At 71.7% G+C, this 112,982-nt stretch carries 103 protein-coding genes, 1 tRNA gene and 2 pseudogenes (2 of these 106 cut by a window edge); 63 read left to right on the top strand and 43 right to left on the bottom strand.

Annotation, left to right across the window (positions count from 1 at the left end):
• Positions 1-513, top strand: the 3' portion of a protein-coding gene (gene rsmI, locus AB0J74_RS05165; RefSeq protein ID WP_363444853.1) for a 16S rRNA (cytidine(1402)-2'-O)-methyltransferase. Its footprint begins 333 nt before the window's first position; 513 of the gene's 846 nt are visible here — the last part of the coding sequence; the start codon falls outside the window, past its left edge; it ends in the stop codon at positions 511-513.
• On the opposite strand, the gene AB0J74_RS05160 is transcribed toward rsmI, so the two are convergent.
• Entirely contained in the window at positions 507-1,379 is an 873-nt protein-coding gene (locus AB0J74_RS05160) for a hypothetical protein (RefSeq protein WP_363444852.1), read from the bottom strand. The genes rsmI and AB0J74_RS05160 overlap by 7 nt on opposite strands.
• A gap of 140 nt (positions 1,380-1,519) precedes the next feature.
• On the opposite strand from AB0J74_RS05160, the gene metG reads away from it, so the two are divergent.
• Positions 1,520-3,313, top strand: coding sequence for a methionine--tRNA ligase (metG, locus tag AB0J74_RS05155; protein WP_363444850.1), 1,794 nt, complete (start codon positions 1,520-1,522; stop codon positions 3,311-3,313).
• On the opposite strand, the gene AB0J74_RS05150 is transcribed toward metG, so the two are convergent.
• Positions 3,310-4,584 carry a hypothetical protein gene (locus tag AB0J74_RS05150; RefSeq protein ID WP_363444848.1) on the bottom strand — a complete coding sequence of 425 codons (1,275 nt, stop codon included), beginning with the start codon at positions 4,582-4,584 and terminating at the stop codon, positions 3,310-3,312. The two genes, metG and AB0J74_RS05150, sit on opposite strands and share 4 nt — an antisense overlap.
• Before the next feature lie 109 nt (positions 4,585-4,693).
• On the opposite strand from AB0J74_RS05150, the gene AB0J74_RS05145 reads away from it, so the two are divergent.
• Genes AB0J74_RS05145 through AB0J74_RS05130 form a run of 4 tightly spaced genes read left to right on the top strand, consistent with a single transcriptional unit; the run spans position 4,694 to position 8,005 of the window.
• Positions 4,694-5,587, top strand: coding sequence for a TatD family hydrolase (locus AB0J74_RS05145; protein WP_363444846.1), 894 nt, complete (start codon positions 4,694-4,696; stop codon positions 5,585-5,587).
• Between the two features lie 47 nt (positions 5,588-5,634).
• Entirely contained in the window at positions 5,635-6,063 is a 429-nt protein-coding gene (locus AB0J74_RS05140; RefSeq protein WP_363444844.1) for a MarR family transcriptional regulator, read from the top strand.
• Positions 6,060-7,430 carry an MFS transporter gene (locus AB0J74_RS05135; RefSeq protein WP_363444842.1) on the top strand — a complete coding sequence of 457 codons (1,371 nt, stop codon included), beginning with the start codon at positions 6,060-6,062 and terminating at the stop codon, positions 7,428-7,430. The genes AB0J74_RS05140 and AB0J74_RS05135 overlap by 4 nt, the downstream gene beginning before the upstream one ends.
• Positions 7,427-8,005, top strand: a complete 579-nt coding sequence (locus tag AB0J74_RS05130; protein WP_363444840.1) for a hydrolase — start codon at positions 7,427-7,429, stop codon at positions 8,003-8,005. Before AB0J74_RS05135 ends, AB0J74_RS05130 begins: the two co-directional genes overlap by 4 nt.
• On the opposite strand, the gene AB0J74_RS05125 is transcribed toward AB0J74_RS05130, so the two are convergent.
• Both AB0J74_RS05125 and AB0J74_RS05120 read right to left on the bottom strand, forming a co-directional pair.
• Entirely contained in the window at positions 8,002-8,373 is a 372-nt protein-coding gene (locus tag AB0J74_RS05125) for a VOC family protein (protein ID WP_363444838.1), read from the bottom strand. The genes AB0J74_RS05130 and AB0J74_RS05125 overlap by 4 nt on opposite strands.
• 49 nt (positions 8,374-8,422) lie before the next feature.
• The gene (locus AB0J74_RS05120; protein ID WP_363444836.1) at positions 8,423-8,779 is read right to left on the bottom strand and encodes a hypothetical protein; all 357 of its coding nucleotides are present in this window, start codon (positions 8,777-8,779) and stop codon (positions 8,423-8,425) included.
• A 47-nt stretch (positions 8,780-8,826) separates the two neighbouring features.
• On the opposite strand from AB0J74_RS05120, the gene AB0J74_RS05115 reads away from it, so the two are divergent.
• From AB0J74_RS05115 to AB0J74_RS05090, 6 genes are all read left to right on the top strand, one after another.
• Positions 8,827-9,282 (top strand): MarR family transcriptional regulator, encoded by a 456-nt coding sequence (locus AB0J74_RS05115; protein ID WP_363444834.1) that lies wholly within the window; start codon positions 8,827-8,829, stop codon positions 9,280-9,282.
• 17 nt (positions 9,283-9,299) lie between these two features.
• Positions 9,300-10,163, top strand: a complete 864-nt coding sequence (gene rsmA, locus AB0J74_RS05110) for a 16S rRNA (adenine(1518)-N(6)/adenine(1519)-N(6))-dimethyltransferase RsmA (protein WP_363444832.1) — start codon at positions 9,300-9,302, stop codon at positions 10,161-10,163.
• A 32-nt stretch (positions 10,164-10,195) separates the two neighbouring features.
• Positions 10,196-11,146 (top strand): 4-(cytidine 5'-diphospho)-2-C-methyl-D-erythritol kinase, encoded by a 951-nt coding sequence (locus AB0J74_RS05105; protein WP_363444830.1) that lies wholly within the window; start codon positions 10,196-10,198, stop codon positions 11,144-11,146.
• Positions 11,146-12,966 carry an ABC-F family ATP-binding cassette domain-containing protein gene (locus AB0J74_RS05100; RefSeq protein ID WP_363444828.1) on the top strand — a complete coding sequence of 607 codons (1,821 nt, stop codon included), beginning with the start codon at positions 11,146-11,148 and terminating at the stop codon, positions 12,964-12,966. The genes AB0J74_RS05105 and AB0J74_RS05100 overlap by 1 nt, the downstream gene beginning before the upstream one ends.
• A gap of 72 nt (positions 12,967-13,038) precedes the next feature.
• Positions 13,039-13,497 (top strand): DUF4383 domain-containing protein, encoded by a 459-nt coding sequence (locus tag AB0J74_RS05095; RefSeq protein WP_363444826.1) that lies wholly within the window; start codon positions 13,039-13,041, stop codon positions 13,495-13,497.
• 35 nt (positions 13,498-13,532) lie between these two features.
• Positions 13,533-14,015, top strand: coding sequence for a DUF4383 domain-containing protein (locus AB0J74_RS05090; protein WP_363444824.1), 483 nt, complete (start codon positions 13,533-13,535; stop codon positions 14,013-14,015).
• A gap of 4 nt (positions 14,016-14,019) precedes the next feature.
• On the opposite strand, the gene AB0J74_RS05085 is transcribed toward AB0J74_RS05090, so the two are convergent.
• Positions 14,020-14,622, bottom strand: a complete 603-nt coding sequence (locus AB0J74_RS05085) for a TetR/AcrR family transcriptional regulator (RefSeq protein ID WP_363444822.1) — start codon at positions 14,620-14,622, stop codon at positions 14,020-14,022.
• 108 nt (positions 14,623-14,730) lie between these two features.
• Positions 14,731-15,699 carry an acyl-CoA desaturase gene (locus tag AB0J74_RS05080; RefSeq protein WP_363444820.1) on the bottom strand — a complete coding sequence of 323 codons (969 nt, stop codon included), beginning with the start codon at positions 15,697-15,699 and terminating at the stop codon, positions 14,731-14,733.
• Between the two features lie 169 nt (positions 15,700-15,868).
• Between AB0J74_RS05080 and AB0J74_RS05075 the strand changes: the two genes are divergently transcribed.
• The 9 genes from AB0J74_RS05075 to AB0J74_RS05035 all read left to right on the top strand — a co-directional run bounded on the left by AB0J74_RS05075 (position 15,869) and on the right by AB0J74_RS05035 (position 24,804).
• Positions 15,869-15,940 (top strand) — tRNA-Gln (locus AB0J74_RS05075).
• Between the two features lie 86 nt (positions 15,941-16,026).
• On the top strand, positions 16,027-17,508 hold the full coding sequence (gene glmU, locus AB0J74_RS05070) for a bifunctional UDP-N-acetylglucosamine diphosphorylase/glucosamine-1-phosphate N-acetyltransferase GlmU (protein WP_363444818.1): 1,482 nt from the start codon (positions 16,027-16,029) through the stop codon (positions 17,506-17,508).
• A gap of 31 nt (positions 17,509-17,539) precedes the next feature.
• Positions 17,540-18,520, top strand: coding sequence for a ribose-phosphate diphosphokinase (locus tag AB0J74_RS05065; protein WP_363444815.1), 981 nt, complete (start codon positions 17,540-17,542; stop codon positions 18,518-18,520).
• A gap of 268 nt (positions 18,521-18,788) precedes the next feature.
• Positions 18,789-19,436 carry a 50S ribosomal protein L25/general stress protein Ctc gene (locus AB0J74_RS05060; protein ID WP_363444813.1) on the top strand — a complete coding sequence of 216 codons (648 nt, stop codon included), beginning with the start codon at positions 18,789-18,791 and terminating at the stop codon, positions 19,434-19,436.
• A gap of 100 nt (positions 19,437-19,536) precedes the next feature.
• A complete protein-coding gene (gene pth, locus AB0J74_RS05055; RefSeq protein WP_363444811.1) occupies positions 19,537-20,124 on the top strand; it encodes an aminoacyl-tRNA hydrolase in 588 nt (195 codons plus the stop codon).
• A 69-nt stretch (positions 20,125-20,193) separates the two neighbouring features.
• Positions 20,194-21,747: a sugar transferase gene (locus tag AB0J74_RS05050; protein WP_363444809.1), complete on the top strand. Its 1,554-nt coding sequence runs from the start codon at positions 20,194-20,196 to the stop codon at positions 21,745-21,747.
• A 31-nt stretch (positions 21,748-21,778) separates the two neighbouring features.
• Positions 21,779-22,561 (top strand): inositol monophosphatase family protein, encoded by a 783-nt coding sequence (locus AB0J74_RS05045; RefSeq protein ID WP_363445456.1) that lies wholly within the window; start codon positions 21,779-21,781, stop codon positions 22,559-22,561.
• Positions 22,562-22,612: 51 nt separating this feature from the next.
• Positions 22,613-23,518 carry a sulfate adenylyltransferase subunit CysD gene (cysD, locus tag AB0J74_RS05040; protein WP_363444807.1) on the top strand — a complete coding sequence of 302 codons (906 nt, stop codon included), beginning with the start codon at positions 22,613-22,615 and terminating at the stop codon, positions 23,516-23,518.
• On the top strand, positions 23,518-24,804 hold the full coding sequence (locus AB0J74_RS05035; RefSeq protein WP_363444805.1) for a GTP-binding protein: 1,287 nt from the start codon (positions 23,518-23,520) through the stop codon (positions 24,802-24,804). The genes cysD and AB0J74_RS05035 overlap by 1 nt, the downstream gene beginning before the upstream one ends.
• Positions 24,805-24,852: 48 nt before the next feature.
• Here AB0J74_RS05035 and AB0J74_RS05030 read toward each other — a convergent pair whose 3' ends face one another.
• Positions 24,853-25,575, bottom strand: a complete 723-nt coding sequence (locus AB0J74_RS05030) for a rhomboid family intramembrane serine protease (protein WP_363444803.1) — start codon at positions 25,573-25,575, stop codon at positions 24,853-24,855.
• Positions 25,572-26,723, bottom strand: coding sequence for a galactokinase (gene galK, locus AB0J74_RS05025; protein WP_363444801.1), 1,152 nt, complete (start codon positions 26,721-26,723; stop codon positions 25,572-25,574). The genes AB0J74_RS05030 and galK overlap by 4 nt, the downstream gene beginning before the upstream one ends.
• A gap of 59 nt (positions 26,724-26,782) precedes the next feature.
• Between galK and AB0J74_RS05020 the strand changes: the two genes are divergently transcribed.
• Positions 26,783-27,811 carry a hemolysin family protein gene (locus tag AB0J74_RS05020; RefSeq protein WP_363444799.1) on the top strand — a complete coding sequence of 343 codons (1,029 nt, stop codon included), beginning with the start codon at positions 26,783-26,785 and terminating at the stop codon, positions 27,809-27,811.
• Here AB0J74_RS05020 and AB0J74_RS05015 read toward each other — a convergent pair.
• Together AB0J74_RS05015 and AB0J74_RS05010 are read right to left on the bottom strand one after the other, a co-directional pair.
• A complete protein-coding gene (locus AB0J74_RS05015) occupies positions 27,808-29,025 on the bottom strand; it encodes a hypothetical protein (protein ID WP_363444797.1) in 1,218 nt (405 codons plus the stop codon). The two genes, AB0J74_RS05020 and AB0J74_RS05015, sit on opposite strands and share 4 nt — an antisense overlap.
• The gene (locus AB0J74_RS05010) at positions 29,012-29,536 is read right to left on the bottom strand and encodes a SigE family RNA polymerase sigma factor (protein ID WP_363444795.1); all 525 of its coding nucleotides are present in this window, start codon (positions 29,534-29,536) and stop codon (positions 29,012-29,014) included. Before AB0J74_RS05010 ends, AB0J74_RS05015 begins: the two co-directional genes overlap by 14 nt.
• 85 nt (positions 29,537-29,621) lie before the next feature.
• Between AB0J74_RS05010 and trpS the strand changes: the two genes are divergently transcribed.
• The 3 genes from trpS to AB0J74_RS04995 are packed head-to-tail and all read left to right on the top strand — an operon-like array spanning position 29,622 to position 32,131.
• Entirely contained in the window at positions 29,622-30,647 is a 1,026-nt protein-coding gene (gene trpS, locus AB0J74_RS05005; RefSeq protein WP_363444793.1) for a tryptophan--tRNA ligase, read from the top strand.
• Between the two features lie 46 nt (positions 30,648-30,693).
• Complete coding sequence (locus tag AB0J74_RS05000; protein WP_363444791.1) at positions 30,694-31,665, top strand: YihY/virulence factor BrkB family protein; 972 nt, start codon at positions 30,694-30,696, stop codon at positions 31,663-31,665.
• A 7-nt stretch (positions 31,666-31,672) separates the two neighbouring features.
• The gene (locus AB0J74_RS04995) at positions 31,673-32,131 is read left to right on the top strand and encodes a hypothetical protein (protein WP_363444789.1); all 459 of its coding nucleotides are present in this window, start codon (positions 31,673-31,675) and stop codon (positions 32,129-32,131) included.
• 86 nt (positions 32,132-32,217) lie between these two features.
• Here the strand turns inward: AB0J74_RS04995 and AB0J74_RS04990 are convergent, their stop codons facing one another.
• From AB0J74_RS04990 to AB0J74_RS04980, 3 genes are all read right to left on the bottom strand, one after another.
• The gene (locus AB0J74_RS04990) at positions 32,218-33,834 is read right to left on the bottom strand and encodes a glycoside hydrolase family 13 protein (protein WP_363444787.1); all 1,617 of its coding nucleotides are present in this window, start codon (positions 33,832-33,834) and stop codon (positions 32,218-32,220) included.
• Between the two features lie 76 nt (positions 33,835-33,910).
• Positions 33,911-34,930, bottom strand: a complete 1,020-nt coding sequence (locus tag AB0J74_RS04985) for a LacI family DNA-binding transcriptional regulator (RefSeq protein ID WP_363444785.1) — start codon at positions 34,928-34,930, stop codon at positions 33,911-33,913.
• An 18-nt stretch (positions 34,931-34,948) separates the two neighbouring features.
• Entirely contained in the window at positions 34,949-35,536 is a 588-nt protein-coding gene (locus AB0J74_RS04980; RefSeq protein WP_363444783.1) for a TetR/AcrR family transcriptional regulator, read from the bottom strand.
• Between the two features lie 103 nt (positions 35,537-35,639).
• Here AB0J74_RS04980 and AB0J74_RS04975 point away from each other — a divergent pair, with 103 nt between their 5' ends.
• The 8 genes from AB0J74_RS04975 to AB0J74_RS04940 all read left to right on the top strand — a co-directional run bounded on the left by AB0J74_RS04975 (position 35,640) and on the right by AB0J74_RS04940 (position 44,952).
• The gene (locus AB0J74_RS04975; RefSeq protein WP_363444781.1) at positions 35,640-36,614 is read left to right on the top strand and encodes a hypothetical protein; all 975 of its coding nucleotides are present in this window, start codon (positions 35,640-35,642) and stop codon (positions 36,612-36,614) included.
• A 240-nt stretch (positions 36,615-36,854) separates the two neighbouring features.
• On the top strand, positions 36,855-37,931 hold the full coding sequence (locus tag AB0J74_RS04970; protein WP_363445454.1) for a BMP family ABC transporter substrate-binding protein: 1,077 nt from the start codon (positions 36,855-36,857) through the stop codon (positions 37,929-37,931).
• 152 nt (positions 37,932-38,083) lie between these two features.
• Entirely contained in the window at positions 38,084-39,583 is a 1,500-nt protein-coding gene (locus tag AB0J74_RS04965) for an ABC transporter ATP-binding protein (protein WP_363444779.1), read from the top strand.
• A 91-nt stretch (positions 39,584-39,674) separates the two neighbouring features.
• Positions 39,675-40,868, top strand: a complete 1,194-nt coding sequence (locus tag AB0J74_RS04960; RefSeq protein WP_363445452.1) for an ABC transporter permease — start codon at positions 39,675-39,677, stop codon at positions 40,866-40,868.
• 4 nt (positions 40,869-40,872) lie between these two features.
• The gene (locus AB0J74_RS04955) at positions 40,873-42,153 is read left to right on the top strand and encodes an ABC transporter permease (protein ID WP_363444777.1); all 1,281 of its coding nucleotides are present in this window, start codon (positions 40,873-40,875) and stop codon (positions 42,151-42,153) included.
• A gap of 9 nt (positions 42,154-42,162) precedes the next feature.
• Complete coding sequence (locus AB0J74_RS04950; protein ID WP_363444775.1) at positions 42,163-42,855, top strand: cytidine deaminase; 693 nt, start codon at positions 42,163-42,165, stop codon at positions 42,853-42,855.
• A gap of 64 nt (positions 42,856-42,919) precedes the next feature.
• Positions 42,920-44,197, top strand: coding sequence for a thymidine phosphorylase (locus tag AB0J74_RS04945; RefSeq protein ID WP_363444773.1), 1,278 nt, complete (start codon positions 42,920-42,922; stop codon positions 44,195-44,197).
• A 74-nt stretch (positions 44,198-44,271) separates the two neighbouring features.
• On the top strand, positions 44,272-44,952 hold the full coding sequence (locus AB0J74_RS04940; protein WP_363444771.1) for a DUF4272 domain-containing protein: 681 nt from the start codon (positions 44,272-44,274) through the stop codon (positions 44,950-44,952).
• Here AB0J74_RS04940 and AB0J74_RS04935 read toward each other — a convergent pair.
• The gene (locus AB0J74_RS04935) at positions 44,945-45,754 is read right to left on the bottom strand and encodes a putative RNA methyltransferase (protein ID WP_363444769.1); all 810 of its coding nucleotides are present in this window, start codon (positions 45,752-45,754) and stop codon (positions 44,945-44,947) included. The genes AB0J74_RS04940 and AB0J74_RS04935 overlap by 8 nt on opposite strands.
• Positions 45,755-45,780: 26 nt before the next feature.
• Here AB0J74_RS04935 and AB0J74_RS04930 point away from each other — a divergent pair, with 26 nt between their 5' ends.
• From AB0J74_RS04930 to AB0J74_RS04910, 5 genes are all read left to right on the top strand, one after another.
• Entirely contained in the window at positions 45,781-46,854 is a 1,074-nt protein-coding gene (locus AB0J74_RS04930) for an adenosine deaminase (protein WP_363444768.1), read from the top strand.
• A 376-nt stretch (positions 46,855-47,230) separates the two neighbouring features.
• Positions 47,231-51,013 carry a nitrate- and nitrite sensing domain-containing protein gene (locus AB0J74_RS04925; protein WP_363444766.1) on the top strand — a complete coding sequence of 1,261 codons (3,783 nt, stop codon included), beginning with the start codon at positions 47,231-47,233 and terminating at the stop codon, positions 51,011-51,013.
• Positions 51,010-51,414 (top strand): roadblock/LC7 domain-containing protein, encoded by a 405-nt coding sequence (locus AB0J74_RS04920; protein WP_116068409.1) that lies wholly within the window; start codon positions 51,010-51,012, stop codon positions 51,412-51,414. Before AB0J74_RS04925 ends, AB0J74_RS04920 begins: the two co-directional genes overlap by 4 nt.
• A 98-nt stretch (positions 51,415-51,512) precedes the next feature.
• A complete protein-coding gene (locus tag AB0J74_RS04915; protein ID WP_089247557.1) occupies positions 51,513-51,890 on the top strand; it encodes a DUF742 domain-containing protein in 378 nt (125 codons plus the stop codon).
• Positions 51,871-52,479, top strand: coding sequence for an ATP/GTP-binding protein (locus tag AB0J74_RS04910; RefSeq protein WP_203709990.1), 609 nt, complete (start codon positions 51,871-51,873; stop codon positions 52,477-52,479). Before AB0J74_RS04915 ends, AB0J74_RS04910 begins: the two co-directional genes overlap by 20 nt.
• 66 nt (positions 52,480-52,545) lie before the next feature.
• On the opposite strand, the gene AB0J74_RS04905 is transcribed toward AB0J74_RS04910, so the two are convergent.
• The 3 genes from AB0J74_RS04905 to AB0J74_RS04895 form a co-directional block, all read right to left on the bottom strand.
• The gene (locus AB0J74_RS04905; RefSeq protein WP_363444763.1) at positions 52,546-53,766 is read right to left on the bottom strand and encodes an ABC transporter substrate-binding protein; all 1,221 of its coding nucleotides are present in this window, start codon (positions 53,764-53,766) and stop codon (positions 52,546-52,548) included.
• 120 nt (positions 53,767-53,886) lie between these two features.
• Positions 53,887-56,736 (bottom strand): transposase, encoded by a 2,850-nt coding sequence (locus tag AB0J74_RS04900; RefSeq protein WP_363444761.1) that lies wholly within the window; start codon positions 56,734-56,736, stop codon positions 53,887-53,889.
• Between the two features lie 62 nt (positions 56,737-56,798).
• On the bottom strand, positions 56,799-57,698 hold the full coding sequence (locus AB0J74_RS04895; protein WP_363445451.1) for a DNA primase: 900 nt from the start codon (positions 57,696-57,698) through the stop codon (positions 56,799-56,801).
• A 287-nt stretch (positions 57,699-57,985) separates the two neighbouring features.
• Here AB0J74_RS04895 and AB0J74_RS04890 point away from each other — a divergent pair, with 287 nt between their 5' ends.
• Entirely contained in the window at positions 57,986-58,312 is a 327-nt protein-coding gene (locus AB0J74_RS04890; RefSeq protein ID WP_363444759.1) for a helix-turn-helix transcriptional regulator, read from the top strand.
• A 5-nt stretch (positions 58,313-58,317) separates the two neighbouring features.
• Here the strand turns inward: AB0J74_RS04890 and AB0J74_RS04885 are convergent, their stop codons facing one another.
• From AB0J74_RS04885 to AB0J74_RS04855, 7 genes and pseudogenes are all read right to left on the bottom strand, one after another.
• A complete protein-coding gene (locus AB0J74_RS04885; RefSeq protein WP_363444757.1) occupies positions 58,318-58,974 on the bottom strand; it encodes a permease prefix domain 1-containing protein in 657 nt (218 codons plus the stop codon).
• 27 nt (positions 58,975-59,001) lie between these two features.
• A pseudogene (gene cydC, locus AB0J74_RS04880) lies at positions 59,002-60,684 on the bottom strand (thiol reductant ABC exporter subunit CydC); the annotation flags it as partial.
• A gap of 17 nt (positions 60,685-60,701) precedes the next feature.
• The gene (cydD, locus tag AB0J74_RS04875) at positions 60,702-62,321 is read right to left on the bottom strand and encodes a thiol reductant ABC exporter subunit CydD (RefSeq protein ID WP_363445449.1); all 1,620 of its coding nucleotides are present in this window, start codon (positions 62,319-62,321) and stop codon (positions 60,702-60,704) included.
• A 29-nt stretch (positions 62,322-62,350) separates the two neighbouring features.
• Positions 62,351-63,328, bottom strand: coding sequence for a cytochrome d ubiquinol oxidase subunit II (locus AB0J74_RS04870; RefSeq protein WP_363444755.1), 978 nt, complete (start codon positions 63,326-63,328; stop codon positions 62,351-62,353).
• 10 nt (positions 63,329-63,338) lie between these two features.
• Positions 63,339-64,595, bottom strand: coding sequence for a cytochrome ubiquinol oxidase subunit I (locus tag AB0J74_RS04865; RefSeq protein WP_363444753.1), 1,257 nt, complete (start codon positions 64,593-64,595; stop codon positions 63,339-63,341).
• 131 nt (positions 64,596-64,726) lie between these two features.
• A complete protein-coding gene (locus tag AB0J74_RS04860) occupies positions 64,727-65,632 on the bottom strand; it encodes a M56 family metallopeptidase (protein WP_363444751.1) in 906 nt (301 codons plus the stop codon).
• Between the two features lie 3 nt (positions 65,633-65,635).
• Positions 65,636-65,989, bottom strand: a complete 354-nt coding sequence (locus tag AB0J74_RS04855; RefSeq protein ID WP_363444749.1) for a BlaI/MecI/CopY family transcriptional regulator — start codon at positions 65,987-65,989, stop codon at positions 65,636-65,638.
• A 105-nt stretch (positions 65,990-66,094) separates the two neighbouring features.
• Here AB0J74_RS04855 and AB0J74_RS04850 point away from each other — a divergent pair, with 105 nt between their 5' ends.
• Positions 66,095-68,137, top strand: coding sequence for a hypothetical protein (locus AB0J74_RS04850; RefSeq protein WP_363444747.1), 2,043 nt, complete (start codon positions 66,095-66,097; stop codon positions 68,135-68,137).
• A 42-nt stretch (positions 68,138-68,179) separates the two neighbouring features.
• On the opposite strand, the gene AB0J74_RS04845 is transcribed toward AB0J74_RS04850, so the two are convergent.
• From AB0J74_RS04845 to deoC, 3 genes are read right to left on the bottom strand one after another with little or no spacing between them, the layout of a single operon-like run.
• Complete coding sequence (locus AB0J74_RS04845) at positions 68,180-69,001, bottom strand: aldehyde dehydrogenase family protein (protein WP_363444745.1); 822 nt, start codon at positions 68,999-69,001, stop codon at positions 68,180-68,182.
• A complete protein-coding gene (locus AB0J74_RS04840) occupies positions 68,994-70,424 on the bottom strand; it encodes an aldehyde dehydrogenase family protein (protein ID WP_363444743.1) in 1,431 nt (476 codons plus the stop codon). Before AB0J74_RS04840 ends, AB0J74_RS04845 begins: the two co-directional genes overlap by 8 nt.
• 2 nt (positions 70,425-70,426) lie before the next feature.
• On the bottom strand, positions 70,427-71,377 hold the full coding sequence (gene deoC / locus AB0J74_RS04835) for a deoxyribose-phosphate aldolase (RefSeq protein WP_363444741.1): 951 nt from the start codon (positions 71,375-71,377) through the stop codon (positions 70,427-70,429).
• Between the two features lie 46 nt (positions 71,378-71,423).
• On the opposite strand from deoC, the gene upp reads away from it, so the two are divergent.
• Genes upp through AB0J74_RS04820 form a run of 3 tightly spaced genes read left to right on the top strand, consistent with a single transcriptional unit; the run spans position 71,424 to position 74,697 of the window.
• Positions 71,424-72,056: a uracil phosphoribosyltransferase gene (gene upp / locus AB0J74_RS04830; RefSeq protein ID WP_363444739.1), complete on the top strand. Its 633-nt coding sequence runs from the start codon at positions 71,424-71,426 to the stop codon at positions 72,054-72,056.
• Positions 72,057-72,111: 55 nt separating this feature from the next.
• Entirely contained in the window at positions 72,112-72,801 is a 690-nt protein-coding gene (locus AB0J74_RS04825) for a GPP34 family phosphoprotein (protein ID WP_363444737.1), read from the top strand.
• A 39-nt stretch (positions 72,802-72,840) separates the two neighbouring features.
• Positions 72,841-74,697 carry a hypothetical protein gene (locus tag AB0J74_RS04820; protein WP_363444735.1) on the top strand — a complete coding sequence of 619 codons (1,857 nt, stop codon included), beginning with the start codon at positions 72,841-72,843 and terminating at the stop codon, positions 74,695-74,697.
• A gap of 88 nt (positions 74,698-74,785) precedes the next feature.
• Here AB0J74_RS04820 and AB0J74_RS04815 read toward each other — a convergent pair whose 3' ends face one another.
• Together AB0J74_RS04815 and AB0J74_RS04810 are read right to left on the bottom strand one after the other, a co-directional pair.
• A complete protein-coding gene (locus tag AB0J74_RS04815; RefSeq protein ID WP_363444733.1) occupies positions 74,786-76,432 on the bottom strand; it encodes a phospho-sugar mutase in 1,647 nt (548 codons plus the stop codon).
• Between the two features lie 63 nt (positions 76,433-76,495).
• Positions 76,496-78,274, bottom strand: a complete 1,779-nt coding sequence (locus AB0J74_RS04810; RefSeq protein WP_363444731.1) for a serine/threonine-protein kinase — start codon at positions 78,272-78,274, stop codon at positions 76,496-76,498.
• Between the two features lie 261 nt (positions 78,275-78,535).
• Here AB0J74_RS04810 and AB0J74_RS04805 point away from each other — a divergent pair, with 261 nt between their 5' ends.
• Both AB0J74_RS04805 and AB0J74_RS04800 read left to right on the top strand, forming a co-directional pair.
• A complete protein-coding gene (locus AB0J74_RS04805) occupies positions 78,536-80,116 on the top strand; it encodes a methylmalonyl-CoA mutase family protein (RefSeq protein ID WP_363444729.1) in 1,581 nt (526 codons plus the stop codon).
• A 416-nt stretch (positions 80,117-80,532) separates the two neighbouring features.
• Positions 80,533-81,798, top strand: a complete 1,266-nt coding sequence (locus AB0J74_RS04800; protein WP_363444727.1) for an amidohydrolase — start codon at positions 80,533-80,535, stop codon at positions 81,796-81,798.
• Here AB0J74_RS04800 and AB0J74_RS04795 read toward each other — a convergent pair.
• Positions 81,795-82,808 (bottom strand): DUF4349 domain-containing protein, encoded by a 1,014-nt coding sequence (locus AB0J74_RS04795; RefSeq protein ID WP_363444726.1) that lies wholly within the window; start codon positions 82,806-82,808, stop codon positions 81,795-81,797. The genes AB0J74_RS04800 and AB0J74_RS04795 overlap by 4 nt on opposite strands.
• Before the next feature lie 115 nt (positions 82,809-82,923).
• On the opposite strand from AB0J74_RS04795, the gene AB0J74_RS04790 reads away from it, so the two are divergent.
• From AB0J74_RS04790 to AB0J74_RS04775, 4 genes are all read left to right on the top strand, one after another.
• Positions 82,924-83,556 carry an MBL fold metallo-hydrolase gene (locus AB0J74_RS04790; RefSeq protein WP_363444724.1) on the top strand — a complete coding sequence of 211 codons (633 nt, stop codon included), beginning with the start codon at positions 82,924-82,926 and terminating at the stop codon, positions 83,554-83,556.
• Positions 83,549-84,412, top strand: a complete 864-nt coding sequence (locus tag AB0J74_RS04785) for a hypothetical protein (RefSeq protein WP_363444723.1) — start codon at positions 83,549-83,551, stop codon at positions 84,410-84,412. Before AB0J74_RS04790 ends, AB0J74_RS04785 begins: the two co-directional genes overlap by 8 nt.
• A 73-nt stretch (positions 84,413-84,485) precedes the next feature.
• Positions 84,486-85,289, top strand: coding sequence for a hypothetical protein (locus AB0J74_RS04780; RefSeq protein WP_363444721.1), 804 nt, complete (start codon positions 84,486-84,488; stop codon positions 85,287-85,289).
• 40 nt (positions 85,290-85,329) lie between these two features.
• The gene (locus AB0J74_RS04775) at positions 85,330-86,286 is read left to right on the top strand and encodes a GNAT family N-acetyltransferase (RefSeq protein ID WP_363444719.1); all 957 of its coding nucleotides are present in this window, start codon (positions 85,330-85,332) and stop codon (positions 86,284-86,286) included.
• Here the strand turns inward: AB0J74_RS04775 and AB0J74_RS04770 are convergent.
• Positions 86,283-86,744 (bottom strand): gamma-glutamylcyclotransferase family protein, encoded by a 462-nt coding sequence (locus tag AB0J74_RS04770; protein ID WP_363444717.1) that lies wholly within the window; start codon positions 86,742-86,744, stop codon positions 86,283-86,285. The genes AB0J74_RS04775 and AB0J74_RS04770 overlap by 4 nt on opposite strands.
• A gap of 45 nt (positions 86,745-86,789) precedes the next feature.
• On the opposite strand from AB0J74_RS04770, the gene AB0J74_RS04765 reads away from it, so the two are divergent.
• Positions 86,790-88,193, top strand: coding sequence for an NAD(P)H-quinone dehydrogenase (locus AB0J74_RS04765; RefSeq protein ID WP_363444715.1), 1,404 nt, complete (start codon positions 86,790-86,792; stop codon positions 88,191-88,193).
• Here AB0J74_RS04765 and AB0J74_RS04760 read toward each other — a convergent pair.
• Complete coding sequence (locus AB0J74_RS04760) at positions 88,150-88,890, bottom strand: DedA family protein (RefSeq protein WP_363444713.1); 741 nt, start codon at positions 88,888-88,890, stop codon at positions 88,150-88,152. The genes AB0J74_RS04765 and AB0J74_RS04760 overlap by 44 nt on opposite strands.
• Before the next feature lie 235 nt (positions 88,891-89,125).
• Positions 89,126-90,055 (bottom strand): YegS/Rv2252/BmrU family lipid kinase, encoded by a 930-nt coding sequence (locus AB0J74_RS04755; RefSeq protein ID WP_363444711.1) that lies wholly within the window; start codon positions 90,053-90,055, stop codon positions 89,126-89,128.
• 215 nt (positions 90,056-90,270) lie between these two features.
• Between AB0J74_RS04755 and thrS the strand changes: the two genes are divergently transcribed.
• Positions 90,271-91,482 carry a threonine--tRNA ligase gene (gene thrS, locus AB0J74_RS04750; RefSeq protein ID WP_363444709.1) on the top strand — a complete coding sequence of 404 codons (1,212 nt, stop codon included), beginning with the start codon at positions 90,271-90,273 and terminating at the stop codon, positions 91,480-91,482.
• Here the strand turns inward: thrS and nhaA are convergent.
• Entirely contained in the window at positions 91,479-92,753 is a 1,275-nt protein-coding gene (gene nhaA, locus AB0J74_RS04745; protein WP_363445447.1) for a Na+/H+ antiporter NhaA, read from the bottom strand. The genes thrS and nhaA overlap by 4 nt on opposite strands.
• A gap of 74 nt (positions 92,754-92,827) precedes the next feature.
• Between nhaA and AB0J74_RS04740 the strand changes: the two genes are divergently transcribed.
• Entirely contained in the window at positions 92,828-93,817 is a 990-nt protein-coding gene (locus tag AB0J74_RS04740; RefSeq protein ID WP_363444708.1) for a DUF389 domain-containing protein, read from the top strand.
• A 104-nt stretch (positions 93,818-93,921) separates the two neighbouring features.
• Here the strand turns inward: AB0J74_RS04740 and AB0J74_RS04735 are convergent, their stop codons facing one another.
• Positions 93,922-94,368, bottom strand: a complete 447-nt coding sequence (locus AB0J74_RS04735; protein WP_363444706.1) for a DoxX family membrane protein — start codon at positions 94,366-94,368, stop codon at positions 93,922-93,924.
• An 87-nt stretch (positions 94,369-94,455) separates the two neighbouring features.
• Here AB0J74_RS04735 and AB0J74_RS04730 point away from each other — a divergent pair, with 87 nt between their 5' ends.
• Entirely contained in the window at positions 94,456-95,028 is a 573-nt protein-coding gene (locus tag AB0J74_RS04730) for a TetR/AcrR family transcriptional regulator (RefSeq protein WP_363444703.1), read from the top strand.
• A 7-nt stretch (positions 95,029-95,035) separates the two neighbouring features.
• Here AB0J74_RS04730 and AB0J74_RS04725 read toward each other — a convergent pair whose 3' ends face one another.
• Both AB0J74_RS04725 and AB0J74_RS04720 read right to left on the bottom strand, forming a co-directional pair.
• Complete coding sequence (locus AB0J74_RS04725) at positions 95,036-96,475, bottom strand: GuaB1 family IMP dehydrogenase-related protein (RefSeq protein WP_363444700.1); 1,440 nt, start codon at positions 96,473-96,475, stop codon at positions 95,036-95,038.
• A gap of 21 nt (positions 96,476-96,496) precedes the next feature.
• Positions 96,497-98,254 carry a biotin carboxylase N-terminal domain-containing protein gene (locus AB0J74_RS04720; RefSeq protein WP_363444698.1) on the bottom strand — a complete coding sequence of 586 codons (1,758 nt, stop codon included), beginning with the start codon at positions 98,252-98,254 and terminating at the stop codon, positions 96,497-96,499.
• 70 nt (positions 98,255-98,324) lie between these two features.
• Between AB0J74_RS04720 and AB0J74_RS04715 the strand changes: the two genes are divergently transcribed.
• The 4 genes from AB0J74_RS04715 (at position 98,325) to AB0J74_RS04700 (ending at position 102,042) form a co-directional block, all read left to right on the top strand.
• The gene (locus tag AB0J74_RS04715; RefSeq protein ID WP_363444695.1) at positions 98,325-98,942 is read left to right on the top strand and encodes a PadR family transcriptional regulator; all 618 of its coding nucleotides are present in this window, start codon (positions 98,325-98,327) and stop codon (positions 98,940-98,942) included.
• Positions 98,943-99,004: 62 nt separating this feature from the next.
• Positions 99,005-99,964 (top strand): ATP-binding cassette domain-containing protein, encoded by a 960-nt coding sequence (locus AB0J74_RS04710; RefSeq protein ID WP_363445445.1) that lies wholly within the window; start codon positions 99,005-99,007, stop codon positions 99,962-99,964.
• A 2-nt stretch (positions 99,965-99,966) separates the two neighbouring features.
• Positions 99,967-100,731, top strand: coding sequence for an ABC transporter permease (locus AB0J74_RS04705; protein ID WP_363444692.1), 765 nt, complete (start codon positions 99,967-99,969; stop codon positions 100,729-100,731).
• Positions 100,732-100,842: 111 nt separating this feature from the next.
• A complete protein-coding gene (locus AB0J74_RS04700) occupies positions 100,843-102,042 on the top strand; it encodes an MFS transporter (protein WP_363444689.1) in 1,200 nt (399 codons plus the stop codon).
• Here AB0J74_RS04700 and AB0J74_RS04695 read toward each other — a convergent pair.
• The 4 genes from AB0J74_RS04695 to AB0J74_RS04680 form a co-directional block, all read right to left on the bottom strand.
• Positions 101,986-102,618 (bottom strand): nucleoside triphosphate pyrophosphatase, encoded by a 633-nt coding sequence (locus AB0J74_RS04695; protein WP_363444686.1) that lies wholly within the window; start codon positions 102,616-102,618, stop codon positions 101,986-101,988. The genes AB0J74_RS04700 and AB0J74_RS04695 overlap by 57 nt on opposite strands.
• Before the next feature lie 6 nt (positions 102,619-102,624).
• On the bottom strand, positions 102,625-103,722 hold the full coding sequence (gene mycP / locus AB0J74_RS04690; protein ID WP_363445443.1) for a type VII secretion-associated serine protease mycosin: 1,098 nt from the start codon (positions 103,720-103,722) through the stop codon (positions 102,625-102,627).
• A gap of 1,173 nt (positions 103,723-104,895) precedes the next feature.
• Complete coding sequence (locus AB0J74_RS04685; RefSeq protein WP_363444683.1) at positions 104,896-105,306, bottom strand: hypothetical protein; 411 nt, start codon at positions 105,304-105,306, stop codon at positions 104,896-104,898.
• 87 nt (positions 105,307-105,393) lie between these two features.
• A complete protein-coding gene (locus tag AB0J74_RS04680; protein ID WP_363444680.1) occupies positions 105,394-105,600 on the bottom strand; it encodes an acyl-CoA carboxylase subunit epsilon in 207 nt (68 codons plus the stop codon).
• A gap of 83 nt (positions 105,601-105,683) precedes the next feature.
• Between AB0J74_RS04680 and AB0J74_RS04675 the strand changes: the two are divergent.
• From AB0J74_RS04675 to AB0J74_RS04655, 5 genes and pseudogenes are all read left to right on the top strand, one after another.
• Positions 105,684-107,087 (top strand): annotated as a pseudogene (locus AB0J74_RS04675) (protein kinase); the annotation flags it as partial.
• A 1,068-nt stretch (positions 107,088-108,155) separates the two neighbouring features.
• Positions 108,156-108,359, top strand: coding sequence for a hypothetical protein (locus AB0J74_RS04670; protein WP_363444677.1), 204 nt, complete (start codon positions 108,156-108,158; stop codon positions 108,357-108,359).
• A gap of 14 nt (positions 108,360-108,373) precedes the next feature.
• Positions 108,374-109,114, top strand: a complete 741-nt coding sequence (locus AB0J74_RS04665) for a M50 family metallopeptidase (protein ID WP_363444674.1) — start codon at positions 108,374-108,376, stop codon at positions 109,112-109,114.
• A 30-nt stretch (positions 109,115-109,144) separates the two neighbouring features.
• Positions 109,145-109,648 carry a SigE family RNA polymerase sigma factor gene (locus tag AB0J74_RS04660; protein WP_363445441.1) on the top strand — a complete coding sequence of 168 codons (504 nt, stop codon included), beginning with the start codon at positions 109,145-109,147 and terminating at the stop codon, positions 109,646-109,648.
• A complete protein-coding gene (locus AB0J74_RS04655) occupies positions 109,641-110,528 on the top strand; it encodes a hypothetical protein (RefSeq protein WP_363444671.1) in 888 nt (295 codons plus the stop codon). The genes AB0J74_RS04660 and AB0J74_RS04655 overlap by 8 nt, the downstream gene beginning before the upstream one ends.
• 3 nt (positions 110,529-110,531) lie before the next feature.
• Here the strand turns inward: AB0J74_RS04655 and AB0J74_RS04650 are convergent, their stop codons facing one another.
• Positions 110,532-111,038, bottom strand: a complete 507-nt coding sequence (locus AB0J74_RS04650) for a MarR family winged helix-turn-helix transcriptional regulator (protein WP_363444668.1) — start codon at positions 111,036-111,038, stop codon at positions 110,532-110,534.
• An 82-nt stretch (positions 111,039-111,120) separates the two neighbouring features.
• Between AB0J74_RS04650 and AB0J74_RS04645 the strand changes: the two genes are divergently transcribed.
• Positions 111,121-112,710 carry an LLM class flavin-dependent oxidoreductase gene (locus tag AB0J74_RS04645; RefSeq protein ID WP_363444664.1) on the top strand — a complete coding sequence of 530 codons (1,590 nt, stop codon included), beginning with the start codon at positions 111,121-111,123 and terminating at the stop codon, positions 112,708-112,710.
• An 80-nt stretch (positions 112,711-112,790) separates the two neighbouring features.
• Here the strand turns inward: AB0J74_RS04645 and AB0J74_RS04640 are convergent, their stop codons facing one another.
• Positions 112,791-112,982 carry the end of an acyl-CoA carboxylase subunit beta gene (locus tag AB0J74_RS04640; RefSeq protein WP_363444661.1) on the bottom strand. 1,413 nt of this gene lie beyond the right edge of the window, so the window shows 192 of its 1,605 coding nt (coding positions 1,414-1,605); the start codon falls outside the window, past its right edge; it ends in the stop codon at positions 112,791-112,793.

Here is a 112,982-nt window from a genome sequence, read left to right as displayed (position 1 = left end):
ACCGCCGCGCCCGGTCCCAGCGCGGTGACCACTGCCCTGGCCCTCTCCGGGCTGCCCACCGACCGGTTCTGCTTCGAAGGCTTCCTGCCGCGCACCGGCGCCGCGCGGCGGTCCCGGCTGGCCGCGCTGGCCGCCGAGGAGCGCACGCTGGTGCTCTTCGAGGCGCCGCACCGGCTGGCCGCGATGCTCACCGACCTGGCGGCGGCGTTCGGCGCCGACCGGCCGGCGGCGGTCTGCCGGGAGCTGACCAAGACCTACGAGGAGGTTGTCCGCCGGCCGCTCGGCAGGCTCGCGGAGTGGGCGGCGGCGGGCGACCCCAAGGGCGAGATCACCCTGGTGGTGGCGGGCGCGCCGCCGGCGGCGGCGACCCGTCCTGACGACGAGGCGCTGCGGGCGGAGGTCGCCGCGGCCGAGGCCGAGGGCCTGTCCCGGCGCGACGCGATCGCGGCGGTCGCGGAGCGGCATGGGGTACGCCGGCGCGAGGTCTACACGATCGTGCACGCGCCTCAGTAGGTGGCCGCGAGGAAACCGATCGTGACCAGCAGCGGGGCGGCCAGCCCGCAGACCGCGGCGGTGCGCCGGGCCCGCCGGTCCTCGAGCCGCAGGGCGCCGGTGGCCAGCACGATGCCCACGCCGGTCAGCAGCACCAGCAGCACCCCGAGCAGCCAGCGCAGCGTCATCAGCATCCCGTTCTCCAGGTACGCGGTGGCGCTGCCGGCGTGCACCATCTGGGCCTGGAACCGGGTGCCGGTGGCCGTCTGCGCCCGGCTCACGCCGATCAGACGTACCCCCTCGGTGGTGTAACGACCGTCTGCCGCGGCGAAGGATCCCCGGCAGCGCTGGGTGAGGCCCGAGCCGACGCAGCCGGCGACCGTCGCGGTGCCGGTGTCGCCGCGACCGGCGGCGAGCCAGATCGGCTCGGCGGTGACCCAGGCGAAGAACGTGCCGGCGAGTGCCAGTACGACCAGCATGCCCAGCGCGGCGCGCAGTTGGCGGGGCCGGCGCGGGCGCCGGGAGCGGGTGGCGACGTGCCGGGGCCGGGTGGCCGCGCGGGCCCGGGCGGCCAACCGGGTCGGCGACCAGGCGTCCCGGTCGACGACCTCGGTGATCAAGGGGCCGCCGGCCGTCCGGGCCGCGGGCGGGGTCGCGTCGCGGAGCGTGTCGACCTTGGCGCCGCTGCGGGCCAGCGCGGCGCCCTGCACCGCGGCGGCCAGACCGTTGACCGCGGCCGGCTCGCGGGCCGGGGCGGGGACGGATGCCCGACCGACCGCATCCCGCGACGGGTCCGGCTCGTTGATGGGCTCGGTGTCATGGGCGGCTGCGACCTGGTAATCGACCAGCTCTGACTCGGGGGCGGTCTCGGGCCGTTCGGGCGTCACGCTCACAAATCTCATTGGACAACGCCCCACGTCACCGTTCGTGCAGGTAAAGGGCGTGTCGGCGGATAAATCCGGACAATGTGGGTGGGGGTGTGTGGCTCGTTGGCCGCGCTCAACCAAGGCTCACTACCCTTGCGCCCATGAGTCACGTTCTCGCCGCGGTTGCCTGGCCCTACGCCAACGGCCCGCGTCACATCGGCCATGTTTCCGGCTTCGGCGTCCCCGCCGACGTGTTCAGCCGTTACATGCGGATGGCCGGCCACGACGTGCTCATGGTGTCGGGCACCGACGAGCATGGCACCCCGATCCAGGTGCAGGCCGACAACGAGGGTGTCACCCCCCGCGAGCTGGCCGACCGCTACAACCGGGTGATCGTCGAAGACCTGCACGGGCTGGGCCTGTCCTACGACCTGTTCACCCGCACCACGACCGGCAACCACTACCAGGTGGTGCAGGACCTGTTCGACGGGCTCTACCGCAACGGCTACATCGTCGCCAAGACCACGCTGGGTGCGATCTCCCCGTCGACCGGGCGCACGCTTCCGGACCGCTACATCGAAGGCACCTGCCCCATCTGCGGGTACGGCAGCGCCCGCGGCGACCAGTGCGACAACTGCGGCAACCAACTCGACCCGGAGCAGCTGATCAACCCGCGCTCCCGGATCAACGGCGAGACCCCGGAGTTCGTGGAGACCGAGCACTTCTTCCTCGACCTACCGGCCGTCGCCGACGCGCTCGCCGCCTGGCTCGACACCCGCGACGGCTGGCGCCCCAACGTGCTGCGGTTCTCCCGCAACCTGCTCGACGACCTGCAGCCCCGGGCGATCACCCGCGACCTCGAGTGGGGCGTGCCGATCCCGCTCGACGGCTGGCGCGACCGCTCCGACAAGCGCATCTACGTCTGGTTCGACGCCGTGATCGGCTACCTGTCGGCGTCGATCGAGTGGGCCCGCCGCACCGGCGACCCGTCGGCGTGGAAGAAGTGGTGGTCGGCCGACGGTGAGGGCAAGGACGCCGCCGCCTACTACTTCATGGGCAAAGACAACATCGTCTTCCACTCGGTCATCTGGCCGGCGATCCTGCTGGGCTATTCGGGCCAGGGCTCGCGCGGCGGCTCACCCGGCGACCTGGGCGCGCTCAACCTGCCGACCGAGGTGGTCTCCAGCGAGTTCCTCACCATGGAGGGCCGCAAGTTCTCGTCGTCGCGCCAGGTGGTCATCTACGTACGCGACTTCCTGGACCGCTACGACGCCGACGCGCTTCGCTACTTCATCGCGGTCGCCGGCCCGGAGAGCCAGGACACCGACTTCACCTGGGCCGAGTTCCTCCGCCGCAACAACGACGAGTTGGTCGCCGGCTGGGGCAACCTGGTCAACCGCTCGATCTCGATGGCGGCGAAGAACTTCGGCGAGATTCCGGCGGCGGGTGAGCTGACCCCCGAGGACGAGGCCCTGCTGGCGGTGGCGAAGGCGGGGTTCGGCACGGTCGGCGGCCTGATCGAGAAGAGCCGCCAGAAGCAGGCCATCGGCGAGGCCATGCGGGTGGTGGCGGAGGCCAACAAGTACCTGTCCGAGCAGGCACCGTGGAAGCTCAAGGACGAGGCCGACAAGCCCCGGATGGCGACGATCCTGCACGTCGCGCTGCAGGTCGTGAGCGACGCCAACACGATGCTCACCCCGTTCCTGCCGCACTCGGCCCAGAAGGTGCACGAGCTTCTCGGCGGCACCGGCGTACACGCCCCGATGCCATCGATCGAGGTCGTCTCCGACCTCGACGGCGGCCCGTCATACCCGGTCCTGACCGGCGACTACACGGTCGGCGCGCGCTGGGAGTCCGTGCCGATCGAGTCCGGCCGCGCCCTGGCCGCCCCGAAGCCGGTCTTCCGCAAACTCGACCCGTCCATCGTCGACGAGGAACTGGCCCGGCTCGGCTAGATCTCGTAGCGGTTGTCGACGATCTGGCGGTCGGTGACCTCGCTGAGCGGCGCCCAGGTTTCGTAGATGCCGCGTTCGTAGCACTGGGCGCCCAAGCGGGCCACCGCCTCCGGGTCGGGGCGGCACAGGCGCAGCCGCAGCCAGCCCGACTCCTGGCGGAGCACCAGGCATGGCGCGTCGCGCCAGCGGCCGTACTCGTTGCGGCGGACCAGCGTGTCCACCGGATAGCGCGCGGCCCTGGTCATCGCCAGCACGCGGAACTCGCCCGGTGGGTCGGCCACCGCGACGCACTCTTCGCCGCCGTACGTGCCGACCAGGTGGACGGCCGACTGCTGGTCGCCGATCTGCACGTATTCCTGGTCCGGCGGTATGCCGGGCAGCTCGGAGAGCAACGGGCGCCAGCGTGGGCCGGCCATCCGCAGCCAGCCGCGTTGTTCCGGCTGGAACGAGTAGAGGATCGCCTCGTCGCCGTCGGCGGTGTAGGCGACCAGGGTCGCGTTCGCCGGCATCGGGAGGTCGGTGAAGTTGCTCGTCACGAACTCGGGGATCACGTGCCGGCCGCTCGGTGCGAAGCCCGTGCCGAGCACCGGTGCGCCCATCCGGTCGTGGGACGGCATCGAGACCAGGCCCGGATAGCGGTCGTACGACGGCACGTCGAAGTCCGACGGGTCGACGGCGCGCCAGCGGAGGGCGAACGCCACGTCCTCGGGATCGCGGCCGTCGTCGGCCTCGGTGCGCAGCAGGTTCAGGTCGGCGGGGGTACGCAGGTGTGCCACGTCGTACTCGCGGTAACAGAAACCCTGCGGCAGGCGGCCCCGCAGGTAGGCCGCGACCTGGCTGCCGGACAGGTGCTTGACCATCCGGGTGCCGCGCCGGACGTGGGCGCTGGCCCGCAGCGCGACCAGGATCGGGTCGCCGGCCGACGCCGGGTACTGGCTGCGGCTGTGCACCTCGCGCCAGCCGATCGCCCGGCTCAGCGGCAGCGTCATCGGGTCGTCGGGCTCTTCCGCGCCGTCGTGGTGCACCCGGTCGGGGTGGTGCGGGTCGGCCGGCCGGCCGTTGACCGCGGTGATCTCGGTGACGTGGGTGAACCGGTGGAAGGGATAGCGCTGGCCGGGCCGCGGGTCGCGCTCGAAGCCCTCGCCGGGCTCCGCGCTGAACAGCTCGTAGGCCGCGCCCCGCGCGATCTCGACAGCGGGGTACGTGACGTCGCCGAGGGTGACGCGCAGATCGGTGGGGGAGCCCGTGCGCTCCTGAGGGGTGACCGCCACCCGGCAGACCCTAGGTGCGCCGCGTGTGCCGGCAGTGAACAGTTCGTGAACTTCCCCCGCACGGCGGTGCGCGCTATGTCACTGCCGCCGTATGTGATGCTGACCAGCGATGACCGAGCAACCGAACGAGTCACGCCAGCAGCGCGCCGCGCGCCGCGCCGGCGAGTTTCCGGCACCGCCGCTCCCGCTGGCGGTGCCGGTGGCCGACAGCCATACGCACATCGATATCACCGTCTCGGAGGCCAGCGGCGGCGGGCGCGACGTGTTCGGGCCCGATCCGGTCTCCGGCGCCATCGCCGCGGCCGCCAACGCCGGCGTCGACCGGCTCGTCCAGGTGGGTGTCGACGTCGAGTCGTCGCGCTGGGGGCTGGCCAAGGCGCGCGAGCACTCCGCCGTGGTGGCCACCGTGGCGCTGCACCCCAACGAGGCGCCGCGGCTGCCCAACCTCGACGAGGCGCTGCGGATCATCGAGGGGCTGGCCGCCGACGAGCGGGTGCGCGGGATCGGCGAGACCGGGCTCGACACGTTCCGCACGACTGACGAGGGGCGACCGGCCCAGGAGGCAAGCTTCCGGGCGCACATCGCGATCGCCAAGCGCTACGGCAAGGCCCTGGTGATCCACGACCGGGACGCGCACGCCGACGTGCTGCGGGTGCTCGACGAGGAGGGCGCGCCGGAGACGGTGGTGCTGCACTGCTTCTCCGGCGACGAGAACTTCGCGGCGGAGTGCGTACGCCGTGGCTATCTCCTGTCGTTCGCCGGCACCGTGACGTTCGCCAACGCCACCGCGCTCCGGGCCGCGGCCGTGGTCACGCCGGCCGAGCAGATGCTGGTGGAGACCGACGCCCCCTACCTGACCCCGGTGCCCTACCGTGGCCGGCCCAACGCGTCGTATCTGATCCCGCTGACCGTGCGGGCGCTGGCCGAGGCCAAGGGCGTCGACGTCGACGAACTGTGCGCCGCGATCTCCGGTGCGACGGAGCGTGCGTTCGGTCACTGGTAGCCAGTTAAGACTGGACAGTTTCAACTGAAGAATTTTACGGTTCGCACATGACCGAAGAGTCGGCCGTGCGGGCCGCCCGTGACCTGCGCGTCGTGGTCGGCCGCCTGCGCCGCCGGCTGCGCGCCCTCGCCGGCTCCGACGCCCTGACCCCGTCGCAGACCTCGCTGCTGACCCGGCTCGGCAAGGAGGGCCCGGCGTCGGCCAGCGCGCTCGCGGCCGCCGAGGGGGTCCGCCCGCAGTCGGTGGCGACGCTGCTCGCGGCGCTCGACGAGCAGGGTCTGATCGACCGCCGCCCGGACCCGGCCGACGGCCGCCGCCAGGTGATCTCGCTCAGCGCGGCCGGGCAGCGGATGTTCGAGTCCACCAGCCGGGCCCGGGAGGAGTGGCTGGCCCGGTCGCTGCAGGACCGGTTCACCGAGGCCGAACGGCAGACCGTGATCGAGGCGCTGGCCCTGCTCGACCGGCTGGCCGAGTGACCGCCGCCGTCACGCCCGCGGCACCGCCGGCCGCGAGGTTCGACCGCCGGCTGATCGCGCCGATGATCCTCGGCGCGGTGCTCAACCCGATCAACTCGTCGATGATCGCGGTCGCCCTGATCCCGATCGGGGTCGCCCTCGGCGCGCCGCCGTCGGACACCGCCTGGCTGGTCTCCGGCCTCTACCTGGCCACCGCGGTCGGGCAGCCGGTCGTCGGCCGGCTGGTCGACACCTTCGGCCCGCGCCGGCTCTACCTGGTCGGCGGCGCGCTGGTCGGCGCGGCCGGGCTGCTGGGCACGCTGGCACCTGACCTCTGGGTGCTGGTGGTCGCCCGGATCCTGCTGGGCCTGGGCACCTGCGCCGGCTACCCGGCCGCCATGTATCTGATCCGCCGCTCCGGCGCGGACAGCCCGGCCGGGGTGCTGACCGCGCTCGCCGTCTCCGCGCAGACCATCTCGGTGGTCGGGCCGACGCTCGGCGGCCTGCTGATCGGCTTCGGCGGCTGGCGCACGATCTTCGCGGTCAACGTCCCGCTCGCCGTCGCCTGCCTGGTGCTGGGCCTGCGCCGGCTCCCGGGCACGCCGCTGCCGCGCACCCGGATCCGGCTCGACCTGCCCGGGATCGCGCTGTTCACCGCGCTGCTGACCACGTTGCTGCTGTTTCTGATGCGGCCAGCGCACTGGTATCTGCTGCCGGTCACCCTGCTCGCCGGGGCCGCCCTCGCCGCCCGCGAGTCGCGTACCGCCGAACCGTTCCTTGATCTGAGGGTGTTCGGTGGCAACCTGCCGCTGCTCGCGACCTACGGGCGCAACCTGTTGAGCTACGTCATCGCGTACGGGTTCATCTACGGCTTCACCCAGTGGCTGGAGTCCGGCCGCGGGCTCAGCGCGTCGGCGACCGGCCTGGTGCTGCTGCCCACGTTCGTGGCCGCGCTGGTGGTCTCGACGCTGACCGGCCGGCGGGCCGCGGTCCGCGGCAAGCTCGTGGTCGGCACCGTCGTGCAACTCGGTGCCGCGCTGTTGCTGCTGACCGCGGGCCCCGACAGCGGCATCTGGCTGCTGGCCGCGGTCGCGCTGGTGGCCGGCGTGCCGCAGGGGCTCAACGGCCTGGCCAACCAGAGTGCGCTCTACCACCAGGCCGACCCGGCCCGGATCGGCGCCGCCGCCGGCCTGCTCCGCACGTTCATGTATCTCGGCGCGATCGTCGCCGCGGCCGCCAACGGCGCGTTCTTCGCGCACGGCGCCGACACCACGGGGCTGCACCGGCTGGCCCTGTTCCTGCTCGTCGTCGCCGCGCTGTTGCTCGTGGCGACGGTCGCCGACCGAACCCTCGGTCGGGTGGGCAATGCGAAAGGTGCACCATCATGACACTGACCACTTTGGACGACCGCAGCGCGCTGGTCGTCATCGACCTGCAGCAGGGGGTCGCCGCGATGTCGACGATGCCGCACGCGGCCGGCGACGTGATCGAGCGGTCCGCGGCGCTGGCCGACGCGTTCCGCGCGCACGGCCTGCCGGTCGTGCGGGTGCGGGTCTCGTTCGCGCCGGACTTCGCCGACGCCACGCCGGGGCGCACCGAGGCCGCCGCCCGCGGCGCCGCCGGCATGCCGGACGGCTGGGACCGGCTGGTCGACGAGCGCCCCGGGGACGTGGTGGTCACCAAGCACAACTGGTCGGCGTTCTACGGCACCGACCTCGACCTGCAACTGCGCCGGCGCGGCATCACGCAGATCGTGTTGACCGGCATCGCGACCAGCATCGGCGTCGAGTCGACGGCGCGGGCGGCGTACGAGCACGGCTACCACGTCACGCTCGCGGTCGACGCGATGGCCGACGCGCAGGAGGAAGCGCACCGCAACAGCGTGGAGCGGATCTTCCCGCGGCTGGGCGAGACCGGCACCGCCGCGGAGATCGCCGAACTCCTGGCGAAGACCCGCGGTTAGCGGTCGGACAAGACAGACAACACGTTGCCGGCCGGGTCGGTGAACCAGGCGATGTCGGGGCCGTTTCCGCGCACGATGCCCTTCTCGTCGTGTGGCATGCCCTCGTAGCGCTCGAAGGTGATCCCCCGGCCGGCCAGGTCGTCGACCGCCGACACGATGTCGGCGACCGGGAAGTTGAGGATCGTGAACGTGGCCGGTTGGTGGTTGGCCTTGGGATAGACGAGCACCTCGGCACCGGCACCGATGTCGATCATCAGCATCCCGTTGACCTCGGAAACCGGCATGCCCAGGGTGTCGCCGTAGAACCGCTTGGCGGCGGGGATGTCGTCGACCGAGAAACCGCTGAACGGCCGGGTTGGCTTGAACATCGTTGGTCGCCTTCCGTTGGCTCGGGTCGTCACCCCGATCGTCACACGCTCAGCGGGGGCGCGCAGCCTCTCTCACCCGGTAGGAGCGGCAGCCCAACCGCCGCCCGAACTCGGCCAACCGGGCGTCGAACGCCCCCGGCGCGGCCCGCAGCGGCTTGCGGGCCACGAACCAGACGGCCCAGCGACCCTTCCCCGCCACGTCGAAGATCTGCCGGACGACCCGGGTCTGCCCGCCACCGTCCGCGTGCAGGGCCGTCTCGGACCGGAACCACCAGTCGCCCTGCACCGCGATCGTGCGGGCGGCCCGGTCGACGTGCGCGCCGGGTTGCTCTGCCAGCGCGACCTCGGCGACCCGCTCGATGGGTGCCTCGACGACGCCTTCCAGGGTGAGCAGCAACCGTCCCATGGGCTATTATCTTGGCCATCAAGCATCTTGATAGTCAAGAGGTAAACGTGAGTTGGGCCCAGGCGGCGGCCGCGCTGACAGCGGCGGTGCGGGAAAACCAGCGGGCGACCGACGCGTTCGACGCGGCGGTGGCCGCACGGCTCGGCGTCAACCGCACCGACGGCGCCTGCCTCGACGTGCTCGACCAGCTCGGCGGCTCGGCCACGGCCGGCGAGCTGGCGGCCGCGCTGCGCCTGACCAGCGGCTCGACCACGACGATGATCGACCGGCTGACCGGCGCCGGCTATGTGGCGCGGGTGCCGGATCCGGGCGACCGGCGGCGGGTCGTGGTCACCCTCACGCCAACCGCCCGGGAGCGGATCGGCGAGATCTTCGGCCCGATCGCGGCCGCCGGCGCCGAGGTCTTCCGGCCCTACTCGGCGGCGCAGCTAGACCTGGTCCGCGAGCTGCTCACGGCCGCGACGTCGGTGCTGACGGCCCAGATCGATCGGCTCGGGCGGTAACTCGTAGGCTCGGCGCCGTGACCGAACTGCTAGGGCCGGCCGAGATCCGGGTGCTCGCGAGCCGGCTCGGGGTGGCGCCGACGAAGCGGCTCGGGCAGAACTTCGTGCACGATCCCAACACCGTGCGGCGGATCGTCGCCGCCGCGGGGCTGGCGGCCGACGAGGTGGTCCTGGAGGTCGGGCCCGGGCTGGGGTCGCTCACCCTCGGTTTGCTCGCGGCCGGCGCCCGGGTGCAGGCCGTCGAGATCGACCCGGTGCTGGCCGGCGCGCTGGAACAGACCGCACGGGACCGGGGCGCGCCCGAGGGGCGGCTGACCGTGCACGCCGCCGACGCGCTGCGGGTCACCGCCGCGCAGTTCCGACCGGCGCCGACCGCGCTGGTCGCCAACCTGCCCTACAACGTCGCCGTGCCGGTGGTGCTCAACCTGCTGGCCGAGCTGCCCACCCTGCGGCACGGGCTGGTCATGGTGCAGAAAGAGGTCGCCGACCGGCTGACCGCCACGCCGGGCGGCAAGGTCTACGGCATCCCCTCGGTCAAGCTGGCCTGGTACGCCGAGGCCCGGCCCGCCGGTCGCGTGCCGCCGAGCGTGTTCTGGCCGGTGCCGAACGTCGACTCGGGCCTGGTCGGGTTCGTCCGGCGCGAGCCGCCGCGGGCCGACGTACCCCGGGCGGATGTTTTCCGGGTTATCGACGCGGCGTTCGCGCAGCGCCGCAAGACCCTGCGGGCGGCGCTGGCCGGTTGGGCCGGTGGTCCGGAGCGGGCGGCGCGGGTGCTGGTGGCCGCCGGTGTCGATCCCGGCGCGCGGGGCGAGTCGCTGGCCGTGGGCGCGTTCGCCGACATCGCGGCGGCGGCCAACGTCCCCGCCAGCCTCCCCGAGTAGGCTGACGCCGTGCTGAGCCGGGACATCACTTCGTGACCGAAGCGTGGGAGCCGGAGGACGAACGTCCCCGGCTGGGAGCCTCCGGTCCGGTCAAGGTCAAGGTGCCAGCGAAGATCAACTTGCACCTGGGCGTCGGTCCGGTCCGGGCCGATGGCTATCACGAGCTGAGCACCGTCTACCACGCGATCGCGCTGCACGACGAGCTGACCGCCCGCCGCGGTGACACGCTGACCCTCACGATGGAGGGCGTCGGCGCCGGTGAGCTGGCGCTCGACGAGAGCAACCTGGCGATCCGCGCCGCCCGGGCCCTGGCCCGCCACGCCGGCGTCCCGGCACACGCCCGGCTGCACCTGCGCAAGCAGATCCCGCTGGCGGCCGGCCTGGCCGGCGGCAGCGCCGACGCGGCGGCCGCGCTGGTCGCCTGCGACGCGCTCTGGGGCACCGGCATGTCGCGCGACGAGCTCGCCGCGATCGCCGGTGAGATCGGTTCAGACGTGCCATTCCTGGTGTACGGCGGCACCGCGCTCGGCACCGGCCGCGGCGAGACGGTCAGCCCGGTGCTGGCCCGCCCGACGACCTGGCATTGGGTGGTGGCGATCGCCGACGGCGGCCTGGCCACCCCGGCCGTCTACAGCGAGCTCGACCGGATCCGCGCCCTGCGCGCCGCGCCGCCGCCGCTGGGCAGCGCCGACGACCTGCTCGCCGCGCTCCGCCAGCGCGACCCGGAGGTGCTCGCCGGCGCCCTCGGCAACGACCTGCAGGCCGCCGCCCTCTCGCTGCGCCCGCAACTGGCCGACGTGCTCAAGACCGGCCGCGCGGCCGGCGCACTCGCCGGCCTCGTCTCGGGTTCCGGCCCGACCTGCGTCTTCCTCGCCTACGACCAGTCCGAGGCGGCCATGGTGGCCAGCGCGCTGGAAGCCGCCGGCGTCTGTCGCGAGGCCCGCACCGCCACCGGCCCGGTAGCCGGGGCCCGAGTCGTCTGATGGCGAACATCGTCAACTTGGACCGGGTGTCCAAGGGCTACGGCGCGGCCGGACCCCTGCTCACCGGGGTCTCGGCCGGGATCGACGACGCCGACCGGATCGGCGTGGTCGGCCTCAACGGCGCCGGCAAGTCGACCCTGCTGCGGCTGATCACCAGGCAGGAGGAGCCCGACGAGGGTCGCGTGACGCTGCGCCGCGACCTGCGGGTCGCCGCGCTGCCGCAAACCATGACGTTCGAGCCGGAAGCGACCGTGCGCGAGGTCGTGATCGGCACCGCCTGGCTGGCCGAGGGCCTCGGCGCCGAGCACGAGTGGGCCGGCGACGCCGGCGTCCGGGCGATCCTCGACGGCCTGGGCATGCCACACCTCGGCCTCGACCAGCCGGTCGGCCCGATGTCCGGTGGCGAGCGGCGCCGGGTGGCGCTGGCCGCGCTGCTGGTCCGCCCGGCCGACCTGCTGGTGCTCGACGAGCCGACCAACCACCTCGACGTCGCCGGTGTCGACTGGCTGGCCCGCCACCTGACCGGCCGCAAGGGCGCGCTGGTCGTGGTCACCCACGACCGGTGGTTCCTCGACGCGGTCTGCACCAGCACGTGGGAGGTCGCCGACCGGACCATCCGGGCGTACGAGGGCGGCTACGCGGCCTGGATCCTGGCCCGGGCCGAGCGCGAGCGGGTCGCGGCGGCCACCGAGGCCCGCCGGCAGAACCTGCTCCGCAAGGAGATCGCCTGGCTGCGTCGCGGGCCGCCGGCCCGCACCTCCAAGCCGCGGTTCCGGATCGACGCGGCCAACGCGCTGATCGCCGACGTGCCGCCGCCCCGCGACACGCTCTCGCTGCAGCGGCTGGCCACCGCGCGCCTGGGCAAGCAGGTCTACGACCTGTCCAACATCTTCCTGAAGGCCGGCGACAAGCCGATCCTCGACGACGTGACCTGGCAGGTCGGGCCCGGCGACCGGGTGGCGCTGCTCGGTGCCAACGGCGCCGGCAAGACCACGCTGCTGCGGCTGCTGGCCGGCCGGTCGACGCCGGCCGCCGGCCGGTTCACCGTCGGCGCCACGGTCAAGCCCGCCTTCCTCTCCCAGGAGTTGGCCGAGCTGCCCGGCGACCTGCGGGTGCTCGAGGCCGTCGAAGAGGTGGCCCGCCGGGTCAACCTGGGCGGCCGCGAACTGTCGGCGGCCCAACTCGCCGAGGTGTTCGGCTTCGTCGACCGCCCGTCCGGCGGGGGCACCCGCACCTCGAGCCTCTGGACGCCGGTCAGCGACCTGTCCGGCGGCGAGCGGCGCCGGCTGCAGATGCTCCGATTGCTGGCCGGCGAGCCCAACGTGCTGCTCCTGGACGAGCCGACCAACGACCTCGACACCGACACGCTGGCGTCGCTGGAAGACCTGCTCGACTCCTGGCCGGGCACGCTGATCGTCGCCTCGCACGACCGCTACCTGGTCGAACGGGTCACCGACGCGGTGTTCGGGCTGTTCGGCGATGGCCGGCTGGTGCACCTGCCGGGCGGCGTCGACGAGTATCTGGCCCGGGTGACGGGGACGCCGGCGCCGGCCGCGGTGACGCCGACCGCCACCCCGATGGAACGCGCCGGGATGTCCGCCGCCGAGGTGCGCGCGGCCCGCAAGGACCTGACGCGGCTCGAGCGGGCGGTCAGCCGGCTGACCGAGCGGGAGGCGGCGCTGCACGACGAACTCGCCACCCATGCCACCGACTACGCCAAGGTCGCCGACCTCGACGCCCGCCTGCGCGAAGTGCGCGCCGAGCGGGAGCGCGCCGAGGAGGAATGGCTCGCGCTGGCCGAGCAGGTCGACGCTTCGTAACCCCGATGTGCTGCCGACCAGGTGGTTGGGCCACAATCTTCTTCGACCGACGACATCGGCGCTGGAGGGCACGTGGCCACGCACAATCCGATCAACCACCCCGCACGCTCTACCTACCGGGTGCTCACCGGTCTGACCGGGGTCTACCTGGTGATCTTCGGCGGGATCGGTGTGGCGACGACCGGCGGTGACGGCCTGTTCGCGCAGGACGCCGGCAACGTCCTCGGCCAGGGCACCAACCTGGCCAACTCGCTGCTCAGCATCGTCGTCGGCGCGATCGTGCTGATCGCGACGTTGGTCGGCCGCAACATCGACGTGGCGGTCAACCGGGCGTTCGCGTACGTGCTGATGGCGCTCGGCCTGGCCACGCTCGCGACGATCCGCACCGACGCCAACTACCTGGGCCACACCCTGGCGACCAGCATCGTGATGATGGTCCTGGGCATCATCCTGCTGCTGTCCGCCATGTACGGCCGGGTCGGTTCGGAAGAGGAACACCGGGCGTGGCAGCGGGCCCGTCTGGAGTTCTGAGCCCGGAGAAAGCGGCCTAGCCCCACAATTGGGGCATGGCCCACTTTCCGCTCAACCACCCGCTCCGGCCGCTCTACCGGACGCTGGCCGGGCTCACCGGCACGTACATCCTGATCTTCGGGTGCGTCTCGTTGACCAGGACGGTCGGTGACACGCTGTTCTCGCGGAACAGCACCTGGGCGCTGGGACTGCGTACCAACCTGGCGTTCGCCATCATCTCGGTGATCTGGGGCCTGATCCTGGTGGTGGCCAACCTGATCGGCGGCAACATCGAGCACTACACCAACCTCGCCGGCGCGGTGCTGTTCATGGCCACCGGGATCTACATGGTGGCCTTCATGCAGACCGCGGCCAACTTCCTGAACTTCTCGGTGTCGACCGCGATCCTGTCGCTGGTCTTCGGCGTCCTGCTGCTGCTGGCCGGGATGTACGACAAGACCGGCACGCCCGAGCGGGCGCGGTCCGAACAGGCCTTCAAGACCACTTCGGTCGGGCCGCGCACCGCGCCCCGCCGTTGACCCGTCAGCGCGGGTCGCGGACCACCAGGGCCGGCTTGGACTCGAGGTGGGAAAGGCCGTTCCAGGCCAGGTTGACCAGGTGGCTGGCCACCACGTCCTTGCGCGGCTTGCGCACCTCCAGCCACCAGCGGCCGGTCAGCGCGACCATGCCGACCAGCGCCTGTGAATAGAGTTCGGCCAGCTTGGGGTCGAAGCCGCGCGACTTGAACTCGGCGCCCAGGATGTGTTCGGCCTGGTGAGCCAGGTCGTTGAGAACGCTGCTGAAGTTGCCGGTCGACGACATCACCGGCGACTCGCGGACCAGCACCCGGAACCCGTCGGTCTCCTGCTCGATGTAGTCGAGCAGCGCCAGCGCGGCCTGTTCGAGCAGCTCGCGCGGGTGCCCCGCGGTCAGCGCGTTGGTGATCCGGTCGAGCAGCGAGCGCACCTCGCGGTCGACGACGACCGCGTAGAGGCCTTCCTTGCCGCCGAAGTGCTCGTAGACCACCGGTTTGGAAACCTTGGCCCGGGCCGCTACCTCTTCGATCGACGTGGCGTCGAAGCCGCGCTCGGCGAACAGCTGACGCCCGATCGAGATCAGCTGCTCGCGACGCTGTGTCGCGGACATCCGGACTCGGGACCGGCCGCCCGCCGGATTGGCTGGGTCGGCTACCACGCGAGCATCCTGCCAGCCCGCCGGTGCGGGCCGCTGACCCGCACCGGGAGCGTCATCGGATCAGGCTGTCTTGTCGACGAGTTTGGCGGCGATCCGCTCGGGCTTCGGCCAGCGCACGTCGTAGGCGGCGCCGGCCCTCTCGAACAGCCAGATCACCCGGGCCGAGATGTCGATCTGGCCGCGCAGCACGCCGTGCCGGGCACAGGTCGGGTCGGCGTGGTGCAGGTTGTGCCAGCTCTCGCCGAACGACAGGATCGCGAGCGGCCAGAAGTTGCTGGCCTTGTCGCCCTGGCGCACCTCGAACGGGCGCTCGCCGTAGACGTGGCAGACCGAGTTGATCGACCAGGTGATGTGGTGCAGCACCGCGATGCGCACCAGGCCGGCCCAGAAGAACGCGGTCAGTGCGCCCGTCCACGACATGGTGACCAGGCCGCCCACCAGGGCGGGCGACAGCACCGAGATGACGACCAGCAGCGGGAAGAGCCGGTCGACCCGGCTGATCGCCTTGTCGGCCAGCAGGTCCGGCGCGAACCGCTTCCGGTTGCCCAGCTCGCGGGAGAAGAGCCACCCCACGTGTGCGAAGAACAGGCCCTTGGTGAGGCCCCAGAAGCCGCCGCCGAAACGCCACGGCGAGTGCGGGTCACCCTCGAGGTCGGAGAACGCGTGGTGCCGGCGGTGGTCGGCGACCCACTGGATCACGTTGCCCTCGATCGCGAAGGAGCCGGCCACCGCGAGGGTCACCCGCAGCCAGCGCTTCGCCTTGAACGAGCCATGCGTGAAGTAGCGGTGGAAGCCGACCGTGATGCCCAGGCCGGAGACCACGTAAAGGACCAGGGCGATCGCCGCGTCGGTCCACGTCAGCCAGCCGCCGGCGGCGGCGACCGGAATCGCCGCCAGCACCGCGAGGAACGGCAGCACGACGAAGAACCAGAGCGCGATCAGCACCCCGAGCGGCTGCTTGCCCTCAGTCAATGGCTTCGGGCCGATGGATGTCGTCGTCTGGTCGGGAGTCGCGGTGACGGTGGTCATGGCACCTCGCACGGGAATGTGATCGAAAACTTACGCCTACGTCACCGTAACTTACGCAACCGTAGTTAGCACCCGGAGAAGCGCGGAATCTAGGTTCGACTAACCCGTGCGGGGGAAAGGAACACCGTATGTCCACGCGGGCGCGACAAGCTAGGCTTACCCGGCTCAGTGGGACGTGGGGTAACGGCAGCCCGCCGGACTTTGAATCCGGAAGGTCCTGGTTCGAATCCAGGCGTCCCAGCTTCTTTCGGGTGACCGACGGCCCCGTTCTGACCACCCGACTAACATGAGGCGGCACGCCGTACGCCGTCCGACGGGAGCCCCCTCGTGACCGAAGACCGCACCGTCGTCATCCTCGCCGCGGGCGAGGGAAAGCGGATGAAATCGGCGCTGTCGAAGATGCTGCACCCTTTGCTCGGCCGCACCCTGCTGGGTCACGTGCTGGCCGCCGCCGCGCCGGCCGAGGCCGGTCGCACGCTGGTCGTGGTCGGCCACGGCGCTGACCAGGTCGAGGCGCACCTCGCCGAGGTGGCGCCCGGCGCGACCCCGGTGCTGCAGGCCGAGCAGCACGGCACCGGCCACGCGGTGCGGATCGCGCTCGACGCGGTGCCCGACGCGACCGGCACGGTCGTGGTGCTCAACGGTGACGTGCCGCTGCTGCGCGGCGAGACGGTCGGCGCCCTGGTGGCCGCGCACGAGCAGGCCGGCACCGCGGCAACGGTGCTCACCGCCGAGGTTCCCGACCCGACCGGGCTGGGCCGGATCGTCCGTGACCCGGCCGGCGGCCTGGAGCGCATCGTCGAAGAGCGCGACGCGAGCCCGGCCGAGAAGGCGATCCGCGAGATCAACGCCGGCATCTACGCGTTCGACGCCCGCCTACTGCGCGCCGCCCTGGCCAAGCTGACCAGCGACAACGACCAGGGCGAGGAATACCTGACCGACGTGTTCGGCCTGCTCGCGGCGGCCGGCGAACCGGTCGCGGTGCACGTCGCGACGGTCGCCGAGGAGACCCTGGGCTGCAACGACCGGCTCGAGCTGGCGGGGCTGCGGGCCCGGCTCCGCGACCGGGTCAACGCCGACCTGATGCGCTCCGGCGTCACCATCCTCGACCCGGCCACCACCTGGATCGACGTGACCGCCACCGTCGAGCCCGACGCGGTGATCGACCAGAACACCCAGCTACGGGGCGCCACCCGGGTCGGGGCGGGCGCCACGGTCGGCCCCGACACCACGCTGATCGACACGGTCGTCGAGGCCGGCGCGACGGTGCTGCGGGCACATGCCGTCCAGGCCCAGATCGGGCCGGGCGCGAGCGTCGGTCCCTACGCCTACCTGCGCGCCGGCACCCGGCTCGCGCACAAGTCGAAGGTCGGCACGTTCGTCGAGACCAAGAACTCCGAGATCGGCGAGGGCTCCAAGGTGCCCCACCTGTCGTATGTCGGCGACGCCACGATCGGCGAATACAGCAACATCGGCGCCGCCTCGGTCTTCGTCAACTACGACGGTGTTGCCAAACACCGCACGGTCATCGGCAGCCACGCCCGCACCGGCTCCGACAACATGTTCGTCGCGCCGGTCGAGGTGGGCGACGGCGCCTACACCGGCGCCGGCACGGTGGTCCGGCGTGACGTACCGCCGGGTGCGTTGTCGGTTTCCGGTGGTCCGCAGCGGATCTTCGAAGGATGGGTCGAATCCCGGCGTCCCGGGACAGCGGCGGCCGAAGCGGCGCGCGCCGCGCGTGACCAACTGCACGTGACCGAAGACGCTCATGCCGACGTCGATGCTCCGGGAGATACTTCAAGCGAGTAAACATCCGCCGAACTCACGGAGCGCCTCACCCATGGGCAGCATCGTCGCCGAAAACCGCAAGAGCCTGATGCTCTTCTCCGGCCGGGGGTTCCCCGAGCTGGTCACCGAGATGGGCGAGGTGCTCGGCGTGGCGCCGACGCCGACCGACGCCTACGAGTTCGCCAACGGAGAGATCTTCGTCCGCTACCGCGAGTCCGTCCGGGGTTCCGACGCCTTCGTCGTGCAGTCCGCGGGCGAGGGCGTCAACAAGTGGGTGATGGAAACGCTGATCATGGTCGACGCGCTCAAGCGCGGTTCGGCCAAGCGGATCACCGTGGTCCTGCCCTTCTACCCCTACGCCCGGCAGGACAAGAAGCACCGCGGCCGCGAGCCGATCTCCGCGCGGCTGGTCGCCGACCTGCTCAAGCAGGCCGGTGCCAACCGGATCCTGACCGTCGACCTGCACACCGCCCAGATCCAGGGCTTCTTCGACGGGCCGGTCGACCACCTGTTCGCGATGGACACGCTGGCCAGCTACGTCGAGCGCAAATACGCCGGCCGGCCGATGACCGTGGTCGCGCCCGACTCGGGCCGGGTCCGGGTCGCCGAGCGCTGGACCGACCGGCTGGGCGGCTGCCCGCTGGCCTTCATCCACAAGACGCGCGACCCGCTCAAGCCCAACCAGGTGGTCGCCAACCGGGTGGTCGGCGACGTCGAGGGCCGGGTCTGCCTGATCGTCGACGACATGATCGACACCGGCAGCACCATCTGCAAGGCCGCCGAGATCCTGCACGACACGGGTGCGGCGGATGTGGTGGTCGCGGCCACCCACGCGCTGCTCTCCGACCCGGCCACCGAGCGGCTCAAGAACAGCCGGATCAGCGAGGTCGTCGTGACCAACACGCTGCCGCTGCCGCCGGAGAAGCGGCTCGACAAGATCACCGTGCTGTCGATAGCTCCGCTGCTGGCCAGGGCCATCCGCGAGGTCTTCGACGACGGCTCCGTCACGACGTTGTTCGGCGGGTTGAGCTGAGCCGTCCACCAACCCGCTTCAGCGCGTTGCGCTGAGCTGTCTACCAACCCGCTTCAGCGCGTTGCGCCTAATCCGGCAGACCCGGCGGTAAGGTGCCACCCCGGCTCCGGTAGAGTATTGAGGTTGCCACGGCGAGGGTGACCCGGCTGGTTCTCTGAGCAGCCACGGGCGCCGTCATCGACGCGGTGTCCGGGCCAGCCCCGCGCGCCTCTCGCCCGGCACCGCCGCCGCTTGCACACAGCCCAGACCAAGATCCAGGAGTTCTCCCGTGTCCGAGGTAAAGATCGCCGCCGAACCCCGTACCGAGTTCGGCAAGGGTGGTGCCCGCCGCACCCGGCGCGCCGGCCTGGTGCCGGCCGTGCTCTACGGCCACGGCGAGAAGCCCAAGCACATCGCCCTTCCCGCCCGTGAGTTCGCCGCCGCGATCCGCCACGGTGGCGCCAACCAGCTCTTCGCGATAGAGGTCAGCGACGGCACCCAGGCCCTGGCCCTGCCGAAGGCGATCCAGCGCGACCCGGTGAAGGACACCTTCGAGCACATCGACCTGCTTCTCGTGCGCCGTGGCGAGAAGGTCACCGTCGACATCCGGGTGACCCTGGTCGGCGACGCCGCGCCCGGCACCCTGGTCGTGCACGAGAGCGACACCCTGTCGGTCAGCGCCGACGCGACCCGCCTGCCCGACCACTTCGAGGTCTCGATCGAGGGCCTCGAGGCCGGCTCGAAGATCACCGCCGCCGACATCAGCCTGCCGGACGGCACCGAGCTGATCGCCGACCCGGAGACCACCATCGCCGTCATCAGCGTCGCGCCGAGCGCCGAGGCGCTCGAGGGCGAGACCGCCGAGGGCGAGGCGGCTGCCGCCGAGGGCGCCGAGGGCGAAGCGGCCGCCGAGGCGGGCGACAGCTCCGCCGAGTAGGACACCCAAACACTGGTCTGTGCGCGATCAGGCCCCTTCCGGCTCCGACCGGGAGGGGCCTTTCGCAACTCACTTGTAGGCCCTGGGGAGAATGACAAGCGTGGAAGCGACAGCGCCCTTCCTGGTGGTGGGTCTTGGCAACCCGGGTCGTGAATACGCCAAGAACCGGCACAACGTGGGCTTCATGGTGGCCGACCTGATCGCCGAGCGGATCGGCGCCAAGTTCAGCCGGCACCGCCGGGCGGTCGGCGAGGTCGCCGAGGGCCGGCTCGGTTTCGGCGGGCCCCGCCTCGTGCTGGTCAAGCCGCTGACCTACATGAACCTCTCGGGCGGCCCGGTGGTGGCGCTCGCGCAGTTCTACAAGGTGCCGGCGGAGCAGATCATCGCCGTCCACGACGAGCTCGACATTCCCTACGGCCAGATCCGCGCGAAGGTCGGCGGCGGCGAGGGCGGCCACAACGGCCTGCGCTCGATGTCGAAGTCGCTCGGCACCAAAGACTATGCGCGGGTGCGGTTCGGCATCGGCCGCCCGCCCGGCCGCCAGGACCCGGCCGACTACGTGCTCAGTGACTTCTCCGCGGCCGAGCGCAAAGAGCTCGAGTTCCTGGTCGACCGGGCCGCCGACGTCGCGGAAGCGGTCGCCACCCGCGGGGTCGAATGGGCACAAAACGCCTATAACGGATCCTGATCAAGTCCGTATCGCCTGCCCGGTTTTGCCCGTTGTGTCTTAGGCGGAGCTTAACCGGGGGAGGCGTGGGTGCAGCAAGGTCGGTTCGATCACGCCACCGTGCGCGAACTGATGGACCGCGGGCTCGAGGCCGGTGACCGCGAGCGCCGCCCGCGGCGGGCCGACCCGCCCCAGGAAAGACGGGGCTCACTCCTGCGCCGGATTCCCGGCCGGCACGCCGCCCTGTCCCGCCGGGCGGCGTGGGAAGGGCGCTACATCCGCACGCTGCTGCTGGCCGACCTCGCGGTCGGTGCCGCCGCCGGCGGGTTGGCGTTCAAGCTGCGCTTCGGCGACGACCTGACCCGCTACAACCAGGACTATCTGGTGCTCTCGGCGCTGCTGCCGGTGGCGCTGGTCGTCGCCGTCGGCCTGTCCCGGGTGTACGAGGCCCGGTTCCTGTTCGTCGGCACCGACGAATACCAGCGGGTGATCCGGGCGGGGCTGAGCCTGATCGCCGGCGTCGCGATGGTCTCCTACGCCCTGGAGATCCCGCTCGCCCGCTCGTACGTGCTGATCGCCCTGCCCGCCGCGACCTTCGCCACCGTCGCGGTCCGGTTCGGCCTGCGCAAGCGCCTGCACCGGGCCCGCGAGAAGGGGGACTGCCTGCGCCGCGTGATCGTGGTCGGCCACGAACTGGCCGTCATCCACCTGGCCCGGCAGCTGCGCCGCGAGCGCTACCACGGCCTGGAGGTGGTCGGCGCCTGCCTGCCGCCGCAGCACGACGGCGAGGTCGGCCTCCCGGTCTACGGCACCTTCGACGACGTCGCCGACGCGGTCGACAGCTCCGGCGCCGACACGGTCATCGTGCTGTCCTGCCCCGAGATCGACGGGCAGACGCTGCGCCGGCTGGCCTGGCGGCTGGAGCGCGACGAGATCGACCTGATCCTGGCCAACGCGCTGATCGACGTGGCCGGCGACCGCACCACGATCCGGCCGGTCGACGGGCTGCCGATGCTGCACGTCGAGCACCCCCGGCTGGAGGGCGCGGCCCGGCTCGGCAAGGAGGTCTTCGATCGGTTGGGTGCCGCGGTGCTGTTGGCGCTGCTGTCACCCGTCCTACTGGTCGTCGCCCTCTGGATCCGGCTCGACTCGTCCGGGCCGGTACTCTTCCGGCAGGTACGCACCGGTCGCGACGGCCGGGAGTTCCTGATCTACAAGTTCCGCAGCATGTACCTCGACGCGGAGGCCCGGCTGCAGGAACTGCGACACCTCAACGAGCACGACGGCGTTCTCTTCAAGATCCGCAACGACCCGCGGATCACCCCGGTGGGGCGCCGGCTGCGCCGGTTCTCGCTCGACGAGCTTCCGCAGCTGTTCAACGTGCTGCTCGGCCAGATGTCGCTGGTGGGCCCGCGACCGCCGCTGCCTCAGGAAGTGGCGCAATACGCCGACGACGTGCGGCGCCGGCTCGCGGTCAAGCCCGGGATGACCGGGCTGTGGCAGGTGTCGGGCCGGTCCGACCTGCCGTGGGAGGAGGCGGTCCGGTTGGACCTGCGCTACGTGGAGAACTGGTCGCTCTCCCTGGACCTGGTGATCCTGATGCGCACGCTGGCCGCCGTGGTGCGCCCGAGCGGCGCCTACTGACAACGAGGAGACACCCCTCATGACTCCGCCGGTGATCGACGGCGCGTTCGCCCGCTGGCTGGCCGGGCGCGCCGGTGAACTGCTGATGCGCACCCGGGCCGAGGTCGGCTTCGCCGACCCGCACGCCCTGAAGGCGGCCGGTGACAAGCTGTCACACGAGCTGATGCGCACCGAACTGGCCCGCTGGCGGCCGGCCGACGCGGTGCTGTCCGAGGAAGACAAGGAAGCCAGGTCCGCCGGCACCGCGGCCGACCGGCTGGGCGCCGAGCGGGTCTGGATCGTCGACCCGCTCGACGGCACCCGCGAGTTCTCCGAGGAGGGCCGCGACGACTGGGCGGTGCACGTCGCCCTCTGGGGCCGGCACGGCACCAGCCCGCACAAGCTGCTCGCCGGCGCGGTCGCGATCCCGGCACAGCACCGGACCCTGGCGACCGACTTCCCACCCACGTACCCGCCGATGGGTCCGCATCCTCGTTTGCGCCTGGCCGCGAGCCGCAGCCGGCCCCCGGCCTTCCTGGCCGACCTGGCCGCCGGGCTCGATGCCGAACTGGTGCCGATGGGCTCGGCCGGCGTGAAGATCGCCGCGGTCGTCGGTGGCGAGGTCGACGCCTACGTGCACGCCGGTGGGCAGTACGAGTGGGACTCCGCGGCACCGGTCGCTGTGGCGACGGCCACCGGTCTGCACGCTTCCCGGATCGACGGATCTGCGCTGAAATACAACGAGACCGATCCCCGGCTCCCAGATCTGGTGGTCTGTCGCAAGGATCTGGCCCCACGGTTGCTCGCGGCGCTGCGGCAACACATCCCGGGGTAGAGTCGCTCCGGAAAAACCTAGTTATCCACTAGACAATTTCGAAGGGGTTCCATGCCGCCGGCCTACCGGGTCTCCCACCTCGCGGCGCTCGAGGCGGAGAGCATCTTCGTCATGCGCGAGGTCGTCGCCGAGTTGGAGCGCCCCGTGCTGCTCTTCTCCGGCGGCAAGGACTCGATCGTGATGCTCCGGCTCGCCGAGAAGGCGTTCGCGCCGGCGCGAATCCCGTTCCCGGTGATGCATGTCGACACCGGTCACAACTTCCCCGAGGTGATCACCTTCCGTGACCGCCGGGTCGCCGAGTTGGGCCTGCACCTGCTGGTCGCCAGCGTGCCCGAGGCGATCGAGTCGGGCCTGGTGGTCGAGTCGGCCGACGGGATGCGCAACCGCATCCAGACCCCGGTGCTGCTCGATGCGGTGGAGAAATACCGCTTCGACGCGCTCTTCGGCGGCGCCCGGCGCGACGAGGAGAAGGCCCGCGCCAAGGAGCGGATGTTCAGCTTCCGCGACGAGTTCGGCCAGTGGGACCCCAAGAACCAGCGTCCCGAGTTGTGGTCGCTCTACAACGGCCGGCACCACGTGGGCGAGTCGATCCGGGTGTTCCCGCTGTCCAACTGGACCGAACTCGACGTCTGGCACTACATCCAGCAGGAGCGCCTCGACCTGCCGTCGATCTACTACGCGCACGAGCGGACGGTGCTGTCCCGCGACGGCATGCTCTACGCGGTCAACGAGTTCATCCAGCCGCGCGGCGCCGAACAGCCGTTCACGGCCAAGGTGCGCTACCGCACGGTCGGCGACGCGTCGTGCACGGCGGCGGTCGAGTCCGCCGCCGACACCGTCGAAAAGGTGATCGACGAGGTCGCCGCCACCCGGATCACCGAGCGGGGTGCCACCCGCGGCGACGACCGGGTCAGCGAGGCGGCCATGGAAGACCGCAAGCGAGAGGGCTACTTCTGATGTCGGCGCCGACTTCCACCGAGCAGCGCACCATGGACCTGCTCCGGTTCGCGACCGCGGGCAGCGTCGACGACGGCAAGTCGACGCTGATCGGCCGGCTGCTCTACGACACCAAGTCGCTCTTCACCGACCAGCTCGCCGCCGTCGAGGCGGTCAGCGCGGCCCGCGGCGACGAATACACCAACCTGGCGCTGCTCACCGACGGCCTGCGGGCCGAGCGCGAGCAGGGCATCACGATCGACGTCGCCTACCGCTACTTCGCCACGCCGCGGCGCAAGTTCATCATCGCCGACACGCCCGGGCACATCCAGTACACCCGCAACATGGTGACCGGTGCGTCCACCGCCGACCTGGCGCTGATCCTGGTCGACGCGCGCAAGGGCCTGGTCGAGCAGTCCCGCCGGCACGCGTTCCTGTGCTCGCTGCTGCGCGTGCCGCACCTGGTGCTCTGCGTCAACAAGATGGACCTGGTCGACTGGTCGCAAGAGGTCTACGAGCGGATCGCCGACGAGTTCACCGCGTTCGCGGCCAAGCTCGAGGCTCCCGACCTGTCGGTGGTCCCGATCTCGGCGCTCAAGGGCGACAACATCGCCTCACGATCGGACAACATGCCCTGGTACGAGGGCCCGTCGCTGCTGCACCACCTGGAGCGCGTGCACATCGCCTCCGACCGCAACCTGGTCGACGTGCGCTTCCCGGTGCAGTACGTGATCCGTCCACAGTCGACCACGGTGACCGACTACCGCGGCTACGCGGGCCAGGTGGCGTCCGGGGTGCTCAAGCCCGGCGACGAGGTGATGGTGCTGCCGTCCGGCCTGACCAGCCGGATCGCGGCGATCGACACCGCCGACGGCCCGGTCACCGAGGCGTTCCCGCCGATGTCGGTGACGGTCCGCCTGGAAGACGAGATCGACATCTCCCGCGGCGACATGATCTGCCGACCCAACAACGCGCCGGCCGTCGCGCAGGACATCGAGGCGATGGTCTGCTGGATGGACGAGACCAAGCCGTTGCGGGTGGGCGGCAAGTACGCGCTCAAGCACACGACCCGCTCGGTCCGCACGGTCGTCCGCGACCTGCACTACCGCCTCGACGTCAACTCCCTGCACCGCGACGAGGAGGCCGGCGAGTTGCGGCTCAACGAGATCGGCCGCCTCAAGCTCCGCACGACCGCGCCGCTGCTCGCCGACGAATACCGCCGCAACCGCACAACGGGCGGCTTCATCCTGGTCGACGAGGCCACCAACCGCACGGTCGCCGCCGGCATGATCGTCGAAGCGAGCTGACCAAGGCCCAATCGGGGCCGCTTTACCAGGATCCGCGTTGGGCAGCGACTACGCGCGGCGGCGGGCGGCCGCGAAGGTGAGGGCGGCGCCGAGGAGCAGTGGCGGCCCGTGGATGTTGCGCAGGCCGGTCAGGGCCATGCCCACCGCGAGCGCGCCGGCCCCGACGACGCGGCCGAGCGTCCGGTTGCCGCGGCCCTGCTGGCCGCCCGCGATGAGGGCGACCTGCACGGCCGCGCCGGCCGCTACGCCGATGTAGAGGGCCACCACCGAGGCGGTGCCGAGCAGCGCCACCGACCACCAGGCCACGCCGGCCGGCATCCACAGGTGGCGCGGGTGGAGTGCCTCGCCGAGCGCGTCCGACCGCCAGGCGGCGCTGGCGCGCAGCGGCCGGGTCAGCAGCGCGACCGTCAGGGCGCCGGCCAGGCCGCAGATGGCGATCGAATTGCCGCCGCCCGTCGGCTGCCAGACGACCGCGATCACCTCGGCCACCAGGCCGAAGCCGAAGTAGCACACCGCCCAGAGCCAGCGGCGCAGCACCAGTTCGGCTAGCGAGCCGACCACCACCAGGAAGAACAGGTTGGAGATCGTGCCGAACCAGCCGCCGTCCTGCACGACGAGCGAGGTGACCAGCCGCCAGACCTCGCCGTCGCGGATGGCCGGGGTGCGCTGCAACGTCGTGAGCACCGACGGGAACGCGAACTGGAGCAGGCTGGGCACCGCCGTCACGACGAAGACGGCCGACGTCAGGGGATAGCGGCGCGGCAGGGTCACCCGACCCGCTCCGCACCGGCGCCCGGGCGGGCGGCGAACCAGACCGGTGCGGTGAACGCCCGTTCGGCATAGCCCGCCGCGACCGCGGCCGCCACGGCATCGAGGGCGTCCGCGTCGACGAGCGCCAACACGCACCCGCCGAAGCCGCCACCGGTCATCCGGGCACCATAGGCCCCGGCGGCGAGCGCGGTCGAGACCGCGAGGTCGACTTCGGGCACGGTGATCTCGAAGTCGTCGCGCATCGACGCGTGCGACGCGGTCAGCAGCGGGCCGATCTCCCGGACCCGGCCGGCGCGCAGCAACTCGACGGTGTCGAGCACCCGCTGGTCCTCGGTCACCACGTGCCGCACCCGGCGCCGCATCACCTCGTCCGGCAGGGCGGCCAGCGCCGCGTCGAGGTCTTCGACGTCGCGCAGGGCCGGCACGCCGAGCAGCGCCGCCGCTTCCTCGCAGGCGCGGCGGCGGGAGGCGTACTCGCCACCGGCGTGCCGGTGCGGCGCCCTGGTGTCGACGACCAGCACGGCCAGCCCGGAAGATGCGACGTCGAACGGGATCTGCTCGATTTCCAGCGTGCGGCAGTCGAGGAAGAGCGCGTGGCCGGCCTCGGCGCGGATCGACGCGGACTGGTCCATGATTCCGCAGGGCATGCCGACGTAGTCGTTCTCCGCCCGCTGCGCCAGTTCCGGCCGCTCGGCCACCGGCACCGCCAGCCCACCCAGGTCGGCCAGTGCGGTCAGCACGGCCGATTCCAGCGCGGCCGACGAGGAAAGGCCGGCGCCGGCCGGAACGTCGGAGGCGACGGCCAGGGACGCACCCGGCACGTCGTGGCCCGCGGACCGCAGCGCCCATACGACGCCCGCGACATACCCGGCCCAGCCGTCAATTTTGCCCGGCTGGTCGGCCTGCGCCGCATCGAACTCGATCGTCTCGTCACTCTGCTCCGACCACACCCGCCACCGCGGCGACGGCAGCGGCGCGGCGGCCACCACCGTGCGGTGCGGTAGCGCGAACGGCAGCACGAAACCGTCGTTGTAGTCGGTGTGCTCGCCGATGAGGTTGACCCGCCCCGGCGCGGCCCACAACCCGGCCGGCTCGGCACCGAAAGCGGAGGAGAAGCCCGCGGCCGCGCGGGCGGTGACGTCGCTCATGGGCTGCATCCCATCACAAGCGTTCGGCGCGAGGAGCGGGACGTGTCTACGATCGCTGCATGCAGGCAGGGCCCGCTGCTAGTCAACCCGGCACAGCCGGGCCCCGTCGGCGTTTTCCGGCGGGGCGTCCCCAGCGGAATCCAGGACCGGTCGCCCGGCGGCTCGCCCGTCTCGTGGTGCGCACCGCCGACGGGCTGACGGCCGCGCTCGGCGCCGACCCGTCCTCCGGCCGCGAGCAGATCAGCGAGGCTGACCTGCGCGACCTGGTCGCCGCCAACACCCGCCTCGACCCGGTCGAACGCCGGATCATCGACGAGGTGCTGGTCGCGCGCGACACCATGGTGCGCGAGGTGATGCGGCCGCGTACCGAGGTGATGTTCCTGTCCGCGGGACTCACCCTGGCCGACGCCGCCCATCGGGTACGCGAACAGACGCACACCCGCTATCCCGTGGTCGACGGCACCCACGACGACGTCGTCGGTTTCGTGCACCTGCGCGACCTGCTGATCCGCCCGGAGGGCGACGGCCGGGTGACGATCGGCGAGCTGACCCGCGAGGTGAAGCGGATCCCGGCCAGCAAGCGGGTGCTGGTGGCGCTCAGCGAGATGCGCCGCGAGCGGCACCACCTGGCCGTGGTGATAGACGAGTACGGCGGCACCGCCGGCATCGTCACGCTCGAAGACCTGATCGAAGAGGTGGTCGGCGAGATCCACGACGAGTACGACATCGAGCCCGACCCGGTGCCCGGCCGCCCGACCGATCTCGACGGCCGGCTCAACCTGGCCGACTTCGCCGAGCGCGCGGGGTTCGACCTGCCGCCCGGACCCTACGAGACGGTCGGCGGCTATGTGATGGCCCGCCTGGGCCGGGTGCCCCGGGTCGGCGACGAGGCGCCGGTGCCGGCCGCCGAGAAGGGCGCCGACGAAGGCTGGGTGCTGCGGGTGCTCGAACTCGACGGGCGCCGCGTCGCCCGGGTCGCCATCCGCGTGGTCGAACCGCCACCGGTCCAGGTGATCGCGACCATCCCGATGCCGATGCTGCCGCCCCGCCGGGAGCCGGCCACCGAGCGGGCCACCGCGCGCGACTAGTAGACCTGGAGCTTCTGCCAGTCGGCGCCGTCGGTGGAGAACGCCGCCCAGGTGTCGTCGAACAGGCGGTAGGCGACGTAGCCGGCGTAGGTGCGGCGGATCGAACCGACCGCGGGCAGGCCGGCCACCGGGGTGAAGGTGGCCCCCGCGTCTTCGCTCACCCACCACGAGCTCGGCGTGCCGAGCGGCCGCACGAGCAGGAGCCGGCCGTCGAGCAGCGGCACCGGGTCGCCGGTGAACCGTGTCGGCGTTTCCTGCCCGCCGGTGGAAGCCGGCAGGTAGGTCGCCGCGAAGCCGCGACCGTCGGTGGAGTGGTAGATCCCGAGCACCTCGCCCGCCTCGTTGCGGGCCACCGCGTAGACCTCGCTGCCCAGGGTGCTGACGGCGACGGTGTCGGTCGCGGTGGCCGGCTCGGGCAGGGTCGTCTTCTTCCACGTGCGGCCGGAGTCGTGGCTGACCGCGACCGCCGGGGCGGCGCCGTCGAGACCGCCGACCCACCAGGCGCCGTCGCCGGCCGGTGCCGGCGCCACCCAGCGGACGGCGAGGCCGGGCTGGTGCGCGAGCGGACCGAGCGGACCGCGGTCGGGACTGACCACGATCACCCGCCCGGCGGGCTGCTCGGCCTGGGGCAGTTCGCCCTTGCCGATCGAGGCTCGGGAGGTTTGCGTCGGCGGCGTGACGATGTGCCACCGGGTCGCGTCGGCCGATGCCCAGTAGAGATCGGTGCCGCGCAGGAGCCAGCGACCGCCGGGGAAGGCGATCACGTCGGTCAGCCCGGCACCGCTCGGCGACTGCGCGACCTCCTGCCAGTGCACGCCGCCGTCGGCGGTGCTGGCCAGCGGAGGGCATTCCTTGTCGCAGCCGGCCGCGGCGACGCCGTGCTGGGGGTCGGTGAACTCCACGTCGGCGATGGCGCCGTCGAGGCTGAGGACGGGATCGGGCGACAGACCGGTGATCTTGATGCCGCCGCCCTGGTAGACCGGGGCGATCGCCGGCGGCCTGGTCGCGGTGATGTCGGGCGTGCTGTCGTGCTGCCAGGGCCGGGCACCGATGCCGATCACAGCGAGCAGGGCGAGCACCGTGGCGCCGGCGGCGGTGGAACGGCGGCGCCGGATGCGGCGCGCGCGGCGACGGACGTCGGCCAGCGGTGGCTGCTCGATCTCGTCGAGCAGGGCGGTGCGGGACCGGGCGAGCCGGTTGTCAAGATCGGGCACGGGTCACCTCCGTCCGGTAGCCGTCGAGCTGGCCGGCCAGCGCCGTGCGGGCCCGGGACAGCCGCGACTTGACCGTGCCGGCGGGCACGCCGAGCAACGCGGCGATCTCGTCGACCGGCAGGTCGGCGTAGTAGTGCAGGACGACCACCTCGCGGAAGCCGGCCGGCAGCGTGGCGAGCGCCTGGCGCAGGTCGGCGCGCTCGGGCCCGGGCGCCGGCTCGACCGTCTGCGCCACCGGCCGGTCGCGCAGCATGATCGTGTCGAGCAGCTTGCGCCGCCGCCAGCGCCGGCGGACGACGTTGACGGCCACCGTGCGCAACCAGGCCTCGGGGTTGTCGACGTCGGCGAGACCCCGCGGCCGGGCGATGGCCCGGGCGAACGCCTCCTGCACCACGTCTTGCGCCTCCGTCAGATCGCTGGTGAACGCGTAGACCTGCGCGACCAGACGCCGATAACAGGCGTGGTAGAGCTCTTCCATCGCCTGGTCGGTCGTGCCCCGGTCGCGCGCCAATCGCCGTCCTCTCCGTTACTGGCCACACCGTACGAGTTCCGAGGGGCCGGTGGGGTTCCCAGAGAGAGCTGGCAGAATTGCCGGCATGTCCGACGCTCCCACCGCCCGGCCCCGGGTGCTCTCCGGCATCCAGCCGACCGCCGACTCCTTCCACATGGGCAACTACCTGGGAGCGGTCCGCCAGTGGGTGGCGTTGCAGGACACCCACGACGCCTTTTACTGCGTGGTCGACCTGCACGCGATCACGGGCGGCCACGACCCGGCGGTGCTCCGCGCCCGCAGCCGGGTCTCCGCCGCGCAACTGCTCGCGCTCGGCCTCGACCCCGAGCGGTGCACCCTCTTCGTGCAGTCGCAGGTGCCCGAGCACCCGATGCTGTCGTGGGTGCTGAGCTGCATCACCGGCTTCGGCGAGGCCAGCCGGATGGTGCAGTTCAAGGACAAGTCGGCCAAGCAGGGCGCCGACCGGGCGAGCGTCGGCCTGTTCACCTACCCGATCCTCCAGGCGGCCGACATCCTGCTCTACCAGGCCGACGCCGTGCCGGTGGGTGAGGACCAGCGCCAGCACCTCGAGCTGACCCGCGACCTGGCCGGCCGGTTCAACACCCAGTTCGGGAAGACCTTCACGTTGCCCGCGCCGTTCATCGTGCGCGACACCGCGAAGATCACCGACCTGCAGGAGCCGACCGCCAAGATGTCGAAGTCGTCTTCGTCGCCGGCCGGCATCATCGAGTTGCTCGACGACCCGGCCAAGTCGGCCAAGAAGATCCGTTCCGCGGTCACCGACACCGGTCGCGAGATCATCTACGACCCGGCGACCAAGCCCGGCGTCTCCAACCTGCTGACGATCTACTCAGTGCTCGGCGGCAGACCCATCGACGAGCTTGTCCTGGCGTACGAGGGCAAGGGCTACGGCGACCTCAAGAAAGACCTCGCCGAGGTGGTCGCCGAGTTCGTCAAGCCGATCCAGGAGCGCACCAAGGGATATCTCGACGATCCGGCCCAGCTCGACAAGCTGCTCGCGATGGGTGCCGACAAGGCACGCGCGGTGGCGTCGCCGACGCTGGCCGCGGTCTACGAGCGGGTCGGCTTCTTCCCCAGCAGAGGCGCCTGACACACACCGGCGGCGCGGGTCCGCGTAGATCCGCAAGAATGCCCATGTGAACGTCTTCGCGCGTCTCGAGGCCCGCATCAACGGGGCCATCGACCGCGCGCGCGAGCGGTCCGGAGCGTTCGACCACTTCTGGCGGGCCGCCGACCGGTTCGGCTACGTGCTGGGCGGTCGGCTGGCCGCGGCGATCGCCTACTACGGTTTCTTCGCGATCTTCGCGTTCGCCCTGGTCGGCTACGCCGCCTTCGGCTTCGTGCTCAACGACCGCGGCGTCAACGAGGCCGTGGTCAGCTTCCTCACCGACAACCTGCCGTTCCTCGACATCAAGAGCGTCGAGAACGCGGTCAACGGTGTGCAGACCACCGGCCGGCCGATCGGCATCATCGGCCTGATCGGCCTGGTGTTCACCGGCATCGGCTGGGTCGAGGCGCTGCGGTCGTCACAGCGGGCCGTGCACGGCTTCAAGCAACAGCCGGGCAACCTGGTCGTACGCCGGATCATCGATATCGGTGTGCTCTTGATCGTCTTCGTCATGCTGATCGTCTCGGTCGGCGCCGTCGACGGGCTCAGGACCCTGCTCACCTGGCTGATCGGCGACGGCGGCGTGTGGCTGATGGTGCTGACCTACGTGTTGACCGTGCTGGTCAACTTCGTGATCGGCTTCGCGCTGCTGTGCGCGATACCGCGGATCCGGATGAGCCCGATCCGGCTGATCCTGCCGATGGTGATGGTCAGCGGCGGGCTGACCATCCTCAACTCGGTCGGCCGGCTCTACGTCGACTGGGTGCGCAGCAACGCCGCGTACGCCCTGATCGGTCCGATCGGTCTGCTGGTCTACCTCTACCTGTTCAACCAGGTGTTGATCTGGGCGGCCGCGGCGGCCGCCACCGACACCCACGGCACCGTGCGCGACCTGAGTGCCGAGCGGGTCACCCCGCCGCCATTGCACCTCACCTCGCCGGTCGATCATGACGAAGATGACGGGCCGAACGGGCACCAGGGGCCGTCCGGCGGCGCATGATGGTCGGATGGGTGCACTGGTGACCTTGCGGCTGCCCGACGACTCGCCGCTCCACGAGCTGCCGTGGATCATCACGTTCGGCCCGCTGGCCGACGACGAAGAATGGGAGCCGATCGTGAGCGGGCCCTACGAGCGCCCGCACGCGCTGGCGCTGGCCCAGTCGGTGGTGGCCGACGAGGAGTTGATGGCCGTCGTCGAGCCGCTGATGCCGCACATCTCCACCGACGAGATCCGCGGCGAGATCGAGGCGGCCCGGATCGCGGCGCTGCACGAGGAGCGCCCGTCCGACGGCTCGCTCGACGACCTCGACCTGGAAGACGCGGGGCTCGACGGCGAGACCGGCGGCGAGGACGAGGGCCTCGACTACGAGGGGCACGCCCTCCCGCCGCCCAATCCCGACCAGCTGATGGCCGGCTGGGGCCGGATCGCGGCCAAGCTCACCGCGCCCCGGGCCGACAACCCCTGAGACATGGCGGTGCCCCGGCGGACGCGAGTCGACGCCGGGGCACTTACCCACCACACCCCCACCACAGGGGCCTCGTGGGTAATGGGTTACCCCAAGGGCACCGGTTTCAACCAGGCCGCGCCGTCGACCGGCAGCAAGTCTTCGTCGAGGGGCTCGCTGGCGAGGATCGGAGCGCCGTAGCGGCGCACGTCGACCGGCTCGCTGCCGAGGTTGACCACGCAGGTCAGCTCGCCGCGGCGGAACGCCAGCACCCCAGGTTCGGCCTGCAGCCAGGTCAGCTCGCCGCCGCCCAGCGCCGTCTCGGCCCGGCGCAGCCGCAGCGCGGCCCGGTAGAGCTCGAGCGTCGAGCCGGCGACGCCGTCCTGCGCGGCCACGGTGCGACCGGCCCAGGTGGCCGGGGCCGGCAGCCAGCTACCGCCGGTGCCGAACCCGTAGGGCGCGGTCTGGCCGGCCCAGGGCAGCGGCACCCGGCAGCCGTCGCGGCTCTCGCCCGTGCGCCGGAAGGCCGGGTCCTGCCGCAGCTCGTCGGGGATGTCGAGGACCTCTTCGAGGCCGAGTTCCTCGCCCTGGTAGAGATAGGCGACGCCGGGGAGGGCGAGCATCATCAGCGCCGCGGCCCGGCCCCGGCGCAGGCCGACCTCGCCACTGCCGTACCGCGTGACGTGTCGCCGCTTGTCGTGGTTGGACAGCACCCAGGTGGTCGGCGCGCCGACCAGGTTGGCCTCGGCGAGCGCGGTGTCGATCACCTTGCGGAACGAGTCGACGCTCCAGGTCGCGTGCAGGAAGTCGAAGTTGAAGACCTGGTGCAACTCGTCGGGGCCGACGTAGCGGGCCAGCCGTTCGGGCGTCGACGCCCACGCCTCGGCGACCGCCATCCGGCCCGGGTAGCTGTCCAGGATCCGCCGCCAGGACCGGTAGATCTCGTGTACGCCGTCCTGGTCGAAGTAGGGCAGCACGGTGCCCTCGAGCAGCCGGCTCTGCCGCTGGTTGCGCCCGGTCCTGCTGCTGTAGCCCACGTCGGGCAGTCCGGGCGCCTTGATGTTGCCGTGCGCCACGTCGACCCGGAAGCCGTCGACGCCCCGGTCGAGCCAGAACCGCAGGATGTCTTCGAACTCGGCCCGCACCTCGGGCAGCTCCCAGTTCAGGTCGGGCTGCTCGGGGTCGAAGATGTGCAGGTACCACTGGCCGTCCGGGACCCGGGTCCAGGCGTCGCCGCCGAAGATCGACTCCCAGTCGTTCGGCGGCTCGGCGCCGTCCGGCCCGCGGCCGTCACGGAACAGGTAGCGCTCGCGCTCGGGCGAGCCCGGCGCCGCGGCCAGCGCGGCCTGGAACCAGGCGTGCGCGCTGGAGGTGTGGTTGGGCACCACGTCGATGATCACCCGCAGGCCGAGCGCGTGCGCGTCGGCGGTCATCGCGTCGAAGTCGTCGAGGTCGCCGAACATCGGGTCGACGGTGCGGTAGTCGGTCACGTCGTAGCCGCCGTCGATCATCGGCGAGCGGTAGAACGGCGTGAGCCAGATCGCGTCCACGCCGAGGTCCCGTAGATAGGGCAGGCGGTCGCGGAGACCGGCTAGATCGCCGATGCCGTCACCGTTGGAGTCGGCGAAACTGCGCACGTAGACCTGGTAGACGACCGCGTCCCGCCACCAGTCAGCGCCTGCTTCATCCGCATTGACTGCGAATTGCCCCTGTTCCCTTGGCACCGAAGAAGCATGCCGGAAACAACCTCGTGACTGCAAGGACCCGACAGGGCTTGCGCAAGCTTCGCAAGGAGCGCTTTCAGTGCGTCCTGGCGATCCCGGTCGACGAACGGACGACGAGTTCCGGGCGGAACAGATACTCCGAATGCGGTGCGGCGTGCCCTTCGATCTCGTCGACCAGCGCCCGCACCGCCGCCACCGCCATCGCCTCGACCGGCTGCCGGACCGTGGTCAGCGGCGGGTCGGTGAACGCCATCAGCGGCGAACCGTCGTAGCCGACCACCGAGACGTCGTCGGGCACCCGCAGGCCGCGGCGCCGGGCGCAGCGGATCGCGCCGAGGGCCATCATGTCGGAGCCGCAGACGATGCCGGTGACCTCGGCGTCGAGGAGCCGGTGGGTGGCGGCCTCGCCACCCTCGACGCCGAAGAGCGACAACGAGATCAGCCCGCCGACCTCCTCCTCGGAGAGGCTTCCCTGTGCCCGCATCGCGGCGCGGTAGCCCTCGATCTTGCGGCGCACCGGCAGGAACCGGTCCGGCCCGCTGATCAGGCCGATCCGGCTGTGGCCGAGCGCGGCCAGGTAGGCGACGGCCAACTCGGCGGCGGCCTGCTCGTCGGGGGAGACGAACGGCGCCGCCAGGCCCGGCACGTAGCCGTTGACCAGCACGATCGGCAGCTCCCGGGCGACCAGCCGGCGATAGCGCTCGTGGTCGCCGGTCGCGTCGGCGTGCAGGCCGGAGACGAACACGATGCCGTTGACCTGGCGGTCGAGCAGGATCTCGACGTATTCGTCCTCGGTCACCCCACCCGGGGTCTGGGTGCACAGCACGACCGTGTAGCCGCGCTGCGCCAGCGCCGACTCGATCGTCTGCGCGAACTCCGGGAAGATCGGGTTGTTGAGCTCCGGCACCACCAGGCCGACCAGGCCCGCGCTGCGCCTGCGCAGCCGGGCGGGGCGCTCGAGGCCGAGCGCGTCGAGGGCCGCGAGGACGGTTTCCCGGGTGTCCGGGGAGACCCCGGGCTTGTCGTTGAGCACCCGGGAGACGGTCGCCTCGCTGACCCGCGCCCGGAGCGCGATGTCGGACAGGCGGGCACGCATGCTGTGCAGGGTATTCGGTCAGGAAGTCAGGGCGCGCAGGCCGGCGATGTAGGTCTTCGGGTCGGGGCCGGCCGCCAGCATCCGCTGCAGCGCGTAGCCCGGGACCGTGCCGAACAGCACCGCGCCGACGGCCTCGACGTCGGCGTCGGCCGGCAGTCGACCGGCGTCGCGGGCCCGCGTGGCCAGCAGCGTGAAGTGACCGCGCATCCGGGTGTAGGCGTCGAAGACGAACGCCGCCAGCGCCGGGTCGCGCATCGCCTCGGCCCAGACCTGCAGGGCGATCCGGAGCAGCCCGTCGGGGCCGGTCTCGCGCTCGACGAACTCGACGGCCCGCTCGACCGCCTCGGTCGGCGCCAGCGGTGGCTCGTGCCGGGCGAGATCCTCGAACATCTCCGAGGCCGCGTCGATCACCGACTCGGCGATCGAGGTGATCAGCTCGTTCTTGCTCTTGAAGTAGCGGTAGACCGCGCCGACCGAGAGGTCGGCCTCGGCGATCACGTCCTGCATCGACGTGTTGTGGAAGCCGTCGCGGGTGAAGCACCGCTGCGCGGCGTCGAGGATCTGCTGTCGGCGGGCAGCGAGGTGGGCTTCGGAGACGCGTGGCATGGGTTACATCTTAAAACGAACGCTCGTTCTTGACTACCGACAGCCATCGATGGGATCCTCGGACCATTGAAGGAGAACGAGCATTCGTTTTAAGGAGATGGTCATGCCTCGCCAGGGTCGCCCGCCGCTCCTGATCGCCGTCCTCATCGGGGTCGGCATCGTGGTCGCGCAGGCTCTGCTCGTCCCGCTCTTCGCGGCGCCCGCCGCCAACCTCGGCCCGCGCGACCTGCCCGTGGTCGTCGCCGGGCCGGCGCCCGCCGCCGAGTCGCTGGTCGCACACCTGCCGCCGGGCGCGTTCGAGATCACCCGGGCACCGGACGCGGCCGCCGCCGACGCGCTGCTGCGTGACCACCAGGCCTACGCGGCGTTCGTCATCGGCCCGACCGGGCCCGCCGTGCACACCGCGAGCGGCGCCAGCCCGACCGTCGCCCAACTCGTCGGCCAGGCCGCCGCCGGGATGAACGCGCCGGTGACCGACATCGCGCCCGGCTCACCCGACGACCCGCGCGGCGCCGGTTTCGCGTCCGGCTTCCTCCCGCTGGCCCTCACCGCGCTGGCCGCCGGCGCCGCGCTGGCCCTGCTGGTCCGCGGCCACTGGGCCCGGTTCGCCGGCGTGCTCGTCTTCGGGGTGCTCGCCGGCGCGGTCGCACCGCTGGTGCTGCAGCAGTGGCTCGGCGTGCTGACCGGCGACTACCTGCTCAACGCGGCCGCGATCGGGCTGTTCGCCACGGCCGTCGCCGGCACCGTGACCGGGCTCGGCGCGGTCGCCGGGCGGCCCGGCATCGGGCTGGCGGTGCTCGCGGTGTTCCTGGTCGGCAACCCGCTGTCGGCGGTCAGCGCGGCGCCCGAGTTGCTGCCCCAGCCGTGGGGTGCGGTCGGCCAGTTCCTGCCGATCGGTGCCGGCGGCTCGTTGCTCCGGTCGACGGCGTTCTTCGACGGGGCCGGCGCCGCCGGGCCGGCCTGGGTGCTGCTCGCATACGCCGCACTCGGCCTCCTGCTGGCGCTGGCCGGCGCCGTCCGCACCCGCCGACCCACACCGGCGCAGGACCCCGCGGCTCGCGTGCCCGCTGCGCTCTGAGCGACATCGGTTAACAAGGGTCCCTTCCTATGCGGAAACCGCTGGGAAGGGGCCCTTCATAACTGCCCGGGCGATTTCGTTCAACCGCAAGTCACGCCTGCGTAACGGCCATCCAACAGTCGAGTCTGGATTTTCGTTCCGCGCGGTAGCTGGGCGTACGCTCCCGAGCAACGTGAACTCACCGCGCATCCCTTGCGGTGTGTAATGGGAAGGGAGACCGTCTTGCGCTCAGTGCGTGGGATGCGGATCGTCGGGATACTTGCGGTGGGTGGCCTTATGGCGGGCCTTGCCGCGTGTGGTGACGCTCCGGAAAGCAGCAGTGGCACCGGCGACAGCAGTGCCGCCCCTGCCGCCGGCACCTATAAGACGTGCATGGTCACCGACATCGGCGGCATCGACGACCGGTCGTTCAACGCGTCGGCGTGGAAGGGCCTCCAGGACGCGCAGGCCGACAGCGACAAGCTGGCCACGCCCAAGAACGTGTCGTCCAAGGCCGAGGCCGACTACGTGCCCAACCTGACGCAGTTCGCGCAGCAGGACTGCAACTTCGTCCTGGCCGTCGGCGGTCTGATGGGCGACGCCACCAAGCAGGTCGCGTCGGCCAACGCCAGCAAGCAGTTCGCGATCGTCGACTCGGCGATCCCGGGTGCGACCAACGTGTACCCGATGCAGTTCGACACCGCGCAGGCCGCGTTCCTCGCCGGCTACCTGTCCGCGGGTTACTCGAAGACCAAGAAGGTGGCCACCTACGGCGGCCTCCCGATTCCCCCGGTCACGATCTTCATGGACGGGTTCGCCGACGGCGTCGCCTACTGGAACCAGCAGAAGAACGACAAGGTCCAGGTGCTCGGCTGGGACAAGACCACCCAGAAGGGCCAGTTCGCCCAGAGCTTCACCGACCAGGGCAAGGGCAAGGCGCTCTCGGACGGTTTCGTGGCGCAGGGCGCTGACGTGATCATGCCGGTCGCCGGCGGCACGGGCCTGGGCACCGCGGCCAACGCGGGCAACAAGTACTCGGTCGTCTGGGTCGACGTCGACGGTTGCGAGAGCGCGCAGCAGTACTGCTCCTCGTTCCTGACCACGGTCGTCAAGAACATCCCCGAGGCGGTCAAGGAGGCGGCGGTCAAGGGTGCCGACAGCACCGGCATGCTGACCGGCTCCTACCTGGGCACGCTGGAGAACAACGGTGTCTCCATCGCGCCCTACCACGACTTCGACACCAAGGTCAGCCCCGAGCTCAAGGGCGAGGTCGACAAGCTGAAGGCCGACATCATCGCGGGCACCGTCAAGGTGACCTCACCGGCCCAGCCGAAGTGATCTGAACCCGGCCGAACAGCCGGTCCCACTCCGGTGGGACCGGCTGTTCCCCGGCCAGGGCCGATCGTGAACAATTCTCCGCACCACACCGTCCCGAGGAGGTCACGCTGAGACTCGAACTGCGCGGCATCACCAAGCGCTTCGGCGACCTCGTGGCCAACGACGACATCCACCTCACCGTCGAGCCCGGCGAGATCCATGCCCTGCTCGGCGAGAACGGCGCCGGCAAGTCGACCCTGATGAACGTCCTCTACGGGCTGCTCCAGCCCGACGAGGGCGAGATCCTGGTCGACGACAAGCCGGTGCAGATCCGCGGTCCGCGCGACGCGATCGCGGCCGGCATCGGCATGGTGCACCAGCACTTCATGCTCGTGCCGGTGTTCACCGTCGCCGAGAACGTGATGCTCGGCGCCGAGCAGACCACCGGCGGCCCGATCGGCTTCCTCGACCGGCGGCGCGCCCGCAAGCTGGTCCGCGAGGTCTCCGACCGCTTCCGGCTGGCCGTCGACCCCGACCGCACGGTCGAAGACCTGCCGGTCGGCGTGCAGCAGCGGGTCGAGATCGTCAAGGCGCTGACCCGCGACGTCGACCTGCTGATCCTCGACGAGCCGACCGCCGTGCTGACCCCGCAGGAGACCGAGGACCTGCTCGAGGTCATGCGCACGCTCAAGGCCGCCGGAAAGTCGATCGTCTTCATCACACACAAGCTCAAAGAGGTGCAGGCGATCGCGGACCGGATCACCGTGATCCGCCGCGGCCGCACCGTGGGCACCGCGGCGCCCGACACCAGCGAAGAGGAACTCGCCTCGCTGATGGTCGGCCGGTCGGTGCTGCTCCGGGTCGACAAGCCCGCCGTCGAGCCCGGCGCCGCCGTGCTCGAAGTGGCCGGCCTGGCCGTCAACGACGACCGCGGCCATCGCGCCGTCGACGGCGTCGACCTGACCGTGCGCGCCGGCGAGGTGCTCGGTGTCGCGGGCGTGCAAGGCAACGGCCAGACCGAGCTGATCGAGGCGATCATGGGCCTGCGCCCGGTGGTCGCCGGCCGCACCACGATCGAGGGCCGGCCGACGCTCGGGCTCTCGACCCGCGAGATCCTGCGCGAGGGCGTCGGCTACGTCCCGGAGGACCGCAGCGTCGACGGGCTGGTCAAAGACTTCACGGTGGCCGAGAACCTGGTGCTCGACATCTTCAACACCGAGCCCTTCGGCACCCGCTGGGTGATCCGGCCGGACGCGATCGCCAAGTCGGCCCGCGAGCGGGTCGAGCAGTTCGACGTGCGCACCGACGCGTCAGGCCAGGCCGCGGTCGGCACGCTCTCCGGCGGCAACCAGCAGAAGGTGATCGTCGCCCGGGAGTTCTCCCGGCCGCTCAAGCTGTTCATCGCCGCCCAGCCGACCCGCGGCGTCGACGTCGGGTCGATCGAGTTCATCCACCGCCAGATCGTCCACGAGCGCGGGCAGGGCACGGCCGTGCTGCTGGTCTCCAGCGAGCTCGACGAGGTGCTCGCGCTCTCCGACCGGATCGCGGTGATGTACCGGGGCCGGGTGATCGCAGTGGTGTCACCGGACACGCCACGCGAGGAGATCGGTCTGCTGATGGCCGGCGTCACGACGGAAGCCGCCGGGGTGAAGGACGGGCACACCGATGACTGAGCAGACGACGGCGACCGCGGAGGACCTGGCCGCGGCCGGTGCCGACCAGTTGCCGCCGCCGAAGACGTTCGCCGGGCGCTACCTGCGCACGATGTGGACCGCCAACACGGTCACGGTGACCGTCCTCGCGGTGCTGCTGGCGCTGGTCATCGGCGGCATCCTGATCGCGGTCTCCGACGAGGCCGTGCGGGCCACCTTCTCCTACTTCTTCAGCCGGCCCTCCGACTTCTTCAGCCTGTCGTGGGACAAGGTCAGCGACGCGTACGCCCAGCTGTTCAAGGGTTCGATCGTCGACCCGGCGGCGGTGCGGGCCGCGGCCAACGGCACCGGCACCTGGGAGCGGGTGTTCTTCCCGATCTCGGAGACGCTCACCTACGCGGCGCCGCTGGCGCTGACCGGTCTGGCGTTCGCGCTGGCCTTCCGCGGCGGCCTGTTCAACATCGGCGTGCAGGGCCAGGCGATCATGGGTGCCGTCGGTGCCGCGCTGGCCGGCTTCCTGCTGCCGCTGCCGGTGGGCATCCACCTGGTCGTCGCGCTGGTGTTCGGCGCCGCCTTCGGCGGCGCCTACGGCTTCGTGCCCGGCTTCCTCAAGGCCCGCACCGGTGCGCACGAGGTCATCACGACCATCATGCTCAACTACGTCGCGCTGTTCTTCCTGGGCTGGTTGATCATCCAGAAGGGCATCCAGGACCCGGAGCGCAGCGACGCGATCAGCAAGCCGGTCGACGACTCGGCGCAGCTGACCCACCTGCTCGGCTTCCTCGGCCCCAGCCTGCGGGTCAACCTCGGCATCGTGGTCGCGGTGCTGGTGGTCGCCGCGGTCGCCTGGTTGCTGCGCCGCTCGACGTTCGGCTTCGAGTTGCGCGCAGTCGGCCTCAACCCGGAGGCGTCGCGCACCGCCGGCATCGGGGTCGGTTCGACCTACGTGCTGGTGATGACCGCGGCCGGCGCGCTCGCCGGCCTCGGTGGCGCGACCATCGTGATGGGCACCGCGGTCAGCCTGACCGGGGCGGTGATCGGCAGCGTCGGCTTCGACGGCCTGCTGGTCGGCCTGCTCGGCCGGGCCAAGCCGTGGGGTGTGCTGTTCGCGGCCCTGCTGTTCGGCGCGCTGCAGGCCGGTGGCAACCGCATGCAGTCGTTCTCCGGGATCTCGCTCGAGCTGGTGGGCGTGATCCAGGCACTGATAGTGATCTTCGTCGCCGCGCCCGCGCTGGTGAAGACCGTGTTCCGGCTCCGGCCGGCCAAGGTCAGCGGGCTCGGGACCGGCATGTCCAAGGGATGGTGAGACCGTGACGGCCAGCACCGTCGACACGGCCCAGGTGGTCGTCGAACCGGTCCGCTACTGGAGCCGCGAGCGCAAGGTCGGTGTCGGCTTGGCGGCCGCCGGCGTCATCGCCGCCGTGCTCTTCGGCGCCCTCGCCAGTGCGCAGAAGGCCGAGTTCACGCTGGCCGAGACGATCAGCGGCAGTGCTGTCGGCGTCAACGGCCGGGTCGGCGCGATCCTGTTCGGGGCGATCGCGGCCGTGGCCGGCGCCGCGATGCTGGTCACCGCCCGGCGCGCGTTCGGCTGGCTGCTCGGCCTCGGCATCGTCGCCGCGCTGATCTCGTTCCTCTGCTGGCAGCTCTCCCAGGCGCCCGACAACCTCAACACGATCCCGCTGGGCAGCGTGGCCCGCAGTTCGGTGACGCTGGCCCTGCCGCTGGTGCTCGGCGCGCTGGCCGGCGTGCTGTGCGAGCGGTCCGCGGTGATCAACGTGGCCATCGAGGGCCAGTTCCTGATGGGCGCGTTCGCCGCGGCGATGTTCGCGACGCTGGCCGGCAGCGTCTGGATCGGCATCCTGGCGGCCGGCATCGGCGGCCTGCTCATCGGCCTGCTGCTCGCGGTGCTGGCGATCCGCTTCCTGGTCGACCAGGTGGTCCTCGGCGTCGTGCTCAACGTGTTCGCCCTCGGCCTGACCGGTTTCCTCTACGAGCAGTTGATGGCCAAGGACCAGACCCGGTTCAACCAGCCGTCGTTCGTGCCCGAGTGGGACATCCCGGGCCTGTCGAAGATCCCGCTGCTCGGCCCCGCGCTGTTCAAGGGCAACATCTTCCTCTACGGCGCGATCGTGCTGGTGATCGTGATCCACGTCGGGCTGTTCTACACCCGGTGGGGCCTGCGCACCCGCGCCGTCGGCGAGCACCCGGCCGCGGCCGACACCCTCGGGGTGAAGGTGCTGGCCGTGCGCTACCGCAACGTGCTGATCGGCGGCGTGGTGGCCGGCTTCGGCGGTGCCTACTTCACGCTGCTGTCGACCACCAACTTCAACAAGAACATGACGTCGGGTCTCGGTTTCGTGGCGCTGGCCGCGCTGATCTTCGGCCGGTGGAGCCCGATCGGCTCGATGCTCGCCGCGCTGTTCTTCGGCTTCTGCAGCGCGCTGGCCGTCAGCCTCGGCTCGATCAACAGCCCGATCCCGAGCGGCTTCCTCAACATGCTGCCCTACATCGCCACGATCGTCGCGGTTGCCGGTCTGGTCGGCCGGGTGCGCGCGCCCGCCGCGGACGGAACGCCCTATATCAAGGGTTAAGGTCTGGTCATGGAGATCGACTGGGTGGCGCTGCGGGCGGCCGCCGTCGAGGTGATGGGCAACGCGTACGCGCCGTACTCGGACTTTCCGGTCGGTGCCGCGGGTCTCGTCGACGACGGGCGGGTCGTGGTCGGCTGCAACGTGGAGAACGCGTCCTACGGGTTGACCCTGTGCGCCGAGTGCGGCATGGTCTCGGCCCTGCACGCTTCGGGCGGTGGCCGGCTGGTCGCGGTCTCCTGCGTCGACGGCGCCGGCCAGCCGCTGATGCCGTGCGGCCGCTGCCGGCAACTCCTCTTCGAGCACGGCGGCCCGGAGTGCCTCGTCGAGGCGGTGCCCGAGCCCCTGCGGGTCGGTGACCTGCTGCCCTACGCCTTCGGCCCGGCCAACCTCGACCGCGGCCGCGGCGCGATCCCCGAGGTGCCCGAACGGCTGGCCCGCTGGCGTGGCCGGGGCACGGTCTTCGTGCACACCGACAGCGCGGGCGGCGCCCTGGTCTGGACCGGCTACTGGGAGCGCTCGTCGGGCGAGGGTGAGGAGAAGGGCATCCTCGAAGAGGCCCCCACCTGGCACGACCCGGCCCAGGGCATCGAGTGGGCGCGGGCCCGCACCGCGCGGATCGTGGTCGTCGACGAGTCCGGCGAGACCTGGTGGGCCGGCGAGGGCCAGGCGCCCGCCGAGATCGGAAAGCGGTGGGAAGCGTGAGGGAGCGGACCATTTGGCTCAGCACGCCGGGCGAATGCCCGACGACGCGAGGCGTGGTCGGAGCATGAGCTTCGCCGCCGTTGACGTCATCCGCACCAAGCGCGACGGCGGCGTGCTCTCCGACGCCGCGATCGACTGGGTGGTCGACGCCTACACCAAGGGCGTGGTCGCCGATGAGCAGATGTCGGCGCTGGCGATGGCGATCCTGCTGCGCGGCATGACGCCGGCCGAGATCGCCCGGTGGACCGCGGCGATGATCGCGAGCGGCGAACGGCTCGACCTTTCCGCCGTCGACCGGCCGACCGCCGACAAGCACAGCACCGGCGGTGTCGGCGACAAGATCACGCTGCCGCTCACCCCGCTGGTCGCCGCCTGCGGCGTCGCGGTGCCCCAGCTCTCCGGGCGCGGTCTCGGGCACACCGGCGGCACGCTCGACAAGCTCGAGTCGATCCCGGGCTGGCGGGCGCGGCTCGACAACGCCGAGTTCATCGCCCAACTGCGCGACGTCGGCGCGGTCATTTGCGCCGCCGGCGACGGGCTGGCGCCGGCCGACCGCAAGCTCTACGCGCTGCGCGACGTCACCGGGACGGTCGAGGCGATCCCGCTGATCGCCAGCTCGATCATGAGCAAGAAGATCGCCGAAGGGACCGGCGCGCTGGTGCTCGACGTGAAGGTCGGCTCCGGCGCGTTCATGAAGTCGCTGGACGACGCCCGCGAGCTCGCCCGCACGATGGTCGAACTGGGCAAGGCGCACGGCGTGCGCACGGTCGCCCTGCTCACCGAGATGTCCACGCCGCTCGGCCTCGCGGTCGGCAACGCGATCGAGGTCGAGGAGTCGGTCGAGGTGCTGGCCGGCGGCGGGCCCGCCGACGTGGTCGAGCTGACCCTGGCGCTGGCCCGGGAGATGCTCGACGCGGCCGGACGACCCGACGCCGACCCCGCGGCGGCACTCGCCGACGGGCGCGCGATGGACTCCTGGCGGGCGATGATCCGGGCGCAGGGCGGCGACCCGGAGGCGGCCATGCCGGTCGCGCGGGAGACGCACACGGTCACCGCCGAGGCCGACGGGTTCGTCGAGACGGTCGACGCGTACGCCATCGGTGTCGCGGCCTGGCGCTTGGGCGCGGGCCGGGCCCGCAAGGAGGATCCGGTCTCGGCGGCGGCGGGCGTGCTGCTGCACCGCCGGCCCGGCGACCCGGTCAAGGCCGGCGAGCCGTTGTATGAGCTGCGTAGCGACGATCCGGCCCGGTTCGCCGCGGCGCTGGAAGCGGCCGCCGGCGCGGTGACGATCTCCGCCCGACCGCCGGCCGGAACGCCGCTGGTCATCGATCGTCTCGCCTGACGTTCCGCTGCGCGCCCGGAAGGGCTATCCTCGCTGGCCAGGGGGATCGTCGACGTCAGAGGAACCAAAACGCCGTGACCGTGCCTGCCCCCGACCCGCGGCCCATCCGGGCGGCCAGCGTCGATGAGCTGCGCCGGCTACGCCTGCCGGCGCCGCCGGCCGGGTTCCCGCTGGTGTGGGAGCCGGGTGACGAGGTCGAGCTGCGACCCACCGGCGACATCGAGGCGCGCACCGCGATCCTGCACCTGGTGCTGGCCCGGTGCTTCGGCATGCCGCCCCAGTCCGCGATGAGCTGGTTGCTCACCTCGCACCTGGTCGAGCTCGTGACCCCGCCGGAGTGGCAGTTCGTGGTGGCCGAGCGGGGTGACCGGCGCTCGTTCGTGCTGCACCACGACGCGATCTTCGCACTCGCCTGGCTGCTCGGGTTGAGCAAGCACCTGGACCCGACCGCGCCGACCGACGAGCGGTTGATGGAGGCGTTGCCGCACCTACCGGAAGGTGAGACATTCCGGGCGTGGCGCTCGCGAATCCTGGCCGCGCCGCGCGACGCCGCCGAAGCCGCCGCGATGCTCGACTTCTACTACTGCCTCGACTGGAGCTATCTCGAAGCGGAGCGCCGCGGCCTCGGCCTGCCCGGTGTGGTCGACGCCAACGCGATCGGGCAGCGCCGGTGGGCCCTGGAATGGGCCGTCGTCTTCAAGGGGCCCTACCACGATCCTCCGGGCGGCTGGGAAGAGGTCGATCTCTCTACCTAGGCCGATACCGGTCGAGTCGCACCGCCGCGGTCACCTCGACCGGCGTGGCGAGATCGATCGCGGCCGGCTCCCGGTGCCAGGCGCTCGGTCCCATGCCGACCACGGCGGCGACCTCGGCCCGGTCGAGCCGCAGCGTCGAGCGCAGGCTCTGCCGCCGTTCCAGCACGAAGCGCCGGTCGAGGCTCGCGGCCAGCCGATCCTCCTTGTCGGGGTCGACCCGCAGCAGGCCGAGCGCGTCGACGAGTTCGGTCAGGTGGTCGGGCTCGGGCGTGACCACCAGCAGCAGGCCGTCCGGACGCAGCACCCGGTGGAACTCCTCGCCGTTGCGGGGCGCGAACACGTCGAGCAGCACCGCGGTGTCGTGGTCGGCCAGCGGCAGCCGGCCCCAGGCGTCGGCCCGCACCGCGCCCGCCCGGTCGTGTGCCCGTGCCGCGCGGCGCAGCGCCGGCTTCGACGCGTCCAGGGCCAGACCGACCAGACCAGGATCACCATCGAGTACGGCCGCCAGGTGCTGCCCGGTGCCCGCGCCGACGTCGACGGCCAGCCCGCCGGCCCCGGCGGCCGCGTCGGCCAGGGCCGCCGACACGAACTCGTAGTGCCCCTTGGCCAGGAACGCGTCGCGCGCGGCGACCATCTCCGGCGTGTCACCGGTGTGCGGCGACCGGCCGGCGCTCAGGTCGACGTACCCCTGGCGGGCGATGTCGAAGCTGTGCCCCCGTGGGCAGCGCAGCGTCCGGCCGGTGGTGCCCAGTGTTTCGTGGCACACCGGGCACCGCAGGTAGGCCACAACGTCACGGTTCATTCGGCCCCAACCACTAGGGTCTTTCCATGGTCGCAATCGGCATGGAAGAGATCGTCAAGGCACCTAAGGCGTTGCTGCACGACCACCTCGACGGTGGGCTGCGTCCGGCGACGGTCGTCGACCTGGCGGCCGACGTCGACCATGCCCTGCCGACCACCGATCCCGGCGAACTCGGGCGCTGGTTCGTCGAGTCGGCCGACTCCGGCTCGCTCGAACGCTACCTGGAGACGTTCGAGCACACGGTCGCGGTGATGCAGACCGCGCCGGCGCTGCACCGGGTCGCCCAGGAGTGCGCTCTCGACCTGGCCGCCGACGGTGTGGTCTACGCCGAGGTGCGGTTCGCGCCCGAGCAGCACTTGGAGAAGGGCCTGACGCTCGACGGCGTGGTCGAGGCGGTGCTGGGCGGGTTCGCCGCGGGCACCGCCGAGGCAGCCGCCAAGGGGCAGCAGATCCGGGTCGGCACGCTGCTGACCGCGATGCGGCACGCCGCCCGGTCGACGGAGATCGCCGAACTCGCCGTCCGCTACCGCGACACCGGCGTGGTCGGCTTCGACATCGCCGGCGCCGAGGCGGGCTTCCCGCCCACCCGGCACCTCGACGCGTTCGAATACCTCCAGCGGGAGAACTTCCACTTCACCATCCACGCCGGCGAGGCGTTCGGGCTGCCGTCGATCTGGCAGGCGATCCAGTGGTGCGGTGCCGACCGGCTCGGGCACGGCGTGCGCCTGGTCGACGACATCACCCCTGGTGGCCAACCCGTGCTCGGCCGGCTGTCGGCCTACGTGCGCGACAAGCGGATACCGCTGGAGCTGTGTCCGTCGTCCAACGTGCAGACCGGCGCGGCGCCGTCGATCGCGCAGCACCCCATCGGGTTGCTCCGCGACCTGCGCTTCCGGGTCACCGTCAACACCGACAACCGGCTGATGAGCGGCACCTCGATGTCGCGCGAGATGGCCCTGCTGGTCGATGCGTTCGGTTACGGCTGGACCGAGCTGCAGTGGTTCACCATCAACGCGATGAAGAGCGCGTTCATCCCGTTCGACGAGCGGCTCACCATCATCAATGAGGTGATCAAGCCCGCGTACGCCAAATTGGCGTGACGGCCGTCTTCGCCACGTGCGCAATCCGGCACATCGGAAGTCCAATTCAGACTTAACGGGTATTTCTCGTCGTCTCTTCGTACGAATCCGCAGCGCGCTTCCCCTATAAGGGGCATTGCACCAGCGCGGTGTCGATCCGCACGCCCCGGAAGAAGGACGCCCCGCCGGAGATCGACGCTCACCTAGGGTGACGCGAGGTCAACGCCGTGCTGACAAACGGCCTGAACATCGCATCAGTACGGCGATCACGGACAGGGTGGGCTTTCTCTTTGCCAGCCCGACGTGATGGAATGCCGGGGGTCCGACCCGCCCGGGTCGGCCGATCGGCGGTGCCCGTGCGCAATTTCCTGACGGCGCCGAACCGGAGGGCGGTGACGTGAGCAAGCGGCCGAAGACGGCGAATTCCTTCATGTCGCGTCTCCGCCGGCCAGCCGGCCGGCTACGTGATCTGCCGATCTGGTCGAAGCTCGGCCTCATCATGATCGTGCCGACCCTGGCGACGATCGTGGTTGGCACCAACGGCCTGATCGACCACATCGACACGTCGGAGAACGCGGACCAGGCACGCGACCTTGCCGTTGTGGTGGAGGCGTCTGGGGATCTCGTCCAGAACCTGCAGAACGAACGGGCCGCCGCGGCCATCCTGCTCGGCACGGCGCCGGGTACGGCGGCGAACAAGAAATACCGCACCTCCTTCGACAGCTCGCAGCAGGCCGTCGACCGCGTGGTCAACAACTACGCGACGCAACGGGCCTCGCTCAACGACCTGCCGAGCAACTTCGTCACCACGCTCAACCAGATCGACGACGGCCTTCAGGGCCTTCCGGGCGTGCGCAGCCAGGTGACCAGCAACAAGTTCGCCTTCACCGACGCCGCCCGGGCCTACAACGCCCTCGTCGACAACCTGCTCAACCTCCGTGACGGCGCCGCGCAGCTGGCCGCCAACACGTCACTGAGCGAGCGGATGCGTGCGGTCGCCGCCGTGGCGCGACAGAAGGAGTTCCTTTCCCAGGAGCGCCTGGTCGTGCTGCAGGCCTACAGCGCCGGCTCGATGAACCCCAACCTCAAGAAGGAGTTCATCGCCTCGCAGACCGGCCAGTTGCAGGCCGCGGAGACGTTCATCTCGGTCGCCACGGTGACCGAGGAAGAGTCCTACAACCAGACTGTCGCCGGCTCCGACCTGCGCTCCTCGACGGCGTTCGCGGGCTGGATCACCGGCATCATGCCGCCAAGCGGCGACCTCAAGCAGGCGCCGTTCACGGTCGACTCGTGGGACAGCGCCCTGCTCGGGCACAGCCGGTTGATCCGCAGCGTCGAGCGCCGACTCGACAACACCGTCGTCGACACCGCCACCACCCTGCGCGACGACGTGCAGCGCCAGGTCCTCATCGAGACCGGCCTGCTGCTCGCGATGCTGCTGCTGGCCATCCTGTTCGCCTGGTTGGTCGCCCGCTCGATGGCGCGGTCGCTGCGCGAGCTGCGACACGGCGCCCTCGCGGTCGCCCAATACGGCCTGCCGCAGGCGGTGGCCCGGCTGCGTGACCCGGCGCTGTCCACCCAGATGTCGCCGGCCCAGCTGGCCAACCAGATCGCCGAGCCGCTGCCGGTCCGCAGCAAGGACGAGTTCGGCCAGGTGACCGAGGCGTTCAACGCGGTCCACCTCGAAGCCGTCCGCACCGCGGCCGAGCAGGCCGCCCTGCGGGCATCCGTCGCGACGATGTTCGTCAACCTCGCCCGCCGTTCGCAGATCCTGGTCGACCGGCTGATCGGTCACCTCGACCGGCTGGAGCGCGGCGAGGAAGACCCGGACCGCCTGGCCGAGCTCTTCCAGCTCGACCACCTGGCGACCCGGATGCGCCGCAACGACGAAAACCTCCTGGTGCTGGCCGGCGCCGACTCGACGCGTATCCAGCGCGAGCCGGCCGCCCTGATCGACGTGCTGCGCGCCGCGCAGTCCGAAGTCGAGCACTACACCCGGATCGAGTTCGGCGTCATCGACCGTGACATCGAGGTCGCCGCGCACGCGGTCAACGACCTCGTCCACCTCGTCGCCGAGCTGTTCGACAACGCGACGGCGTTCTCGCCGCCCGACTCGAGCGTCATGGTCGAGGCCCGCCGGATCGGCGAGCACGCCGTGCTCTACGTCGAAGACCGCGGCATCGGCATCACCGCCGAGCAGCTCAACGACCTCAACGAGCGGCTGTCCCAGCCGCCGCAGGTCGACGTGGCCGTGTCCCGGATGATGGGCCTGGTCGTGGTCGCGCGGCTGGCCGCGCGCCACGGCGTCAAGGTCGAGCTCCGGCCGGCGTCCGACCGCGGCACCGTGGCCGACGTCGCACTGCCCACCTCGGTCCTGGTGCCCCGGGCGCTCGCGGGCCGTGGCCCGCAGGCCGGCGCGTTCGAAGTGCAGATGCAGCAGCCGGCGGCCCAGGTCTCGCGCACGCCCTACCCCGCGGCGGCGCCGCTGGCGCTGGAGAGCGGCCCGATGGGTCAGCGACCCAACCACGACCTGGCCGGTGCCGGGGCCGGTGGCGGTCTCGCCAGCGCGTTCGGCGCCCGTCCGGGCGACGCGCCGCTCAACGGCGGGAACGGTGCCCACGGCGCCAACGGCGGCAACGGCAACACCCGGAGCGGGCCGATGCCGGCCTGGTCCGACCTCACCGGCGCCGGCCCGCAGCACCGCCCGAGCGACCCGTTCGGCTCCCGGGCGAACGGCCTGCGCGACGACCCGCCGCTGCCGCAGCGGCGTTCGACCGACGGCTGGGCGATGGAGGGTGAGGTGACCGCGGGCGGCCCGCAGTCACCCGCGATCCCGCGCCAGACGCCGCGCGACAACGGCACGCCTCCGGTCTTCTCGGCGCCCCCGGTGATCTCGGTTCCGCCGGTGATCTCCGTTCCGCCGTCGTCACCCGGTCCGGGCGCCGCGCCGCGCGGGCCCGAGGTCTGGGAGCAGGGCGGCCCCACGCTGCCGCCGAGCGCCCCCGCTGGTCCGCCGATCGCCATGCCGGAGAGCCCGGTCGTGCCGGGTCGGTCCGGCGGCCTGCCCCCTCGCCAGCCGGAGCAGCCGGCCGCGCCGAGCTACCAGCAGTCCGCGCAGATGCCGGCCAGCGCGCCGCCGCAGCAGCAGCAGCCCACTCCGGCGCCCTACGGCCTGGCGGGTGCGGGCATGGGCGCACCGGCTCCGGCCGCCAACCCGGCGCCGCCCGCGTGGCCACCGGTCGCCGCCGAGCCCCAGCCGGTCGCCGACCAGCTCAGCGCCGGCTACGACCTGACCGCCGAACTGCCCCGGGTCGAGCGCCCGGCGGCCCAGGCCCAGGCCCAGGCCCAGCCTCAGGCACAGGCACAGCCCGCCGTCCCGCCGATCATCCCGGCCGCCAACAAGGCCAGGTTCGCCGACGAGACGATGGAACTGCCGATCTTCCGCGAGCTCGAGTCGGCGTGGTTCCGCACCCGCCGGGCGGCCGCGGAAGAGTCCTCGCTCACGCCGACGCCGAGTGCCCAGGCAGCTGCCCCCGCAGCGGCCGCGGCCGCTGCGCCGGCCACCGAGCAGCGGATGGGCGCGGGAGCCACCGTGGCACCGACGGAGCAGTTCGTGACCGTCGAGGCCAGCCAGCGGCTCACCAGCTCGCCGCAGTCGCGCACGGCGCCGGCGGCGGCACCGCCGACCGGCCCGGTCGGCGCGCCCATGGGTGCCCCGATGGGTGGCGGCGGTGGGTTGCCACCGCGCAGCCCGCTGCCGACGCGGCCGCCCACACAGCACGACAGCAACATGCCTGCCAGCGGCGGCAACGGGCACGGCAACGGCAACGGTGCCGCTCGCCGGCCCGAGCCCGAGTCCTGGCAGACGGCCGCTGACGACGGGTGGCGGGCAGCTTCCGCCATCTCGGAGATGCAAGTGAACGAAACCACGCAGGCCGGCCTGCCCAAGCGGGTGCCGATGGCACAACTCGTGCCGGGTGGGGTCGACAAGTCAGCATCGTCGGTGCAGAAGCGCACTCCGGAAGCGGTCCGCGGGCTGCTCTCGGCTTACCACCGGGGTGTGCAGCGCGGTCGCACCCAGCCAAAGGACGAAACTTCGGATACGACTCCGGCCGGGCAGCCCTCCCAAGCTGGCCACGGTCCGGGCGCCGGGAGCGGTCAGAAGGAGCACGAACGATGACAACCACGCAAGATCTCGGGTGGCTGCTCGCCAACTTCGCCGATCGGGTGCCGGGGGTCGCACACGCGATCGCGGTTTCCGCCGACGGTCTGCTCCTCGCCTCGTCGCGGGATCTCCCGCGCGACCGGGCCGACCAGCTGGCCGCCATCTCGTCCGGTCTGGTCAGCCTCACCCAAGGCGCGGCCCGCTGCTTCGAAGGCGGTGCGGTGCTACAGAACGTCGTCGAGATGGACAACGGGTTCCTGTTCCTGATGTCGATCTCCGACGGCTCCTCGTTCGCGGTCCTGGCGGCTCGCACCTGCGACGTCGGCCAGGTCGGTTATGAGATGGCGTTGCTGGTCGACCGCGTCGGTGACGCGCTGACCCCGGCGCCACGCACGGCCGCGGGAATGCTGGGCTAGTCGTTCCGGCAACGGAACGGCGCACGACAACGACATACAGACGCGACGGTCCCCGAACGATCGGGCCGTGTTCGGGATGCGAAGGGGGGTGAACGGCGATGACCGACAGAGACGAGCCGACCGGCGCGCTGGTGCGGCCGTACGCCGTGACCCGCGGACGCACCCGGCCCCGGCTCGAGATCGCCCTCGAGGCACTCGTCGAGACGACGGTCCGCGGCCGAACCGCCAACTCCACCAAAGGTGGGGGAGGCCGCGAGCACCAATACATCGCCGCCTTGTGCGACGGCCGGTTGCAGTCGCTCGCGGAGATCGCGGCCCGGATGCAGCTCCCGCTGGGGGTTGCCCGGGTCCTGATCGCCGACATGGCCGCCGACGGGCTCGTCGCGGTCTACGAACCGACCTCACTGGAAGACACGAACGATGCGGTGGGCACTGAACTGCTGGAGAGGGTGCTGAGTGGACTTCGCAGGCTCTGACGTGACGCACCGCCCGAGCGCTGGCCGTGTGACGTCGGCGAAGATTGTCATCGCCGGCGGGTTCGGCGTCGGCAAGACGACGCTGGTCGGGTCGGTGTCGGAAATCACGCCGCTGACCACCGAGGCCATCATGACCTCGGCCGGTGTCGGCGTCGACGACACCCGGCAGGTGCCGGGCAAGACGACGACGACCGTGGCCATGGACTTCGGCCGGATCACGATCGACCGTGACCTGATCCTCTACCTGTTCGGCACCCCCGGCCAGACCCGGTTCTGGTTCATGTGGGACGAGCTGGTCCGAGGTGCGATCGGCGCGATCGTGCTCGTCGACACCCGTCGACTAGCCGACTGCTTCGCCGCGATCGACTTCTTCGAACACCGCCGCCTGCCCTACCTGGTGGCGATCAACTGCTTCGACGGCGTGCAATACCACGACCCGCAGGACGTCCGCGATGCCCTCGCGATCTCCAGCGACGTCCCTGTGGTGGCCTGCGACGCCCGCAATCGCGAGTCGACCAAGCACGTGCTGATCAGCCTCGTCGAATACGTGCTGAGCATGCGGCGGTCCCGCGCGGTCGCTCCGGCCTGACCGGTCCAGCGAAAAGCCCCACCGCCGAAAGGCGGTGGGGCTTTCTTCGTGTTCGAGCGCGCCGGGTCAGGTGTAGCGGACCCAGGCGCCGCCGGTGACCTGGAAGACGGCCAGCGAGTCGGCGGTCATGCCGCCGTGCTTGATCGGCTGGAAGTCGTAGGAGCCGGCGATGCCTTCGGTGATCAGGTTTTCCAGGTAGACCCGGATGCGGCCGCGGTCGACGCTGCGACCCAGCCGGGCCGCGTTGGCGATCAGCCGCACCGCGTCGGAGCTGTAGGGCGCGAAGCCCCGGAACGCGCCGTGCTTCTGGATGTAGCGGTAGATGAAGTCGCGCCGGTCGAGATCGGCCATCGTCGTGTCGGTCAGCGACGTGCCCGCCAGCGACGCCGGGTGCACCGCGAACGCCTCGTTGACGGCCGCGATCTTGTCTTCGCCGGTCAGCGTGTCGTCGGCGACCGCGCCCGGGTCGAAGATGAGCTGACCCTCGTAGGACAGCCCGGTCTTCAGCGCCAGCGCCACGGCTCCCGAGTCGGGCGCCTGGGCCCAGACGATGATGGCTTGCGGCTTCTTGTCGGCGACGGCCTTCGAGGCCTCGGTGACGTTGCGACTGCCGGTCAGCGGAAGCTCCTGGCTGGCGATGATGCGGTCCCCGAAGGCCCGGCGCAGGGCACCGAAGCCGGTCGCGCCGTACGCGCCGTTGGCGTAGAGCACGCCGACCGTGTCGATTTTGAGCGCCTCCAGGGCGGTGAGGTCGACCATGGCCCGGGCGATGTCTTCGGCGTTGGGCTGGAGCTTGTAGATATAGGTGCGTGCGGTCAGCGGCGTGACGATGTTGTCGGCCGACGCGAGCGAGATGAACGGCACCTGCTCGGTCTGCGCGACCTTGACCATCTCCAGCGAGGTCTCGGCCAGGATGCCGCCCATCAGCGCGTGGACGTTTTCCTTCTGGATCAGCTCGGTCGCCTGCTGTGCGGCGGTCTCCGGGCGGCCGCCGTTGTCGCGGTAGATCATTTTGACCCGGCGGCGCAGGTTGCCGACCGGAACGCCCTCTTCGTTGAGCGTGTCGACGGTGATCCGCAGCGCGCGCTCCTGGAGCACGCCGTGCGCCGCGCCGGGACCGGTGAGCTCCAGGCTGGCGCCGATGATGAGTTCTTCGGACCCCTTGGTGGTCGGGCCCGGGCTGTTGGTCTCGTCAGACCCGCAGGCGGCGGTGAACAGGGTCCCCGCGGCTGCGACGAGAACGCCACGCCGGGTCATCTGGGCCCGGCCGATCGCCGGCTTCGACATCTGGTGCCGCCTCTCCACAACCCGGCGACGCCCGTCGCCAGATATCACGCGGGTATGCTCCCGGGCCGCTAGGCCCGCCGTCAAATCGCGGTTCCTACCCAATCGGGGCGTCCCGCGGGATCACGACCTGGCCGACCGGTATTCGTATTCCTGGCTCTCGTCGCGTCCACCGTGGTCACGGCTGAAGTCCCAGCCACCGGCCGCCTCGCGACCCGGGCGACCGCCCACCGCGTAGCCGCCGATCTCCTGGCCGCGGCGCCAACCGCGGAAGTATCCGGTGGTGTGCGCCGCGATGCTGGCGGCGTCGCGGACGATCCGAAGTGGCCGTTCGTCGCGCAGCGGCGAGCCAGGCACCAGGTTGGCCTGGGGCACCCTTCGGGGTAGGCCGGACTGTGTCTCGATGCCCACGGCGGGCTGAGCGGCCTTCTCGGCCGCCTGCCAGCCGGTGTCGGCGACCGACGCCCAGGCGAGGTCTTCGCTCTCGTCGTCGGGGTGGCCGGTGAACCACGCCGAGCGGGCCGCCGCGAAGATCAGCAGATCGCCGTCGCCCTCGTCGTCGGAGACCGGTGGCGCGCTGATGCCGATCGGGAGCTGCGGGTGGCTGCCGGTGTCGGAGGCCGGGGTTTCCACCAGGCGCAGCGGCGGAGCGTCGTAGCGCGGTGTGTAGTCGTCGCGGACCCGTCGCTCGTCGCGGGCGCGCGACCGCGGTGCGTCTTCGCGCAGCGCGCGGTCAGCCAGCGGCGGCGGCTCGACCAGCCGCAGGATCGGCGGTTCGGGCGGCATGTCGTCGGCGAGCCACGGCGGCGTGACCCGGTCGTCGCCGACCGGCGAGTAGGTCGGCCGGTCGAGTTCGCTCGGCGGCAACTCGCTGAGGTCGGGGAAGCGCGGCTCGCCGTTGGCCCGCTCGTCGGACGTGTTGTCGACCAGCGGCCAGTTGGCCCGGGCACCTGGCTCGGGACGCGGCGCGGGCACCGGAATGCTCAGGTCGGTCGCCTGGAACCCGGCCACCGGCGGCTGCGGCGGTGCCGGCGGCGGTGGAGTCGTCGCACCGCGGCCGTTGGCCCGAGACGGGATGACGGTCGGCCGCTTGCGCTCGGCACGGGCCGAGTTGAGCGCCGCATTGGTCAGCGTTGCCCGGAACGGCTCACCGGCTTCGGCCGGGGGCACCGTCGGTCGTTGCGCCGGGATCGGGGTGATGCCCGGCGGCGGGGGCGGCACGGAGATCGGCTTGTTGACCGGGCTGGCCGACACCGGCCGGCCCGGCAGCGGCAACGACAGGGCTGCCGGGGCCTGCGGCTTCGGTGCGGCTGGCGCCGGCGGAGCCGACTGTGGTGTGGCGGCCGGCTGCTCGTAGCGGCTGGCGTTGTCGAACCCGGCCGGCTGGCCCTGCTCGTAACGGCCCTTGGTGTCGAACCCAGCCGGCTGGCCCTGCTCGTAGCGGCCCTTGGTGTCCAACCTGGCCGGCTGCGTCGCGGCCGGCTGCTCGTGGCGGCCGTTGGTGTCGACGCCAGCTGGCTGTGTCGCGGCCGGCTGCTCGTAGCGGCCGTTGGTGTCGAACCCGGCCGCTTGCGTCGCGGCCGGCTGCTCGTAGCGACTGGTGCCGTCGAACCCGGTCGACCAGGCGTGCCCGGGGCTGCGCGACGGCATCGACGCCCCGGTCGCGGCACTCGCGGCCGGCGGGGTCGCGGCCGCCGGCCGCTCGGCCGAGCGGGCCGGGGTGCTGCGGGACGGCGCGGGGTGGCGCGGTGCGTTCGGCGGGCGGGTCGGGCTGGCCGCGCGCTGCGGCTGGGCCGGCTCGACCGGCCGGACCGGCTCGGCGAACGGTATCGAGGCCGCGGTGGTGACCGGAGACGGCGCGGTCGGCGGCGGTGCCACCGGTGCCGGCGCGACCGGCGGTGTGGTCAGCGCGCGCGGCGTGGTCGCCGCGGCGGCCGGCTCCGGACGGTGCCTGCGACCGGTCGCCGAGCGCTCGGGCAGCGGCAACGGCAGCGCGTGCAGCCCGGCCGGCGTGGCGGCGGGCTCGGTCTCGGTGGCGGCGGCAGCGCCCACCCGGCGGATCGGCCGGCGCGGTGCGGCGGCGACCAACGTGGTGCGGGCGGCCAGCGTGGCCACCAGCGCCGCGCAGCCTTCGTCGCAGGAGCGCACGGCGGCGACGGCCTGGCGCACGGCGTCGGCCGACGCGCTGGCGAGCGCCTTGTTGATGGTGCCGCGGCGCGGTGTCTCGGCGATCGCGACCCGCAGAGCGGTGATCGCCTCGCGAACCTGGGGCTGCTCGGCGATGCCCGACGCGGTCAGCCGGACGGCCACCGCCTCGGCACCCGGGGGCAGGTCACGGCCGCGGGCGACGGTGCCGGAGAGCATGCCGGGCTCGGGCAGCGCGTCGAGGACCGCGAGGGCCAGCGGCTCGGCCGGGTCGGAGAAGGCGCGCAGGGCCGCGGGGTAGAGCTCGCGGAGCACCTCGCGGAGCGTCGCCGCGGCGGAGTGCCGGCCGCCGGCGAGCGCTGAGTGCGCGGCCAGGATGGGCCGGTAGGGCGCGAGGTCGCGCGGCACCGGCAGCCCGATGGCGAAGATGGCGCCGGCCTGCAGGGCCCGGGCGAGGCCGACCGCGCGGCGTTCGGCCGGCGGCGACTCCATCTCTTCGAGGGACTCGTCGTCGGCGAACCGCTCGGCGAAGTCGTCGACGGCGTCGTCGTCGGCGATGGCCAGCGGTCGGCCGGCGGCGGTGAGCAGGGACGTCACCTGGTGGTCGTCGCTGTCAGCGGCGATGGCGGCCGAACCGGGACCGTTGGCCCGCTCGGCCAACACGGCACCGAGCTGGGCGTAACCCGCCGGGTCGTCGGTGATCTCGCAAACGCCGAGCAACCGCCCGGCGTCGTCGACGACGGCAGCCGTCAGACCTGTGCCAGCGCCTGCCGGTCGACCCGTCGGTTCCGCCGATGCGAGACCGCAGTACACCCGTACGAGCGCCACGGTGTCGTCCTCCTCCCCGGGCACATCTCGTGTGCCAAGGACTGATGTTCCCTGGTTGGGGGTCAGTCGCGCCAGTCCACAGCGGCAGAGATCTTGCCGATAATCGTGCGCCAGCCCAGACTTGCGGTTTGTGCCCCGATTTTCCGGAGTCGCCGGCGTGCCATGAACCCACCGATCCCGCCGTCGACCACGCCACGCAGGGCTTCGTCGAGGTCGTCGAGGCTGTTGCCGGGTGAGAGCATGTCAAGCACCGCTGGCAGGCGCAACGCGTAGGACAGGTCGCGCGCGACCTCGCCGGCCTCGATGATGAGCGGCGGGTCCCAGCTGTCGTGGCCGCCGCGCAGGTTCTCCACCACGAGGTCGAGCTCGTATGAGTCTTCGTCGAGCGGTGCCACGTTCACCGGCTCGAGCCGGTCGACCAGCGTGGCCCAGGTGTCGACCTGGGCGAGGTCGTTGGGTGCGCCGGAGCGGATGAAGCTCACCAGGCCCTCGGCGCTGCGGAAGAGCAGCAGCTTGCCGCGGTGGGTGAGGAAGACCGGCACCTCTTCGGCGTCCGGCTCCTCTTCCTCTTCTTCCTCGTCTTCTTCGAGCTCCGCCTCGGCCTCGGCGTCAGCCTCGTCGGCGTCGTCGTCATCTTCGTCGTCGCCGCGGTCTTTGCGCTCGGCCTTGCCGGCCGCCTCGGCCTGCTCCGCCAACTCCTCGTCGGTGAACAGGTCGGCGTCGTCGTCTTCCTCGTCGGGCCGGTTGCGGGCGGCGAAAAGGTCGTCTTCCTCGCGGTCGGAGGTGTCGGTCGGCGTCAGCTCGTTCGACATCCGGTAGGCGCGCAGCGTGTAGCCGGTGCCGGCGGGCAGCGCGATCTCGATCGGGTCGATCCGCAGCTCTTCCCACAGCGCCCGCTGGTCGGCCGGGTCGACCCCGGTCTCGTCGGCGTCGGCGTCGTCGGTCGCGTCGACCTCAGCCACCTCGGCCACCTCAGCGGTCTCGACCGGCGTCGCCACCTCGGGCTCGGTCGCGTCGCTGCCGGTCGTGGTCTCCTCGACCTCTGCCGCGGGCGCGTCCGCAGACGGCGGCTTGGCCTTGGACCGGTTGGACTGGCGCGCCACGCTGACCTCCGGGAGTGGTGTGTTTCGGGCGTGCTTTGGTGACCTCGCGCACGAACACCCTAGTGTGCGCCCGCCGCGTCCATCGCCCGCACCCCGGGTCACCACTTCCTGGCGTGGTCACCTGGTTACGGGTAGGCTCCCTACCTATGAAGGCGCAGGCCCTGCACGGCCACCTGGACGCGCTGCTCCTGTCGGTGCTCGAAGACGGCCCGCTGCACGGATACGCGGTCATCGAAGCGCTCAAGGCCCGCAGCAGCGGCTCGCTCAACCTGCCGACCGGCACGGTCTACCCGGCGCTGCGCCGCCTCGAACGCGCCGGCTTCGTCGACAGCTCGTGGAGCACCGTCAACGGCCGCGAACGCCGCACCTACGAACTAACGGCCGCCGGCCGCCGCGCCCTGGCCGGCGAACGCACCAACTGGCACGAGTTCAGCTCCACGGTCGGCCGGTTCCTCGGCGCCGAGCCCAGCTGAACCAGCTAGGTCGCGCGCAGGCTGGTCGAGGCCGCGCGGGCGATCCAGGTTCCCGCCGCGGTCATCGCCACCGCGCCGGCGATCATCGGGGGCCAGGTCAGGGCCGCGTCCCACATTTCCGCCGACCAGCTGTACAAAGCGAGTCCGCTGCCGGCGACCAGCATCAACACCGCGACCAGGGCGACGACCGCCCCGCGCAGCAGGCGCGCAGACACCTGGCGGCCGTAGCGGGTGGCCAGCCACAGGGCGACGCTGCCGAGCAAACCAGTCGCGACCGCGAGCTTGCCCAGCCAGTCGACGCCCGCGGAGAGCAGCAGATAGCCCGTCGGTGGCTGTGGGCCCGTCCACGGCGCGCCCTGCCACATCAGGTCACTGCAGATGGCCGAGACCGCGAACACCGTTACCACGCGCAGACCCAACACCCGGGCGGCGGACGCCGCCAGTTCGGCCTGGAATGCCGGGGCCACCTCGTCGACGGTGCCGAACTCGGCCACCGCCGCCCGCTCCGCGGCCGAGCGGGCGTGTCCGGCCGCGCGGAGGTCGCGGACCGCGTCGTCGAGGCCGTCGCGGGCCTCGGTCAGCATCCGGCGCTTGAGGCCGGCCGGGCCGGACAGCGCGCGGTCGAGCAGCCGGATGTGCTGGTCGACGAGGCTGGCACGCATACCCGGCAGCCTCGCACGGAACGGCCCCTACCGGCCTCCGGTGCCAGCCCCTAAGGACGCCAGGTAGCCGCGCTCGTCGGCCTGTTGGATCTGCCACTGGTCGCGATACCAGCCCGGGGCGGCGACCAGCGACGCGTGCCGCCCGCGCTGCACCACCCGGCCGCTTTCGAGGACGAGGATCTCGTCGAAGTCGTCGAGGCCGCTCAGGCGGTGGGTGACCAGCACGACCGCGCCCGGCGCGGCGGCGACCACGGCGGCCAGGACCGCGTCGGCGGCCGCGGGGTCGAGGCCTTCGGTCGGCTCGTCGAGCACCAGCACCTCGGGGGCGAGCAACAACCCGCGGGTCAGGGCCAGGCGTTGCCGCTGGCCGCCGGAGAGTTGGCCGCCGTCCTCGCCCACCTCGGTGTCCCAGCCGGCCGGCTGTTCCCGGACCCAGTCGAGGAAACCGGCCGGTGCCGCGGCCGCCGCCAGGTCGTCGTCGGTGGCGTCGGGGCGGGCGAGCAGCAGGTTGTCGCGGACCGGGGCGTGGAAGACGTGCGCGTCGGCGAACAAGCCGCCGACCCGGTGCGGGTCGCCGGCGCCCACGACCCGGCCGGCGTCGGGGCGGACGGTGCCGGCGAGCACCGCGAGCAGCGTGCTCTTGCCCGCCCCGCTGGGCCCGACCACCGCCACCCGCCGGCCCGGCGGCAGGCTGAGGCTGACATCGGCGAGCGCTGGCGCCGCGCCGGCCCGATAGACCACCGAAACGCTGTCGACGCCCGGAATCCCGTCGACAGGCCCGAACCCCGCGCCGGCCGCGGGAGAGAGCAACGCCGCCACCCGGCTCAGCGCACCGCCGAGTTGGTTGCGCTGCCGCGCGGCCCCGACCAGCGCCAGCGCTGACTCGACGGCGGCGATCGTGCCGACCGCGAGCACGCCGACCAGGGTGCCCGAGGTGCCGGCGTGCAGCGCGGCGAGCACCACCCCGGCCGCGGTCGCGCCGGCCAGCAGCACACCGGCACCGTCGACGGCCCAGCCGACCAGCGCCAGCCGCCGTTCGAGCCGGGCGAGCGTCGCCGCGCGCTCCGCGGCCTTCGCGAGAGCCGGCCCGGTAGCGCCGAACGCCGCGAGGTCGGCCGCCCCGGCGGTCAGGTCGATGGCGTCGACCGCCAACGCACCCCGCAGCGGCGCCACCTCGGCGGCCGTCCGCCGGCTCAGCGCCGACGCCAGCCACGGCAGACACACGCAGGCCAGCAACAGCCCGGCCGCCAACGGCAGCGCGGCCAGTGGGCTGATCACCGCCGCTCCGATCACCGCCAGCACCGCGACCAACCCGGCGGCGGCACCCGGTACGAGCACCCGCAGCAGCAGGTCCTGCACCGCGTCGACGTCGGAGACCAGCCGGCTCAGCGCGTCGCCGGACCGGTCCGTGGCCCGTGTGGGCCGCGAAGCCAGGGTCGCGAAGATCCGTGCCCGCACCTCGGTGATGATCCGCAGCACCGCGTCGTGCCCGGCCAGCCGCTCGGTGTAGCGCAGCACGCCCCGCGCGATGGCCAGCGTCCGCACCGCGACGATCGCGACCGTCAGCGCGGCGACCGGCGGTTGCCCGGCGGCCGTGATCAGCAGCCAGGTCGCGGTCGCCATCAGCGCCAGCCCGGCGAGTTCGGTGCCGGCCGCCAGCAGGCCGCCGCCGACCAGCCGCCACAGCCAGGGCCGGGCGACCCGGAGCACCGCGCGTTCCGCGGCCGTCACGAGACACCGACCGGCGACAGTTCGGTCACCACGCCGTCGTCGACCCGCAGCACCCGGTCGGCGACCGCGAGCAGGGCCGGGCGGTGCGCGACGAAGACGCCGGTGCGCCCGGCCAGCAGCCCGATCGTCGCCTCGACCACGGCCGCCTCCGACGCGGCGTCCAGCCGGGCGGTGGGCTCGTCGAGGAGGACCAGCGACGCCTGGTCGCGCAGGAACGCCCGGGCCAGCGCGATCCGCTGCCGCTGACCGCTGGACAACCCGTACCCGCGCTCGCCGAGCATGGTGTCCCAGCCCTCCGGCAGCGCCGCGACCACCTCGTCGAGCGCGGCGGCGGTGGCCGCCTTGTCGAGGTCGGCGTCGGCCGGCGCGCCGAGCCGCACGTTGTCGGCGACCGTGCCGGCGAACAGGTGCGCGCGTTGCGGCACCCAGGCGACCTCGCGCCGCCAGGCGTCGAGGTCGGCGTCGGCCAGGTCGACGCCGGAGACCAGCACCTGGCCGGTGGTCGGCCGCACGAAGCCGAGCAGCAAAGCGAGCAGCGTGCTCTTGCCGGCACCGGACGGGCCGACGATCGCCACCCGCTCGCCCGGCCGGATCGTCAGCGAGACGTCGCGCAACGCCGTGGTGCGGTCGTAGGCCACCGTCACGCCCGAGAGAACTAGGGGGCCGGGCCGCGGCACGGCGGTGCCCGAAGCAGCAGAGCCGGAGGGCAGCGCGGACAGCGCCTCGTCGAGCGCCGTCAGCCCCTCCAGGCTGGCGTGGAACTTGCTCCCTGCGGCCCGCAGCGGCAGATAGGCCTCCGGAGTAAGCAGCAGCACCAGCAGCGCCACCTGAAGCGTGATCCCGCCCGAGAGCAGCCGCAGGCCGACCGGCACCGCCACCAGCGCGACCGAGATCGTCGCCACGAGTTCCAGCACCAGCGCCGACAGGAACGCGATCCGCAGCGTCTTCATCGTGGCGGCGCGGTGTGCGTCGGCCATCCGGCGGACCACGTCGACCTGGACCTGGGCCCGGCCGAACGCCCGCAGCGTCGGCAGCCCGCTGAGCATGTCGAGGAAGTGGCCGCCGAGCCGGGACAGCCGCCGCCACTGCCGCTCGGTGGCGGTCTGGGCCTGCCAGCCCACCAGCGCGCCGAAGACCGGGATCAGCGGGAGGGTGACAGCGACGATCACCGCCGAGGTCCAGTCGGCGAACACCAGCCGGGCCAGCACCGCGATCGGGATGGTGACGCCGAGCACAAGCTGCGGCAGGTAGCCGGTGAAGTAGGCGTCCAGCCCGTCAAGGCCGCGGCCGACCAGGGTCGCCAGCGATCCGCCGCGCTGGCCGGCGAGCCAGGCCGGGTCGCGCCGGGTCACCGAGCCGAGCAACTCGACCCGCAGGGCCTCCTTGACGGCGGCGGCGCTCCACGCGGTGACCGCGCCCTGGGCCCAGGCCAGCGCGGCGCGGGCGGCGACCAGGCCGACGAACAGGCCGAGGGCGGTGCGGTCGAGCCGACCGCCGGCGGCCGCGGTCAGCACGCTGGCCAACGCGGTCGCCTGGAGCACGATCACCACAGCGGTGGCGACGCCGGCCAACCCGAGCACGGCGAGATGGCGCCGGGTCGCGGGCACCCGGTGCATCAGTCGCGGGTCGAACGGTCGCCGGCGGCTCACCAGTAAACCGGGGCCTTGCCGTCGATCCGACCGCGGAACACCCACCAGCTCATCGCTTGGAAGCCTATAAGCACCGGAACCATGGGCAGCGCCAGCCAGCTCAGCAGGCGCAGTGTCGTGGGCGCGGCGGCGGCCTCGGCGATGGTCAGCGTCGCGGCCGGGTCGACCGTGGAGACGAGCGCGGCCGGGTACTGCCCCAGCCCGACGGCCAGCACCGGCGCCGCCAGCGCGACCGAACTCGCGACGAACGCCCAGCCCGGCCGCCGCGCCGCGAGGAACCGCGCCGCGCCGAGAACACCCACAATGAGCAGCACGGGTACGAATGCCCAGCCGTTCACCGCCGCCCGCACCTCGCCGGAAAGCAGCCCGAGCACCGTGGCCAGCGCCACCGCACCGAGGGCGACCGGAACGAGCCGCCGCACCGTCGCCGCCCGCCGCGGTGCCGGCAGCCGCAGGGAAAGGAACGTGGCACCTTGCAGGGCGACGAGCGTCACCAGTGTGAGAGCGGTCGCAGCCACGAACGGCGTCGCCAGCCGGCCCACGCCACCCGGGTCCAGCGGCACGCCCTGTAGCAGCCCGCCGAGGACCGCACCCCAGCCGGCGGCGGCCAGCGCACTGCCCGCGATCACCACGCGGTCCCATCCGGCCCGGGCGGCGGCCCGGGCCGGCCGCCCGCGTAGTTGCACGGCCACCGTGACCAGCACCACCCCGACCAGCGCGACCACGATGGCCGGGTAGAGACCGGCCAGCACCTCGCCCTCCAACCGGGGGAACGCGCCGAACAGGATGCCCAGCGCGGCGACCAGCCAGACCTCGTTGCCGAGGAAGAACGGGCCGACCGCGGTGAGGGCGGCCCGCCGTTCGCCGTCGCCACGGGCGGCCGACAGCAACAGCCCGACGCCGTAGTCGTAGCCGCCGAGCACCAGGTAGACGGCGAAGAACAGGCCCAGCAGGGCGTACCAGATGAGGTCCATTGGTCTGCTCCTATCGGGCCAGCACCGGTTCGGGCCGGTGCTCGTCGGGGGAAACGTCGGCCAGCGAGCGGCCGAGGGCGGGGTCGGCGGTGCCGCGGGCGGCCCGCTTGGCGATCAGCACCCAGTTGGTCACGGCGAGGGTGAGCAGCAGCGCGGTGAAGCCGAGGAACGACGCCAGCAGCACGCCGCCGCTGATCGGGCTGACCGCGTCGTCGACCTTGAGCAGGCCGTAGGCGGCCCAGGGTTGCCGGCCGCCCTCGCGGGTGAGCCAGCCGAGGATCGCGGCCAGGAAGGGCAGCGGCAACGCCAGCACGACCAGCACCAACGGGAACTTGAGCCGCACGATCCAGTCGCGGTAGAAGAGCGGCAACATGACGAACGCCCAGACCAGGATGAAGCCGATCAAGATCATGAAACCGAGGCTGGCGTTGGCGTACACCGGTGGCAGGTAGTCGCCGGGCCCGAACCGGGCCGTGAAGTCGGCGACCGCCTGCGCTTTGGCCGCGTCGTCGCCGAACTTCGTCGGCTGCACCGCACCGACGGCGCCGAACTGCGCGAAACCGAAGCCCAGCAACGGCACCCCGGCGCAGGTCACGGTGACCAGCCCGATCCAGAGCGACTTGCGCAGCAACTCGTAGTCGGGTGAGCGGCGCAGCAGCAGCCACGCGCTGATGCCGGCCAGCACCATCCCGCCGGTGAGCAGCGCGGCCGAGACGACGTGCCCGATGGCCATGGTGAAGGTCGGGTTGCTCAGCAGGGCGGTGAAGTCGGTGAGGTGTGCGACGCCGTCCCGGATCTCGTAGCCGACCGGGTGCTGCAGCCAGGCGTTGGCGACCATGATGAAGAACGCCGAGGCGTACGCCGTGAGGGCCACGCCGTAGAGCAGGGCCAGGTGCACCCCGCGCCGGAGCCGGTGCCAGCCGAAGATCCACATGCCGAGCAGGGTCGACTCGAGGAAGAACGCGAGCAGCGTCTCCAGCGCGACCGGGGCTCCGAAGACGTTGCCGATGTAGCGCGACAGGCCACTCCAGTTGAGCCCGAACTGGAACTCCATCACGATGCCGGTCGCGATGCCGAGCACGTAGTTGATCAGGTAGATCGAACCCCAGAACCGCACCATCCGCTCGTAGACCGGCTTGCGGGTCACGAACGCGGCGGTCTGCAGGTAGACGAGGAGCGTCACCAGGCCGAGGGTCACGAGGACGAACAGAAAGTGGATCGAGGTCGTCGTCGCGAACTGCAGGCGGGCGAGCGGCAGCGGATCCATGGCCACCCCTCCGAGGGATAGTGTTGTTCGCTTGGGATAGCGACTCTACACGTAGCATCCCTACCTATAACTCCTACGAGCCGTAGTAGTCATGAACATGACTCTACTACGGATGGTCGTAGACCGGTGTGTCAGGAAAGGAACAGCGCGATCGGCAGCGAGACCAGGGCGGTCGCGGCGACCAGGGCGGCCACGGCGGCGGCCGGGGTAGGGCCGAGGGGTGCGCGCAGGCGGCGTACCCGGGCGACGATGTCGTGCTCGGCGGCGCCCAGCATGCCCGCGGGGGTCGCGTGCGACGGCGCGGTCGCGAACCGGGCCAGGGCGGCCGCGAGCAACTCGTCGGTGTGCAGGCGCCGGGCCCGGTCGTCGGCCCGCATCTCGACCAGCAGCGCGACGGCCGCGAACGCGCGGCCGACCCAGCTCACCCCGGGCAGAGCCCGGACCAGCGCGGTGAACGGCAGCAACACGAGGTCGTGCCGCTCCTTGGCGTGGGCCTGCTCGTGGCTGAGCACGGCGGCCAACTCGTCACCGCGCAGCAGGCTCAGCGCGCCCGCGCTGATCACCACCCGGGGCCGCAGGCCCGGCACGCAGTAGGCGGCGGCGCTGGGATGGTCGAGCACCAGCGCGCCCGGCGCGGCCGGGTCGGCACGGGCGACCAGGGCGAGCAGATCGCGCTGGCGTTGCCGGGCCTTGGCAGCGGCCCGCAGGCTGGCGCCGGTCGACCAGAAGAGCACGGCGCCGACGCCGAGGCCGACGCTGATCAGCGCGAGGTGGCCGACGCCGAGTTCGGCCGGCAGTCGCCCGCCGGCCAGGTCACTGGCCAGCATCCGGAGCGCGGTGCCCGGCGGCCGGTGGTAGGGCGCGAGACCGATCGAGATCGGGATGCCGATGGCGGAGAGACCGATGGCCAGGCCGATGCCCTGCCAGCAGAGGATCGCGATGGTCGGGCTGTTGGCCGGCCAGCGGGATCGGAACATCACCCAGGCGACCAGATAGCAGCCCAGCACCGCCGCGCCGAAGTGTGCGGTGTAGTGCATCGGTCAGCCCTGGTCCTTGTCGAGCGCGGCGCGCAGCACGTCGGCCTCGTCGCCGGTCACCGACCGGGCGAATCGCACCAGCGCCGCGTCGCGCTCGCCGGCGAGGTCGAGGGCGTCGAGCATGAGTTGCGCGATGTAGGCGTCGCGGCCGGCGATCGGCTGGTAGCTCCAGGCCCGGCCGGTGCGCTCGCGCTCGACCATGCCCTTGCCGGCGAGCCGGTCGAGCACCGTCATCACGGTGGTGTAGGCCAGGTCTCGCCCGTCCAGGCCGTCGACGACTTCGCGGACCGTGGCGGGGCCGGACCGATCCCACAGGACGTCCATCACCGCCCGCTCGAGATCTCCCAACCGCGTCACGCGTCGATCCTACATGACGTAGTAGCACCCGTTGTTGATCTTCCAGGACTAGGCTCCCGATGCGCCGGGGCCGCGGTGGTTCCGGCCACGGGGAGGTTGATGCGCGTGTACGCGCGAAAAATGCTGGCCGCGGTCGTCGGGGCCGCTGTCGGTGTGGGCCTGCTGGGCGTGCTGGCCCCGCCGGCACAGGCCTACGGGATTCAAACCGTCCGCTCCATCGGTTGGGCATACACCGATTCGCGGCTGCCCGACACGCCGTTCGTCAATACAGCCGGCGACCTGCCGATCGGCGCGTGGGCGGGCACCGACGGGAAGACACACAAGTCGCGGTCCTACTTCACGCTCGACGTCTCGAAGTTCGTCGGGACGGTCGTACACGAAGCCGATCTGATCGCCTTTCCGTCGTCCAGGACGGACTGCGCGGTGGTGCAGCCGCTCGAGCTGTGGCGGGTCGAGCCGATCACCGCGACGACGACCTGGGACAACGCGCCGAAACAGCGTGAGCTGCTGGGCACGCTGCAGGCTGGCTGTCAGGAAAACCTGAGCTGGGACATCGTGCCCGCTTTGCAAAACTTTGCAAAGCGCGGCGAACGGACGCTGACCGTCGAGATCCGGGTGCCGCACGAGGTGGAGGCCGATCTCGCACACGGCCGAAAGCTGGTTTCGTCGGTCACTCTCGACACGATGATCAACAATGCGCCGGCGGTCACCCGGGCCGGGCTCGACTTCCCGAGTTGGGCCTGTGGCACCGCGCGCAAGCCACAGCCGGTCGGGCCGCGGACCTACAGCCTGATGATCGACATTGCCGACCCCGACAGCCAGGACCTGCTGAACGGGCAGTTCGCGGCGTGGCCGGTCGGGCACGAGGACCAGCGCGTCGAGCGCACCGGAACCGGCTTGCGGAACGGATCCCGCGTCGAGTGGAACATGGCGGACTACCCGCACGGCACCGTGCTGGCGTGGACCGGCCGGGCCTACGACGGGCACGACTACTCGGACTGGACCAAGCCCTGCTACGTGGTGGTCGACGCCGAGGGGCCGCCGGCACCGCAGGTCAGCTCCGTCGTTTACCCGAACGACGGTGCGGCACATGGCGGTCCCAACCTTCCGGCGACGTTCACCTTCCAGGCCAGCGGCGCGAAGGACGTCGTGGGCTACTACTGGGGGCGCGACGGGGAGACCACCACCTTCATTCCCGCTCCCAAGCCGGGAGCTTCCGTCACCCTCCAGTACGCGCCGGCCCGGTCCGGCTCCGACGCGCTGAGCGTGCGATCCGTCGACAGTGCCGACAGTCGGTCGCCGATCACCACGTACGAGTTCGACGTGCGCGACACCGCCCCCGAGGTGCGGGTGACGATGGGCGGGGTGGGCGTGCCGAGCCGGCTCGCCATCTCCAGCCGGTTCCCGGGGGTGACCGGGTTCGGCTACCGGATCGGCGCGGCTGACGAGGTCAAGGTCCCGGCCGTGGCCGGCGCGGCCGATGTCGCGGTCGTGTTCCCGCAGCCGGGTCCGGTCACCCTCGAGGTCCGCGCCTACGCGGGCACCGAGTGGCTCGGCGCGTACAAGGAGAGCGTGGAGGTCTCGGACGGTCCGCGGATCGAGTCGACGGACTTCACGTTCGACCACCCGGGTGCGATCGGGCAACCGGGCACCTTCACCTTCCGGCCGGGCCGCGCCGACGTGCTGGCCTACGAGTATCAGGACAGCGACGGGAGTTGGCTGCGGGTCGAGGCGCGGGCCGACGGCACCGCCGTGTTGACCTGGACGCCGGGCGAGGGCGAACTCTTCCGCACGCTGCGGGTGCGCAGTGTCAACGCGGACGGCAGCACGTCGACCGTCGCCGAATACTCGTTCCAGGTGGAAGACACGAGGCCGGGGGTGTTCTCGGACAGCTATCCCGACTTCGGCGCGTCGGGCGGTGTCGGCGTGCCGGGTGAGTTCTTCTTCGGAACCTCGCAGCCCGATGTGGACGCCTACCTCTACCAGCTCAACGATGGTCCGGAACTGGTCGCCGACGTGGAGGCCGACAACCCCGCGGACGTGTCCATCACGCCCGACCGCGCCGGCTTCAACATCCTGAAGGTGCGGATCCGCTTCCTGGACGGCACGTTCTCGCCGGCCCGGAACTACGTGTTCGAGGTCGCCTGACGCACCGGTGGCGGGTGGCCCCGAACTCGGGGCCGCCCGCCGTCAGATGCCCTTGGGGTGCCAGACGGTCTTGGTCTCCAGGAAGGCCGTCAGGCGGGTCAGGCCCGGGTCGTCGGACCAGTTGGCCGCCTTCGCCGGTGGGCGGACGATCCGCTTGAGGTTGCCGGCCGCGGCCACTTCGAGCGAGGTGGCCAGGTCGGTGTCGGTGACGCCGGCCAGGTCGATGGCGTTGACGTCCATGTGCGCGGCCAGCCAGGGTGCCGTCTCGGCCGGGTCGCCGGTCAGGATGTTGACCACGCCGCCGGGCAGGTCGGAGGTGGCCAGCACCTCGGCCAGGGTGACCGCCGCCAGCGGGGCCTCGCGGGCGGTCAGCACGACCGCCGTGTTGCCGGTGACGATGATCGGCGCGAGCACGCTGACCAGGCCGAGGAACGACGGCGGGGTGACCACGCCGACCACGCCGGTCGGCTCGGGCGACGACAGGTTGAAGTAGGGGCCGGCCACCGGGTTGGCGCCGCCGTAGACCTGGCTGATCTTGTCGGACCAGCCGGCGTACCAGACCCAGCGGTCGATCGCCTCGTCGACCTCGGCCGCGGGTAGGCCCAGGCCGGTGAACTGGTCGCGCCGGCCTTCGAGCATCTCGGCGACCCGGTAGAGGATCTGGCCGCGGTTGTAGGCGGTCGCGCCGGACCAGCCCTTCACGGCCGCACGGGCGGCGACCACCGCGTCGCGCACGTCTTTGCGGGAGGCCAGGGCCACGTTGGCGTCCTGTGCGAGGTAGGAGCGGCCGGACTCGCTGCGCGGGAACTTGCCGCCGATGAACAGTTTGTAGGTCTTGCGGACCGACACGCGTGCGTCAGACATCGAGGTATGCCTCCAGCCCGTGCCGGCCGCCCTCGCGCCCGTAGCCGGACTCCTTGTAGCCGCCGAACGGCGAGGTCGGGTCGAACTTGTTGAACGTGTTGGCCCACACCACCCCGGCGCGCAGCCGGTCGGCCATCCACAGGATCCGGGAGCCCTTGTCGGTCCAGACGCCGGCCGACAGGCCGTAGGGCGTGTTGTTGGCCTTCTCGACGGCTTCCGCCGGAGTGCGGAAGGTCAGCACCGACAACACCGGGCCGAAGATCTCCTCGCGGGCGATCCGGTGCGCCTGGGTCACGCCGGTGAAGATGGTCGGTGCGAACCAGAAGCCGTGGTCGGGCAGGTCGCACGGTGGCGACCAGCGCTCGGCGCCCTCTTCGCCGCCGATGTCGGACAGCGTGCGGATGCGGTCGAGCTGTGCGGCCGAGTTGATCGCGCCGATGTCGGTGTTCTTGTCGAGCGGGTCGCCGACCCGCAGCCGCGCCATCCGCCGCTTGAGCGAGGCCAGCACGGGCTCGTAGACCGACTCCTGCACCAGCAACCGCGAGCCGGCGCAGCAGACGTGGCCCTGGTTGAAGAAGATGCCGTTGACGATGCCCTCGACGGCCTGGTCGATCGGCGCGTCTTCGAAGACCACGTTGGCGGCCTTGCCGCCGAGTTCGAGCGTGACCTTCTTGCGCGAGCCGGCGACCGAGCGGGCGATCGCCTTGCCCACCTCGGTCGAGCCGGTGAAGGCGATCTTGTTGACGTCGCCGTGCTCGACCAGCGCCCGGCCGGTCTCGCCGGCGCCGGTCACGATGTTGACCACGCCGGGCGGTAGGTCGGCCTGCTGGCAGATCTCGGCGAACAGCAGCGCGGTCAGGGGAGTGGTCTCGGCGGGCTTGAGCACAACGGTGTTGCCGGCCGCGAGCGCCGGCGCGATCTTCCACGCCAGCATCAGCAGCGGGAAGTTCCACGGGATGACCTGGGCGGCGACGCCCAGCGGGCGCGGCGCGGGGCCGAACCCGGCGTGATCGAGCTTGTCGGCCCAGCCGGCGTAGTAGAAGAAGTGCGCGGCGACCAGCGGGATGTCGACGTCGCGGGACTCGCGGATCGGCTTGCCGTTGTCGAGCGACTCCAGCACCGCGATCTCCCGGCCGCGCTCCTGGATGATCCGCGCGATCCGGTAGAGGTATTTGGCCCGGTCGCGACCGGGCATCCGGGACCAGACCTTCGTGTAGGCCTTGCGGGCGGCTGCGACCGCGCGGTCGACGTCGGCCGCGCCGGCCTCGGCGATCTCGGCGAGCACCTCTTCGGACGCCGGGTTGATCGTCTTGAACGACGTGCCGTCGGCGGGATCGACGAACGCGCCGTCGATGAACAGCCCGTAGGAGGGCTTGATGTCGACGACCGCGCGGGACTCGGGGGCGGGTGCGTATTCGAACATCGTCAGTCCAGCGTGAAGTAGTCGGGACCGGCGTAGACCCCGGTCGTGAGCTTGGTGCGCTGCATGAGCAGGTCGTTGAGCAGCGTCGAGGCGCCGAACCGGAACCAGTCGGGGTCGAGCCAGTCGTCGCCGGCCGTCTCGTTGACCAGCACCAGGTATTTGACGGCGTCTTTGGTGGTGCGGATGCCGCCGGCCGGTTTGACGCCCACCTGACGGCCGGTCAGGTCGCGGAAGTCGCGCACCGCTTCGAGCATCACCAACGTCACCGGCAGGGTCGCCGCGACGGGCACCTTGCCGGTCGAGGTCTTGATGAAGTCGCCGCCGGCGAGCATGCCGATCCAGGAGGCGCGGCGGACGTTGTCGTAGGTCGCCAGCTCGCCGTTCTCCAGGATGACCTTGAGGTGAGCCGGGCCGCAGGCCTGCTTGACCGCGGCGATCTCCTCGTAGACCTCGAGGTAGCGGCCGGCCAGGAAGGCACCGCGGTTGATCACCATGTCGATCTCGTCGGCGCCGGCCGCGACGGCGGCCCGGGTGTCGGCGAGCTTGACCTCGAGCGGCGCCTGGCCGGAGGGGAACGCGGTCGCGACGCTCGCCGTGTGGATGCCGGAGCCGGCCAGCGCCTCGACGGCCACCGGGACCATCGCCGGGTAGACGCAGATGGCGGCCACCGGCGGGCAGGTCGGGTCGGCCGGGTCGGGGCGCCGCGCCTTCGCGCAGAGCGCGCGGACCTTGCCGGGGGTGTCGGCGCCTTCCAGCGTGGTCAGGTCGACCATGCGGATCGCCAGGTCGATCGCCCACGCCTTGGCCGTCGTTTTGATCGACCGGGTGCCGAGCATGGCGGCGCGCTGTTCGGCACCAACCTGGTCGACCCCGGGCAAACCATGCAGAAATACCCGAAGGGCCGCGTCGGAGCTTGTGACTGAAGACAGGTCCAACGCCGTCGTCGCTGTCATGCGGACGAGTGTACGGGTGTCGCAACTACCGGTACCTTGACCAACCGTGGACGTAGAAGTGGTCAACCACCCGCTTGCCCAGTCGCGCCTGACCGCGATGCGGGAAGCGGGCACCGAGCCCGGCAGCTTCCGGGCCGCGCTGCACGAACTCACCACCATGCTGGTGTACGAGGCCGCGCGCGCCTTCCCGGTCGAGCGTTATCCGATCGAGACCCCGGTCGCGCCCACCGAGGGCACCCGCCTGGGCAACCCGCCCCTGCTGGTGCCGGTGCTGCGCGCCGGCCTCGGCATGGCCGACTCGGCCCTGGCCCTGCTGCCCGAGTCGTCGATGGGCTTCGTCGGGCTCGCCCGTGACGAGGAGACCTTCGAGCCCCGGGCCTACCTGGAGTCGCTGCCCGCCGACCTGGCCGGCATCCCGGTGCTGGTGCTCGACCCGATGCTGGCCACCGGCGGGTCACTGGAGCACTGCTGCCGCCTGCTCGCCGACCGCGGCTGCACCGACATCACCGTGATCTGCGTGCTGGCCGCGCCGGAGGGCATCGCCCGGCTGGAGCGCTCCGGGTTGCCGCTGCGGTTGGTGACGGCGTCGATCGACCAGGAACTCAACGAAAAGATGTACATCGTTCCCGGTCTGGGCGACGCGGGCGACCGCCAGTTCGGCGGAATGCCCCGTTTTTGACGCATGGACGACCGGTGAGTGCGACGCGGGCGCGAAGCGGCTACCGTTCCGGGCCATGACCAGTGTTCCGATCGCCGAGGAGCTCTTGCTGCTCGTCTACGACAACGAGTCCGGGAAAGCGACCGGTTCGCGCATCGGGCTCGACCTTGGCATGGCCGCCGCAGTGCTGGTCGAGCTCGCGCTAGCCGGCCGGATCGCCTACGCCGACGGCAACATCGTCGTGGCCGACGCGACACCCACCGGGGTCCCGGTCGCCGACGAGGTGCTCGCCAAGATCGAGGCAAACGTGCCGCACACCCCGGCCGCCTGGGTCCAGCGCCTCCGCCACGGGCTGCGCGACCGGGTCCTGTCCGACCTCGTCGGCCGCGGCGTGATCCGCGACGTCGACGAGGTCGAGCTGGAATACATCCACGTGCACCGCTACCCGTCGGTCGATGCCTCGGTCGAGAACGAGACCCGCGCCCGGCTGGCCGCCGCACTGGCCGGCGAGGGTGCTCCCGACGAGCGCACCGCCGCCCTCGCCACCCTGATCGTCGCCGCCCGGATGGAGGCCGCCCTCGGCCTGTCCGGCGACGACGCGGCCACCGCGCACGAGAAGCTCGAGCGCATCGCCAGCGGCGCCGGCTTCTCCGGCGGCGTCGACCTGGAGCAGTCGACGGTCCGCCCGTCGGTCGCCCTGGTCGTCATCGCGCTGGGCAAGGCGATCCAGGCCGCCCTCGGCACGCCCCGCCCGGTCACCCACTAACCAGCGCAGACCGCGACCACGCGATTACGCTGTGGAATCGTGGCCTCCGCCGTTGGTGATCCGCTGTCGCCGCGGCCGTCCGGCGAGGTGGATCCGGGCGCGCGGCAGCGGATCGGGCCGGCCGTCACGGTCGCGGTGGCCGTGGTCTACCTCGGAGCCGCCTTCGCGGTGACCGGGCCGCTCTGGGCGCACCTGAGCACCGCGACGCCGGCGGTCAACCCGCAGGACCACGTGTTCTTCCAGTGGGTGCTGGCCAACGGCGCCCAGGTGGCCGAGCACGGGATCTATCCCTTCACCACCCGGGCGCTCAACGCGCCCGACGGCGTCAACCTGATGGCCAACACCTCGATCCTCGGGCTGGCCATCCCGGTCTCCTGGATAACCCTGCTCTGGGGCCCACCGACCGCGTTCGCCGTGCTGCTGGTCATCGGCCTGGCCGGCACCGCCTTCGGCTGGTGGTGGGTGTTCTCCCGGCACCTGGTCGACAACGGCCTGGTCGCGTTCGCCGCCGGTGCGCTCTGCGGCTTCGCGCCGGGCCTGGTCAGCCACGCGCAGGGTCACGTCAACTGGACCGCCCAGTTCGTCGTGCCGTGGATCGTCGTCGCCGTCCTCCGGCTCAGCTGGCCCGGCCACGCCACCTCGCCGAGGGTCCTCAGACGCCGGGATGCTGGCACGTCCCATCGTCTTCCGGTCATCCGCCGCGGCCTCTGGCTCGGCCTCCTCGTCACCTACCAGGCCTTCGTCAACGAGGAGGTGCTGCTCTACACGGCGCTGGGCCTGTTCGTCTTCGTCGTTTCCTACACGCTCATCCGGCCCCGCGCGGTCAAGGACCGGATCCCGCGCTTCCTGGGCGGCCTGGCCGTCGCCGTCGTGGTCGTCGTGGCCCTGCTCAGCTATCCGCTCTGGGTGCAGTTCTACGGGCCGCAGAGCTATCAGGGCGTGCCGACCGCGGTGAAGGACGTCAGCACCGACCTGGCCGCCTACCCGGCGTTCCCGCGGCTGTCGCTCGCGGGCAGCACCGCCACCGCCGAGCGCCTCGCACAGGGGCCGGTCGAGGAGAACGCCTTCCTCGGCTGGCCGTTGCTGATCGTCTGCCTGATCGCCGTTGTGCTCACCTGGCGCCGGAAGGTGACCTGGGCCCTGCTGATCACCGGATTCGTCTTCGTGGCCCTGTCGCTGGGCCCGCATATCATGATCAACCAGGATGACACCGGGGTCGACGGACCGTGGCGCTGGCTCGAGTCGGTGCCGGTCTTCGACTCGGTCGTGCCGACCCGGCTCTCCCTGGTCGTCGTGCCGATCGCCGCCGCGCTGCTCGCCCTCGGCGCCGACCGGGCGATCCAGCTCGCCCGCGGCCGCCGCCGGCCGGTCGCGACCGCGGTCCGGGCCCTGACCGCCGCGCTGGTGCTGGGCGCGCTGGTCCCGCTGGTGCCGCAGCAGTTGCCGACGACCCAGGTGCCGGCCCCGCCGCCGTTCGTCACCGCCGGCCTGTGGCGCGACTATGCCCGCCCCGGCCGGTCGCTGGTCTTCGTGCCGGTCACCGACAACATCCACCTCGCCGGGATGCGCTGGGCCGCGCGGGCCCAGATCGGCTTCGCGATCCCGGGCGGCTACTTCCTCGGCCCCGACGGCGCCGCCGACCACCGCGCGATCTTCAACGCGCCGATCCGGTTCACCACCGCGCTGTTCGACGAGACCAGCCGGACCGGCGACCTGCCGCCGGTCACCGGCGAGACGCGGGCCAAGTTCGACGACGACCTGTCGTTCTGGCGGGCCTCGGCGCTGGTGCTCCCGCGGACCGAGGTCAACGCCGGCCAGCTCCGGCTGCTGGTCGTCGACCTGACCGGCGAGCTACCCGACGACGTCGGCGGCGCCTGGGTCTGGCGGGTCGGATAGCACGGCGGCTGCCGGTCGGGCCCGAGCGCGGCGTGCCGGCGGCGCCACGCCGAGCCGGATGGTCGCGAGCCGGCCCGGCGGGATCGGGTCACCAGATGCCGAGCGCCGCCGCCGTCTCGGTGCGCAGGGCCCGGACCGACGCCGCCGCCCGCTCGCGGGCCGCCGCCACGTCGCCGTCGACCACCGGTTCGACGACCTCGAGGTAGGCCTTCAGCTTCGGCTCCGTGCCGGACGGGCGGACCACCGCGCGGGCCGAGTCGGTGCGCAGGATCAGCACGTCGGCCTCGGGCTGCAGGTCTTCGACCGCGATCACCGGCTCGTCGAGCAGCGAGCCCGGCGTCTTGGTGCGGATGTACGTCATCGCCTTGTCGATCTCGGACAGGTCGTCGACCCGCACCGAGAGCTGGTCGGTCGCGTAGACGCCGAACTCGGCCGCGATCTCGTCGAGCCGGTCGGCGACGGTGCTCAGCGACGCCTTCAACCCGGCCGCCAGTTCGGCCACCAGCAGCGCCGCGGTGATCCCGTCCTTGTCGCGGACCAGGTCCGGCGCCACGCAGTAGCCCAGCGCCTCCTCGTAGCCGAAGGCCAGGTCGGTGCCGGCCCGCACGATCCACTTGAAACCGGTCAGCGTCGCGCCGTAGGGCACGCCGCGCCGCGCGCACATCTGCGACAGCAGCGACGACGACACGATGGTGGTCGCGAACCGGCCGGCCACGCCGCGCCGCTGGAGGTGGTCGGCCAGCAGCACGCCCACCTCGTCGCCGCGCAGCATCCGCCAGCCGAGCGGGCCGGGGATCGCCACCGCGCACCGGTCGGCGTCGGGGTCGTTGGCGATCGCGATGTCGGCGCCGGTCACCGTGGCCAGCTCGATCACCCGGTCGATCGCGCCGGGCTCCTCCGGGTTGGGGAACGCCACGGTCGGAAACAAGGGGTCGGGCTCGGCCTGTTCGGCGACCTCGTGCGGCCGCGCGAAACCGGCGCGTGCGAACGCGGCCGCGAGCACCTTCGCGCCGACACCGTGCAGCGGGGTGTAGGCGACGGCCAGGTCGCGCGGCCCGTCCGGGTCGAGCACCCGGGCCGCGTTCTCCACATAGGACTCGACCAGGTCGTCGTCGAGGAGCACACCCAGACCACCCAGGGGTACGCCGGCCAGCGCGCCGACGGAGGCGATGGCGGCCGAGATCTCCACGTCGGCCGGCGGCACGATCTGTGCGCCGGCGCCGAGGTCGCCGCCCAGTTCGGCGCCCAGGTAGACCTTGTAGCCGTTGTCCTGCGGCGGGTTGTGGCTCGCCGTCACCATGACGCCGGCCGCGGCCTCGAGCTTGCGGACGGCGTAGGCCAGCACCGGCGTCGGCAGCGGGCCCGGCAGCAGCATCGCCTCCCGGCCGGCTCCGGTCGCCACCCGCGCGGTGCGTTCGGCGAAATCGCGGGAGCCGTGGCGGGCGTCGTACCCGATGACCAGCGGTCCGGTCGCACCGCGGGCGGCGAGCCAGCCGACCAGCCCGGCCGCGGCCTGGGTGACGACCGCGAGGTTCATCCCGTTGGGCCCGGCGCGCAGCGGCCCGCGCAGGCCGGCGGTGCCGAAGGTCAGTGGGCCGGCGAACCGGTCGGCCAGGTCGGCGGCGGTGCCGGGCAGCCCGTCGAGCACCTGGGCCAGCTCGGCCCGGCTCGTCTCGTCGGGGTCGTCGGCGAGCCACGCCCGCGCGCGTGCCACCAGGTCGTCCAGCTCAGTCATCCCGTTTTGATAGCACGTGGGCCCGCACCCGGCGCCGACGGGCTCGGTCGGCTAGCCGGCCGGTCAGCCGTTGGCGGTCAGCTGGAACGAACGGACCATCTCGTCGAAGATCGGCTTGCTGTCGGCGAACCGGCCCTCCGTGCTGGTCAGGAAGAACGAGTAGGCATGCCCACCGTTGATGACGGCGCCCCAGAGGCCGTGCCGCTCACCGCCGCACGTGTATTCGAGCTCGCCGGACACCCGGCCGTCGATCTCGCCCTCGCGCAGGTCGACCCGGTGGTAGGGCTTGGGGCACGACTTCGAGTTGGACTTGAGCCCGCGCTCGGCGGTGGCCAGGAAGCCGGAGGGAGTGGCCTTGGAGCTGGCGTCCTCGACCAGGATGCGCACCTTGCGGCCGGAGTCGTCGGGGTCGATGTAGTCGTAGTAGACCGACTTGCCGCCGCCGGACCGCTTCCAGCCGTCGGGCACGTTGACGGAGACGCCGCGCGCGGCGTGCACCTGGGTGGGGAAGTCGGCGGCGGTCGGCGCGGTGCTCGGCCCCCCGGCCTGGGCCGCCGGGGTGGTGGGCTCGTCGCCGCCGCTGAACGCCACGAAGCCGATCACGATCAACACCACCGCGAGGCCGCCGGCGACGCCCAACTGGAGCTTGCGCGGCCAGCCGCGGGCGGTGTCGACCAGGTCACCACCGCGTCGTTTGAGGCCGGCCAGCCCACCACCGCCGGATGGGGGCGCCAGCGGCTGGCCCCACGTCTGCGTCGGCATCTGGCCGGTCGGCGTCTGCAACCCCGCCGCGGCCGGCGGCACCGGCTGGCCGGTCGACAGCCGCTCGGTCAGCGACTCGCCCGGCGCGAGCATCGCCCGCCCGCCGATCTGGCCGGTCGGCCGCTCCGGCGGCGGCGCGACGGGCTGCCACGGTGAGCGCTGCGCCGGCACGACCGCGTAGGGGTCGGTCATCATGTGTGCCGGCGCCTTGCTGGCCAGCGGGCCGGCGAGCAACTCGCGGAGCATGCCGCGGGCGGTGGTCACGTCGTAGCGGCGGGCCGGGTCTTTCTCCAGCAGGCCCATCAGCACGTCGCCCAGCACACCGGCCCGGCTGGTCGGCGCCGGCGGGTCTTCGACGACGGCGTGCATCGTCTCGATCGGGTCGCCCTTGTCGAACGGCGGACGGCCCTCGACCGCGGTGTAGAGCGTCACGCCGAGCGAGAACAGGTCGCTGGGCGGGCCGAAGTCTTGCCCCATGGCCCGCTCGGGCGAGATGAAGTGTGGCGAGCCGAGCACCATGCCGGGCGTGGTGAGCTGCACGTCGGTGGGCATCCGGGCGACGCCGAAGTCGGTCAGCACGCACCGGCCGTCGGCGCAGATCAGCACGTTGGCCGGCTTGACGTCGCGGTGCAGCACGCCGTTGGCGTGGGCGATCTCCAGCGCCCCGAGCAGGGCGATGCCGATCTTCGCGACGGCGCGCGACGCGACCGGGCCGTCTTCGATCACCATGTCGGCCAGGCTGCGCGCGTCGAGCAGTTCCATGACGATCCACGGTCGACCGTTCTCCTGGACGACGTCGTAGACCTGCACCACGGAGGGGTGTTGCAGCGCGGCGGCGGCGCGCGCCTCGCGCATGGTGCGCTCGTACATCGAGTCACGGTCGCTGGGTGCCAGGCCCGGCGGCAGCACGACCTCTTTGACCGCGACGTCGCGCCGCAGCAGGACGTCACTGGCCCGCCAGACGGTGCCCATGCCACCGTGGCCGACCGCCGCCCGCAGCGCGTAGCGGCCGCCGATGGTGGTTCCGGGAGCGGCGCGGCTGGCCCGGTTGCTAGCGATGCCTGGACTGTCAGTCGGCATGGAGAATCCAGACCCCTCCGGCGTACCGGCGGAGGTCGGGCTGTTGGATCCGGAGGTGGCGGAGCCGCTCCACGTCGGAATTTGAGTCACTGAAAAGCCGCCGGGGGGTCGAGGGCCAGTTACCAACCTCCCTATCTTGGGGGAGCCGGCCCGATAAGGGAAACCGCATCACCTGTTGTGATGGATCATCGACGTTGGGTACGAACGACCCGAACCGTCCGTGCCCGCCCCCTCACCGGCGAGCCGCCTTAGGATTTGTTGATGGCGGAACGCAAGGCCGAGTCGGGTTTCCCGGTGAAGCCGGTTTACGACCAGTCGGACCTTCCCGGCGACAGCGACAAGCAGGTCGGCCGTCCGGGCGAATATCCCTTCACGCGCGGCGTCTATCCGACGATGTACACCTCGCGCCCGTGGACCATGCGGCAATACGCCGGGTTCGGCACCGCGACCGAGTCCAACGCGCGTTATCACCGGCTCCTCGAGCACGGCACGATGGGCCTGTCCGTGGCGTTCGACCTGCCGACGCAGATGGGCTACGACTCGGACGACCCGGTCGCGCACGGCGAGGTCGGTAAGGTCGGCGTGGCGATCGACTCGCTGGCCGACATGAAGACGCTCTTCGACGGCATCCCGCTCGACCAGGTGTCGACCTCGATGACCATCAACGCGCCCGCCTCGCTGCTGTTGCTGCTCTACCAACTCGTCGCGCAAGAGGCGGGCATCCCGGGCGGCGCGCTCAACGGCACGATCCAGAACGACATCCTCAAGGAATACATCGCGCGGGGCACCTACATCTTCCCGCCGAAGCCGTCGTTGCGGCTGGTCGCCGACACGTTCGCGTACTGCCGGGCCGAGGTGCCGAAGTGGAACACCATCTCCATCTCCGGCTACCACATGGCCGAGGCCGGTGCGACGCCCGTGCAGGAGATCGCGTTCACGCTGGCCAACGGCATCGACTACGTGCGCGCGGCGCTCGCCGCCGGGTTGGCGGTCGACGATTTCGCGCCGCGCCTGTCGTTCTTCTTCGTCGCGCGCACCACGCTGCTCGAAGAGGTCGCCAAGTTCCGCGCCGCCCGGCGGATCTGGGCCCGGCTGATGCGCGACGAGTTCGGCGCCAAGGATCCGAAGTCGATGATGCTGCGCTTCCACACCCAGACCGCGGGCGTGCAACTCACCGCCCAGCAGCCCGAGGTCAACCTGGTCCGGGTGGCGGTGCAGGGCCTGGGCGCGGTGCTCGGCGGCACCCAGTCGCTGCACACCAACTCCTACGACGAGGCGATCGCGCTGCCGACCGAGAAGGCGGCCCGGCTGGCGTTGCGCACCCAGCAGGTGCTCGCCTACGAGACGGACCTGACCGCCACCGTCGACCCGTTCGCCGGCTCCTACGTGGTCGAGGCGATGACCGACGAGATCGAGGCGGCGGCCGTGGCCCTGATGGACCGGGTCGCGTCCTACGGCTCGGCGGTCGACGCGATCGAGGCCGGCTTCCAGAAGAACGAGATCGAGACCTCGGCCTACCGGGTGGCCCAGGAGATCGACAGCGGCGCCCGGGTGGTGGTCGGGCTCAACCGGTTCGCCGTCGCCGAGGAGGAGCCCTACGAGCCGCTGCGGGTCGACCCGGCCATCGAGGCGGCTCAGGCGAGGCGGATCGCGGCGATCCGGGAGACCCGCGACTCGGCCGCGGTCGAGCGGGCGCTGGCCGCCGTCAGGAGCGCGGCGGCGGGGGCCGACAACGTGCTCTACCCGATGCGTGAGGCGCTACGGGCGTACGCCACGGTTGGCGAGGTTTGCGGCGCGCTTCGCGAGGTATGGGGCGTCTACCACCCGGTCGAGCGGTTCTGACCCGGGCACTTGTTACGGTGCGTTAAACTCGCACTGGCACTGCACAGTTACGCAGAGCGACCAAGATCTGGCGCACCATCTGTGCGGCACCGGGCACCCGAAGCGTGTCAGCGTAAGTCGCCTCACCCGGCAAGGTGACCATCAGCCGGGTAGATTGAGACCAGATAACCGGATTCCCGCGCGATCCAGCGGCGTGCCCGTGTCCGCCGCTACCATCACGCGTTGTAGGAGGTGTGGGACAGTTGGCAGGTTTCAGAGCGACCGCCGACGCATCCCCGCCATCAGACGAGGGCTCCTACCAGGGCTTTCGTGACCCTGCGCAATCCGATCATCACCATAATGATGTTGCGCAGCGTCACCGTCGGAGGTCTAGGCTAGCCAAGTCCCATTCCGCCCAGAGTGATCGAGATTTTCACGTGACGAGCGCGTTGACGCTGCCTTCCAACAGCAGCCAGCTGGCGTCCGCATGGCCGGAGACGCCCCCTGGCGCCGACCCCCTCCCAGGTCAGCTAGACCGCTGGCTGGCCGCCCGGGGTGCCGAGCTCGTAGCCGTCCGCCGTCACCTCCACGCCCACCCCGAGCTCTCACACCAGGAGTTCGAGACGGCGTCGCTGGTCGCCCGCGAGCTGGCCGTCGCCGGCCTCACGCCGCGGTTGCTGCCCAAGGGCAACGGCGTGATCTGCGACGTCGGCGAGGGCGACCGGGTGATCGCGCTCCGCGCCGACCTCGACGCGCTGCCGCTGCCCGACGTCAAGGACGTGCCCTACCGGTCCACCGTCGACGGTGTCGCGCACGCCTGCGGCCACGACGTGCACACCACGATCCTGCTCGGCACCGGTCTCGCGCTGGCCCAGCTCGCCGAGCGCGACGAGCTGCCCGGCCGGGTCCGGCTGCTGTTCCAGCCCGGCGAGGAGTGCATCCCGTCGGGCGCTCCCGAGGTCATCTCGGCCGGCGGGCTCAAAGACGTCGCCGCGATCTACGCGCTGCACTGCGCGCCGCAGCTGCCGGTGGGCCTGGTCGGGGTGCGCTCCGGCCCGTTCACCGCGGCGGCCGACACGATCGAGGTCAACCTGCGCGGCAAGGGCGGCCACACCGCCCGGCCGCACCTGACCACCGACCTGGTGCACGCGATGGGCCGGGTCATCATCGACGTGCCGTCGCTGCTCGACCGCCGGGTCGACGCCCGCGCCGGTGTCTCGATGGTCTGGGGCCGGGCGCACGCGGGCGAGGCCTACAACGCGATCCCGGCCGTGGCCAACCTCAAGGGCACCGTGCGGATCCTCAACCGCGACGCCTGGCGCGAGGCCCCCGAGCTGGTCACCCAGCTGATCCGCGACGTGGTCGCCGCGACCGGCGCCGAGGTCGAGGTCAAATACACCCGCGGCGTGCCCCCGGTGATCAACGACCGGATGGCCACCGCGGTGGTCGCCGGCGCGGCCGGTGCCGCGCTCGGCCCCGACCGGGTGGTCGAGGCCGAGATCAGCATGGGCGGCGAAGACTTCGCGTTCTACTTGGAGCAGGTGCCCGGTGCGATGATCCGGCTCGGCACCACGCCGCAGGGCGCGGAGGTCAAGCCCGACATCCACCAGTCGACGTTCGACGTCGACGAGCGGGCGATCGGGTATGGCGTGCGCGTCATGGTGCACACCGCCCTCGCCGCGCTCGCCGCCGGCACCTTCTAGACCTTTTCCTCCCGCGCCGGCTCGTCGGCCGGCGCGGGCTGGGCCGGGATCGCCGGCCCGGCGAGCGCGACCGCCGGGCGGCGGCGCATCCGGCGCACGTAGCCGAAGACCAGCAGCGCCAGGCCGGCCAGCACCAGCCAGGGCACCAGCGCGCCGAGCACGGTCAGCATGACGCCCACGGTGGCGGTGAACGCGTGCCAGCCGCCGCGCAGGCCGGCCAGGAAGCCCTTGTCGTCGCTCGGCGGCGGGGCCGGGGCCTGCGCGTCGGGCCCGAGCAGCGTCGCGGTGATCGTGGACAGGGCGGTCAGGTCGTCGAGCCGGCGCTTCTTGCCCTCCAGCGAGGCGAGGTCGGCCTCCCGCTTGCCGAGCTCGTTCTCCAGCGTGACCAGGTCGTTGATGGTCTTGGCCTGGGCCAGCAGCCGGCGGGCGCTGGCCACCCGGGCCTGCTGCGTGGTGATCCGGGCGTCGAGGTCGACCACGTCTTCGGTCACGTCCTCGGTGCTGATCGACCGGCGGTCGTCGGTGCCCTTGGCCGCGATGTCGTCGACCATCGCGGTGAACCGGTTGGCCGGCACCCGCAGGGTCAGCACCGCCTCCGACCGGCCGCCGTCGTCGGTGCGCTTGTCGCCGCCGACGAACCCGCCGGCGCCGGTGGCCATCGAGGTGACCTCGGCCGCCGTGCGCTCGACGTTGTCCACCCGGATGGTGATCGATCCGGTGTAGATGATCTGACGCTGGTCGACGGCGAGCTCGACCCCGCCGGCACCACCTTGGGCCTGCTGTTGACCTTGGGGCGCCTGGGGCGCGCCCTCGGCCTTCATGTCGGCACCGCTGCCGCTGTCGCCCGCGCTGTCGGCGGCGGGTGCCGCGGCGTTGCCGCCCCCGGCGGTCATCGGTTCCGAACTGGTGCCCGCGTCGTCGCTGCTCGAGCAACCGGCCAGCGCCAGCGCCGCCACGAGACCACCGGCCGCGAGCGCGGTCAGCGCTCGTCTCCGTCGTACGCTGCCCATATCAGTCCCTTCCGAATCATGTGCGGGTCTGTCGGTCAGACGTGCCGCGCGCACACGCCGGTTCCGGCAGACTCGCGAGGGGACATCACGATTCGGCAGCCAAGGGGGTCACGACATGAGACTGACCAAATTTGGCCACTCCTGCGTCCGCGTCGAGCACGAGGGTGCCGTGCTGGTCGTCGACCCGGGCGGGTTCAGCGAACGGTCGGCGCTCGACGGTGCCGACGCGGTGCTGATCACCCATGAGCATCCCGACCACCTCGACGTCGACGCGCTGACGGACGCGCTCGCCAAGCGCCCCGACCTCACCGTGCACACGCACGCCGACGTCGCCGCCAAGCTGAAGCCGCTGGGATCCGCGGTCACCACCGTCGCCTCTGGACAGTCCTTTTCGGCCGCCGGTCTGCCGATCGAGGCGTTCGGCGGAATCCACGCCGAGATCCATCCCGACATCCCGCGGATCGCCAACCTCGGCTTCTTGATCAACGAGTCGGTCTACCACCCCGGCGACTCGTTCGACCTACCCGAGGGTGCCCGGGTCGAGACGCTGTTCGTGCCGGTGTCCGCGCCCTGGCTGAAGATCAGCGAGTCGGTCGAGTTCGTCCGGGCGGTCGCGCCGCGCCGGGCGTTCGCGCTGCACGACGGCGTCGTCAACGAGGCCGGTGGCAACCTGATCGACGGCGTCCTCGGCCGGCTGCTCAAAGTCGACTACCAGCGGTTGACCCCGGGTACGAGCGTCGATGCCTGACCCGGTCGCCGAGCTCTACGCCGCACCACCCGACGGCTTCGTCGCCGCCCGGGACGAGCTGGTGGCCGGTGCCAAGGCCGCCGGCCAGACCGACCGGGCCAAGCAGCTGGGCAAGCTGCGCAAACCCACCGTGGCCGCCTGGGTGGTCAACCTGCTGGCCATCCGCCGGCCCGAACTGGTGGACGAGCTGGTCGAGCTCTCCGCCGCGCTGCGGGAGGCACAGCGCGAGCTCAAGGGCGACGCCTTGCGCGAGCTCACCAAGCAGCGCCGCGAAGCGGTCGGCGCGCTGGTCAAGGAGGCGGTCTCGCTCGCCACGAAGGCCGACCCGCGCAATCGCGGCAAGCTGCCCGTCGGCGAGGTCGAGGCGACGCTGACCGCCGCGGTCTCCGATGCCGAGGTAGCACAGCAGCTGCGCACCGGGCGGTTGGTGCGGGCGGCCAGCTACGCCGGGTTCGGCGAGGTGCCGCGCCCGCAGCTGCGGCTGGTGACCGACGAGCCACCGGAGCCGGAGCCGGAGCCGGAGTCGTCCGAGGGCCGTGGCTCGAAGCGTGCGGCCGAGGCGGAGCGTGCAGCCCGCCGGCGCGCCGCCGATCGGGAACTGACCGCCGCGCGGAACGCGGAGAAGGCTTCCCAGGCCGACCTCGAGAAGGCCACCAAGGCGGAGGCGGACGGCGCCGCGGCGGTCGAGCGGGCCGAGGCCGCGCTCCAGGAGGCCGAGCGCCGCCGCGCTGACGCCGACGCCGCGCTCGGCCAGCTCCGGGTGGCCCGCAAGGCCGCCGAGCGGGCCGCCGTGCAGGCCCGCCGCCGCGTCGGCGAGGTCGAGGCGGCCATCGAGGCCATGGACGACCAAACATGAGCGGGCCGTGGCGAGCGAACCAGCCAGCTCGGTCAGCCGTGTCATACCCGGCCGCGCGGAACGAGTCGGCCGCATGACGCCCGAGCAGACCGCGCAGGCCTCCCGGGACGCGGTGTTGGAGCTGGGCGGCGCCTACGCCGAGTGCCCGCGGACGCTGCGCCGGGCCCGCCAGCTCGGGCTGTCCGGCTGGGCCTTCTACGTGGCCGGCCGGGGCGGGGCCCTCGGCGACGTGCGACCCGACACCGTGGCCGCCGCGCTCGGCTTCATCGCGCCCGAGGCGGTCGCCGACGGCTGGGACGGCGCCCGGCGGGTGCTGCCGCCCGTCGAGGTCGCCGCTGTGCACCTGGCCGAGTGCTGCCGGTGGGGCGTCGAGCAGCTGGGCGGTTTTCCCCGGGTCGAGCGGCTGGTCGAGCTGACCCAACGGGTGGTGCTGGCCGCCGACGCGTCCGCGCTGCCGCTGTTCGCGGCCTGGCGGGCCATGCCGGTGCCCGACGACCACCTGGGCGCGCAGGCCGCGGTGCTGCTGCACCTGCTGCGCGAGCACCGCGGCGGCGCGCACCTGCTGGCCGTGCGGGCCAGCGGGCTGAGCCCGCTGGAGGCGATCATCGCCGGGCCGGAGGGCGAGGCCGGCGCGGTGGCCTGGGGCTGGCAGCCGCCCTACCCGGGCATCGGGCCGCTGCTCCGCCGCCGGGTGTGGGCGGAGGCGGTGACCGACCGGATCGCCGCGTCGGCCTACGCGGCGCTCAGCCAGACCGAGCGGATCGAGCTGCTCGGGCTGCTGGACAGCGCCCGCAAGGGCGTCCGGCCGCAGGGCAGCGAACCCAACCGGCGGTCGGGTCCGGAACCCGACGACGGCGCCCGGGCCGTGCTCGACTAATTCGTTCGCATCACGCCCCGGGGTGTGAGAGAAACTCTGGGTGGCTTTTCCTGACGGCTGGAGCACCCGCCGGCCCACCCTCGACGACCTGCCGGCGATCCTCGAGCTGATGCGGGCCAACGACATCGCGGCCACCGGCGAGCCGGAGACCGGCGAAGACGCCGTCAGGGCCGCGCTGACCTCGCCACACGTCGACCCGGCGCGCGACTGCTGGTTGGCCTACGGGCCCGACGGCCGGCTCGGCGGCTGGGCCTACATCGACAACGACAACGGCGGCGACAAGGAGTTCGTCGAGGTCTACGTGCATCCCGACGGCGGCGCTCCGTGCCGCCGACCGCTGCTCGACCTGGTGCTGCGCCGGGTCGCCGAGCGGGCCGCCGAGCACGGCTTCGCCGAGGTCACCGCGAAGGCCGGCGCGTTGCCGGCCGAGACCGACTACATCGCCGACATCGAGGCGGTCGGGTTCCGGTTCGAGAAGCGCTACGCCCGCATGCGCCGGTCGCTCTCCGACATCGCACCCGCGCCACTGCCGCGCGGGGTGACCATCCGGCTCGTCCGCCCCGACGACGACGAAGACCTGCGGCTGTTCCACCGCATCTACGACACCGGCTTCCGCGATGCCTACGACTACCACCCGCGCGACTACGACTCGTGGCGGGCCTACGTCGACGGGTTGACCTCGGTCGCCTGGGACGAGTGGTTCGTAGCCGAGGTCGACGGCGTGCCGGCCGGCGTGCTGATGTCCGCCGACCAGTTCCTCGAGCACAACGAGGCCTTCGTCAAGAACCTCGCGGTGCTGCGCGAGTTCCGCCGGCGCGGTGTCGGCGGCGCGCTGCTGCGGCACGCGTTCGCGGTCTACGCGGCCAAGGGGCGGGCGCAGGTCGGGCTCGGTGTCGACATGACCAGCCCGACCAAGGCGGCCAACCTCTACCTGGCCGCCGGGATGACGGCCATCTACGAGGCCGACATCTTCGCGCAACAGGTCAAAGCGGCCTAGAGCTCGGGCGACGAGGTCTTCGTCGGGCGGGAGCGCAGCTCGGTGACGTAGTCGTCGGGCGCGCCGGCCTTCTGGGCCGCGTTGGCGATCTCCGAGAGATACCACGCGGTCGGCAGGCCACCCTCGTAGCCGTTGAAGACATACACCCAGACGGTCTCCTCGCCGTCCAGGGTGACCGCTCGCATGTGCAGCTTGCGGTAGGTCTGCCCGGTGACCCCCTCGACCTCGTCGAGCTGGGCGGCATCCCAGGGGTGCACGTCGTAGAGCGCGACGAAGACCCGGTCGCCGGGTGATTCGACGATCGTGGTGACCGCACCCTCCCAGCCGATCACGTCTTCACCCGCGAAGGTGAGGCGCCAGCCTTCCAGCCAGCCGGTACCCACCATCGGCGAATGCGGACAGTAAGCGCGCATTCGGGCGGGATCGAGGTTTGAGCCGTACGCGGCGTAATGACGCACGGCGATGACGATAGCCCGGCTCGCCGGTCGTGGAGAATACGACACGTGACACGAATCGTTATCGTGGGTGGTGGACCGGCCGGTTACGAGGCGGCGCTGGTCGCCGCGCAGCTCGACGCCGACGTGACAGTCGTCGAAGCGGAGGGCGCCGGAGGCGCTTGCGTGCTGTCGGACTGCGTACCCTCAAAGACCTTTATTGCCAGCTCAGACGTGGTGACGGCCGGGCGAGACACCGAGCGCTTCGGTGTGCGCTCCGGCGGTGCGGAAGCGGTGACCGTCGATGCCCGGGCGGTCAACGCGCGGGTGAAGAATCTTGCCCAGGCCCAGTCGAATGACATCCACAACAAGCTCGTCAAGGCGGGTGTCGACTTCGTGGCCGGCACTGCCCGGCTCGGCGCTGACACGTTGGGTCACACCCACCGGGTGGAAATCACACCCGCGGGGGGTGACACGCCGTACTCGGTCGATGCCAGCACTGTGTTGATCGCCACGGGCGCGACACCGCGGGTGCTGCCGACGGCCGTGCCGGACGGCGAGCGGATCCTCGACTGGCGCCAGCTCTACGACCTGCCGGAGCTCCCCGAGCACCTGATCGTGATCGGTTCGGGCGTGACCGGCGCCGAGTTCGCCAGCGCCTACCTGGCGATGGGTGTGCGGGTGACGCTGGTGTCCAGCCGCGACCGGGTGATGCCGCACGAGGACGCCGACGCCGCGCAGGCGATCGAACGGGTGTTCCGCTCGCGGGGGATGACCATACTCAACAACGCCCGCGGCAACGCCGTGCGGCGGACCGCTGACGGCGTCGAGGTGGAGTTGTCGACCGGCGGCACCGTCACCGGCTCGCACGCCCTGATGGCGGTCGGGTCGGTGCCGAACACCCAAGGGCTCGGGCTCGAGGACTACGGCGTGAACGTCGGGCCGGGCGGCTACGTGACCGTCGACCGGGTGTCGCGTACCAACGTGCCGGGCATCTACGCGGCTGGTGACTGCACCGGTGTGTTGCTGCTGGCCAGCGTCGCGGCGATGCAGGGCCGGATCGCGATGTGGCACGCGCTCGGCGAGGCGGTCCAGCCCCTGCGGCTGCGCACGGTGGCGGCCAACGTGTTCACCGACCCGGAACTGGCGACCGTCGGGGTGAGCCAGAACGACGTCGACGCGGGGCGGGTGCCGGCCCGCGAGGTGATGCTGACGCTCGCCGGCAACGCCCGCGCCAAGATGGCCGACCTCGGCGACGGCTTCGTCAAGCTCTTCTGCCGGCCGGCCAGCGGTCAGGTGGTGGGCGGCGTCGTGGTGGCGTCGAAGGCGTCGGAGCTGATCCTGCCGATCGCCCTGGCGGTGGAGAACAACATGACCGTCGACCAGCTCGCCCACACCATCACGATCTATCCCTCGCTGTCGGGGTCGATCACTGAGGCGGCGCGTCAGCTGATGCTGCACGAACTCCAGTAGCGTCGAGCGCCGCTCCCGCCGGTGCTGTCGCCGGGATCGGCGGTACCGGCGGGGCGCCACGCAGGGCGGCCGGCTTCCACAGGGCCAGGCCCCAACCGGCGCCCGCGAACACCAGCGCCGCGAGCACGGCCACCACGATCAGGCGCCAGCCCGACGAGGTGATCGCGGAGCCACCGAGGTGGCCGACCAGCGTGCCGTAGGTGGCCCAGCCGACCGCGGCCAGCGCCTGGTAGAGCAGGAACTGCTTGTAGGGGTATTGCGCGCGGCCGGCCGAGAAGCACGCCGCCATCCGGCCGCCCGGGACGAACCGGCAGATCAGGATGACCAGGGGGCCGGGCTCGCGGAGCCCGCGGGTCAGCTTGCTGGCGGCGCGCCGGGCCCGGCCGCGCTGCTCGGCGGTCTTCGCGACGCCGTCGGTCTGCACGCCGCACCGTTGCCGCAAGCGGGCGATCGGCCCCGCGCGGTGGTGGGTCGAGCGGCCCAGCAGGTAGCAGGCCCAGTCGCCGACGATGACGCCGACCGCCCCGACAGCGATGGTGGTCGGTATGCTCAGGTGGCCGTAGGCGGTCAGCGCTCCGCCCGTGATCATGATGGCCTGGGTCGGGATGACCGGCACGAAGGCGTCGACGATCAGCAGGCCGAGCAGCAGCAGATAGGCGGACACAGGCGAGGTCACCGTGCCTAGCACGTCGGCCATGCGCGCAACCTCCATCCCCGCCGGGCTCAGGATAGTTTCCGGAAAGCCCTGTTGGGGGACAGTTACGGCGCGGCCCCCCAACCGCTCGTCTCGCATTTTGACCCTACAGACGTCACGGTGCCGGCGGCGTACCGTGGAAATGTGCGGTCCGGCACGTCGGGTCCCCCGTTCCTGGTGTGCCGGGCCGCCACCTCTGGGCCGTCGGCAGGTCCCGTGCCGACGGCCCCCTGCTGACCTAACGATCGATCGCGTCGGCGGCCGCCATCACCCGCAGGGCGTTCGCGGCCAGGCCCAACCGCAGCGGGGTGTAGCCGCGCGGCTCTCCGTCGACCTCGACCGGCACCGGACGGTCGGTCTCCACCAGGATCTCGTCGGTGGCCAGGAACGGCTCCTCGCCGTGTGAGCGCAGGTGGCCGGTCGCCGCGTTGCGGGCCGTCTCGCGCAGCAGCCGCACCCGGTTGGCGTCGCCGACCGGATAGGCGACCAGCAGCCGGTCGTCGGCGTCGGCGTCGGCGGTGATCGGCCGGCCGGCGTGGAAACCGCCGTTGGCGACGTAGAGCTGGTGGGTCAGGTATTCGTGCGACCGGCCGTCGGTCCGCACGGTCACCCGCATCGGCCGGTGCCGGGTCAGCAGGGCCAGCGCGGTCGCCGGGTAGGCGAGGCGGCCGATCACCTTCTTCAGCCGGGGCGGCGCCTTCGCGAAGATCTCCGCCGACAGCCCGATCCCGACGTGGTTGGCGAACGGCAGGTCGCCGGCGATACCCAGATCGACGTCGATCACCTTGCCGCCGGTCAGGATGGCCACCGCGGCGTCGAGGTCGAGCGGGATGCCGAGGGTACGGGCGAAGTTGTTGGTCGTGCCCAGCGGCAACAGCCCGAGCGCGACGTCGCGGTGGGCCAGGTGGCGGGCGGCCGCGCCGATCGTGCCGTCGCCACCGCCGACGATCAGCAGGTCGGGGCCGAGCTCGGTGGCCGCTGCCAGGCTGCCACCCAACTCGCGGGGATCGTCGACCGGGAAGCGCCCGAGCAGCTCGAAGCCGGCCGCGTCGAGCCGCTGCCGCACCCCGTCGTAGAGCCGGCGGCCGCGCCGGGAGTGTGCGTTGACCAGCAGCACGGCCCGGCGACCGGTGCGGATCGCCGTCGTCAGCTCCGGCTTCGTACGCAATGCGGATCCTCGGGGTCGGTCGAATTTCGCGTGCGTTCCCGGTGGCCGGCCCGCTAGTCTGGGCGACATGGTTGGGCCAGCACGCACGACGACGCCGGGATGTCCCGGCGTGCTGCGCTGACCCTACCGTCATCGATCCAGCCCCGGGGCGATCCGCCGCCGGGGCGCTTTGCTGTGCGCGGGTGGGTCGTCGCGGCGACTTCCAGGAGCCAGACATGATCGACCATCGCAAGCTCGGGCGCGAGCTCGGTATCTTCCACTCCGACCCGCGGTCCGGCGCCGGCCTGCCGATCTGGCTGCCCGCCGGTGCGGCCGCGCGGCACGCGGTCGAGGAATACCTGCGTGACCTCGAGCGCCGCAACGGTTATCAGCACGTCTATTCGCCGCCGCTCGGCCGGCGCGAGCTGTTCGAGCTGTCCGGCCATCTCGGCTATTTCGCCGACGACATGTTCCCGCCGATGCGCGTGTCCGACGACGACGAGCTGATGCTGCGCCCCGCGTTGTGCCCGCACCACTGCCTGGTCTACCTGGCACGCGGTCGGTCCTACCGGGAGCTGCCGCTGCGGATCGCCGAGATCGGCGGCATGTATCGCAGCGAGCGCTCCGGGGTGCTCGGCGGGCTCAGCCGGGTGCGGGCGATCCAACTCAACGACGCGCACCTGTTCTGCGCATTGGCCGACGTGGGTGCCGAGGTGGCCGAAGTGTTGCGACTGGTCGACGTCGCGCACGCGGCCCTCGGGGTGCGGGTCAGCGGGCTGCGGCTCGCCCTGCGCGGCCCGGGCTCGAAGTATGTCGGCTCGGACGCCTCGTGGGAGCTGGCGGAGTCGTTGCTGCGGGTGGCCCTCGCGGACAGATCCTATGTGGAGGCGGCGGGCGAGGCGGCGTTCTACGGTCCGAAGATCGATATCCAGGTCGCCGACGCAGCCGGCCGGGAATGGACCCTGTCGACCGTGCAGCTCGACTTCGACAAGCCCGCGCGCTTCGATCTGTCCTATATAGATGCTTCTGGCGAACGCGCGCGGCCGGTGCTGGTGCATCGGAGCCTGGTCGGGAGCATGGAGCGGCTGTTCGGCTATCTCATCGAGGCACACGAGGGTGCGTTTCCGGCCTGGTACGCGCCGCTGCAACTGCGCGTGCTGCCGGTGTCGGCCGGGTCGGCCGAGGCGGCTGCCGGGTTCGCCTCGGCGGCGGTCGAGGCCGGGCTGCGGGCCGAGGTGGTCGCGGAGGAGTCGCTCGGGGCCCGGATCCGTGACGCCGCGGGGTCGCGGGTGCCCTACGTCGCGGTGATCGGCGAGCGGGAGGCGGCCGCCGGCGAGGTTTCGCTGCGGGTGCGCGGCGGCCGCGAACTGCCGTCGATGCCGGTGGCCGAGGCGCTGCGGCTGATCGGGGGAGTGGTCGCCGCCCGGTCGCACGAGCTGGTGCCTTAGCGCCTGTCGTCGCGCTGGTAGACGTCCGGGATGCCGTCGGAGTCGTCGTCGCGTTCCTCTTCCGCGACGAGCTCGCGATAGTGCGTGTTGCGGCCTCGCAGCAACACGGTCGAGATGGCCGCGGCCAGCAGCGAGCCGACCAGGATGCCGAGCTTGGCGTTGGCATCCCGGTCGGTGCCCGCGCCGAACGCGAGCTCGGCGATCAGCAGCGCGACGGTGAAGCCGACCCCGGCGAGCACGGCCAGGCCGAGGACGTCCCACCAGGACAGGCCCCTGGCCAGCTCGGCCCGGGTGAACCGCTGCACCAGCCAGGTCGAGCCGAGCACGCCGGCGGTCTTACCGATCACCAGTCCGGCGACGATCCCGACCAGCACCGGGTCGCCGAAGCCGCCGGCGGCCGAGACGGTGACGCCGGCGGAGAAGAAGGCGAAGACCGGCACCGCGAGGCCGGCGGAAAGCGGCCGCCAGCGGTGCTCGAAGTGCTCGGCCAGCCCGGGCCCGTCGCCCGGCGAGCGTCGCCGCACCGGCACGGTGAAGGCGAGCAGCACGCCCGCGACAGTCGCGTGCACGCCCGACGCATGCACCAGCGCCCAGGTGACCAGGGCGAGGGGGAGCAGCAGCCACCACCAGCGCACCCGCTTCTGGACCAGCACGCCGAAGACGGCGAGCGGGATCAGCGCGAGCAGCAGCGGCAGTGGGTGCAGGCTCGTGGTGTAGAAGGCGGCGATGATCGTGATCGCCAGCAGGTCGTCGACCACGGCCAGCGTGAGCAGGAAGGTGCGCAGCGCGGTCGGCAGGTGCGTATTGATCAGCCCGAGCACGGCGAGCGCGAACGCGATGTCGGTCGCCGTCGGTATCGCCCAGCCGCGTGGGGCGCCGCCGGCCATGGTCGCGTTGACGATGACGTAGATGACGGCCGGCGCGGCCATTCCGCCGACCGCGGCGGCGACCGGCAACGCGGCCCGCCGCGGATCGCGCAGGTCACCGGCGACGAACTCGCGCTTGAGCTCCAACCCGGCGACGAAGAAGAAGATGGCCAGCAGCCCGTCGGCCGCCCATTCCTCGACGGTGAGGTGCAGGTGCAGCGCGGCCGGACCGAACGCGTAGTCGGAGACCGTCTCGTAGGTTTCTGACCAGGGCGTGTTGGCCCAGATCAGGGCGGCGACCGCGGCGCCGACGAGGAGCAGGCCGCCGGTGGTCTCGGTGCGCAGGATCTCCGCGATGCGGCTGGTCTCGACGAAGCTGCCGCGCCCGAACAGTCGGTTGGGCATCTTGTCTGACACGTCGCGGCTCCTCCGGCGTGGTTTCCTGTGTCCCGCACTCGTAGGGATAGGAGAGCACGCGCATGCTGCACCTTCGGATCATCGTTCCACCGGACCTCCGGGCCGACGTGGAGAACGCGCTACGCGCGGCGACCGCGGTGACCCATGTGGTCGTCCTACCCGGCGCGGCCGCCAAACCCCCGGGCGACGTGCTCCTCGCCGACGTGGTCCGCGAGGGCGCGAGCGCGGTGCTGGGAGTGCTGCGTGGTCTCGGCGTGGAAGAGCGCGGTGCGATCGTCATGGAGAACATCGACGTCTCGCTGTCGCGCTTCGCCGACCGAGCCGCGCGCCGTACACCCGGAATGGGTGTCGACGCGGTCGTGTGGGAGGAGATCGAGCACCGCACCGGCGAGGAAACCGAACTGTCCGGCGCCTTCGTGGCCTTCCTGATCGTCGCGACGGTCATCGCCGGCATCGGCGTCCTGCTCGACCAGCCGATCCTGATCGTCGGCGCGATGGTCGTCGGTCCCGAGTTCGGCCCGTTGGCGGCCCTCTGCGTCGGCGCGGTGCAACGCCGCTGGACCCTGGTCCGTCGCGCGCTGATCGCGCTGGTGGTCGGTTTCCCGGTGGCGATGGCGGTGACCGTGGTGAGCACGCTGCTGCTCGACGCGGCCGGCCTCGTCAGCCGCGAGATGCTGACCGCGCCCCGCCCACTGACCGACTTCATCTGGCGCCCGGACGCCCTGTCGTGGGTGGTCGGCTTCCTGGCCGGCGTCGCCGGCATGCTCTCCCTGACCTCCGCGAAGTCAGCGACGCTGGTCGGCGTCCTGATCTCGGTGACAACGGTTCCGGCGGCGGCGAACGCCGCGGTGGCGCTGACGTACGGGGTGCGCGGGGAGGCGCTCGGCTCGGCCGCCCAACTGGCGATCAACCTGGCGGCGATCGTGCTGGCCGGAGTGCTGACCCTGCTCGTGCAGCGGCTGTGGTGGAGCCGGCCACGGCGGTCGGGTCCTTCCCGTGGCGCGGCTCAGTCGGACCGCGATGCTGGTGCGGCCGAGGCCGTCGCGCCGTGAGCGCGGCTGTGCCGTCCTTCCGCGGGCTTTGCTCTGCACCCTTGTAGGAAGCGCCCCCCACGAGCGGCCGCCTCCTGCAAGGGTGCAGAGCAAAGCGCGAAGAATCACCCCGCGACAGCGACCGCCGCGGCCAGGCCGACCCAGAAGACCTGCAGGACGGTCCGCCGCCCGATCGGCTCGACCGGCCGCCCGCCCAGCGACAATCTCCGCCGCGCCGCGGACACGTTGGCCGGGAACATCGCGACCATCAGCACCGCGAGAGCCCCGGCCGCCAGCCGGAACGTAGCCGGGATCAACAGGCCGACCGCGCCGGCCAACTCCAACACGCCGGTGACGGTGACCAGCAGTTCGGGCCGCGGCAGCGACGGCGGGACCATCGCGATCATGCCGGCCCGCATCCGCGGTGCGAAGTGGGCCAGGCCGGTGACCACGAACATCAGGGCCAGGCCGACCCGCAGCGCCGGGATCCAGCCGTCGAGGGGGTCGACGCCGGCCAAGCCAGCGACCCGGGCGACAACGAAACCGATAACCAGGAAAACCAGAGGCGCCATGACCAACTCCTTTAACTAGTCACTGTCAAGTTAGCAGCAGAACTTGTCAGTGGCAAGTTAGAATGGGTTCATGAGAAAGTGGCGGGCATGACACGGCCCTACCATCACGGCGACCTACGGCGGACCCTGCTCGCGGCGGCCGCGGAAGCGATCACCGAACACGGCCCGGCCGCGCTGAGCCTGCGCGACCTGGCCCGCCGCGCCGGTGTCTCGCACGCGGCACCGGCCCATCACTTCGGCGACAAGGCCGGCCTGCTCACCGCGCTCGCCGCCGAGGGCTTCACGCTGCTGGCCGACGAGCTCGACCGCACCAGGGCGACCGGCGGCGGCGTGCTCGACGCGGGCGTCGGCTACGTGCGGTTCGCGGTGGCCCACCGCGCCCACTTCGCCGTGATGTTCCAGCCCGAGCTGCTCAACCGCACCGACCCGGAGCTGGCCGCCGCCGAGAGCCGGGCCTCGGCCGCGTTGGGCGCCGCCGTCGCGACGCTCAGAGACGCCGACCGGCGCGGTGCCGACGCGCGCATCGCCGGCCTGTCCGCCTGGTCGATCGTGCACGGCTTCGCGACGCTGTGGCTCAGCGGCGCCCTGCCCGGCGACCTCGGCGACGACCCCGAGGAGGCGGCCCGACAGGTGATCAGACCACTGTTCGCCGCGAGATGAGCAAGAGCTACCAGCTCGTCGGCAACGGCATGCCCTCGGTGAACCCGGCCGTCGACTGCACGCCCACCACCGCCCGCTCGCGGAACTCCGGGATCGACGCCGCACCGGCATAGGTGAACGCGCTGCGTACCCCCGCGACGATCTCGTCGATCAGGTCTTCGACGCCGGGCCGGTCGCGGTCCAGATACATCCGCGCCGACGAGATGCCCTCCTCGAACACCGCCTTGCGGGCCCGGTCGAACGGGCTGTCGTCGGCGGTGCGGGCGCTGACCGCGCGGGCCGACGCCATCCCGAAGCTCTCCTTGTAGCGCCGCCCGTCGGGATCGGTGTAGAGGTCGCCCGGCGACTCGTAGGTGCCGGCGAACCAGGAGCCGATCATCACGTTGGACGCGCCCGCGGCAAGAGCCAGAGCGACATCACGAGGATGGCGTACGCCACCGTCGGCCCAGACGTGTCGCCCGAGCGCGCGGGCCGCCGTGGCGCAGTCGAGCACGGCCGAGAACTGAGGCCGCCCGACGCCGGTCATCATCCGGGTCGTGCACATCGCACCGGGGCCGACGCCGACCTTGATGATGTCGGCGCCGGCGTCGACCAGGTCGCGCACGCCGGCCGCGGTCACCACGTTGCCGGCGACGATCGGCACTGACGGGTCGAGCCCGCGTACCGACCGCAGCACGGTCAGCATCCGCTCCTGGTGACCGTGCGCGGTGTCGACGACCAGCGTGTCGACGCCGGCGTCGAGCAGCGCGGCGGCCTTGCCGACCACGTCGCCATTGATGCCGATCGCGGCCGCGATCCGCAGCCGGCCCTTGCTGTCGAGCGCCGGCCGGTAGAGCGTCGCCCGCAGCGCGGCCGCGCGGGTCAACACGCCGACCAGCCGGCCCTCGACGTCGACCACCGGCGCGATCCGCCGCCGGGCGGTGTTGAGGGCGTCGAAGCCGCGCCGCGGGTCGGCCTCGGCCGGGACGGTCAGCAGTTCGGTCGACATCACGTGTCGCACCTGCGCGAACCGGTCGACACCGACCAGGTCGGCCTCGGTGACCACGCCGACCGGGCGCTGCGCGTCGTCGACCACCACGACGGCGCCGTGCGCCCGCTTCGGCAGCAGGTGGATGGCGTCACCGACCGTGTCGGTCGGGCCGAGCGTGATCGCCGTGTCGTGCACCAGGTGCCGCTGCTTGACCCACGCGATCACGTCGGCGACGACCTCGATCGGGATGTCCTGCGGTATCACCGCAATCGCGCCGCGCCGCGACACGGTCTCGGCCATCCGCCGGCCGGCGACCGCGGTCATGTTGGAGACCACGAGCGGGATCGTGGTGCCGCTGCCGTCGTCTGTGGACAGGTCCACGTCGAGGCGGGACACCAGGTCCGACCGGGCCGGCGTCATGAAGACGTCACTGTACGTCAGATCGTGGCTGGGCGCGTTGCCGTCGAGAAACCTCACCGGGTCATCATTCCCGGGCCGCTAAGCGATCGTGCAGATCGGGGCGCCCGCCGTGACCGTGGCGCCGACGGTGGCCGCGAGCCCGGAGACGGTGCCGGCCTTGTGGGCATTGATCGGCTGCTCCATCTTCATCGCCTCGAGCACGACGATCAGGTCGCCCTCGGCCACCTCGTCACCGTCGGCGACGGCCACCTTGACGATCGTGCCCTGCATGGGCGAGCTGAGCGTGTCGCCGCCGGCGGCCGGGCCGCTGTGGGTTCCTGCCCGCCGGCCAGGGCGCGTCGTTGGAGCGTTGCCCGAGTTGGCGCCCGTACCCCCGGAAAAGCCGGCGGGAAGGCGCACCTCGAGCCGCTTTCCGCCCACCTCGACCACGACGGTCTCGCGTTCCGCCGGCGGCGCGGCCGCGGCAGCGGCGGCCGCGTCGAAGGGTTTGACCTCGTTGGACCACTCGGTCTCGATCCAGCGGGTGTGCACCCGGAACGGCTCGTCGGTGAACGCGGGGTCGCGCACCACCAGGCGGTGGAACGGCAACGCGGTGGCCATCCCGTCGACGACCATCTCGTCGAGAGCGCGGCGGGCACGCTCGAGCGCCTCGGTGCGGGTCTCGCCGGTGACGATGACCTTGGCGAGCAGCGAGTCGAAGTTGCCGCCGATCACGTCACCCTCGGCGATGCCGGCGTCGACCCGCACACCCGGGCCGCTCGGGAGCCGCAGCCGGGTGACCGTTCCGGGAGCGGGCAGGAAGTTTCGGCCCGGATCTTCGCCGTTGATCCGGAACTCGAACGAGTGCCCGCGGGGGCTGGGGTCTTCCAGGTGCCGCAGCGGCTCGCCGTCGGCGATCCGGAACTGCTCGCGGACGAGGTCGAGGCCGGAGGTCTCCTCGGAAACCGGGTGCTCGACCTGGAGCCGGGTGTTGACCTCGAGGAAAGAGATCGTGCCGTCGGTGCCGACCAGGTATTCGACCGTGCCGGCACCCTCGTAGCCGGCCTCGCGGCAGATCGCCTTGGCGCTCTCGTGGATCTGCTTGCGCTGGTCGTCGGTGAGGAACGGGGCCGGAGCCTCCTCGACCAGCTTCTGGTGGCGGCGCTGCAGCGAGCAGTCGCGCGTGCCGACCACCACGACGTTGCCGTGCCGGTCGGCGAGCACCTGGGCCTCGACGTGCCGCGGGTGGTCGAGGTAGCGCTCCACGAAGCACTCGCCCCGGCCGAACGCCGCGACCGCCTCGCGGGTGGCACTCTCGAACAGCGCCGGGATCTCCTCGATCGTGCGGGCCACCTTGAGGCCGCGGCCGCCACCGCCGAACGCCGCCTTGATCGCGACGGGTAGGCCGTGCTTCTGCGCGAACTCGACCACCTCGTCGGGGCCCTTGGCCGGGTCGGGCGTGCCGGGCACCAGGGGCGCGCCGGCCCGCTGGGCGATGTGCCGGGCCGTGACCTTGTCACCGAGGTCGCGGATCGCCTGCGGCGACGGGCCGATCCAGGTCAAACCCGCCTCGGTCACCGCGGTCGCGAAATCGGCATTCTCCGACAGAAACCCATAACCAGGGTGTACGGCGTCAGCGCCGGAGCGCGTGGCGACCTCGATCAGCTTGTCGATGCGCAGGTAGGTCTCGGTCGCGGTGTCGCCGTCGAGCGCGTAGGCCTCGTCGGCCAGCACGGCGTGCGGCGCGTCGCGGTCGGAGTCGGCGTAGACGGCGACGCTGCCCAGCCCGGCGTCGCGGCAGGCACGGATGACCCGTACCGCGATCTCGCCCCGGTTGGCGATCAGAACCTTGCGCATATTCGGGAGTGTATCGGCGCGGATGATCAACTTACCTAGGAGTAGCTGTGGGATGTGCAACGCTTGGTGCGTGTCGGCAACCCGGATGATGATCCTCGGCGCGGTGCGGTTGATGCAGCCCGTCCACGGCTACGACGTGCGCCGTGAGCTGCTCAGTTGGGGCGCCGACAAGTGGGGCAACGTGCAACCCGGATCGATCTATCACGGGTTGCGCAAGCTCGCCGAGGAGGAGATGGTGCGCGAGGTCGGCACCGACTCCGTCGGTGGGCGGCCGGCGCGCACGTCCTATGAGATAACGGCCAAGGGCGAGGCCGAGTTCGAGTCCCTGTTGCGCAACCAGTGGTGGAATGTTGCCCTTCCGGTCGACCCGTTCTTCGCCGCCTTCTCCTTTGTGGGTGCCCTGCCGCGCGAGGAGGCGTCGGCCGCGTTGCGCAACCGGGCGAGGGTGCTGCGGGCGACGGTCGACGGCATGCGCGCGTCCCTCGAGTCGCGCTGGATCAGCGAGCTCAAGCCGACGCACGTGGCCTGGATGTTCGAGCTGAGCATTGTCCGGACGGAGGGGGAGATCGACTGGTGCGAGCGGATCGCCGACCTGATCGATTCAGGAGTGTCGTACCTCCCGGATAGCCTCCGCGAGTCTCCCGAGTTCCGCGACTATCTCGACGGATCAAGCAATATTCAACGTTGACCAGTCGAGTTATATCGCGTTAGAGTCCCGGGTGACACACGTCGACCCGGGGGTGGTTCATGATCATCGAGACCAGTGGGCTGCGGAAGTCATTCCGCTCCCGCCAGGGCAGAGAGAAGAAGACGGTCGAGGCCGTGCGCGGCGTCGACCTGCGCGTCGACGAGGGCGAGATCTTCGGTTTCCTCGGTCCCAACGGCGCCGGCAAGACCACCACGCTGCGCATGCTGGCCACGCTGATCGTCCCCGACGGCGGTGCGGCGACGATCGCGGGCGCCGACCTGCTGCGCGATCCGGGCGAGGTGCGGCGCCGCATCGGCTATGTGGCCCAGGGCGGCAGCACGTGGGACGACTCGACCGCGCGTGAGGAACTGGTGCTCCAGGCCCGGCTCTACGGGGTCGGCAAGGGCGTCGCGCTGGAGCGGGCGGCCCGCGCTCTCGACGCGTTCCAGCTCTCCGAATACGCCGACCGCAAGTGCAAGACCTACTCGGGCGGCCAGCGGCGCCGGGTCGACATCGCGCTCGGCATCATCCACGAGCCGCGGGTGGTCTTCCTCGACGAGCCGACCACCGGCCTCGACCCGCAGAGCCGGGCACACATGTGGGATGAGATCCGCCGGCTGCGCGCCGAGGGCATGACGGTCTTCATCACCACCCACTACCTCGAAGAGGCCGACGCGCTCTGCGACCGCATCGCGATCATCGACAACGGCGAGGTCGTCGCCGAAGGCACCCCGGCCGCACTCAAGCGCGAGATCTCCCACGACGTGATCACCGTCGGGCTCAACGGCGCCACCGTCGAGGCCGCGGCGCTGCTCGACGGCGCGACCTTCGTGGCCCGGCTGGAGAAGCTCGACACCGGCGACGGGCTGCGGCTGTTCGTCGACGACGGCGCCACCGCGATGCCGCAGGTGCTGCGCGAGCTGGAGCGCAACGGCGTCACCCTGAAGTCGATCGAGCTGCACCGCCCGAGCCTCGACGACGTCTTCCTGACCAAGACCGGCCGATCTCTGCGGGAGAAGTGACGATGAAGTTCCTCCGAGACTGTTGGCTGATCTTCCAGCGGCAGATTCAGCTCCTGCTCCGCAACCCGATCTGGGTCTTCGTCGGCATCTTCCAGCCGGTGATGTACCTGTTGCTCTTCGCACCCCTGCTCAAGCCCGCGCTGTCGCCGCTCGGCGTGACCACCGACGCCGAGGCCTACCGGGTGTTCGTGCCCGGCCTGCTCGTCCTGCTGGCCATCTTCGGCGGCCTGTTCCAGGGCTTCGGCCTGATCGCCGAGCTGCGCGCGGGCGTGATCGAGCGATCCCGGGTCACTCCCGTGAGCCGCTTCGCGCTGCTGCTCGGCCGTTCACTGCGCGACGTGGTCTCGCTGATCGTCCAGGCCGGCATCATCACCATCCTGGCGCTCTTCTTCGACCTGCGGGTGTTCATCGGCGACCTGCTGCTGGCCTACCTGATGCTGGCCCTGATCGCGCTGATGACCTCGACGCTGTCCTACGGCGTGGCGCTGGCCGTGAAGAGCGAAGACGCGCTCGCCCCGCTGATGAACACGGTCGCCCAGCCGGTCCTGCTGCTCTCCGGCATCCTGCTGCCGCTTCAGTTCGCGCCGGCCTGGCTCGGCGACGTCGCCAAGTGGAACCCGTTCTCGTGGGCGGTCGACGGCACCCGCGCCCTGTTCGCCGGTGACGTCGGCAACGACAAGGTCTGGCAGGGCCTGCTGATCGTGGCGGTGCTGACCGTGCTTGCGGTCTGGTGGGCGGCCCGTGAGTTCGCCCGCAGCGTCCGCTGATCTCCGGGGGGAGGGGATGGTGATACCCGCGAGCCACGGGGTCGCGGGTATCACCATCGCGGTCGCTTCCCGAGGGTCTGTGAGAACGCTCTCTCCGCGTACCGTGAGTTCGTGCCGCGCCTAGTCCACGACCGCATCACCGTGCTGCTCTACGCGCAGCTCGGTGTCTGGGGTTTCTTCCTCTACGGCTTCGGCCCGGTCGTGCCGCTGCTCCGCGACGAGCAGGGGGTCAGCGCGGCGCTGGCGAGCCTGCACGGCACCGGCCTGGCGGCCGGCGTCCTGATCGCCGGCTTCATCTTCTCGCCGGTCTCCCGCCGCATCGGCCGCGGCGCCACCATCTGGGTCGGCATGGCCGGCGTGACGCTCGTGATCGGCATCCTCTGGGTGGCCCGCCCGCTCCCGGTGACCGTCGGCGCGGCCGTCCTGGTCTCGGTCTTCGGCTCGTTCATCGTCAACGGCGTCAACGCCGCCATCTCCGACCACCAGGGCCCGGCCGCTCCGGCCGCCTTGAGCGAGGCCAACGCGGCGGCGGCCTTCACCGGCATCGTCTCGCCGTTGGTCGTCGGCCTCTTCGTCGGTGTGGGCCTGGGCTGGCGCCCGGCCCTGTCCCTGGTGGTCCTGCTCATCCTGGGCGTGCTGGCGCTGGCCACGCTGTGGCGGGTGGGCACGCCCGCCCGGCCGGTCGCGCTCGCTGGTTCAGCGCCCTCCGGGCGGCTGTCGCGCTCGTACTGGATCACTCTCGTGCTGCTCGCGTCGACCTCGTCGATCGAGGTCTGCTTCTCCCTGTGGGCGGTCGACGTGCTGCGCAGCCACGCCGGCATGGCCTCGGGCCCGGCGGCGGCCGGCTTCGCGGCCGTCCTGGCCGGCATGTTCGTAGGCCGCCTGGTCGCGGGCCGGGTAGCGCTGCACATCCCGACGATCCGGCTGTTGTTGCTGTCGCTGGCCATCTCCCTGGCCGGCTTCGCCATCTTCTGGCTGGGCACCGCGCCGTGGCTTGCGGTGTCGGGCCTGTTCGTGGTCGGCCTGGGCATCGCGGTCCAGTACCCGCTGGTCATCTCCCTGGCGCTGGCGGCCGCCCCCGGCCAGGCCGACCGAGCCTCGGGCCTGACCTCCTACCCGGTAGCTTTCGGCTTCGGCGTGGCCCCCGTGCTGCTGGGCGCCCTGGCCGACCGCTCCGGCCCGCACGCGGCCTTCCTGGTGCTGCCCCTGTTCATCGTCGCGGCGGCGGTCCTGACCCTGTGGCTCGCGCGGTCGCTAGCTCTTCCAGAGATCGGTGAGCCCCACTCCGAGGTCGTCGAGCAGGTGGCGTAGCAGCGGCAGCGACAGCCCCACGACGGTGCCGTGGTCGCCCTCGATCCGCTCCACGAAGGGCCCACCGAGCCCGTCGATGGTGAACGCTCCGGCGACGTTGAGCGGCTCCCCGGTCCTGACGTATGCGGCGATCTCCTCATCGGTGAGGTCCGCGAAATGCACGGTCGTCGACCCGACCGCGCCAGCGGTCACCCCGGCCAGGTCAATCAGGTAGTGCCCGGTGTGCAGCACCCCCGACCGCCCCCGCATGTTCTGCCACCGGTGGGTCGCGTCGGCCGCGTCGACGGGCTTTCCGAGCACCTGCCCGTCGAACTCCAGCACGGAGTCGCAGCCGAGCACGAGCAACCGCCCGCCCGGACTGACGGACAACCCTTCCGCTCCAAGCCGCCGAGCGACCTCGGTCGCCTTCATCCGAGCCAGGGTGAGGCAGAGATCCTGAGCGCTAGGCTCCCGCACCACCGACTCGTCGACCCCGCTGACCACCACTTCCACGTCAATCCCGGCCGCGCTGAGCAACGCCCGCCGGGCCGGGCTAGCCGATGCCAAAACCAAGGTTGTAGATCCTGCCGTACGCACGGGGAGCTACGGTACCGGTCGCCTCCGGCTCCGCTGCCGACGGGCACGCGCGTAGAGCACGAAGCCGGCCATAACAACCCCAACCCCAACCAACACCACAACCCCCACGATTGGTGCCCCGTCCTCTTCGGCCGGCGGCCGTGTGGAGAGGGCACTCTCTCCGGGCGTGGCGGCAGGAGTGGTTTCGGTCAGGGGCGGGACATTCGCGGTGAGCGCCGCAACAAGGTTCAGCACCCCATAGCCATATTGATCGTCCCGTCCCGGCGCGCCCTTGTCAGTCGCGGTCGCGGTGAGGCGATGCACAACCTCAGCAGCAGAGAGATTTGGAAATCGACTGCGTATCAACGCAACCGCCCCAGACACGATCGCAGCCGCGTCGGAGGTACCGGTGCCTGGGCCATACCTCCCGTGCAGGCGTGTTGTCATGATATCCACGCCTGGAGCAGCGATAACCACCCCTTGGGCAGTCACCGACGTGGCAGCCAGATCCCCGGCACGATCGGTCGCGCCCACTGCGACCACGCCGGGATACGCCGCCGGGAAGCCCACCTGGGTGGCCGGTCGATTTCCCGCTGCCGCGACCACAATGATTTCGGCATGCATCGCTGCTTCAACCGCGGATCGAAGGGCAGCCGTGGGGTCCCCGACTCCCGAGACGTTAATGACTTTTGCGCCGTGGGAAATCGCCCAACGTATCCCTTGCGCGATGGTGTCTTGTCCACTCAGATCTGCGTTGAGGTCGGCGACGACTGGAAGGATCTTTGCCTTCGGCGCGATGCCAATCACTCCATTTGAACCGCGACCATGAGCGGCGATGATTCCAGCCATCGCGGTGCCATGGCCATCTCTGTCAGATCGGCCGTCGGATCCTGATCCTGGAGCTCCCACGCCGGGTAGGACGTTGTCGCGTAGGTCTGGATGGAGATCCACGCCGCTGTCGATCACGGCGACAGTTACTCCGGAGCCCTGGCTGATCTTATGCGAAGCGGCGACGTTGAGGGATCGAAGATGCCATTGCTTTTCGCGGACCTCGTCGGCGTGTGCAAGTGCGCCCGCCGCGAATGTGAGGCACACGAGTATGTGGACAGCCCCGCTCGTCGGCATCACTGGGCTAACCCAATTGCTGGCCCGGGGTCAACCTCCGATTGGATTACTGGGGGAATTACAATCGGTGGCACTCCTTGACGAACGTCCCAAGTGGTGTCTGGGTCTCTTCGCCTTATGTTGTTGTTCTTTGATTGGCCTCGCTGTTGCGCCACCGTAGATGGTTGGCTTCCGGCGATTACCCCTCCGGGTGGGTTGGGCCGACCTGCGCCAGCGGCCTGGGGGCCAGCGGATGGCGCCGTTGTGCCAATGATTCCGCCAGACGGAAGCACGCCGCGGGGGCGGTTGACTGATTGGCCATTCGACCCTCCAGATGTCGGCGGCGCTCTGAGATCTGGCCGAACGAAGGCGGCAGGAGTTGTCGTCGGTACGGGGACGCTGGTCGCTTCCGCAGCAACGCCCCACGAGCTTTTATCAGGGGGTGGCTGCGGCAATATCGAGCGTGCCAGCTCCTGTCGGGGAACGCGCATCTCCGATGCGTTCGTTCTCTCGAAACCTGTGTAGACCGGGCTTCGAGGCGGTGGCTCGAGCAACCTAACCGCCGGGATGTTTGGGCGAGATCTTAGGCGAGTCTGCGGCTCTTCCCGGGCCGCACGTGAGCCATACCGCGTCGGCTGACGTAGCTGGGTTTGGGCCAGGACCAGTGTGTGGCTGAGGTCCGCCATGACCGTACGGGCCTTGGCGTTCAGCGTTTCCAGGTCCGCGGCCGCTACCGGGGGTGGGCCAATCGTCGTGCCTGGCAGCTGCGAGACCTTTGTCGACTCGATCAAGGCGTCGTAGTCCTTCAAGGCCTGGAACTTGGCCGCATACTCCGCGTTGATCGAGGCGACCCTCGTGCGGGCTGAGTCGAGGGTCATGGTCGCCGTCGTGAGGGCGCTGTAGTTGGTGGCGGCCACCTCGTGTGTGGCGCGGACATGGCTGATCAGATAGTCCAACCGCGCGATGAAGGCGTGCGCGGCCGGGCTCTTCTCCGGTGGCCAGGCTGAGGCGAGATGATCGCGGTAGACCTGTAGGCGCGCCATGTGGGTGGCCGTCAACTCCGTGAGTTTGCGCAACCCGGCCACGTGGCGCCAATGGGCCTCGGTCTGTTGCGGTGCCAGCATTCGCCACATCGACGGGGTGTCGTGGGCAGACCAGTCCGTCGCGCTGCGAGCCGCGGCGCCGGTCGCGGTGTCACGCATCAGGTGACTCCGGGAAGCCGGCGGCCGTCTTGTCGAGGGCGACCCGGACGTCTTCGACCTTCGCAGCGGCGAACGCGTCGGTCGCGCGATAGTTGCGGCTCACCTCGCCGGCGGCGACCGCGAAGCCGCCGGTTACGTCCTGGTAGTAGTAGACCGTGTAGGCCGTGTCCTGCGCCGACGCCGTATGACTCTCCAGGAAAGCCAACAACTCCGGAAAATCGGCGTAAGCCGGCGGGAGTTCGGTCATGATGTCGTCGAAGATCGGGTCCAGGTGGGGCGCGAAGTTGTTGTGGACCTCGGCCTCCAGCTTGGCGGCGAACTCGGCCATGCGGTCGATGTCGGCCTCGATCGTGGCGTAGTCACCGAGCCACGCTGGAGAAAGGTCCTCGTTGGAGCGAGCCACCCCAGATCCCTCCTCGCGGTCACCAACCCATTGCTGACCGTGAGGCTAGACCCGCCGCGCTAGGCGGCGCAGCCCTGAATGTGCGACTTAGCGCGGCAGACCTGACGCCCGCCACGCGCCGGGGCCGGCCGGCAACGGGCCGGGACGGGCGGATCGGGTCCAATGCGACGAAGTCGCCCCACGAGCGGCAACCGGTGCCGGGCTCAGGCGTACGGTCAGGACGCCGACCAGGGCCGCCAGCTCCTCGGCCGTGGGGGTGCCGCGGGTGACCTTGAACAGGGGTTCGTCCGACATCCCACCAGCGTACGGTCGGTCTTCGTCACATCAGCAACTGCCGCCCGTGTGGCCTTCAGGCGACACAGGTACGGTTTTGGGTGATGTCGATGACTCCGCCGCAGCTCGTCGCCGACCGGTATCGACTCGTCGAGCCGCTCGGGCAAGGCGGCATGGGCCGGGTCTGGCGCGCCCTCGACGAGGTGTTGCACCGCGAGGTCGCCCTCAAGGAGCTGGTCCCGCCTCCGGGACTGACCGACGAAGAGCGCCGGGAGATGCGGGAGCGGTCGTTGCGCGAGGCGCGCGCCATCGCCCGGCTGAATCACATCAACGTTGTACGCATCTTCGACGTCCTGCGCACCGACGGTGATCCGTGGATCGTCATGGAGTACGTCCCCAGCCGCTCGTTGCAAGACGTGATCGCCGGCGACGGGCCGCTGCCGGCCGCGCGGGTCGCCGAGATCGGGCTCGGCATGCTGGCCGCCCTCCGCGCCGCTCACCGCGCCGGGGTCGTGCACCGTGACATCAAGCCCGCCAACGTGCTGCTCGCCGACGACGGCCGGGTCGTGCTGACCGACTGGGGCCTGGCCACCATGCCCGGCGACCCGACCGTGACCCGCACCGGGCTGGTGCTCGGCTCGCCGGCCTACATCGCGCCCGAGCGCGCCCGCGACGGCACGTCCGGCCCGCGTACCGACATGTGGTCGCTGGGCGCCACCCTTTACGCCGCCGTCGAGGGGCAGTCGCCCTTCGCCCGGCCCTCGGCATTGGCCACCCTGGCCGCCCTGGCCACCGAGCCGCCGGCGCCGGCCCGGCACGCCGGCCCGCTCCGGCCTGTCCTCAATGGACTGTTGCGGAAAGACCCGGCCGACCGGATCGACCCGGAAGAGGCCGATCGGTTGCTGCGCCGCGCGTCCGGCCGCAAGACCGTCGCCCGTCGCCCCTTGCTGGAAGGGGTACGCCGGCCCACCGCCCTCCGCGACCGCATGGGCAACCCCGGCGGCGCCGCGATCCCCGCACCCCGACGGGCCGGCGACGCCTCCCGCAGCCCGGCCCTCCCCGCGGCACCCGCCTCACCGGCCGCCCCGGCCCCGACCAGCCCGGCCGCCCCGAGTCCAACCCGCCCGGCCGCGCCGGCCCCGGGCAGCGCGGGCACGCCGGCCCCGGGCAGCGCGGGCGTGCCGGCCCCCGGCAGCGCGGGCGTGCCGGCCCCCGGCAGCGCGGGCGTGCCGGCCCCGGGCAGCGCGGGTGCGCCGATCCCGGGTAGCGCGAGCGGGCCGACCCAGGCCAGCCCGAGCGCGCCGACCTCGGCCAACTCCGCGGCGCCTACCCCGGCCAGCGCCGCCGCCGAAACCCAGACCCAGACACAGACCCCGGCCCAGACCAGCCCGCCCGCACCCGGCACGGACGCACCAACCACCCGCCCACCCCATAACCCGCCCGGCGCCGGCGTCTGGCCGATCTCGCCGGCCGCGCCCACCCCGGCACCGCAGAGCCCTGCGGCCCTGCACCAGCCACACCAGACCACCAGCGACACCCGCCCGGTCGTCGTGCCCGGCTCCCCGGGCGGCCCGACCGCGAGCCCGCTGAGCCCAGCGGCCCCGACCAACCACCCCACAAGCCCAGCCAGCGGCCCCACCAGCCCGGCCACCCGCCCCACCAGCCCCGCGGCCAGGCCGACCAGCCCGGCAGCCAGCCCGACCAGCCCAGCAGCCAGGCCGACGAGCCCGGCCAGCCGCCCGACCAGCCCGGCCGGCCGCGCCTCCGTCGCGCCGCCCGGCACAGCGACCCCCGGGCAGTCGACGCCCGACCGTCCACGCCGGACAGACCAGCGCACCCGTTCCCTGGCCGTGCTGGCCGCGGCGCTGGCGGCCGTCGTACTCATGATGGCCGTCGTCCTGCTGCTCCTCCGCGACGATCCGGGAGCCAATCGCGGCGGCGACCCACCGCGGACCGCTACCACGACAAACCCCACCAAGCCCGGCGGCCAGACCGCGAATCCGACCACCAACGCGCCGACCGCCGACCCGACCGCCAACCCGCCGGCCACACCGCCCGCGGAGCAGGGCTTCGTCCTGCCCACCGGCTGGCGGATGCGCGACGACGGCAGCGGCTTCCAGGTTCCGGTGCCGGAGGGTTGGACCTTCAGCCGCGACGACGGCGGCCGGGCCCGGTGGACCGAGCCGAACGGCAACCGCTTCCTCCTGATCGACCAGACCAGGGATCCCAAGCCGGACCCCCGCAAGGACTGGCTCAACAACGAGGCGGCTCGCAGAGACGGCTACAACGGCTACCACCGGGTGCAGATCAGGACGGTCAAGTATTTCAAGTCGGCCGCCGACTGGGAGTTCACCTACAACAGCAACAGCGGCACCCGGCTGCATGTGCTCAACCGGGGCTTCATCACTGCCAAGGACCAGGCCTACTCCATCTACTGGAGCACCCCCGACTCGCAATGGCAGTCGAGCCGTGACGAACTGGCCGTGATCCTCGAAGGGTTCAAGCCGGCGAAACGGTGAGGGTTGCCGCCCGGCCCGCGGGGTATTGACATCCGCGGAACGGAGGGAGGTGACGACATGTATCACCGTCGACCCGGGTCGATCCCGAGCTACCTGCTCTGGTCGCTGATCGCCCTCGGCGACCTGACCCTCGTGGTGGTCAACGCCGGCCTCACCCTGCTGATCGGCCTCGCGAGTTGCGCGCTGTTGACCGTCGGCGCCGCGATGCTCCGCCTGCGCCGCCGCATTCCGGCCGCCATCCCGCTGGAGCGCGACGCGTAGTACTGTCGCGGGCCATGCCCCTCGACGAGGTCACGGACATCTGGGATCGCCTCTTCGGCGCGCAACCCGACCCGCCTTCCTGGCTGGTCGTGGTGACCGCCCTGCTGGCGTTCGCGATCGTCGTGGTGCGCGGCCCGTGGCGGGTGGCGCGCAACGCCATCACGATCGCGCACGAAGGCGGCCACGCCCTCGCGGCGCTGCTCACCGGGCGGCGGTTGCGCGGCGTACGCCTGCACTCCGACACCTCGGGTCTGACCCTGTCGGCGGGCCGGCCGACCGGGCTGGGGATGGCGGTGACGCTGTCCTGTGGCTACATCGCGCCGTCGCTGCTCGGCCTCGGTGGTGCGTTCCTGTTGGGTGGCAACCACATCACGCTGCTGCTCTGGGTGACGGTGCTGTTGCTCCTGGCCATGCTCATCATGATTCGCAACCCGTACGGCGTCTTCTCGGTCGTGGTCACCGGCGCGGTCGTCTTCGGCGTTTCCTGGTTCGGCTCGCCGCAGGTGCAGGCCGTGTTCGCCTACCTGGCCGTCTGGTTCCTGCTGATCGGCGGCGTGCGACCGGTCGGCGAGCTGCAGACGTTGCGCAGCCGGGGCCGGCTGCCCGACTCCGACGCCGACCAGTTGGCCCGGGTCACCCACGTGCCTGGCCTGTTCTGGGTCGGCTTCTTCGGCCTGGTCAGCCTCGTCGCGCTGGTCGTCGGCGGCTACCTGCTGGCCGACCCGATCCTGTCAGCGGCGGGAATCACCACCTGACCCGGCAACCGAACCGAACGCCGGAGCGTGTTGCCTTTCGTGGACGGCGCGGACTTCGACGAGTTCTACCGGGCCAGCCGGCAACGGCTGCTCGGGTTCGTCTACGTCCTCACCGGTGACCTCTCCGAAGCGCAGGACGCCGTGCAGGAGGCCTACATCCGGGCCTGGCAACGGTGGTCGACGGTGCGCGACTACGACGACCCCGAGGCGTGGATGCGGGTGGTCGCCGCGCGGATCGCGGTGAGTCGCTGGCGGAGCCTGCGCAGCCGGGCCCGCGCCTATCTGCGGCACGGCGCCGTCGAGTCGGTGCCGCCGCCGACCACCGACACCGTCGAGGTGGTCGCGGCGTTGCGCCGGTTGCCCGAGGAGCAACGCACCGCGATCGCGTTGTACTACCTGATGGGCATGCCGGTCGCGGAGGTGGCCAGGGAGACCGGGGCGCCGGAGGGCACGGTCAAGGCCCGGCTGGCCCGCGGCCGGGCCGCGCTGGCCGGGCTGCTGGCCGTCGAGCTCGGCGAGGTGGCCGATGCGTGACGAGATCGACCTGACCCAACGGTTGGCCGCCGACCTCGGCCGGGTGCGGTGGCCGGCGGGCGAGGAGATCCGGAAGATCGCCCGCCGCCGCAACCGCCGGGCGGCCATCGCCGCGTCGCTGTCCGTGTTCCTGCTGATGTCTGGTGTGTGGGTCGTAGCGACCCGGCCGTTTCAGCCGGCGGCGCCCACCGCCGACACGTTCGCCGCGGCGCCGGAGCCGCCCGCGAGCACCACGATCACGCCCGACAACGCCGAGTGGATCCCGCCCGAGGCGTTGCTGACACCCGAAGACGTCGGGCCCGGGCTGGTGGCGGCCCGGGTCTCGGTCGAGCAGAACCAGCCGGTCGGCGCGTGGGCGTTCACGCTCGCCGGCTGTCCCGCGTTCGCGAAGGTGCCCACCTACCAGGGCGTCTACCAATACCGGCGGGACCAGACGCTCGAGTTCCCGCCGAAGGTCCCGAACAAGGCGGAGACCGGGCTCCCCGTGCTGCACCAGAGCGTGATGCGGCTGCCCGGCGGCGCCGCACGGGACCTGGTGCGGGAAGCCGTCGCGGTTACCCAGGCGTGTCCGAAATACAGCTCGATCGGCCTGCTGTCCGGCGACCCCGAACTGGCGAAGGAGCAATACAAGGTCAAGACGACGCATGTCTGGCTCCAGCTCGACCGGGATTTCGCCGGTGACGAGTCGGTGCTGTTCGAGCACCGGATAACCGGCGCCAGCCCCGCTGTCGTGCTCAGCGTCTCGGCCGTCGTCGTGGTGCGGGTCGGCGACCTGGTCGCCACGGTCGAGCAGGTGAACGGCGAGAGCGCCGAAACCACCCGGCGCCTGGCCAAGCGGGCCGCGGCCTGGCTCTGCACGGCCGCGACGCCGCCCTGCTGACGGTCAGGTGCCGCGGGCCAGTTCGGCGACCGCGCGGCGGTGCGGGTCGTCCTGCGCGAGCCGGCCCAGCACGGCGTCGCTGATCTCGGCGAGCGCGTCGAGTTGCTCCGGGGTGAGCAGGTCGAGCAGGTAGCTCCGGACCGCCGCCAGCCGGTCGTCGGCGGCGCCCTCGACGGCGGCCCGCCCGGCGTCGGTGAGCCGGAACACCGCGCCGCGCGAGTCTTCGACGCAGTCTTCCCGCACGACCAGGCCGCGGGTCTGCATCCGGCCGAGGTGGTGCGACAGCCGGCTCTTCTCCCACTGCACCTCGCAGCGCAGCGCGAGCCCGCGGAGCCGGTGTTCGGGCGCGGCGAGCAGCGCCGACAGGATCGCGAAGTCGGCGTCGGACAGCCCGGTCTCGGCCAGCAGTTGCCGGTTGAGCTGGCTGGCGAGCAGCCCTTGCATGCGGCGGTAGCCGTCCCAGGCCCGCTGCTCGCGCTCGGAGAGCGGGCGGGTGCCGTTAGTGGCCATAGCTGTGACAATAGCCATTGGTTGACGTATCAGCCAGTTGCGTTATGGTTGACGCGTCAACCGTGTCTTCCCGGAGGAACCAGTGACTGACTACGGGCATGAGCTGCTGTTCGGCACCTTCATCACGCCACGCGCCGACTCGCCCGACCGCGTCGTCGCGCTGGCCCAGCTCACCGAGCAGGCCGGGCTCGACCTGGTGACCGCGCAGGACCACCCCTACCAGGCGGCGTTCCTCGACACCTGGACGCTGCTCTCGCTGATCGCCGGCCGGACCGAGCGGATCACGGTCTCGCCCAACGTCGCCAACCTGCCGCTGCGCCCGCCGGCCATGCTGGCCCGCTCGGCGGCCAGCCTCGACCTGCTCAGCGGGGGCCGGGTCGAGTTGGGGCTGGGCGCCGGCGCGTTCTGGGACGCGATCGTCGCCAACGGCGGTCCGCACCGGACCCCGGCCGAGTCGGTCGAGGCGCTCGAAGAGGCGATCGCGGTGATTCGCGGCATCTGGGGCCAGGCCGGTCCGTCGGTGCGGGTCGATGGCAAGCATTACCGGGTACGCGGTGCGAAGGTCGGTCCCGAGCCCGCGCACGACATCGGGATCTGGGTCGGCGCCTACAAACCGCGGATGCTGCGGTTGATCGGTCGGCTGGCCGACGGGTGGCTGCCCACGCTGGGTTATCTGCAGCCCGAGCAGCTTCCCGAGATGAACAAGCTGATCGACGACGCGGCCGTGCAGGCCGGGCGGGAGCCCGGGGCGATCCGGCGGTTGGTCAACGTCAGCGGCTCGTTCGGTCGCGGCGGTGGTGGCGGGATCAGCGGGAGCGCCGAGGACTGGGCCGAGCAGCTCGCCGAGCTGACGCTGACGCACGGACTGAGCGCCTACATCCTGGCCGGTGACGACGCGACGGCGATCCAGCGGTTCGGCGCCGAGGTGGCGCCGGCGGTGCGCGAGCGGGTCGCCGCTGAGCGCTCGCGTCCGTCCGCGCCCGCGGCGCCAGCCGCACCGGACTCGCCGGCCCAGGCCGAGGCGGCACCCACGCCGGCGCCGGGTGAGTCGATCACTGTGCGCGGAGAGATCCCGGGAGTCGGTCTGACTCCGACGCCCGACGACGGCACCCGGCTCGCCGACCGCACGGTCTGGGACGAGAGCGAGCGCCCGGTCGCGCCCCGGATCGACGAGGACCACAAATACACCCGGCACGAGAAGGCGCGGGGCCAGCAGCTGATCGACATCCACGACCACCTGCGGCAGGAACTGGCCCAGGTGCGCGACCTGGTCGACCAGGTCGAGGCCGGGATGATCGGCGTCGGCGAGGCACGCTCGGCGATCAACGAGATGACGTTGCGACAGAACAACTGGACGCTCGGCACCTACTGCGAGTCGTACTGCCGGCTGGTCACCACCCACCACACCATCGAAGACCAGTCGATGCTGCCGTTCCTGCGCCGGGCCGACGCCCGCCTCGCCCCGGTGACCCTGCGGCTGGAGGCCGAACACAAGATCATCCATGAGGTGATCGAGAGCGTCGACCGGGCGCTGGTGGCGTTGGTCGGCGGCGAGGGCGATCTCAAAGGCCTGCGGGCCGAGGTCGACCTGCTGACCGACACGCTGCTCTCGCATCTGTCCTATGAGGAACGCTCGCTGGTGGAACCGCTGGCCCGCTACGGCGCACACTGATCACCGCTTGCTCTGCACCCCTGCGGGAAGCGCCGCCTCGCTCGGGGCGCTTCCCGCAAGCGTGCAGAGCAAGGGCAAGATCAGAGCGGGATGTTGCCGTGCTTCTTGGGCGGCAACGTCTCGCGCTTGGTGCGCAGGGCGCGCAGCCCGCGAACGATCTGGGTGCGCGTCTCGTGCGGTGGGATGACCGCGTCGACATAGCCGCGCTCGGCGGCGATGTAGGGATTCGCCAGCGTGTCCTCGTACTCCTGGATCTTCGCGGCGCGCAGCGC

This window comes from Asanoa sp. NPDC049573, assembly GCF_040676615.1.
GTDB lineage: Bacteria > Actinomycetota > Actinomycetes > Mycobacteriales > Micromonosporaceae > Asanoa.
This window is presented reverse-complemented; position numbering and strand designations above follow the sequence as displayed.

Bases quoted from the DNA above. Each gene is read 5' to 3' on its own strand.
- metG (WP_363444850.1), top strand. From the start codon at position 1,520: ATGAGTCACGTTCTCGCCGCGGTTGCCTGGCCCTACGCCAACGGCCCG.
- AB0J74_RS05145 (WP_363444846.1), top strand. From the start codon at position 4,694: ATGACCGAGCAACCGAACGAGTCACGCCAGCAGCGCGCCGCGCGCCGC.
- AB0J74_RS05140 (WP_363444844.1), top strand. From the start codon at position 5,635: ATGACCGAAGAGTCGGCCGTGCGGGCCGCCCGTGACCTGCGCGTCGTG.
- AB0J74_RS05130 (WP_363444840.1), top strand. From the start codon at position 7,427: ATGACACTGACCACTTTGGACGACCGCAGCGCGCTGGTCGTCATCGAC.
- AB0J74_RS05125 (WP_363444838.1), bottom strand. From the start codon at position 8,373: ATGTTCAAGCCAACCCGGCCGTTCAGCGGTTTCTCGGTCGACGACATC.
- AB0J74_RS05120 (WP_363444836.1), bottom strand. From the start codon at position 8,779: ATGGGACGGTTGCTGCTCACCCTGGAAGGCGTCGTCGAGGCACCCATC.
- AB0J74_RS05100 (WP_363444828.1), top strand. From the start codon at position 11,146: ATGGCGAACATCGTCAACTTGGACCGGGTGTCCAAGGGCTACGGCGCG.
- AB0J74_RS05090 (WP_363444824.1), top strand. From the start codon at position 13,533: ATGGCCCACTTTCCGCTCAACCACCCGCTCCGGCCGCTCTACCGGACG.
- AB0J74_RS05085 (WP_363444822.1), bottom strand. From the start codon at position 14,622: ATGTCCGCGACACAGCGTCGCGAGCAGCTGATCTCGATCGGGCGTCAG.
- AB0J74_RS05080 (WP_363444820.1), bottom strand. From the start codon at position 15,699: ATGACCACCGTCACCGCGACTCCCGACCAGACGACGACATCCATCGGC.
- AB0J74_RS05065 (WP_363444815.1), top strand. From the start codon at position 17,540: ATGGGCAGCATCGTCGCCGAAAACCGCAAGAGCCTGATGCTCTTCTCC.
- cysD (WP_363444807.1), top strand. From the start codon at position 22,613: ATGCCGCCGGCCTACCGGGTCTCCCACCTCGCGGCGCTCGAGGCGGAG.
- AB0J74_RS05035 (WP_363444805.1), top strand. From the start codon at position 23,518: ATGTCGGCGCCGACTTCCACCGAGCAGCGCACCATGGACCTGCTCCGG.
- galK (WP_363444801.1), bottom strand. From the start codon at position 26,723: ATGAGCGACGTCACCGCCCGCGCGGCCGCGGGCTTCTCCTCCGCTTTC.
- AB0J74_RS05020 (WP_363444799.1), top strand. From the start codon at position 26,783: ATGCAGGCAGGGCCCGCTGCTAGTCAACCCGGCACAGCCGGGCCCCGT.
- trpS (WP_363444793.1), top strand. From the start codon at position 29,622: ATGTCCGACGCTCCCACCGCCCGGCCCCGGGTGCTCTCCGGCATCCAG.
- AB0J74_RS04995 (WP_363444789.1), top strand. From the start codon at position 31,673: ATGGGTGCACTGGTGACCTTGCGGCTGCCCGACGACTCGCCGCTCCAC.
- AB0J74_RS04985 (WP_363444785.1), bottom strand. From the start codon at position 34,930: ATGCGTGCCCGCCTGTCCGACATCGCGCTCCGGGCGCGGGTCAGCGAG.
- AB0J74_RS04980 (WP_363444783.1), bottom strand. From the start codon at position 35,536: ATGCCACGCGTCTCCGAAGCCCACCTCGCTGCCCGCCGACAGCAGATC.
- AB0J74_RS04975 (WP_363444781.1), top strand. From the start codon at position 35,640: ATGCCTCGCCAGGGTCGCCCGCCGCTCCTGATCGCCGTCCTCATCGGG.
- AB0J74_RS04970 (WP_363445454.1), top strand. From the start codon at position 36,855: ATGCGGATCGTCGGGATACTTGCGGTGGGTGGCCTTATGGCGGGCCTT.
- AB0J74_RS04960 (WP_363445452.1), top strand. From the start codon at position 39,675: ATGTGGACCGCCAACACGGTCACGGTGACCGTCCTCGCGGTGCTGCTG.
- AB0J74_RS04950 (WP_363444775.1), top strand. From the start codon at position 42,163: ATGGAGATCGACTGGGTGGCGCTGCGGGCGGCCGCCGTCGAGGTGATG.
- AB0J74_RS04945 (WP_363444773.1), top strand. From the start codon at position 42,920: ATGAGCTTCGCCGCCGTTGACGTCATCCGCACCAAGCGCGACGGCGGC.
- AB0J74_RS04935 (WP_363444769.1), bottom strand. From the start codon at position 45,754: ATGAACCGTGACGTTGTGGCCTACCTGCGGTGCCCGGTGTGCCACGAA.
- AB0J74_RS04930 (WP_363444768.1), top strand. From the start codon at position 45,781: ATGGTCGCAATCGGCATGGAAGAGATCGTCAAGGCACCTAAGGCGTTG.
- AB0J74_RS04920 (WP_116068409.1), top strand. From the start codon at position 51,010: ATGACAACCACGCAAGATCTCGGGTGGCTGCTCGCCAACTTCGCCGAT.
- AB0J74_RS04915 (WP_089247557.1), top strand. From the start codon at position 51,513: ATGACCGACAGAGACGAGCCGACCGGCGCGCTGGTGCGGCCGTACGCC.
- AB0J74_RS04905 (WP_363444763.1), bottom strand. From the start codon at position 53,766: ATGTCGAAGCCGGCGATCGGCCGGGCCCAGATGACCCGGCGTGGCGTT.
- AB0J74_RS04890 (WP_363444759.1), top strand. From the start codon at position 57,986: ATGAAGGCGCAGGCCCTGCACGGCCACCTGGACGCGCTGCTCCTGTCG.
- AB0J74_RS04885 (WP_363444757.1), bottom strand. From the start codon at position 58,974: ATGCGTGCCAGCCTCGTCGACCAGCACATCCGGCTGCTCGACCGCGCG.
- cydD (WP_363445449.1), bottom strand. From the start codon at position 62,321: ATGCACCGGGTGCCCGCGACCCGGCGCCATCTCGCCGTGCTCGGGTTG.
- AB0J74_RS04870 (WP_363444755.1), bottom strand. From the start codon at position 63,328: ATGGACCTCATCTGGTACGCCCTGCTGGGCCTGTTCTTCGCCGTCTAC.
- AB0J74_RS04865 (WP_363444753.1), bottom strand. From the start codon at position 64,595: ATGGATCCGCTGCCGCTCGCCCGCCTGCAGTTCGCGACGACGACCTCG.
- AB0J74_RS04860 (WP_363444751.1), bottom strand. From the start codon at position 65,632: ATGCACTACACCGCACACTTCGGCGCGGCGGTGCTGGGCTGCTATCTG.
- AB0J74_RS04845 (WP_363444745.1), bottom strand. From the start codon at position 69,001: ATGTCTGACGCACGCGTGTCGGTCCGCAAGACCTACAAACTGTTCATC.
- AB0J74_RS04840 (WP_363444743.1), bottom strand. From the start codon at position 70,424: ATGTTCGAATACGCACCCGCCCCCGAGTCCCGCGCGGTCGTCGACATC.
- deoC (WP_363444741.1), bottom strand. From the start codon at position 71,377: ATGACAGCGACGACGGCGTTGGACCTGTCTTCAGTCACAAGCTCCGAC.
- AB0J74_RS04825 (WP_363444737.1), top strand. From the start codon at position 72,112: ATGACCAGTGTTCCGATCGCCGAGGAGCTCTTGCTGCTCGTCTACGAC.
- AB0J74_RS04815 (WP_363444733.1), bottom strand. From the start codon at position 76,432: ATGACTGAGCTGGACGACCTGGTGGCACGCGCGCGGGCGTGGCTCGCC.
- AB0J74_RS04810 (WP_363444731.1), bottom strand. From the start codon at position 78,274: ATGCCGACTGACAGTCCAGGCATCGCTAGCAACCGGGCCAGCCGCGCC.
- AB0J74_RS04805 (WP_363444729.1), top strand. From the start codon at position 78,536: ATGGCGGAACGCAAGGCCGAGTCGGGTTTCCCGGTGAAGCCGGTTTAC.
- AB0J74_RS04795 (WP_363444726.1), bottom strand. From the start codon at position 82,808: ATGGGCAGCGTACGACGGAGACGAGCGCTGACCGCGCTCGCGGCCGGT.
- AB0J74_RS04790 (WP_363444724.1), top strand. From the start codon at position 82,924: ATGAGACTGACCAAATTTGGCCACTCCTGCGTCCGCGTCGAGCACGAG.
- AB0J74_RS04785 (WP_363444723.1), top strand. From the start codon at position 83,549: ATGCCTGACCCGGTCGCCGAGCTCTACGCCGCACCACCCGACGGCTTC.
- AB0J74_RS04780 (WP_363444721.1), top strand. From the start codon at position 84,486: ATGACGCCCGAGCAGACCGCGCAGGCCTCCCGGGACGCGGTGTTGGAG.
- AB0J74_RS04760 (WP_363444713.1), bottom strand. From the start codon at position 88,890: ATGGCCGACGTGCTAGGCACGGTGACCTCGCCTGTGTCCGCCTATCTG.
- thrS (WP_363444709.1), top strand. From the start codon at position 90,271: ATGATCGACCATCGCAAGCTCGGGCGCGAGCTCGGTATCTTCCACTCC.
- nhaA (WP_363445447.1), bottom strand. From the start codon at position 92,753: ATGCCCAACCGACTGTTCGGGCGCGGCAGCTTCGTCGAGACCAGCCGC.
- AB0J74_RS04740 (WP_363444708.1), top strand. From the start codon at position 92,828: ATGCTGCACCTTCGGATCATCGTTCCACCGGACCTCCGGGCCGACGTG.
- AB0J74_RS04735 (WP_363444706.1), bottom strand. From the start codon at position 94,368: ATGGCGCCTCTGGTTTTCCTGGTTATCGGTTTCGTTGTCGCCCGGGTC.
- AB0J74_RS04730 (WP_363444703.1), top strand. From the start codon at position 94,456: ATGACACGGCCCTACCATCACGGCGACCTACGGCGGACCCTGCTCGCG.
- AB0J74_RS04720 (WP_363444698.1), bottom strand. From the start codon at position 98,254: ATGCGCAAGGTTCTGATCGCCAACCGGGGCGAGATCGCGGTACGGGTC.
- AB0J74_RS04705 (WP_363444692.1), top strand. From the start codon at position 99,967: ATGAAGTTCCTCCGAGACTGTTGGCTGATCTTCCAGCGGCAGATTCAG.
- mycP (WP_363445443.1), bottom strand. From the start codon at position 103,722: ATGCCGACGAGCGGGGCTGTCCACATACTCGTGTGCCTCACATTCGCG.
- AB0J74_RS04680 (WP_363444680.1), bottom strand. From the start codon at position 105,600: ATGTCGGACGAACCCCTGTTCAAGGTCACCCGCGGCACCCCCACGGCC.
- AB0J74_RS04670 (WP_363444677.1), top strand. From the start codon at position 108,156: ATGTATCACCGTCGACCCGGGTCGATCCCGAGCTACCTGCTCTGGTCG.
- AB0J74_RS04665 (WP_363444674.1), top strand. From the start codon at position 108,374: ATGCCCCTCGACGAGGTCACGGACATCTGGGATCGCCTCTTCGGCGCG.
- AB0J74_RS04655 (WP_363444671.1), top strand. From the start codon at position 109,641: ATGCGTGACGAGATCGACCTGACCCAACGGTTGGCCGCCGACCTCGGC.
- AB0J74_RS04650 (WP_363444668.1), bottom strand. From the start codon at position 111,038: ATGGCCACTAACGGCACCCGCCCGCTCTCCGAGCGCGAGCAGCGGGCC.